Raw genomic sequence first — 112870 nt, forward strand, 5'->3', positions numbered from 1 at the left:
TGTGGGAGAGTAGGACGCCGCCGAACAAATTGTGGGGAAAGCCCCGCACCAGGTCCGTGTCAACGGATCACGGTGCGGGGCTTTTTCGCGTTGTGGCAGTATCGGTTCATGGAACATGTCATACGGCCCATCCGTGCCGACGAATGGCGCAAGTCCAAGGAACTTCGGCTGGCTGCGCTTGCTGATCCCGCTGCCCCCGTGGCCTTCCTGGACACGCTGGAGAACGCGTCCACGCAGCCCGATTCGCACTGGCAGGAGCGGGCGAAGGGGGCCTCGCAGGGTAATTCCGCCCGGCATTTCATCGCCGAGGGGCCCGATGGTGCATGGGCCGGCGGCGTTGTGGTGCTGATCGAGGCCGAGGGCAGCGACGACATCTTCGGGGATCGGATTGCTTCGGCGCAGGCGCATCTCGTGGGCGTATTCGTGCGGCCCGAGCACCGGGGGATCGGGCTGACCGAGCGGCTTTTCGCTGCCGCGATGGAATGGGCCTGGACGCTGGACGAGCCGCGCGTGAACCGGATCCGGCTCTTCGTGCACGAGAACAACCCGCGTGCCCGGGGCTTCTACCGGAAGATCGGCTTCGTACCGACCGGGGTCACCTCGCTGCTGTCCGGCGACGGCTGCCTCGACCTTGAGATGGCGGTCGAGCGGCCGTAGCCGTACGCCCTACGTCAGCGCCTCGGTCCAGCGGGCTCGCGCCTGTTCGGGGGAGCGGAGCAGGACCAGGGGCGGCATGCCCTGGTCCTGACCGGTCGACAGCAGCTCCGGAAGCCGGGGAAGCGGAGCCACGGCCGCGACGTCGTCCAGGACGATCGTCATTGGTGGGTCGAGGCGACCGTCAGATGACCGTTCGGCCATGCGGCGGCCGCGCTCGACCACGTCTGAGGCGAGTGCTGTGAGCAGGGGCATCGCGGCGGGACGGGACCGGGGGTCCTCGATCGCTTCACCCACCACATAAAGGGTGCCCCCCTCGTTCACAAATGATTCCAGGGCGAGCGAATCTGCCCGGTTTGGTGTGCAGGCGTCGCGGATGTGGATCGAAGAGAGACAGGCGAGGGCTCGGGCCGTCAACTGCTGCGCGATTTCCCGGCGTTCGGGGTAGGCGGTGAGGGCCGACTCCAGGAGTCCCGCGCCGCCGCTCTGCGCCTTGGGGTGGGTGCGGAGGATGCGTACGGCGTCCTGGATCGCTGTGCCCTGGGCCCAGCGATGCAGCTGCTTCATGGCCTTCCCGTCGCGGCTCTCCAGGGCGGCGGCGTGCAGCCAGCAGCGCAGGAGGGTTTCCGCGGTGTCTGCCATGGCGGCGTCCATGCGGGCCTGGGGGCGTACGGGGGCGAGCAGTGCGGTTGCCCTCGCGGCTGCTGTGTCCGGGTCTTCGCAGCCGGCCGTGGGGGACCAGTGGAGTCTGGCGGGGGTGTCGCAGCGGTGCGTTGGGTCGTAGATGTGTACGGGGCCGAGCTTTGCCCGGGCGTCCTTTGTTTCTGCCCACAGGGTGGGGTCTGAGGTGACGATCAGGGCTGCGCCCTCTGCGTCTTGGATTGCCTGCAGGGCTCTGGGTCTTCTTGCTTCGGGGGCGCCGTAGAGCAGGCGGGGGTTCGCTTCCACCCGGGGGGTGGGGATCTGTTCCAGCGGGGTGGGGTGAGCGGGGTGTTCGTACCCGGGTCGGCCGGCCGCACCCAACCCCGCGCCACCGACCGGCCCCGGGTGGGGGGCGATGAGCGGGGTTCCGGCGGGCTGGGTCCGTTGTGCCCACCCTTCCCCAAGGTCTCGGCTTCGCTCGACCGGGGGAGACTCCAAGCGCCCTGCGGAACGATTGTCCACAACGGGAGCGGGCGGGGTGGCGGAAGCGCTGTCCACAGCTTGGGGAGAAGGGGGCTCCGGGGCCGTGCTCACGGCCGTGCCCCGCCCAGCCGCCTCCCTCGCTCTCGCTCGTACTCCCCGCCACCGCGTGAACGTCCCCAGCGCGAAGATCGTCAGGACGAGCAGGATCATCAGCTCGCCGATCAGCAGGCCCCAGAACAGGCCATAGCCCGAGAGGGAGTTCGGCGGGGTGTCAGGCCAGGCGGCCGGCAGGTCGTGGGGGGACGTGGCCAGGGAGCGCAGGGCCATGGGGCTCTGGGTGAACGATACGGCGGGGGGCCACGCCCCGTGGGTGAAGAGGCCCCCCAGGCCCGTGGCCGTCCATACCAGGACCGTCAGGCCCAGGAGGAAGGCCAGCAGGCCCACCAGGAGTCCGTCCGGGATGCCGCGCTGGTCGCCGCGCTCGCCGCCTCTCGGGGTGCCCGTTCCGCTCACCTCACGCCACCGTGCCCTCGGCGGACAGGTGTTGTTCCATCAGTGCTGCCCGGCGTTCTGTTTCCGATTCGAGCTGGGAGTCCAGTTCCGAGGCCAGGATGTCGTCCGTTGCCGCGGATTCCGTCATCGCGCGGTCCGTGAAGACCAAGGGGCGTTCGCGTTCGGTGATCAGGTGTTTCACCACCTGGACGTTGCCGTTTACGTCCCATACCGCGATGCCTGGGGTGAGGGTCGGGATGATCTCCACCGCCCAGCGGGGCAGGCCCAGGACCCTGCCCGTTGCCCTTGCCTCGTCTGCCTTTTGCGCGTAGATGGTGCGGGTCGAGGCCATTTTGAGGATCGCTGCCGCTTCCCTCGCCGCCGCTCCGTCCACCACGTCGCTCAGGTGGTGGACCACCGCCACGAACGACAGGCCCAGGCGGCGGCCGAACTTCAGCAGGCGCTGGAAGAGCTGGGCCACGAACGGGCTGTTGATGATGTGCCACGCCTCCTCGACCAGGAAGATGCGCTTCTTCCGGTCGGGGCGGATCCAGGTGTGCTCCAGCCAGACGCCCACGATGGCCATCAGGATCGGCATCGCGATCGAATTTCGATCGATGTGGGAGAGGTCGAACACGATCAGGGGGGCGTCCAGGTCGATGCCCACCGTCGTCGGGCCGTCGAACATGCCGCGCAGGTCGCCGTCCACCAGGCGGTCGAGGACCAGCGCGACGTCCAGGCCCCAGGCCCGTACGTCATCTATGTCGACGTTCATCGCCTCGGCCGACTCGGGCTCGGGGTGGCGGAGTTGCTCGACGATGTCGGTCAGGACGGGCTGGCGGTCCGTGATCGTGGTGTTGACGTACGCGTGCGCCACCTTGAGAGCGAAACCCGATCGTTCGTCCAGGCCGTGTCCCATCGCAACTTCGATGATCGTTCGAAGGAGCGCGAGCTGGCCTGTCGTCGTGATCGCCGGGTCCAGCGGGTTGAGCCGGATGCCGCCGTCCATCGCGGTCATCGGGTCCAGCCGGATGGGAGTTATCCCCAGCTCGCGTGCGATGAGGTTCCACTCGCCCACGCCGTCCTCGCCCTGCGCGTCGAGGACCACCACCTGGCGGTCGCGGAACCTCAACTGCCGTAGCACGTACGTCTTTTCAAGGGCCGACTTGCCGTTGCCCGACTCGCCGAGCACCAGCCAGTGCGGGGCCGGGAGCTGCTGTCCGTACAGCTGGAAGGGGTCGTAGATGTAGCCCTTGCCGCTGTACACCTCGCGCCCGATGATCACGCCGGAATCGCCGAGGCCGGGGGCCGCGGTCGGCAGGTAGACGGCCTGGGCCTGGCCCGTGGAGGTGCGGACGGGCAGCCGGGTGGTCTCCACCTTGCCGAAGAGCAGGGCGGTGAAGGCGTCGGTGATGAGAGACAGCGGATCTCGCATGGCGGGTACTGCCTCTCAACTAGCGGCGGATTCCGGTCGCGAACGGCAAGGTGTTGACGAAGGCGCGGTGGTGCTCGCGGTCGCACCACTCCAGCTTCAGGTACGACTTGCCGGCGGAGGCTCTGATGGTCCGCTTGTCGCGGGCCAGCGCCTCCGGGGAACGCGAGGACACCGTGATGTAACCGACCAGGTTGACGCCCGCGGCGCCGCTCGCGAGGTCCTCGCCGCGCTGGTCGAGGCGGCCGTGGGCGGCGATGTCGCGGGGGTCGACGGTGCGGTTCATCTTGGCCGCGCGGGACGCCTCGGCCTCGTCGTTGGTCTTTTCCGTGAGCATTCGCTCAATCGCAACTTCGGTCGGTTCGAGGTCCATGCAGACGGCGACCGTACGGATCACATCCGGGGTGTGGACGAGCAGAGGGGCCAGGAAGTTGACGCCGACCGGGGTCATCGGCCATTCCTTCACCCAGGCGGTGGCGTGGCACCAGGGCGCCCGCGTCGAGGACTCGCGGGTCTTGGCCTGGAGGTACGTCGGCTCGACGGCGTCCAGCTCGGCCGGCCAGGCGTTGCGCTTGGTCATGGCCTGGATGTGGTCGATGGGGTGGTCGGGGTCGTACATGGAGTGCACGAGCGAGGCGAGCCGGCTCTGGCCGAGCGGCTGGCGTACGCGGATGTCCGCCTCGGCCAACCGGGCGCAGATGTCGGTCAGTTCGCGGGCCATGACGACGGCGAGGCCCGCGTCCCGGTCGAGCTTGCGGCCGTGCGGGTTCGCGGCTCGGGCCATCGCGTGGGCCTCGGCGGCGAGCTCGCGGCTGTACTGCATGCACGCGACGAGGTAGGCGCGGTGCTGCTCGCTGGAGGTGGACACCATCGACTGGAGCTGCTCGTAGGACTCCTGGAGCCAGTCGGGGGACTTGGTGTCGCCGCGCTGGGCGACGTCCTTGGCGTGCGCGTCGGGGTCGGCGGGCAGGGTGCGGGCCAGCATCTGAAGCCTCGTCACGAAGCCGTCGCCGTTGGCGACATGCTTGAGCAGCGTGCCGAAGCGGTCGACCAGGGCCTCCTGGTCCTCGCTGTCACGCAGGCCGACGCCGGGGCCCTCGATCTCGATCGCGGCGGTCACCGTGCGCCGGTCCGCGTGCAGCAGGACGGCGATCTCGTCCGGCCCGAAGGGAGCCGCGAGCCAGCTGATGTGACCGATGCCGGGCGGCGGCCCGACCTCGACCTCGCGCCCGTCGAGGCCCACGCCCGCCTCGGCCGCGCCCGAGCGGTAGGTGGTGCCGCGCCGGAGCGAGCGCTTGTAACTGCGGTTGATTTCGAACCACTTGTAGAACGTGCGGTGCTTGTACGGGAGGTACACCGCGGCGAGCGCCAGGAACGGGAAGCCCATCAGGAGCACGATCCGCAGGGACAGGACGGGGACGAGCAGCCCGCACATCATGCCGAGGAACGCGCCGCCGATGATCAGTACGATCTCGCCGGTCTCGCGGTTCTTGCCGACGACGGCCGACGGCCGGGCGCGGCCGATCAGATACGTACGGCGGGGCGCGACCGGCTGGGACTGGGTCGTCAACGCCCTCCACCTCCAGTGTTCTTGTTACGGGTGTGCGGCGTGCCGGACGTCGGCGCGGAGCCGCGGCGTGGTGGAGGTGCGGCGGAGGGGACAGTTCCGCCGCCGGCTCCACCGCCGGAGCCCCGGCTGCTGTGGGCGGCCACGCCACCGGACATGGGGTTGGCGGGGCGGGCCTGGGCGGCGCCGCCCCCCTGGTTGCCCCGGCCGCTGTGGGTCTTGATGCCCTGCGAGACGAGGGCGGCGGGCGAGGAGATGAGCGCGGCGGCCTGCGATCCGTCGGTGGCCTGCTTGCGGTTCGTACGGGCCGAGGCGATCTCGTCGCCGAAACCGGGCACGAAGCGGTAGATCATCGCGGAGGCGAAGATCGCAAGCAGGATGATCGCCAGGCCCGAGACGACGGCCGAGAACGAGTCGGGGCCCTTTCCGGAGGAGAGCGCTCCGGCCAGGCCGAGCACGATCACGATGACCGGTTTCACCATGATCACGGCGATCATGATGCCCGCCCAGCGGCGCACGTGGCCCCACATGTTCTTGTCGACGAGCCCCGCGTACACCACGGTGCCGAGCAGCGCGCCGACGTACAACAGGGCCGCGCGGATGACCAGTTCGAGGAACAGCACGCCCGCGGCGAGGATCGAGACCAGGGCGACGACGATCAGCATGATCGGGCCGCCCCCGATGTCCGTGCCCTTCTTGAGCGCGGCCGAGAACGAGCCGAAGAACACGTCCGACTGGTTGCCGGTCGCGTTCGCGATCGCTTCTGTCACGGCGTCCGTCGCCGATACGACGGTGTAGAGGATCAGCGGGGTGAACGCGGAGGCGAGCACGGTCAGCCACAGGAAGCCGACGGCTTCCGAGATCGCGGTGGACAGCGGCACCCCGCGGATCGCTCGCTTGGCCACGGCGAGCAGCCACAGGACGAGGGTGAGGAAGGTGGCGGCGGCGAAGACGACGGCGTACTGGGTGCGGAAGTTGCCGTTGGTGAAGTCCACGGTGGCCGTGTTCTTCACGGCGTCGGAGAGCTTGCCGACGATCCAGGCGGCGGCGTCGGCACAGCCCTTGGCCAGGGAGGTCAGGGGGTCGGCGGCCCCCGCCGTGTCCGGGGTGGTGGTCTTGGACCCGCCCTTGGCGCTGCCGTTCTCGCAGTACTCCTTGGCGAGGCCGACGATGAGGTCACAGGGGTTGTTGCTACTGCTCGGGCTGGGGCTCGGGCTGCCGCTCGGGGGCGGGGTCGGGCTGGGTGCCGCCCATGCGCCCGAGGCGAACAGCACCACCGAGGGCGGCAGGACCGCGAGCAGGGAGTATGACAGCGCACGCCGGCTACCGGGCATAGGTGAAGCCTCCGTATCCCTGAACAGCCTTGGCGATCTCGTCGGCAGTGGAGGCGCGGTTGTCACCGCTGACGGGGGTCGGGCCCTCCGTCTGCGACGAGGACTCGATCTTCCAGTCCCCGCCGACCCACTTGAGCGTCTCGGTGATGGTGAACCAGGTCTGGGTCACGGGCTTGGTGGACCCGGCGCCGGCCAGGCCGACGAGGCCGGTGCACCAGACTTCGACGTTTGTGGAGGCACCGCCCTGCTGGGTCACCTTCGTGCCGACCGGCACCGTGCGCGAGACGAAGGTGAGCCCGGAGGGCGCGGAGCCGTCGTTGTTCAGGCCGACGTTCTTGAAGAAGCTCGGGGTGTATGCCTGGTCCAGCTTGCCGAGCAGTCCGTCCACCACGGCGGGGTCATGGGTGGCCCGCACGATGTCGCCGCGGGGGCCGGACTTGAACATGCCCTCCGAACCCAGCGCCACCGCATAATTCGCCGCAGCCGACTGCGCCCCCTGCTCCGTCTGCGGGAAGCCGGATGCGATGCCAGACTGCTTGCCGTCCACCGGCTTCGTGCCCGTCGCCGCCGTCGACTGCGCGTCCGGCTTCTTCGCGTTCCCCGCGCCCGACGTCGAGCCGGAATCGCCGCCCCGGTTCGCGAAGGCGATCGCGGCGACCAGCAGGACCACGACGCCCACGACCATCACCAGGGAGCGGTTGTTGCGCGGGGGGCGGCGGGCGCCGCCGTAGCTGTCGCCGGTGCCTTCGGGCAGGCGGGTGCGGGTCTGGCGGGTGCCGCCGAGCGTGCTGAAGCGGTCGTCGGCGGGGCCGGGATCGCCCCCGCCGTGGCCCGGCTCGTCGTCGAAACTCATGCCTGCGCCCCCTCGACCGTGTGCGGTTCCGCGTAGTACGACGGTAGCCGTGCTGGTTCCCGCGCGGGCGCGGTGTGGTGACTCGACATCAGGGAGACGCAACCTCTGCCGTTGGGCACGACGGACGGGTGGTGTGAGGGGGAAGGGAAAGGGAGTTGGTCGACCGACTCGGGGTCAGACGGCCATTCCGTACACGATGGTGAAGAGCGTGCCCAGCGAGCCGATGATGAATACTCCGGTCAGGCCGGCCACGATCAGGCCCTTGCCCTGTTCGGCGCTGAAGGTGTCGCGCAGCGCCGTCGCTCCGATCCTCTGTTTGGCCGCGCCCCATACCGCGATGCCGAGGCAGAGGAGGATGGCGACCGCCATCACCACCTCCACCATGATGCGGGCCTCGTTGCCGAGTGTCCCGAACGGCCCCCAGTTGGGGGCGATTCCGCCGATGATGGTGGTGATGTCGCCTTTTCCGGCTGCCAGGTACATGTAACTCACCGCCCCTGTCGGGTAGTTCGAAGCCCCTGCCCCACGGCATGGGTCAGCCTCTATCTTCGCTGATGAAACCGCCGTAGTAGGACGCCTTGGCGCCTCTCTTTGCGCGACCCCGCACGGCAGTGCCGGTCGCACCGCCCTGACCTGCGATGAACCGATGTCCTCCACAACACGTATGGTCACTCTGTGTATCACGCACCGTGACTCCCGGCAATGGCTGTCGTTGTTGCACCTATGGGCCGCTTGTCGTGCCGGGCAGGCTTCGGCGCAGGTGCGCGGGCGACGGGGGCGGCTCGGGGCCGGTTCAAAGAAACTTCTCAGAAAAGGTTCATGGTCGTTCGCAGTCGAACCCGCCAGAGTCACAGTGTTCGCCGTCCGCAAGCAGGCCCGCCGACCACCAGGAGACGCACGTATGAAGCGCACTGGCATCTCCGGGATGAAGTTCGCTACCACCATGCGCGGAAAGTTCGGCGCGCTGACGGCCGTGGCGGTGCTCATGGTCATGCCGACGTACGGGGACCACGACGCGGCGGCGAAGAACCTGACCGAGGCGGCGCCGGCCACGGCGGCCAACGCGCGGGTGGGCGCGATATTCAAGGGGGACCTCGACGGCGGGCACTTCTGCACCGCCTCCGTCGTGCACAGCTCCGGCCGCGACCTCATCGTCACCGCCGCGCACTGCCTGCCCGCGGACGAATCGGAGGGCGGCAAGGCGGTGTTCGTGCCGGCCTACCGGGACGGGGCGGCGCCGTACGGGAGTTGGCCGGTCGAGTCGGTGTACGCGGACGACAGCTGGAACGAGGACGGCGACCAGGACAGCGACGTAGCCTTCGCGGTGCTCGGGCCCGGCACGGACGGCGGCAAGAAGGTCGAGGACGCGGTGGGTGCCGCCCAGCTGTTCGCCGGCCGGGCGACCGGGCAGGCCGTGACCATCACCGGCTACCCGGGCGACGCCGAGGAACCGCAGGTCTGCACGAACACGTCCGTCGCGTACGGCGACACCCAGCAGCGCATCGACTGCCCCGACTTCCCGGGCGGCACCAGCGGCAGCCCGTGGGTAGTCGAGGGCGGTGCGGTCGCGGGGGTGATCGGCGGGTACGAGTTCGGCGGCGACGACCCCGACGTCTCGTACAGCATCGTCTTCGGCCAGCACACCAAGTCGCTGTACAAGCTCGCGGAGGCGGCGGGCGACCCCAAGCCCGCGGCGGCGACCTCGACTGCCGTCAGCCCGCAACCTGCCGCGGCCGGCGAGTCGGTGACGCCGGATCAGCTACTTACCCAGTCCCAGTCCCAGTCCCAGTCCCAGACACCGACTCAGGCGACGAATCGGCCCATCACGTGCGCCTGCGTACTTCCTTGATCACGACCTGGTCACCCGGGATTTGACCGCGCACCGTCACATGACAGGGTTGGGCGGTGGATGCGCTCAGGCCTCGGCAGGATCCGGAACGGATCGGTACGTACGCGTTGCTCGCACGCCTCGGGGCGGGCGGGATGGGGATGGTCTACCTCGGGCGCTCGCCCGGCGGGCGACTCGTCGCGATCAAGGTGATCAAGGACGAGATCACCGACCACCCGGAGGCTCTGACCCGCTTCCGGCGCGAGGCGGAGACCGTGCGGGCGGTGCGCAGCGCGTACACCGCGAACCTGATCGACGCGTCGCTGTCCGCGCCGCCGTACTGGCTGGCGACCGAGTACGTCGCCGGGCCGACGCTCTCCCACGCGGTGCGCGAGCGGGGCGCGTTCCCCGCGGACACGTGCCGCCGACTGTTCGCGGCGCTGGCGGAGGGCCTGGCGAGCGTCCACGGGTACGGGGTCACCCACCGCGACCTCAAGCCCCAGAACGTCATCCTGTCGCCCCAGGGGCCGCAGTTGATCGACTTCGGGATTGCGAAGGGGGCGGGGGATACGGCTTTGACGCAGACCGGGTACGCCTCGGGCACCCCGGGTTTCACGGCTCCCGAAGTGCTGATGAGCAATCAGGTCGGTTCGGCGGCCGACGTGTTCGCTCTGGGGGCGACGATCGCGTTCGCGGCCACCGGGCGGGCGCCATTCGGTGCGGGCGCGATGGACGCCGTGTCGTACCGGGCCGCACATGGGGAGATCGACGTGGAAGGCGTCGAGCCCGGCCTCGCGGCGCTGATCCGAGCGTGCGTGGCCAAGGACCCGGCGGCCAGGCCCGGGGCGGCCGAGGTGATCGAGGCGTGCGGGGTGAACTCGGCTCTGGTGGAGGACCCGTTCTACCGGCCGCTGGTGAGTCTCGGGGACGCGGTACCGGCGTATGCGATGCAGGCTGCCCCCGCGCTGCTGCACGACCTCCCCACGGCGGCGGCAGGAGGGCCCGCGAACCCTGCGACGTATGTGCCGACGACGCTCGCCACCCCCGACAAGCGCCGCACCACCCCGTGGCTCGCGGCGGCCGCGGCCGGTCTGGTGCTAGGCCTGGTCGGGGCGGGCCTCGTGTGGTGGCTGCCGGGCGACAACGGGGGTGACGGCGGGGCGAAGGCCGGAGGGACGTCCTCGGCCAAGCCGGCGACGTCCGCGTCCGCCTCCCCGGGGCCCATGCCCAGCGCCGATCCGTCCGGCGGTGACGCGAAGCCGGTCGGCACGCCCGGGTACATCGAGCAGACCAACCCCTCGCGGGACTACTGGAGCGCGCAGTCGAAGACCTGCGGGTTGCCCGCCGAGGAGCGGCTGGGCCCGAACCTCTCGACGTACGAGGTGAGCGAACTCGGGAGTGCCGAGCACAAGGAGGTGCTCCACGGGAAGCTCAAGGTCGGCTTCATGCTGAAGCCGTACGCGCAGGGCGAGGTGAAGGCGCCCTACTACGTGTCCATCGTCGTGAAGCCTCCGCACGCCATCGATCCGGACACCGGCGCTCCCAGCGCGGGCGTGCTTCAGCAAAACCTCGACCTCGGCTATGCGAGCAAGCCCGTCGACATGTTCGCCAAGGGGCTCGGTCAGTGGGTGGAGTTCACGTATCCGGACGACTTCACCGAGACGGTGATGGGCAAGCCGTATCCGGCCATCGACGTGAGCAAGGACCCCGGGGACTGGACGCTGCTTGTCGAGCACGTGCAGGCTCCGAAGCAGTACGCGTCCATCGTGTGCGCGGGTTTCAGGGTGGGCTGATCCGAGCCACTCGGGCAAAACGACGGTGAATGCGCCTTGGATGGGGGAGGGTTGAGGCGTGCGCAAGGTCTTGTTGGTCGGCGGGATCGGGCTCGGGGTGTGCCTGAGCTTCGTCGCGCTGCTCGTCGTCGGCACGTATTCGGCCGCCGCCGGTCTTGCTTCGGCGGGGGGCGGAGCGGTCGGACTGGCCAAGGGGGCGGTACCGGCGCTCTACCAGCCGATCGTCCAGAAGTGGGGCAACCTCTGCCCGGCCATCAACCCGGCTCTGCTCGCGGCCCAGCTGTACCAGGAGAGCGGCTGGGACCCGAAGGTGGTCAGCCCCGCCGACGCCCGGGGAATCGCGCAGTTCATCCCCGACACGTGGGCGACCCACGGCATCGACGGCAATGGGGACGGCAAGCGGGACATCTGGGATCCGGCGGATGCCATTCCGTCAGCAGCCTCGTACGACTGCGAATTGGCCAAATACGTCAAGGACGTGCCCGGGGACACCACCGACAACATGCTCGCCGCGTACAACGCCGGGGCCTACCGGGTCATCCAGTCGAGCGGTGTCCCGAACATCAAGGAGACCCAGGGCTACGTAAAAACCATCCGCTCCCTCGAAAAGAGCTTCGCCGCCCCCGTTGGCCGGGTGCAGCCCTCGCAGCAGGCTGCTGGGGCCATCTACTACGCGCAGCAGAAGCTCGGGACTCCCTACCTCTGGGGTGGGGAGGGGACGCCCGAGCAAGGGGGGCGGTTCGACTGCTCGGGGCTTACCCAGGCCGCGTACCAGACCGTCGGGATCACACTGCCCCGCGTCGCCAACGACCAGTACAACGCCGGTCCGCACCCCGCCCGGAACGAGCTGCTCCCCGGGGACCTGGTGTTCTTCTCGACCGACCTCAGCAACTCGCGGGCCATCCATCACGTGGGGTTGTACGTCGGCGGGGGGTACATGATCAACGCGCCCTACACCGGTGCCGTCATCCGCTTCGACAAGATCGACGCGCCCGACTACTTCGGTGCGACCCGGGTCACCAAGGACGGCGCCGCGGCCCTGCCCAGCTTCAAACCGGCGGCTTGAACAAGCTCCCCCCGTGGCTGGAACTCTCCGTGAAGCCAAGGCCCTGAGCTGCGACGATGAGTCACTCTTCGATAACGTCGACGTGATCATTCAGTGGAGAGTGGAACGCGGCGGGCGAACAGGGCGTTCCCTGGACAGTGACTGATGTACGTACTGACCACGGGGGTTGGTAGCAGGACGGAACAAGGCAAGGGGCCGCAGCATGGCTGGACTCGCATTCGACGGAGCGAATCCCGATGTCAGCCTGCTCTACGACATCAACGGACTCGCCAAGGACGCCCCGTCCTGGCTCGATCGCGCGATGGCGTTCGTCGGGGAGTACGGGATTCTGCTCGGCCTCGTGCTCGTCGTGCTGTGGTGCTGGTGGAGCGTGCGGCGCGGGGAGGACCGGCAGTCGGCGGTCGTGTCCGTGGCCGGGATCGTGTGGGCGCCGTTGGCCGCCGGGATCGCCGTGCTCGTCAACATCCCCATCCGCGGCTTCGTGGAACGGCCGAGGCCCTTCCTCGACCACAAGGGCCTGGACGTGCTGGTCGACGGCAAGAGCGACTTCTCGTTCGTGAGCGACCACGCCACCCTTGCGATGGCCATCGGCGCCGGACTCTTCGTCGCCAACCGGAAGTTCGGCCTCATCGCGCTCGGCCTCGCCCTGCTCGAAGGGTTCTGCCGGGTCTACATGGGCGTGCACTACCCGACCGACGTCGTGGGCGGCTTCGCGCTCGGCACCGCCGTCGCGCTGCTGCTCGCCCCGCTCGCCCAGATGCTGCTCACCCCCGTCGTCGCGGCCGTCGCCCGCTCGCCGCGGCTCGGCCGCCTGGTCCACTCGCGCAAAGCGCTGACCGTGGTTCCGGCCGCGGCCGGCGGTGCGGTCGAGTACCCGGAGTCCGAGGAGCGCGACCTCGCCGCCTGAGCCGGCGCCCCGTCAGAGTGCTTGGGGGAAGTCGAACATCCTGGTCGGGTCGTACTGCTTCTTCAGCCGGGCCAGGCGCGGTGCGGCCGAGCCGTAGTAGGCCGTACGCCAGTCGGTGAGCTGCGGGTCCGGATAGTTCTGGTACGCCGCGCCCGATGCGTACGGGCGCATCGCGCCGTGCGTGCGGATCAGCCAGGACTGCTGGGTCGCGCCCGGAGTGCCCGCCTGCCATGAGGCGATGTACTGGGCGAGCACCCGCGAGGTGCGGTGCACGAAGGCGGTGGCGTCCGGGGCGACCCGGTTGACGGCGCCGCCGAGCGCGGTGAGCACGATGGTGCCCGCGCCCCCGTTGTCGGCGGCCGCGATTCGGGTGAACTCCTCGGAACCGCTGAGGAGTTGACGCACTCCCGCCTGCGGGAGCGCCTTCGTGTAGAAGTCGGACTTCGCGGCGTAGGTCTCGCGCTGGAGCACTCCCTGGGGATTGCGGCCCGGGGTCCCGCCGGGCAGATGGCACTGGGCCTGGCTGAAGGTGGAGCAGCCCGCGTACAGCAGCATCGCGTCCTGGAAGCCGGTGCGGCGCAGGGTCACCGAGGCCGCGGGGGCGCCGGCGCGGTCGGCGAGGCGGTCCAGGGCGTTCTGGAGATCGCCGTACGAACCGATCGAGAACGCGGCGATGTTGATGGTCGGGTTGCCGCCGCCGGCCGCGCTCGCCAGGTGCGCGGCGGACCAGATCTCGTCCGCCTGGTCCGGGCCCCACTCCTGCCACGCCTCGACCACCGCCCGCGCCTGCCGCCAGGGCCAGGTCAGATAGGCGGTCACGGCCTGCGGGGCCTGGTGCGTACGGAAGGTGAAGCCGGTGACCACGCCGAAGTTGCCGTTGCCCGCGCCGCGCAGGGCCCAGAACAGATCAGGGTTCTCCTTCGCGCTCGCCGTCAGTTTTCGGCCATCCGCGGTGACGAGGCGGACGGAGGTCAGGCTGTCGCAGGTCAGCCCGTACGCGCGGGCCGTCACGCCGTGGCCGCCGCCCAGCGTCAGGCCCGAGACGGCGACGGTGGGGCACGAGCCGCCGGGGATCGCGCGGCCGGTCCTGGCGAGGTCGGTGTAGACGTCGATCAGCCGAGCGCCCGCGCCGATCGTGCCGTCGGCGGCCACGCCGTTCAGCCGCGATACGTCGATGACCAGGCGGCCCGTGCCCGATGACCACCCGGCGTAGTCGTGGCCCCCGCTGCGGACGGAGACCGGGGTGCGGTGGGCCCGGGCGTAGGCGAGGCATTCCTGTACGTCCGCCTCGTGGGCGACGTACGCCACGGCGTCGGGCCTCTGGGGGTCGTAGCGGGTGTTGTAGAGCTGGCGGGCCGCGGCGTAGTCGGCGTCCTCGGGGCGGACGAGTTTGCCCTGCAGGGAGTGGGCGAGGGAGGTCAGGTCCGCCGGGGCGGGGGGCGTTGACGTGCTGGGTGAGGTGGTGCGGGGCGGGGTGGGCCTGGGGCGGGCGGTGCCTTCGCAGGCGGAGGCGGCGAACGCGGTGGCGGCGGTGGTGAGGAGGGTGCGGCGGCGCATTCGGGGCTCCCGGGGGCGTGTGGGGCACTCCGCTTGCTCCTTCCCCGCCCCGCCCCTTCCCTAGACCCTCCGGGAGGAATCGTTCTGCTGCGGCCCGGTGGTCGTTCCCTGGGGCTGCGCCCCAGACCCCACCGGTCCGCAGTGAAGTGATCGGGCATCCGCGGGGAGGGGCCCGGTCAGTCGGCGGATGGGGTGCAGGTCTGCGGGGTGTGGGATTCGGCGTCCGTCCTGGCTCTGTCGCGGCTTCGGCGGGCCGGGCCCGTCCAGCCGCAGGAGCAGCGGGCGATCGCGAAGCTGCCGCGTTCCGTGATGGTGGTCTGGTGGGGCACCTCACCACCGTACTGCGGGCGTGACGGGGGCCGTATCGGAGTCGTTAGGAGTACGGGCTAGGCCAGTGGGCGTTGGGGGTTTGGCGGCGATGGTGGTGCAACGGCACGGAGCCGGACGAGCGGGTGCGATCGTGGTCGCCGCGCTGGTGGGCGGGGCGATCGCGAGTACGGCCGGATGCGGCGGCGGGAACAGCGCGGAGGTCGCGAGCGGGAGCACCGCCGATCCGGCGGCCCTGGTGCGCACCGCGGCCGACCGTCTTGTGGCGGCGGGCAGTTCGAAGGCCACCACCTCCATGGAGATGGCCACCGGAGGCACCCGGGTCGCGATCCGCGGCCAAGGGACGTACGACTTCCGGCACAGAACCGGGCAGTTGACGGTCGTGCTGCCCGGAGACGTAGCGGGGGAGGACGGCCACCGGCCGATCACCGAGCTCCTCGCGCCCGGCGCGCTCTACATGAAGAACCGGGGAGCCGGGGTGCCCGCCGACAAGTGGGTGCGGGTCGAGACCGCCACGCTCGCCGACGGCAACCTCGTCACGGGTGGCGTCACCGACCCGTACGCGGCGGCCGAGCTGCTGCGCGGCGCGCAGGGAGTGACGTACGTCGGCGAAGAGGAACTCGCCGGGGTGAAGGTGCGGCACTACCGGGGAAGTGCCGAATTGCCCGCGAAGGTGGCGAAAGGGTTCTCCAGGGGGGCGGTTCCGTTCGACGCGTACCTCGACGAAGCGGGGCGGCTGTGCAAGGTGCGCCAGCAGTTCAGCTACGTCAACCAGGGCCGGCCCGTGGCGGTGGCGTCGACGACGCTGCTGTACGCGTTCGGGTCGGCCGTGAGCGTACGGCTGCCGGACGCTCGGGACATCTTCGACGGGAAGATCCAGCCGTAAGTCAGCCAGAAATGGCCCCCTCAGGTGGGCCTGTGGTGGCGGAAATGGTCCGTCCGTGCCATGCGCGGTCCGTGTCCCTCTCCCTACGCTGGGAAGCCGACGATGGCGAGAAGAGCGGGAAGAGGTCGAGGAAGAGGTGATGTGCGTGGCTGCGCTTCGCGGTGCGACTGTCCAGGACCACGTGGCCCTCGTCGAGATCGAGCTGTGCGGTGAACTGATGATCGCGGCGTCCGCCGCGGAGGGGGACCGGCTCAGCCCGGACCTCATCGACGAGGTGCTGAACGTGGGGCAGCCCGGGCCGCCCCCGGAACGTAACTAGTTCTGTTTCTCGTCGGGGTGGCAGAGGGCGCGGCCGGTCCGGTGCCGCCGCGCCTTCCTCAGCCGCCTGCGTCCCTGCGTCACGCCTGCGTCACGTGCGCATCATGCGGGCGATGGCCTTGGTGGCTTCCTCGACCTTGGCGTCGATCTCGTCGCCGCCCTTCACCGCCGCGTCCGCCACGCAGTGCCGCAGGTGCTCCTCCAGGAGCTGGAGCGCGAAGGACTGCAGGGCCTTCGTGGACGCGGAGACCTGGGTGAGTATGTCGATGCAGTAGACGTCCTCGTCGACCATCCGCTGCAGACCGCGGATCTGGCCCTCGATCCGGCGCAGCCGCTTGAGGTGCTCGTCCTTCTGCTTGTGGTAGCCGTGCACGCCGTGGTCGTGATCGGTCACAGGGGTCTCGACCGGGGGGCCGGCTGCCTCGGTGGTCGTCATCGCGTCCTCCCGTTGTCTGCCATGTGCCTGGTGGCCTGCCGTATGCGGCAAGGGGTTTCATACCCCTCATGGGTATATGGTAACGAATTTCCGGATCCCCGAAGGGGGCCCGTGCTGATCACTGTGCCTGATGGGCGACACTGAAGAACGCCGGTTAGCCGTGGCCGGATGATGCGCCTAGCATCAGCCTGACCGAATCCCAAGCACTCCGAGGACCCCACGTGCGCTTTCGTCTGACCCCCAGGGAGACGAGCTTCTACGACATGTTCTCCGCATCCGCGGACAACATCGTCACGGGCTCGAAGCTCCTCATGGAACTGCTCGGAGCGGATTCCGCGTCCCGGGCCGAGATCGCGGAGCGCATGCGGGCAGCGGAGCACGCGGGGGACGATGCCACCCACGCGATCTTCCACCAGCTGAACTCCTCCTTCATCACGCCGTTCGACCGCGAGGACATCTACAACCTCGCCTCGTGCCTCGACGACATCATGGACTTCATGGAGGAGGCCGTCGACCTGGTCGTCCTCTACAACGTCGAGGAACTGCCCAAGGGCGTCGAGCAGCAGATCGAGGTCCTCAACCGGGCGGCCGTGCTGACCGCCGAGGCCATGCCGAACCTGCGGACGATGTCCAATCTGACCGAGTACTGGATCGAGGTCAACCGTCTGGAGAACCAGGCCGACCAGATCCACCGCAAGCTGCTCGCCCACCTCTTCAACGGCAAGTACGACGCCATCGAAGTGCTGAAGCTGAAGCAGATCGTGGACGTGCTCGAAGAGGCGGCGGACGCGTTCGAGCACGTGGCGAACACGGTGGAGACCATCGCCGTCAAGGAGTCCTGACCCGGTCATGGACACCTTTGCATTGATCGTGACCATTGGGGTCGCGCTCGGATTCACGTATACGAACGGCTTTCACGACTCGGCGAACGCCATCGCCACGTCGGTGTCCACGCGGGCACTGACGCCGCGGGCGGCGCTCGCGATGGCCGCCGTCATGAACCTCGCCGGTGCCTTCCTCGGCAGCGGCGTCGCCAAGACCGTGAGCAAGGGGCTCATCTCCACGCCCGAGGGCAACAAGGGGATGGGGATCCTGTTCGCGGCGCTGGTCGGCGCGATCATCTGGAACCTGGTCACCTGGTACTTCGGGCTTCCCTCGTCCTCCTCGCACGCCCTGTTCGGCGGCATGGTCGGGGCGGCGCTCGCGGGCGGCATCACGGTGTACTGGTCCGGGGTGCTCGACAAGATCGTCATTCCGATGTTCGTCTCGCCGGTGGTCGGCCTGGTCGTCGGCTACCTCGTGATGTGCGCGATCCTGTGGATGTTCCGCAAGGCCAACCCGCACAAGGCCAAGCGCGGATTCCGCATCGCGCAGACCGTGTCGGCGGCCGGTATGGCGCTCGGCCACGGCCTCCAGGACGCGCAGAAGACCATGGGCATCGTGGTGATGGCGCTGACCATCGCCAACGTTCAGTCCGCGGGTGACGAGATCCCGATCTGGGTCAAGATCGCGTGTGCGGCGATGCTGTCGCTCGGTACGTACGCGGGTGGCTGGCGGATCATGCGGACGCTGGGGCGGAAGATCATCGAGCTGGATCCGCCGCAGGGGTTTGCCGCGGAGGCGACGGGTGCCTCGATCATGTTCGGGTCCTCGTTCCTGTTCCAGGCGCCCATCTCCACCACGCATGTGATCACCTCGGCGATCATGGGCGTGGGGGCGACCAAGCGGGTCAACGCGGTGCGGTGGGGGGTCGCGAAGAACATCATCCTGGGGTGGTTCATTACGATGCCGGCCGCGGCGGGGGTCGCTGCGCTGAGCTATCTGGTGGTGCGGCTCCTCTTCGGGTAGCCCCGGTGGGGCGGGGCGAGCTCCTTGGGGCTGCGCCCCCAGACCCCGGGGCGTTTGCCGCGCCCCAGACCCCCTGCGGGGACTTCGTCCCCTGCACCCCTCTCGGGGGCTCCGCCCCAACCCCAATGTCGGCTGCGGACCGTGCGTGGCTGGTCGCTCCCCCGAGTTCTCGGCTTCGCTCGAACAGGGGGGACCCCCATCGCGGCGGAGCCGCAAAGTGTTACAGCCCCGCGCCCCTGGCAGCGTCGTGCCGGCCCGCATCGGAGCATTTCGGCCCGTCCGGCGATTGAGGACGAGCGCCCTTCAGGCGCGAGCGGGGGCTGGGGCAGAGCCCCAGGAAACCCGGCTTCAGCTCTTCCCACCCCCGGCGGGTTTCGGGGAGGGGTGGGGTGGGGCGGCTCCGGGGTCTGGGGCGGAGCCCCAGGTGGTCGTACGTAAATGGGCCCGCCCCGGGTTTCCCGGGGCGGGCCCATCGTCTTGCGGTGGCACCGCCATGCAGCACCGCAGACGCTCTGGGGCGGGCCTAGCCGAAGCGGCCCGAGATGTAGTCCTCCGTGGCCTGCACGGACGGGTTGGAGAAGATCCGCTCCGTCTCGTCGATCTCGATCAGCTTGCCCGGCTGACCGACCGCCGCGAGGTTGAAGAACGCCGTACGGTCCGAGACCCGCGCCGCCTGCTGCATGTTGTGCGTCACGATCACGATCGTGAAGCGCCCCTTGAGCTCCCCGATCAGGTCCTCGATCGCGAGGGTGGAGATGGGGTCGAGGGCCGAGCACGGCTCGTCCATGAGCAGAACGTCCGGTTCGACCGCGATCGCGCGGGCTATGCACAGGCGCTGCTGCTGGCCGCCGGAGAGGCCCGAACCCGGCTTGTTCAGGCGGTCCTTGACCTCGTTCCAGAGGTTCGCGCCCTTGAGGGACTTCTCCACCACGTCGGCCAGTTCGCTCTTCTTGAACTTGCCGTTCAGGCGCAGGCCCGCCGCCACGTTGTCGAAGATCGACATCGTCGGGAACGGGTTCGGGCGCTGGAACACCATGCCGACCGTACGGCGGACCGCCACCGGGTCGACCGCGGAGCCGTACAGGTTCTCGTCGTCCAGGAGCACCTTGCCCTCGACGCGGCCGCCCGGGGTGACCTCGTGCATGCGGTTCAAGGTGCGCAGGAACGTGGACTTGCCGCAGCCGGACGGGCCGATGAAGGCCGTCACCGAGCGCGGCTCGACCGTCATCGAGATGTCGTCGATCGCCTTGTGGGCGCCGTAGTAGGCGGAGAGGCCCGATACGTCGATTCGCTTGGCCATAACAATCACTGCTTCTTTCGAGCGTGCGAGAGGGGTCGCTGAGGTTGGCCCCGCGCGGCGGAGCCGCACATGTCGCCTTAGCGACCGGTCTTCGGGGCCTTCCAGCGGGCGATGCCGCGAGCCACCAGATTCAGGATCATGACGAAGGCGATCAGGACCAGGGCGGCCGCCCACGCGCGGTCGTACGACGCGTCGCTGCCGACCCGGTACTGCTCCCAGATGTAGAAGGGGAGCGAGGACTGAGCACCGTCGAACGGGTTCGTGTTGATCAGCTGGTTGCCGAAGACGAGCAGCATGATCGGGGCGGTCTCGCCGGCGATGCGGGCGATCGCGAGCATGAAGCCGGTGGTGATGCCGCCGATCGCGGTCGGGATGACCACCTTCAGGATGGTGCGCCACTTCGGTACGCCGAGGGCGAGGGAGGCCTCGCGCAGCTCGTTCGGGACGAGCTTGAGCATCTCCTCCGTGGAGCGGACCACGACCGGCATCATCAGGATCGACAGGGCGAGCGAGCCCATGAAGCCCGAGGGCTGAAGGTCGAACATCAGCATCAGGGTCAGGATGAACAGGCCCGCGACGATCGACGGGATGCCCGTCATGACGTCGACGAAGAAGGTCACGGCCTTGGCGAGCGCGCCCTTGCCGTACTCCACCAGGTAGACCGCGGTCAGCAGGCCGAGCGGCGCGGAGATCAGGGTGGCGATGCCGATCTGCTCCAGGGTGCCGATCAGCGCGTGGTAGATGCCGCCGCCCTGCTCGAAGGCGGGCACGCCGGCCATCGAGTGGGTCAGGAAGTATCCGTTGAGGACCTTGGTGCCGCGGCTGATCGTCGTCCACAGGAGCGAGAGCAGCGGGATCACGGCGAGGATGAAGCAGACCCAGACCAGGGAGGTCGCCACCCGGTCCTTGGCCTGCCGCTTGTTCTCGACGGCCGTGGTGACCGCGTACGAGATGAGGACGAACAGCAGGGCCGCGATCAGGCCCCACTGGACCTTGCTCTGCAGGTCGAAGGCGAGGCCGATGCCGACGGCGAGGGCGATCGCGGCGACCGCGAAGCCGGCTCCGGCCCAGCGGGGCAGGGAGCGGTGGCTGAGGCTGCCCCTGCCGGGGGCCGGGGTGGCCGGCCGGGCGTCCTGAACGGCTACGTTGCTCATGCCGGGCTCCCTTCGGGGGCTCGTCCTGCGGGGTGGAGGTCGGGGGAGAGCACCGGGCTCATGCGTTGGCCCCCGAGTACTCCTTGCGGCGGGCGATGATCATGCGGGCGGCGCCGTTGACCAGCAGGGTGAGGACGAAGAGGACCAGGCCGGAGGCGATCAGGGCGTCGCGGCCGAGCTGGTTGGCCTCGTCGAACTTCGCGGCGATGTTCTGCGCGAAGGTGCCGCCGCCCGGGTTGAGCAGGTGCAGCGACAGGACGTAGCTCGGGGAGAGGACCGTGGCGACGGCCATCGTCTCGCCGAGCGCGCGGCCCAGGCCCAGCATCGAGGCGGAGATCACGCCCGAGCGGCCGAAGGGCAGCACCGAGAGGCGGATGACTTCCCAGCGGGTCGCGCCGAGGGCCAGGGCGGCCTCCTCGTTCATGCGCGGGACCTGGAGGAAGACCTCGCGGCTGACGCTGGTCACGATCGGCAGGATCATGATCGCGAGCAGGATGCCGACGGTGAAGATGGAGCGGGCGACGCCGACCTCGGTCTTCTCGAAGAGGACGGTCCAGCCCAGGTACGAGTCGAGCCACTCGTTGAGGCCGCCGAGGTAGGGCACCAGGAACAGGGCGCCCCAGATGCCGTAGACGATCGACGGCACGGCGGCGAGCAGATCGACGACGTACGCCAGCGGTGCGGCCAGCTTGCGCGGCGCGTAGTGCGAGATGAACAGGGCGATGCCGACGGCGATCGGAACCGCGATGGCCATCGCGATGACCGAGCTGACGACGGTGCCGAAGAGCAGGACCGCGATGCCGAACGCGGGCGGGCTGCCGGCCGGGTTCCAGTCGAAGGTGGTCAGGAAGTTGCCCTGATCCTCGGAGATCGCGATGCCGGCCCGGATGCTCAGGAAGATGGCGATGGCCGCCATGACGACGAGCAGGAAGATGCCCGAGCCCCGGGAGAGCCCGAGGAAGATCTTGTCGCCCGCGCGGCCGGTGGACTGGTTGCGGCGCGCTGCCGGGGCGGGAGCGGGTGGCGGAGGTGTGTCCGTTGCTATGGAAGAAGCCATGATCTTTCCGGTCTGTGGGCGGGGACCGGACGGGTCCCCTGGCGGCGGTGCACCGGATGGTGTGCGGCGGGGACCGGATAGGGGTCCCGCCCCACGCGAGCCGCCGGGTCTTCGGCCCGGCGGCTCAACTGTCGTTCTACTGGAGCGAGTTGATGGTCTCGACGACCTTGGCGTTGATCTCGGACGGGATCGGCGCGTAGCTGGCGTCGGTGAGCAGCTTCTGCCCGTCGGCGCTCGCGGCGTAGGAGAGGAAGGACTTGACCGCGGGGAGGGTGGCGGCCTTGTTGCCCTTGTCGCAGGCGACCTCGTAGGTCACGAGGACGATCGGGTAGGCGTTGTCGGCCTTGGTCGCGTAGTCCAGCTTCAGCGACAGGTCCTTGCCGGTGCCGGCGATCTTCGCGGCGGCGATGGCGGTGGAGGCGTTCGCGGAGCTGGCCTTGACCGGGGCGGAGGCGCCGGTGTTGATGTCCACGGTCTTGATCGACTGGGACGAGGCGTAGGAGAGCTCGAAGTAGCCGATGGCGCCGTTGGTCTGCTTGACCTGGGCGGCGACGCCGGCGGAGCCGGAGGCGGCCTGGCCGCCGGGGGCGGCCCACTTCTTGGCGGGCGCGTACGTCCAGTCGGCCTTCGCCGTGGCGCTGAGGTACTTGGTGAGGTTCTCGGTGGTGCCGGAGTCCTCGGAGCGGTGGAAGGCCTGGATCGCCAGGTCCGGGAGCTTGGCGCCCGGGTTCAGCTTGGCGATGGCCTCGTCGTTCCACTTGGTGATCTTGCCGCTGAAGATCTTGGCGAGGGACGGGGCGTCCAGGACGAGGCTGTCGACGCCCTCGACGTGGAAGCCGATCGCGATCGGGCCGCCGACCATCGGCAGGTTGATGCCCTGGCCGCCGGTGCAGACCTTCTTGGAGTCCGCGACCTGCTCGGGCTTGAGCGGCGAGTCGGAGCCCGCGAAGGCGACCGTGCCCTGGGTGAAGGCGACGATGCCCTCGCCCGAGGAGGAGGACTTGTAGTTGATCTGCGCGTCCTTGCAGGCCGCCATGTAGTTCTTGACCCAGAGGTCCATGGCGTTCTTCTGCGCCGAGGAGCCGGAGGCCAGGACCTGGCCCTTGGCACCGTCGCACTTCACGTTGGAGGGGGCCCCGGAGGTCGTGCCGCCGGTCCCGCCCGTGGTCCCGCCGCTGTTGTTGTCGCTGCCGCACGCCGTGAGGGCCAGGGCGCTGGACACGGCGATGACGCCGAGGGCGGTGGCGCGGAGCCGGTTCTTGCGCTGAAGCTTCACTTTCGGGTGTTCCTTCCGGGAGCCGCCGGTTTCCGTCCGTTGTACGGCGGCGTGCGTGGTTGGGCGGTGAGGGCGGGGTGCCGTGCACCGTGTAACGCCGAAATTAGGCAGAACAGGTGAAGTGGTCGGCGGGGGAGAGTTAACGGAAGGTGAACCGTGGCAGGCAGTGCGGTGCCGACCGTTACCGGTTCGTGTTCAGCAGGCATACGGAACCGGTTCTGCGCCCCGGGCGCGCCTCCCTTCAGGCGCGCTTCGGGCGGAATCCCGGGTTCGGGCCGCAGCATCAGGCGGAGTGCAGCGCGTCGAGCAGCGCCAGGAGCAGCTGGCGGTCGCGGGGCTGGGTGAGGCGGTGGTGGGCGGCCGCAGGGGGCAGCCAGAGCAGCCGGTCGACCTCGGAGTTCGCGGTGAACCGGCCCTCGCCCGCCTCGGCGGCCCAGTACTCGACCCGCTTGGGCCGGCCCAGGTGGTCCGTGTACTGCACGGTGGGCAGCGCGGCACCGGGCGTGCACCGGTACCCGGTCTCCTCCAGTACCTCGCGCAGCGCACCCGCGAGAGCCGCTTCGCCCCGCTTCAGCTTGCCCTTGGGGTGCGACCAGTCGTCGTACTTCGGGCGGTGGACGAGGCAGACCTCTGTCCCGTCGTCCCCCCACGGGGAGCGGCGCCACAGCACGCACCCCGCGGCGAGGACGGTCCCGTCGGGGGCGGTGCTCATGGCGCGGCCGTGGCCGCCGGCGGTGCCGCTGTCACCGCCACCGGCTGCCAGACCCGCTGGAAGGCGAAGCGGGCCGCCTCCACGTCGTGCCGCTGGTCGGCATGGAGCACGCCGAGCGCGTACGCCGTGGCCGGCGCGATCCGGGGCGTGCGGGCCGCGGCCGACGCGGCCGACGCGGCCTCGGCCGCGTCCCGGTGCCGGTCGAGGGCCCGCCCCGCGGCAATCAGGCGCTCGGGGGAATCCTGCTCGCCGAGCCCGTGGTGCAGCACTTCCTGGGCGTACCGGTGCAGCCGGAGCAGCAGGCGCACCTGGTGCCACGGGCTGTCCTGGGACTCGCTCTCCTGGACCAGGGCCTCCGCGTTGTACGGATGGGCGGCCCGGGCGAGCGGCAGCGCGGCCACCGCCCGGTCGAGCCGTCCCTCGGCCTCCAGGGCCGCGGGCGTGAGCACCTCGCAGGCGTGGGCGGCGGCCGCCGACGCCAGCGGCACCTCACTGGCCAGCAGCGCGACCGCGTCCGCCACCGCGTGGAAGCGGGACGAGCCGAGCGCCTGGAGCGCCGCCGAGTGGGCCCGCGTGCGGGCCAGGGTCAGCTGCCGCTCCAGGAGCGCGCCGGCCCGGGCGGCGCCCACCGTGAGGGTGCCCGCGTCGCCGCGCGGCGCCGGAACCCCGGGACCGGACAGCCGGTGCAGCGCGTCCAGGAGCCGGGTGAGCCGGGCCGAGCAGGAGTGCTCGCCCGCCAACGTGCCCGACAGCCAGGCCAGTTCGGCCCGCAGCCGGTCGGCCCACTCCGGGTCGAGCAGCGGGCGGAAGGTGTGCAGGGTGCCGCTGATGCGGCGGGCCGCCGCGCGCAGGGCGCGGGCCGCCTCCTCGCTGGAGTGGTTGTCGGGCCCCGCCTCGCGGTGGAGGCGGAGGCTGCGCAGGAATTCCCCCGCCTGCGCGTGGAGATAGGGGGCAAGGACCTCGCCCGCCAGCTCCTGTCCGGCGATGTTCTCAGGGCGTTGCACGCCGGCGCCTCCGGGCGTCTATCAGCATCTCCTGTACGTTCCGCAGCGGCTGTCCCTCGGCATCGGTCGCGTGCCGGTTCCAGTTCCCGTCGGCGCCCAGGTGCCAGGACGACGTGGTGTCCGACATCCCGGTCTCCAGGAGCCGGCTCAGGGCCGCGCGGTGGGCCGGGTCGGCGACCCGGACCAGTGCCTCGATACGTCGGTCGAGGTTGCGGTGCATCATGTCGGCGCTGCCGAACCAGACTTCGGGCTCGCCGCCGTTCCCGAAGGCGAAGACCCGCGAGTGCTCAAGGAAGCGGCCGAGGATCGAGCGGACCCGGATGTTCTCCGAGAGCCCGGCCACGCCCGGCCGTATCGCGCAGATGCCGCGCACCCAGATGTCGACGGGCACGCCGGCCTGGGAGGCCCGGTAGCAGGCGTCGATCACGGCCTCGTCGACCATCGAGTTGACCTTGATGCGGACGTAGGCGGGGCGCCCGGCGTGCTGGTGGGCGATCTCCTTGTTGATCCGCGAAATCAGGCCGTCCCGAAGGGACTTGGGGGCGACGAGCAGACGCCGGTAGGTCTCGCGGCGCGAATATCCGGACAGCCGGTTGAAGAGGTCCGAGAGGTCCGCGCCGACCTGCGGGTCGGCGGTGAGCAGCCCCAGGTCCTCGTACAGGCGGGCCGTCTTCGGGTGGTAGTTGCCGGTCCCGACGTGGCTGTAGCGGCGCAGCGTCTCGCCCTCCTGGCGCACCACGAGGGAGAGCTTGCAGTGCGTCTTGAGGCCGACGAGCCCGTACACCACGTGGCAGCCGGACTCCTCCAGCTTGCGCGCCCACTTGATGTTGGCCTGCTCGTCGAAGCGCGCCTTGATCTCGACCAGGACGAGGACCTGCTTGCCCGACTCGGCCGCGTCTATCAAAGCGTCCACGATCGGCGAGTCGCCCGAAGTCCGGTACAGCGTCTGCTTGATGGCCAGCACGTCCGGGTCGGAGGCGGCCTGTTCCAGGAAGGCCTGCACCGAGGTGGAGAACGAGTCGTACGGGTGGTGCAGGAGTACGTCGCGTTCGCGCAGCGCCGCGAAGATGTCGGGCGCGGAGGCGGATTCGACCTCGGCGAGGTCGCGGTGGGTGCCCGCGACGAACTTGGGGAACTTCAGCTCCGGCCGGTCGAGCGCGGAGATCCCGAACAGGCCGGTCAGGTCGAGCGGGCCCGGCAGCGGGTAGACCTCGGCGTCCGAGATCTTCAACTCCCGTACCAGCAGGTCGAGTACGTACGGATCGATGGACTCCTCGACCTCCAGGCGCACCGGCGGGCCGAAGCGGCGCCGCATGAGCTCCTTCTCCAAGGCCTGGAGCAGGTTCTCGGCGTCGTCCTCCTCGACTTCGAGGTCCTCGTTGCGCGTCACCCGGAACATGTGGTGCGCGAGCACCTCCATGCCGGGGAACAGCTCCTCCAGGTGCGCCGCGATGACGTCCTCAAGGGGCACGTAGCGCTGCGGCGAGGCCTCCAGGAAGCGCGAGAGCAGCGGCGGCACCTTCACGCGCGCGAAGTGGCGGTGGCCCGAGACCGGGTTGCGCACCACCACGGCGAGGTTGAGCGAGAGCCCCGAGATGTACGGGAAGGGGTGCGCGGGGTCGACGGCCAGCGGGGTGAGGACCGGGAAGATCTGCTGGCGGAACAGGGTGAAGAGGCGGGCCTGCTCCTTCTCCGTGAGCTCCGGCCATCGGATCAGGTGGATGCCCTCGTCGGCCAGGGCCGGGGCGACGTCCTGCTGGTAGCAGGCGGCGTGCCGGGCCATGAGCTCGCGCGAGCGGGTCCAGATCAGGTCGAGGACCTCGCGCGGCTGGAGGCCGGAGGCGGAGCGGGTGGCGACGCCGGTGGCGATGCGGCGCTTGAGTCCGGCGACCCGGACCATGAAGAACTCGTCCAGGTTCGAGGCGAAGATCGCCAGGAAGTTCGCCCGTTCGAGGAGCGGGGTCGCCGGGTCCTCGGCGAGCTCCAGGACGCGCTCGTTGAACGCGAGCCAGCTGCGTTCGCGGTCCAGGAAGCGGCCCGAGGGGAGCTCGTCGCCCTCGCTGTCGTCCTCGTAGCCGTCCAGGTCGGCATCGATGTCCGGCTCAAGATCGGAGACGGCGGCCGCGAGCGTGTGCGGCCGGTGCGCGGCTATGGAGCCGACGGACGGCTGGGCGGGCTGGAGCGGGACCTCGGCGCTGGGCTGCTGGCTCATGTCCCCATTGTTCCGCGCGTCGGGGGTGTCCAGCGCGTCGGAGAGGGCGGGAGTGAGTGCCCGGGGGGATCTCGTGGGGGGAACTGTTCCGTTCCGGGTGGCGGGCGCCGGCGGCTTCATTACGCGAGCGTCGCAAGCGTGTCTGAATGGCTGGTTACGAGGACATGACGTGCGGGCCACCGAACCCCGGCCCCCGGGCGTCGCCCAGGGGGCCGGTCCGCGGGGCGCGGCCACCAGAATGCGGCGGCCGGCCCGTCCGGGCAAGGGGGGCGGGAGGTCAGGACTCCGCGCGGTACATCAGGTCCACCTCGTGGGTGGTGAAGCCGAGGCGCTCGTAGACCGTGACCGCCGCGGTGTTGTCGGCGTCGACGTACAGCATCGCGGTGGGCAGGCCCTCGGCCGCCAGGTGGCGCAGACCCGTCGCGGTGAGCGCCTTGCCGAGGCCGCCGCCCTGGGCGTCCGGCCGGATCCCGACGACGTACACCTCGCCGAGCCGCTCCTCGGCGTGCACCTTCGTCCAGTGGAACCCGACGATCTCGCCGGCGCGCTCCGCGAGGAAGAAGCCCTTGGGGTCGAACCAGGGCTCGGCCTTGCGGTCGTCGAGGTCGCGCTGGGTGAGCGAGCCCTGCTCGGGGTGGTGCGCGAAGGCCGCCGCGTTCACCGCGAGCCAGGCCGCGTCGTCCTCGCCGGGCGTGAAGGTGCGCACGGTGACGCCCTCGGGCCAGACCGGCTCGGCGATGTCGAGCGGGCTCAACGGGCGCCGCAGCTGGCGCAGTTCGCGGAACAGGGTCAGGCCGAGGACCTGGGCGAGGTGGCGGGCCGCCGAGTGGCCGCCGTGCGCCCACACCCGCAGCCGCTTGCCGGTCGCGCCGAGCAGCGCGCTGCCCAGCGCCCGGCCGTGCCCGTGGCCGCGGTGCGCGGGGTGCACGACGAGCTCGGCGGCGGGCGCCTCGACCGGGTCGGTGTCCTCCAGCTGGGCGTACCCGGTGAGCACATCGCCCACGGTCAGCAGAAAATGCCGCACGCCCTCGCGCCGGCCCCCGCGCAGCTGGAGCCGCCCCTGCTCGGAGACGGCCTGCTGCCCGTCGCTGCGGGCGGCGTCGGCGATGAGGTCGAGGACGGCCTGCGCCTGCGAGTGACCGAGCTCGTCGAGCGTCTGGATCTCGCGGGAGGACGGGGTGGGGACGGCTGCGTCTGTCATGTCTACGAGGGTACGGCGGAGGGCCTCGCGGACGGGGCCGGGTGAGGGAGGCGGGTCGTCCACGCGCCGTATGCGAATCCGCCCGCACGGGATCGGTCTCCGGCGCGCAGTCAATCGGTCTTCGGCCCGTACGTGATCAACGGCAACCAGCTCGTAACCCGCCACCCCCTGTTGCGCTACGCGCGTTGACCTTAGGCTGCGCCGGGACTTCACCGGAAACTCACAGGGGACCAACAGAACACATGCCAGCGAAACCCCACATGAAGCGTGCCGCCACACGAATGTGGGCGGGGGCCGCCGGACTTGCCACCGTCGGGGCGCTCGTCGCCGCGATGCCCGCCGACGCGCACGACCACGGGCGCCACCCGAAGCCGGACCGCACCGTCGACGTACAGCTGCTCTCCTTCAACGACCTGCACGGCAACCTGGAGCCCCCGGCCGGCTCCGCGGGCGCGGTGACGGAGCGTCAGTCGGACGGGACCACCAAGTCCGTGCCGGCTGGCGGCATGGAGTACCTCGCCACCTCGCTGCGCACCGCGCGCCAGGGCCACCCGTACTCGATCACCGCGGCCGGCGGCGACATGATCGGCGCGAGCCCGCTGCTCTCCGGGCTCTTCCACGACGAGCCGACCATCGAGGCGCTCAACAAGCTCAAGCTGGACGTCACGGCCGTCGGCAACCACGAGTTCGACGAGGGTGCCACCGAGCTCGCCCGCATGCAGAACGGCGGCTGCCACCCCACCGAGGGCTGCTACGAGAAGGGCAAGAAGTTCCGCGGCGCGGACTTCCCCTACCTCGCGGCCAATGTGACCAGCGAGAAGACCGGCAAGCCGATCCTCAAGCCGTACACGGTCTGGCAGAAGAACGGCGTCAAGATCGGCTTCATCGGCGTGACGCTCGAAGGCACCCCGAACGTCGTCACCGCGGCCGGAGTCAAGGGCCTCAAGTTCGCCGACGAGATCGAGACGATCAACAAGTACGCCAAGGAACTGGACCGGCAGGGCGTCAAGTCCATCGTCGCGCTGATCCACGAGGGCGGCATGCCGTCCAGCAACGCGTACAACGACAGCTGCGACAGCCAGGGCCCCGGCAGCGGGATCTCGGGCCCCATCGTCGACATAGCCAAGGGCATCACGCCCAAGGTCGACGCGCTGATCACCGGCCACACCCACCAGGCGTACGTCTGCACCATCCCGGACCCGGCGGGCAACCCGCGCATGGTCACCTCGGCGGCGTCGTTCGGCAAGCTGTACACGGACACGACGCTGACGTACGACCGGCGTACGAATGACATCATCCGTACGGCGGTGAAGCCGCAGCAGTCGCCGAAGTCGGCGAACCACATCGTCAGCCGCAACCAGCCGAAGGCCGCGGACATGTCCCAACTGATCGCCCGCTGGGGCAAGTTGGCGGCCCCGATCGCGAGCCGTCCGCAGGGGTACATCTCGGCGGACATCAACGGCCGCGGCTCGGAGGATCCGGAGAAGCCCCTGGGCGACCTGATCGCGGACGCGCAATTGGCAGGTCTCTCCGCCCCCGACAAGGGCGGCGCGCAGATAGCCCTGATGAACCCGGGCGGCATCCGCTCGGACCTGGTGTACAAGGCGTCCGGCAGTGAGGGCGACGGCGTGGTGACCTACGGCGAGGCGTTCACGGTCCAGCCGTTCACCAACATGATGAACGTGGTCGACCTGACCGGGGCGCAGCTGATCACCGCGCTCCAGCAGCAGGTCAGCGGGCCGAACGCGGCCGACCCGAAGATCCTCCAGGTGTCGAAGGGCCTGACGTACACGCTGGACATGACGAAGTCGGGGGCGGCGCGGGTGCTCGTGGACACGGTGAAGCTGAACGGGGCCGCGATCGACCCCGCGAAGACGTACCGGGTCGCGATGAACGAGTTCCTGGCGGGCGGGGGTGACGGGTTCCCGGCGCTGGTGGGCAAGAACAAGCTGGTCGGGGCGTCCGACCTCGACGTCTTCGACGCGTACCTGGCGGCGAACTCCTCGGCGTCCGCGCCGATGGCTCCGCCGGTGCGGGGTCGGATCACGGTCGTCAAGTAGCGCTTGCCCGCGGGCGGTTGAGGGGCGGCGGGGCTTTGCGGGCCCACCGCCCCTCGTGTCTTTCCGGCGCTCCGTGCCGGGGGCTTCGTCCGCGGGCCCGGTGGGGGCTTGTCGCGCAGTTCCCCGCGCCCCTTCGCAGGATGCGGCGAGGGCCCCCGGGGCTGCGCCCCGAACCCACGACAGCCGTCAGCCTGCGGGCCGTGCGTGGCTGGTCGCGCAGTTCCCCGCGCCCCTAGCGGGGTTGTCCCTAGCAGCGTCGATCCTGACCGGCATCGGCATCTTCAGCCCGTCCGGCGTTTGAGGACGAGCGCCCTTAAGGCGCGAACGGGGTCTGGGGCGGAGCCCCAGGAAAACCGGCTTCACTTCTCCCCAACCCCCGGAGGGTTTCGGGAAGGGGTGGGGTGGGGCCTTCCGGGGTCTGGGGCGGAGCCTCAGGGTGCTATGGGGTCTCCGGGGGTGGGGTCGGGGCGCCCGGCAGGGTGATGGTTGCCAGGGTGCCGCCCGACGGAGGGGCGGTCAGGGTCACCTCGCCGCCGGCGTGTTGCACCGTACGGGCCACGATGGACAGGCCGAGACCCGAGCCGGGCAGCGCCCGCGCGGAAGGGGAGCGCCAGAAGCGTTCGAAGACGTGCGGGAGGTCCTCGGCGGGAATGCCGGGGCCCTGGTCGCGGACCGTCAGGACGCCCCGGTCGAGGGCCACCGTGACCGTCCCCCGCGGCGGACTGAACTTCACCGCGTTGTCCAGTACGTTCACCACCGCCCGCTGCAACGCCGCCGGCTCGGCCCGCACGTACCAGGGCGCCAGCTGCGCCGTGATCGTCAGCTCCGGCCCGCGCAGCCGCGCCCGGTCGAGGGCGACCCGCGTGATGTCGTGCAGGCCGACCACCTCCAGCGGGCCCTCCCGGACCGCGTCCGGACGCGACAGCTCCTGCAGGTCCCCGATGAGGGAGGCAAGTTCGGACATCTGCGCCGTCACCGACGCCATCAGAGCCTTGCGGTCGGCGGGCGGAATGGCCCGCCCGGTCTCATCGCTCCGGGCGAGCAGCTCGATGTTCGTACGCAGCGAGGTGAGTGGCGTACGCAGCTCGTGCCCGGCGTCCGCGATGAGCTGCGCCTGCCGGTCCCGGGAGGAGGCGAGAGCGGCGGTCATCGCGTTGAAGGAGAGGGAGAGGCGGGCGATCTCGTCCTCGCCCTCGACCGGGATGCGTACGGTCAGGTCCTCGGTGCGGGCGACGTGTTCGACCGCGCCGGTCAGCTTGTCCACGGGCTTCAGGCCGGTCCGCGCGACCCAGAGGCCGGCGGCTCCCGCGCCCACTACGCCGATCCCGGCGAGGCCGAGAAGGATGAGGGCCAGCTGGTTGAGCGGTTTGGTCACCTCTGCCATCGGCACGGCGATGGAGATGGCGACGCGTTCCCGCGCGAGACCGGCCCGGATGTCGGCGGACTGGGTGAACACCCGGCGCTCCACGCCGGAGCTGTCGGTCGTGGTGTGCATGGCCTTGCTTCGGAGGCCATCGGCCACCTGAACGTCCGAGTGCTGTACGGGCAGTTGGGCGGACTTGGGATTGGCGCACACCGAACCGTCGGAGTACACGACCTGGGTGAGAGGGGTGTTGCCGGGGAGCGGGATGGGCCGGGGGTTCGGAGCGCTGCAGTTCTGGATCAGGCTGATGGCGTAGTCGTTGCTGGCACTGCTCAGGCTTTCGGCGCTCAGCCGGTTGTCCAGCTGGCTGGTCAGCACTCCTCGCGTGAGGAACCAGCACGCCACCGCCAGCGCCGCCACCGCCACCGCCACCGCCGTGGCCACCAGCATCGCCAGGCGGGACCGCAGCGGCATCGCGCGGTAGCGGCCGAGCAGACGGTTCACTCCGCGCCGCCAGGCCGGAGCGCGTACCCCACGCCCCGCACCGTGTGCACGAGGCGCGGCTCGCCGCCCGCCTCCGTCTTGCGGCGCAGGTACATGACGTACACGTCGAGGGAGTTGGACGACGGCTCGAAGTCGAAGCCCCAGACCGCCTTGAGGATCTGCTCGCGGGTCAGCACCTGCCGGGGGTGGGCCAGGAACATCTCCAGGAGGGTGAACTCGGTGCGGGTCAGCTCCACGACCCGGGTGCCTCGGGTGACCTCGCGGGTGGAAAGGTCCATCCTCAGGTCCGCGAAGGTGAGGACGTTCCCGGCGTCCTGGTCGGCCGCGCCCGCGTCGGCCGCGTACGAGCTGCGGCGCAGCAACGCCCGGATGCGGGCGAAGAGTTCGTCGAGCTCGAAGGGCTTGACCAGGTAGTCGTCGGCGCCCGCGTCGAGCCCGGTGACGCGGTCGCCGACCGTGTCGCGCGCGGTCAGCATCAGGATGGGCGTGGTGGAGCCGGCCGCGCGAAGGCGGCGGGCCGCGGTGAGCCCGTCCATCCTCGGCATCTGGATGTCCAGGACGATCAGCTCGGGCCGGTACGCCTCCGCCTTCGCGAGGGCGTCGAGGCCGTCGACGGCGACCTCTGTGCCGTATCCCTCGAAGGCGAGACTGCGCTGCAGCGCTTCGCGGACGGCGGGCTCGTCGTCGACGATCAGGATGCGCTGCGGGTCGTCCTCGGCGGGGCTCATGAGCGGGTTCCTTCTTCTGCGTCGTGCGGCTCGGTGAACATCAGCCTCGCATGCGGACGGTGCTGCGCGGGGCGGCTAGGGTCTGTCCGGCGGATGGGCGTGCCGGGGCCGCGCGTCCCGGACGAGATCCGCCGGACAGGCCCTGACTGCCCCGGCGCGGATCAGTAGCTGCCGCCGAAGCCGCCGGAGTTGCTGCCGCCCTGGCTGTTGCCGCCGCCGGTGTCGGCGCCGCCGCTGCCACCGCCGCGCAGGCTCGCGAGGTCGGACTTGACGGTGTTGATCGGGATGGCGAAGCCGAGCCCGACACTGCCGGCCGACGAACCGCTCGCGGCGCTCGAACTCGGTGAGTACATCGCGGAGTTGATGCCGATGATGTTGCCGTTCATGTCGATGAGCGCGCCGCCGGAGTTGCCCGGGTTGAGCGAGGCGTCGGTCTGGAGCGCCTTGTACGTGGTCTTCGAGGAGCCGGTGTCGCCGTTGAACTGCTGCCCGCCGAACTCGAACGGCCAGCCGCCGTTCCCGCGCCCCTGACCCTGCCCTTGGCCCTGGTTGCCCTGCTCCTTGGCGACGGTGACGTCGCGGTCGAGGGCGGAGACGATGCCGGAGGTGACGGTGCCGGTGAGGCCCTCGGGGGAGCCGATGGCGACGACCTGGTCGCCGACCGCGATCTTGCTGGAGTCGCCGAGGACGGCGGGCTTGAGGCCGCTCGCCTCATTCAGCTTGATCAGCGCGAGGTCCTTGTCGGGGTCGGTGCCGACGACCTTCGCGGTGTACGTCTTGCCGTTGCTGAGCTTCACCTTGATCGAGGTCGAGCCCGCGATGACGTGGTTGTTGGTGATGATCTGGCCGTCGGCCGTGATGATCACGCCCGCGCCGGTCGACTCGCCCGAGCCGGACGTCGCGTTGATCTCGACGATGCTCGGCATGACGGCCTTGGCGACGCCCGAGACCGTGCCGTTGGTGTTGTTGGAGGCGTTGGTGCCGCTGACCCCGGAGCTGACGGTGGAGCTGTCGTTGCCGACGTAGTGCTCGACGAGGCTCGCGGTGCCGCCGCCTATGGCCGCCGCGATGATGGCCACGGCCGCGAGGAGCCCGACCGGACGCTTGGCCCGCCGGGGCCGGGGGGCGCCCGCCTCGCCGCCGGCGAGGTGCGCGCCGCCGTCGTCGCCCCCGCCGCCGTGGAACCCGGCCTCGGGGTGGGCGGCCGCGCTGCCCGGCCACACCGTGGTGCCGGGGCCGGTGGTCACCGGGGTGGCCGGCTGGTACGGGGGCGGCGGGGGGTAGGCGGCCGCGTAGGCCTCGGCCTCTCGCCGCGCGTCGTCCTTGGCTCGCTGCCAGGACTCATCAGAGTGATTCGGCTGCTGCTCGGGGTACTCGCCGCTGTGGCGGGGGCTCTCGGTCATGTCTATGACCATCGCGAGCATTCATGAGAGCAGTCTGAGGACCGCGTAAGAAGCCCGGCAGAACCGTGTTTGCCCGAAATAAAGGCGCCTCGGCGCCCGGCAGTTGCGCGGCTATCCGCAGCCGCAGGAGCGGCGTACGACGAGCCGCGAGGGGAACTGCTTCAGGCGCTCCCGGCGCGAGCCCGCCACCCGCAGCCCGTCGTCCAGGACCAGATCGACGGCGGCCCGCGCCATCGCGGGCCGGTCGGAGGCGATCGTGGTCAGCGGCGGATCGGTGAGGGCCGCCTCCTTGACGTCGTCGAAGCCCGCCACGGCGAGCTCGCCCGGCACGTCGATGCGCAGCTCGCGGGCGGCCCGCAGCACGCCGATCGCCTGGTCGTCGGTCGCGCAGAAGATGGCCGGCGGCCGCTGGGGCCCGGCGAGGATCTCCAGGGCCACCTTGTAGGCGTCGTACCGGTTGTACGGGGCCTGGAAGAGGCGGCCTTCGAGGGAGCGGCCGGACTCCAGCATGGCCCGGCGCCAGCCCTCGACGTGGTCGGCCACCGGGTCGCCGACGGCCGGGGTCGACTCGATCCCGCCGAGGCAGGCGACGTACTCATGACCGTGTTCGAGCAGGTGGCGGGTGGCGAGCTGGGCGCCGCCGATGTCGTCGGTGACGACCGCGACGTCGTCGATCGCCTCGGGCCGCTCGTGAAGGAGCACCACGCGGGCGTCCCAGGCGTCGATCTCGGCCGCGGCCCGCTCGCTCGGGCCCTGGCTGACCAGGATGAGCCCGGCGACCCGCATGCCGAGGAAGGCCCGCAGGTAGTGCACCTCGCGGTCGTCGATGTAGTCGGAGTTGCCGACCAGGACCATTTTTCCGCGCTCGGAGGCGGCCTGTTCGACGGCGTGCGCCATCTCCGCGAAGAACGGCTGGCGCGCGTCCGGGACGATCATTCCTATGAGGTCGGTGCGCCGCGACGCCATTGCCTGGGCGACCCGGTCCGGCCGGTACCCCAGCTCCTTGATCGCGGCGAGGACACGCTCGCGCGTGGCCGGGGCGACCGGCCGGGGTCCGTTGTTGATGACGTAACTGACGACGGCGGTCGAAGTACCCGCAAGTCGTGCCACGTCGTCCCGCGTCACCTTGGCCACGCGCGGCAGTCTACGCGGGGTGACCCGCCTCTGGGCAGGGCATATCGCAGGTCGTACCCCATGCGTGATCTGCCGTTCGGGTTACCCCGCCGGGGAACGCGATCTACCGCCTCTGGGAGCGGGCCGCCGCTTCCTTCGTCTCGGCGGTGGCCGCGTCGACGACCGCCTTCGCCTTGGCGTCCTCGGCGGAGCGCTCGGGCTTCTCGGGCGTCACGAAGCGGTAGCCGACGTTGCGGACGGTTCCGATCAGCGACTCGTGCTCGGGGCCGAGCTTGGCCCGCAGCCGCCGTACGTGGACGTCGACCGTGCGGGTGCCTCCGAAGTAGTCGTAGCCCCAGACCTCCTGGAGCAGCTGGGCGCGGGTGAACACCCGGCCCGGGTGCTGGGCGAGGTACTTGAGCAGTTCGAACTCCTTGAAGGTGAGGTCGAGGACCCGCCCCTTCAGCTTCGCGCTGTACGTCGCCTCGTCCACCGTGAGGTCGCCGTTGCGGATCTCCGTGGGGGAGTCGTCCGAGGTGGCCTGCGCCCGGCCGGTGGCGAGCCGCAGCCGGGCCTCGACCTCGGCGGGACCCGCGGTGTCGAGCAGGACGTCGTCGATGCCCCAGTCGGCGGTGACGGCGGCCAGACCGCCCTCGGTCACGACCAGGATCAGCGGGCAGCCGGGGCCCGTGGAGCGCAGGAGCTGGCACAGCGACCGCACGTGCGGCAGGTCGCGGCGGCCGTCGATCAGGATGACGTCGGCACCAGGGGTGTCGACGAGGGCCGGGCCCTCGGCGGGGGCCACCCGCACACTGTGCAGAAGCAGGCCGAGAGCGGGGAGCACCTCCGTCGACGGCTGAAGTGCATTGGTCAGGAGCAGCAAGGAGCTCATCGCACCTCACCTGCCCCGGTGGTCGGCTTCGTATCGTGCACGGTTCGCTCGCCCATAACGTCGGTTCCTCCTCGGTCCCTGCGGAGGGGATCCCCCCTGCTCGTCAAGAGCTCGGGGGCGTTGCGGCACTGCTTCGTACTGTGGTGCTGCTCAAGGGCCTACCCGCAGACCCTTTGTGTGAGCGTTTGTTCACCCGTCCGTAACAACGACCGGGAAACACAAAAGGACCCGGGGGCTTCGGTGCCCGGATCCTCTGCCAAGGAGAATAGCCCACATGAATGCCGGGGCAGAGGGCCGATTTCACACTTCAGCTGTTTCCTCGATCACTCCTGGACCTCGGCGCGCAACCCTGTGTACGTCCGACGGTGTCCGTATCGAGGCGGTTTACGAACCGTGGGTGAAGGGCGCCTGCGACACCGCGATCGTGGTCGCGCACGGGTTCACCGGATCGGCCGACCGGCCCGCCGTACGAAGGGCAGCGGGCGTGTTCGCGCAGTACGCGGCCGTGATCACTTTTTCGTTCCGCGGCCACGGGAAGTCCGGCGGCCGCTCGACCGTCGGCGACCGCGAGGTGCTCGATCTCGCGGCGGCCGTCGAGTGGGCGAGATCACTCGGGTACGAACGGGTGGTGACGGTCGGCTTCTCTATGGGCGGCTCCGTGGTGCTGCGGCACGCGGCGACGTACCGGGGGAGCGCGCGGGGGCGCACGGAAGCAGTGGCGGCGGTCAGCGCACCCGCCCGCTGGTACTACCGGGGCACGGCTCCGATGCGCCGGGTGCACTGGCTCATCACCCGGCCCGCCGGGCGCCTGGTGGGCCGCTTCGGCTTCGCGACGCGCATCCACTCCGAGGACTGGGACCCGGTGCCGCTCTCGCCCGTCGAGGCGGTCCCGCTGATCGCGCCGACCCCGCTGCTCGTGGTGCACGGCGACCGCGACCCGTACTTCCCGGTGGACCACCCGCGCATGCTGGCGGCCGCCGGACCTGCGCAGTTGTGGCTGGAGCCCGGCATGGGGCACGCCGAGAACGCGGCCGGCGAGGAACTGCTCGGGCGGATCGCGGGCTGGCTGACCGCCGCGCGGCCCGCCGCGTAGCCCATCATGGAGGGCGACGAAAGGAGCCTCACCATGGCAGCGGGAACCATCCGCTTCTGGGCCGCGGCCAAGTCCGCCGCCGGTGTCGGCGAGGAGCCGTACGCCGCCGGGACGCTGGCCGAAGCCCTCGACGCGGTGCGCGAACGGCACCCCGGAGAGCTCACGCGCGTACTTCAGCGGTGTTCCTTCCTGGTCGACGGTGACCCCGTCGGGAAGCGGAACCATGAGACCGTACGCCTTGCCGAGGGCGGCACGGTCGAGGTGCTCCCGCCGTTCGCAGGAGGGTGACCCACACGTCATGAGCGAGCAGTACCCGTATCAGCAGCAGCCCCAGTACGACCAGTACGGGCAGCCCGTGCAGCCGCAGCCGCCGTTCCCGTACGAGCCGTACCAGGACCAGCAGAAGTACACGCAGACCTGGGAGGGGCAGACCTGGGACACCCAGTACCAGCCCACGATCCCGCCCGGGACCGCGCAGCCCCCGGCGGAGCCCGCGCCGCACCGGGGGCGCCACGCGCAGGTCGCGCCCGGGCAGCCCTGGCAGGAGAGCGCGCCGGGGACGCCTTACGCGGCGGACACGGCGTACCTGCCGCCGCAGAACGCGGCGCACAACGGTGCGGGGACGACGTCCGTGCCGCTGCCGCCGGAAGTGCCGATGACGTCCGGGCCGGCCGCGGCGCCGGTGTACGAACCGGCCGCGGCCCCCACCCACGTTTCCGTCCCTGTACCGGGTCCCGCTCACGCTTCGGCGTCGGCTTCCGCTTCCGGTGGGGGCCCGGCGTACAACTCGCCGACGACCGTCGGCAACGCGCGGATCACCGATGCCCAGCGGGCCCGCGCGGAGGGGCGTTCGCCGATCATCGCGCCCGGGATGCAGCCCGCAGCGCTCACCGCCGTACTGGGCCTGCTCCTCGCGGTGGCGGCGCCCGTGGGCCCGTACGCGCTGGCCGTACCGCTCGTCGCGCTCCAGGCGGTGACGGCGGCGGGCTGGTTCCGGCTGAACGGGATGTGGCCGGCCCGGCAGGGCATCGCGCTCGCCTTCGCGGGCGGCCTCGCGGCCGACGTCGCCCTGCTCGCGCTCGGCCGTGAGCACGCGCCCGCCGCGATCCTGGGCACGCTCGGGGTGTGGGTGCTGCTCACGCTCGTACTCCAGCTGCGCTCGCACGCCGACCCCGACGAGCGGATGTACGGCCTGATGGCGACGGTCGCCTCGGCGGCGCTCGCGATCCTGGCCGGCGGGTACCTCGCGGCGCCGCCGCACGCGGTGTCCGTGGGTGCGGCCGCCGTGGCCGTCGCGGCCCTCGCGCGGGCGCTGCCGCTGCCGTCGGCCGCCTCCGGGGTGGTCGCGCTGCTCGCGGCGGCGGGCGTGGGGATCGCGGTGGGCGGTCTGACCGGCATCGGCGGGGGCGGCGCGCTGCTCGGCCTCGCGGCCGGGGGCTGCGCGCTGATCGGCCTGCGGGTCGCCTCGTACGACTACCCGTCCCGGTTCGTCCACATGACGGCGGGCGTGGCCCTGCCGCTCACCGCGGCCGTTCCTGTGCTGTATCTCATCGGGCGGGCCGTGGCGTAGGGAACCGCGGCTAGGCTCGCGATCGTCGTTCCGGAGGATTGATCACGAACAGGAGGATCGATCAACCGGAGTTTCTGATCAAAGGGTCGATGGCCGGCTGGTGGCCGACCGGTGGGGACGTAGGCAATGCGCGCACTGCGAATACTTTTGATCATCGCGATCGTTCTGGGCGGCATCTTCGTCGCGGTGGACCGCATCGCGGTGAACATCGCCGAGTCCAAGACGGCCGACAAGATCAAGAGCAGTCAGCGGCTCAGCTCGACCCCTGACGTCGACATCAAGGGTTTCCCCTTCCTGACCCAGGTGCTCGGCAAGGAGCTCGACGAGGTCGACGTCTCGCTGTCCGGGGTCACCGCAACGGCGGGGGGCCACTCGGTCAACGTCACCGAGGTCACGGCCGAGCTGTACGCGGTGAAGACCGACAGCTCGTTCTCGTCGGCGGTGGCGGGGAGGGCCGACGGGGCGGCGCAGATCTCGTACGCCGATCTGTCGAAGGCCGCGCCCAAGGGGGCGACGGTCGGGTACGCGGGGGCCGAGCGGGCGGCGAAGGGCCAGGTCAAGGTGACCGGCCCGCTCACGGACCTCCTGGAGGGGCAGGGTGTTGTACTGCCCGCCTCCATCAAGGCGCTGCTCCAGGGGCGGACGGTGTCGGCGTACAGCACGGTGAGCCTGAACGGGGCGGGGTCGGTGCAGCTTCGGGCGGAGTCGCTGCCGAAGCTGCCGGTGCCGGGGTTCGACCAGCGGCTGCGCAAGGCGGTCGACTACGACCTGAAGATTGACGGAATGCCGTCGAGCATCAAGCTGAACAAGGTGACGGCGACGGAGTCGGGCCTCCGCTTCTCGGGCGAGGGCACGAACGTCCGCCTGGCGGGCTGACCCCGGCCCACCCGTGCAAGGGGTTGGTGAGGTCGAGCCCTGGGGCTCCGCCCCAGACCCCGGAAGGCCCCACCCCACCCCTTCCCGAAACCCTCCGGGGGTTGGGGAGAAGTGAAGCCGGTTTTCCCGGGGCTCCGCCCCAGACCCCGTTCGCGCCTGAAGGGCGCTCGTCCTCAAACGCCGGACGGGCTGAAATGCTCCGATGCGGGCCAGCACCGACCCCGCTAGGGGTGCGGGGAACTGCGCGAGCAACCGCGCACCGTCCGCGGCACGGGGACGGAGTCCCCGCAGGGGGGGGCTGGGGCGTAGCCCCAGGGCTCAGGCCATCCGACACGCTGCGCGGGTGGGTGGGCAAACTCCCAGGGGGCCGGGGCGCAGCCCCGCGCAACCCTCAGCCCGCCCGCCCGCTCGCATCGTGAGACACCCCCGTCCGCAGGGCAGAAACCGCCCCGGGGGCCACCACCCCGAAGGGGAGCGGGGCCACCCCGCACCCCATTCCGTATCAGTATGCGGATGATCGTGTCTCAGTATGCGACACACCGGTGACACGCCCCGGTTTGCCTCCCTACGATCGGACGCATGAAGCGACAGGCGGACCTCACGAAGCGGCGGGCAGTAGACCTGTGCCGCGTCGCCGCCATGCTCTGTCGCCCCTTCTGAGCGGGACGCTCAACTCCCGCATTCCCCGGGCCCTTTGGCCGAGAGCGACCGCAATCGAGTCGCCCGGATCAGGGCCACCCCGTGCCGCCCGTCGCGCGCCCCGGACGCGTACCCGCACACCTGCACCGCCCCCCGCAGACTGCCCCGGAGGAGAAACAACATGAGCCGCAGCGACGTCCTGGTAGACGCCGACTGGGTCGAGGCCCACATCGAGGACCCGAAGGTCGCCATCGTCGAGGTCGACGAGGACACCTCGGCGTACGAGAAGAACCACATCAAGAACGCGATCCGGATCGACTGGACCAAGGACCTCCAGGACCCGGTCCGCCGCGACTTCATCGACCAGGAAGGGTTCGAGGCCCTCCTCTCCGCCAAGGGGATCGCCAACGACACCACCGTCGTCCTCTACGGCGGCAACAACAACTGGTTCGCCTCGTACGCCTTCTGGTACTTCAAGCTCTACGGCCACCAGGACGTCAAGCTCCTCGACGGCGGCCGCAAGAAGTGGGAGCTCGACTCCCGCGACCTCGTGGACGGCGACCAGATCCCCAGCCGCCCGGCCACGCAGTACAAGGCCAAGCCGCAGGACGCCTCGATCCGCGCCTTCCGTGACGACGTCGTGAACGCGATCGGCACCAAGAACCTCGTCGACGTGCGCTCGCCCGACGAGTTCTCCGGCAAGCTGCTCGCCCCGGCCCACCTCCCGCAGGAGCAGTCGCAGCGCCCGGGCCACGTCCCGTCCGCCCGCAACATCCCGTGGTCGAAGAACGCCAACGACGACGGCACCTTCAAGTCGGACGACGAGCTCAAGGCCCTCTACGAGGCCGAGCAGGTCGACCTCGCCAAGGACACCATCGCCTACTGCCGCATCGGCGAGCGCTCCGCCCTGACCTGGTTCGTGCTGCACGAGCTGCTCGGCCAGACCAACGTCAAGAACTACGACGGCTCGTGGACCGAGTACGGCTCCCTCGTCGGTGTGCCGATCGAGCTCGGCGCCAACAAGTAACCCCCCGGAACCTCCCTTCCGTAAACCCCTCAGGAGACCCACATGTGTGGAGCGAAGGCCGGCGGGCCCGATGCCTCGACGATCAAGCCCGGTGAGACCACCATCCAGGGCCAGGTGACCCGCGACGGCGAGCCCGTCACCGGTTACGTGCGCCTGCTCGACTCGACCGGCGAGTTCACGGCCGAGGTCCCGACCTCGGCCACCGGACAGTTCCGCTTCTACGCGGCCGAGGGCACGTGGACCGTGCGCGCCCTGGTGCCGGGCGGCAGCGCGGACCGTACGGTCGTCGCCCAGACCGGTGGCCTCGCCGAGGTCGCCATCGCCGTCTGACCGACGGCACACCGCAGTACCGGCCGGAGGGCCGCACCCTGGGGGTTGGACGCCTTGGAATGGGGTGCGGCCCTCCGTGCCGTTCGCCTGTACGTCCAGGGGCGCGGTCGGCCCGTGGCGTTTCGGGTCCGGCTCCGCGGTCGTACGCTGGATTCATGTTGGCCCGGCGCCGGCGCGGCTATTTCTGGATGATGGGCGGCTGCATCCTGCTCTTCGTGTCCGCCTGGGGTTTCGTGCGCCTGTGGTCGGTCCCGGTGGCGGTGGGCATGTGCGTCGTCGCCATGGTCATCCCGCCGATCGCCGCGATGGTCGCCAACCGGCGCGGCCCCGACGACCGCTGGTGGGACGACCCCTCCGGCGACCCGAAGTCGGATGAGTGGTGGGACGAGCTGGACGGCAAGAAGCCCCGCCAGTGACCCTTCGGACGCCCTTCGGACGCCCTCGATGCGGGAGCTAGTACACGAGCGCCTGCACGCCGTCCCCCATGATCTCCTGCACGAAGACCTGCGCACCCGCAATCCGCACGCCTTCCAGGACGTCCTTCTCCGTGATGTCCCGGCGCGTCGCGCACTGCGTGCACAGCGTGATCCGCCCGCCCGCGCCCTGGATCGACTCGATCAGGTCGGGCAGCGGCGCGGCATGGGGGAGTGAGAACTCCGCGGCCCGGCCCGGCAGGGCGAACCAGGACGATTCGCCCGTCAGCCAGAGCGAGACCTCCACCCCGCTGGCCGCCGCCACCGCCGCGACGGTGAAGGCCTGCGAACACCGCTCGGGCGCCTCGGCGCCGGCGGTCACCTTGATCACGAGCTTGTTGTTCGGCATATGCCGAACTGTAATCCGCGGCGCCACAACCTCCCCCCGCGGTGGTGGGTCTGCTGTGTGCCGCAGAGAAGGGAATCTGCGCTTCGAGGGCTGCCGCATCGGCGGCGAAATGCCCGCCAAGGCCCGTCGAGCCTGTTATGGACCGTCAAGTCCTGTGCAAGTCCTGTGGGGGGACACATGAGTTCAACCGAAGAGCCACCCGGTGCGAGTACCACCGAAGAGCCACTTGGTGCGGCCGGACCCGTACGGCCTCGCCGCCCCCGGGGCCGTACCGCGCTGATCGTCGCGGGCGCGGCCGCGCTCGGGGTCCTCGCGGGGACCGTCACCGGGTACGCCGTCCAGTACCAGCGCCCGCCCACCCCGCTGGGCCCGCTCGCGCAACAGGACCTCGCGGAGTCGAAGACCGCGCCCGCGGACAAGAACACGACGGCCCGCACCGTCTCGGCCAACCGCTGGGACGAGAAGTCCGACGGCGACCTGCGCCGCCTCCTCGTCGCGAAGCCGGACGCCGCGAAGTCCGAGGAGCAGCCCGCCTGGCAGGACCTGCTGCTCGCCTCGGCGGACTACGAGCCCCCCGACGAGGCGTTCCGGCAGTTCCTGCGCGACGGATTCAGGCGCAGCGCGACGACGTCCTGGTCCCTGGACGGCAAGGTGTACGTCACCGTCATGCTGACCCAGTTCCGCGACGACACCGCGGTCGTGTCCAGGGACTACGCCCGGCACCAGCAGGAGTACATGCCGGAGGAGGGCTACGCCGGCAACTACGGCAAGCCGATCCCGGGCAGCGACAACGGACACACCTACGTCTTCGACAAGCCGCACACCAAGGCCGGCTACGAGCCGCTCTACGAGGGCCGCGCCATGGCCTGGCGCAACGGCGTCTTCATGGTTATCCAGTACGAGAACAACTCGGGCCCCGTCTCGGAGCCGGCCCTCCAGACCCTGGCCAAGCAGCAGTTGGAGCGACTGTGACGACGAACGACGTCCACGATGAGCAGCCTGAGCCCGTTGCGTCCAACGCGGCCGAGGCTCCCGCTTCCACCCGCCCCCGCCCTCTCCTCCCCCTCGTGTCCGGCGCCGTCGCGCTCCTCGTGGTGGCCGGGGGCGGCGTCTGGGCCGTGGGGACGCTGGAGGACGCGCCCCGTACCGCCCCGACCGTCGTCCGGGCGGAGCCGAGCGGCGCCGCGACGGCCGCGCCCAAGGCCGGGGCCGCGCCCCGCGCCGGGCTCGGCGGCAGGCTGCTTCCGCTGCCGTCCGGCTATCAACTCGGCCCGGACATAGGCGAGTTCGGCAACGACTCGGTCCTCGGGGCCGCGCAGGCCGTCGCCATGCTGAAGGAGGGCGGCCGCGGTCTGCCGGCCGGTGAGCGGGAGAAGAACGACAAGGCCGTCGACACGCTGAAGGTCCAGGGCGTCGCCCTGCGGAGCTACACCGACAGCCACTTCGTCACCGAGATGCGGCTCTCGCAGATGCAGAACACCGCGGCGATCAAGGACCTGAACGCCTTCCAGGGCGAGTTCGCGCATGCCCTCAAGGCCCTCCGCGCGGGCCCGAAGATCGACGGCCACGCCAACGCGGTGTGCTTCCTGCTGCCCAAGGACGACAAGCTCAAGCTCGACGCGATGTTCTGCAACGGGTACGAGGGCGACGTCATGGTCAGCACGTACACCTACGCGGCCGCCCCGCTGGACACCGGCGCCGCGGCCGGGCTGCTGCGCAAGCAGCTCGACCTCATCAAGTCCCCCGGGGAGTCCGTGTGAGCGACCTGACCGACCAGAACACGGCCGAGGCCCCGCAGCAGCCCCCGGAGCCTGCGACCGCCGTGGCTCCGCCGCAGCCCGCCGAGCCCCCGGCTCCGCTGTCCGAGACCCCGCCCGCCGCGCCCAAGGACCGCCGCGTCCTGCGTGCCGCCCTCCGCTGGACCGCCGCCGTCGCCGTCTTCGGCGTGCTCGGCACCGGCATCGCGTACGGGATCACCGTGCCGGAGCGCACCGACGTGCCCGGGCTCTCCACCAAGAGCGACGGGCGCTGGGCCTACCCCAAGCTCGTGAAGCCCGCCCTGCCCGCCGGGGGCGCGCTGCCGTACGCCGCCGAGAATCCCGGGATGATCCACTACGCCGACCTGGAGCAGCTCCTGCTGCCCGCCCCGGCGGGATCGACGCCCGACCCGACGCTCAAGGGCGACAAGAGCCGGATCACCACCGACCGGTTCCTCCAGGAATTCGCCGGTGACAACCGCGTACCGAACATGCGCCAGGACCTGGCCCAGGGCGGGCTGCGTCAGATCGCGGCCCGCGGCTGGACCATGCCGGACGGCACCGCCACCCGTATCTACCTGGTGCGCTTCCACACCTCGGGGTACCAGAACGCGTTCACCACGCTGTACTTCTCCAACGCGGGCAGCGCCCCCAGAGTCCTGAAGGACATCGAGGGCGAGTCCGCGCTCGACGACGGCTACATCTCCGGCAACGGCATCCCGCACGTGCGGCACGACGTGTACGTGGAGTCCGCGCCGACCGGGCCCGTCCAGGTCCGGCACGCCTACATCGCGGCCGGTGACATCGTCGCCCTGGTCGTCCAGTCGAAAAAGGGCACGGCCGCCGCGGTCCCCTTCCACCAGACGGCCGTCCTCCAGGAGCAGCTCCTGGGCTGATCCCCCCGATCGCACGGGCGCGCCACCGGCGGCGTACCTCACAGAGAGGGCCGGCCCCCCCACCCATTAGGCTGGGGGCCGGCCCTGACCGCCCCTACACCCGCTCATGCGAGGAGCCCCCCGTGCTTGAGGCTGTTTTCTCCACCCTCCTTGTCCTGGTCTGCGTCGGCGTCCTCGCCTTCGCCGGGCTGACCGTGAAGAAGCTGTACCAGGGTCAGCGCTAACCCCGACCGCAACGAAGAGATCGCAGCCTCATGATCGAGATTCCGTCCGACCTCCACCCCGACCTGGTCCCCCTGGTCTTCCTCCTCGGTACGTGGGAGGGCGCCGGCGTCACCGACTTCCCCGGTGCCGAGAAGGCGAACTTCGGGCAGTCCGTGACCTTCTCCCACGACGGCCGTGACTTCCTGGAGTACGTCTCGCACTCCTGGATCCTGGACGGCGAGGGCAACAAGGTGAAGCCGCTGGAGTCCGAGTCGGGCTACTGGCGCATCGACAAGGACCGCAAGGTCGAGGTCGTCATGGTCCGCGACCAGGGCATCGTCGAGATCTGGTACGGCGAGCTCGCCCACCAGAAGCCGCAGATCGACCTGGTCACCGACGCCGTCGCCCGCACCGCGGCCTCCGGCCCGTACACCGGTGGCAAGCGGCTCTACGGCTACGTCAAGAGCGACCTGATGTGGGTCGGCGAGAAGGCGACCCCCGAGGTCGAGCTCCGCCCCTACATGTCGGCGCACCTGAAGAAGGTCGTCACGCCGGAGCAGGTCGCGGAGATGGCCCGTGGCCTCGGCGACCTCCCGGACGACGGAATCGCCTTCTTCAAGTAGGCCGTACTCGTCCCGTGGGTGCCGCCGGGTTCACTCCTACACTGGGAGCGTGGTGACCACCGACTGGCAGAGCGACCTCCGCAGGCGCGGGTACCGGCTGACCCCCCAGCGACAGCTCGTCCTGGAGGCCGTCGACGTACTCGAACACGCGACGCCCGACGACATCCTCACCCAGGTGCGGAAGACGGCGGGCGGCGTGAACATCTCCACCGTGTACCGGACCCTGGAGCTCCTGGAGGAGCTGGGTCTGGTCTCGCACGCCCACCTCGGCCACGGCGCCCCGACCTACCACCTGGCCGACCGCCACCACCACATCCACCTGGTGTGCCGCGACTGCACCAAGGTGATCGAGGCCGATGTGGACGTGGCAGGTGACTTCACCGCGAAGCTCAGGGACACCTTCGGCTTCGAGACGGACATGAAGCACTTCGCCATCTTCGGGCGCTGTACCGACTGTGCCGAGAAACCCGTCGGCGGAGCCGACTCAACTAACACCGCAAGTACTGCGTCGTAGGCTTGCCTACATGAAGAGCCCCCTGCTGTCCCAGCCCGGCGCCGTCCCCGCCGAAGGGCGCGACGAAGGAGTCGCGGCGCACTACGGTGACCTGTTCCGCGAGCAGCGCGCGCTCGCCGCCGGCACCGGTCTCGTCGACCTCTCGCACCGCGGTGTCGTCACCGTCACCGGCGACGACCGGCTGAGCTGGCTGCACCTGCTGCTCACCCAGCACGTCAGCGAGCTGCCCGTCGGGCAGGCCACCGAGGCGCTCGTCCTCTCCGCGAACGGGCACGTCGAGCACGCCCTGTACCTCGTCGACGACGGCACGACGGTGTGGATCCACGTCGAGCCCGGCACCGAGGGCGAGCTGATCGCCTACCTGGAGTCGATGAAGTTCTTCTACCGGGTCGAAGTCGCCGACCGCACCGAGGAGTTCGCGGTCGTCCACCTGCCGGCCGGCTCCATCGCCGAGGTGCCGGACGGCGTGGTCGTGCGCGAGACGGCGTACGGCCGTGATCTGTTCCTGCCGCGCGGCGACCTGGAGAAGTACGCCGCCGAGGCGGGCCCGCTCGTCGGCATCCTGGCGTACGAGGCGCTCCGCGTGGAGGCGCACCGGCCGCGGCTCGGCTTCGAGACCGACCACCGGACGATCCCGCACGAGGTGGGCTGGATCGGCTCGGCCGTCCATCTCCAGAAGGGCTGTTACCGGGGCCAGGAGACGGTCGCCCGTGTCCACAACCTGGGGAAGCCGCCGCGCCGCCTGGTCTTCCTGCACCTGGACGGCAGCGAGGTGCTGCTTCCCGGGTCCGGTACGCCGGTCAGGCTCGCGGCCGACGGTGCCGACGGCCGCCAGCTCGGCTTCATCACCACCTCTGCCCGCCACCACGAGCTGGGCCCGATCGCGCTGGCCCTGGTCAAGCGCAACGTCCCGGTGGACGCGGAGCTGCTCGCGGGCAACACGGCGGCGGCCCAGGAAGTCGTGGTCGAGCCGTAGGCCGGTGGACCGGAGGTCTCAGACCTCCACCAGGACCGTGAACGGGCCGTGATTGGTGAGGGACACCCGCATGTCCGCGCCGAAGCGGCCCGTCTCCACATGTGCGCCGAGGGCTCGCAGCTGGGCCACCACCTCGTCGACCAAGGGCTCGGCCACATCGCCGGGGGCGGCCGCGTTCCATGTGGGGCGGCGGCCCTTGCGGGCGTCCCCGTAGAGAGTGAACTGCGAAATCACCAGCAAGGGCGCATTCACATCCGAGCAGGACTTCTCCCCCTCAAGGATGCGAACCGACCACAGCTTGCGGGCGAGCTGCGCCGCCTTGCCCGGATTGTCCTCGTGGGTGACTCCGACCAGGACACACAGGCCCTCACCCGCGATCTCGCCGACCGTCTCGCCGGCCACGACGACCTTCGCGCCGTCGACTCTCTGCACCACCGCTCGCATGCGCCCCAACCTATGCCACGGGTCGCTCCGATTTCCGAGCGGCTGAACGGGTGCAGTGCACCTGCACGTGCCGTACCGGGAGTGGCACGATGCGTACAGGCGGTGCTTCCCCTTGGTCCTTCGGGCCCGGGGAGACCCCATGCACCGGTCGAGGGGACGGAAAGACGCATGAGCACACCAGGCGCCGGGCAGTCGCCCGGTCCCGTATCGCTGACCCGGACCAACCCGCGTACCGCCGTGCGACCGCCCGTACAGCGGGCGGGCGGCACGCTGCCGCCCCAGCGCGACCACGACCTGGCCGCGCTCCGGCTCGCCGAGCTGCGCACCCTGCGCCGGCAGTCGCAGCGCGACGAGGCCGACCTCAGCTACGTACGGCGGCTGCTGCACGGCCGGATCGACATTCTGCGGGCCGAGCTGGCCCGGCGCACCGGGCCGCAGGCGCCGGTGGTGGAGCGGCTCGCGGAGATCCTCACGGACGCGCCGTCCTCGCACCGCGCCTCCGCCCGCCACGTCACGCTGTCCGCGCCGCGCAGCGAGGAGTACCGCATCCTCGCCGCCGAGATGGACGCCGAAGTCCAGCTGTCCGACCTCGCCGCCCGTACGGACGAGGAGCTGCACACCGCGACCGGGCGCCTGATCCGCTACGAGCAGCAGGTCTCGCGGCGCCGGCAGCAGCTCCAGCGGACCGCCGACGATTGCAGTGCCGAGATCGCCCGCAGGTACCGTGATGGTGAAGCACAAGTAGACGATCTGCTCACCTGACCCGCCCGTATCGGAAGCGACCCCTCCGGGGCAGGTCACCTGCCCGGAAGGCCGCACCGCCATGACCGCCCTGACGTCCCCGATACCCCCGGTCCTCGCCGAAGTCGTACGCTCCGGATTCGTCGAGGGCCATCATCGGGGCTCGCTGGTGGTCCTTGCGGAAGACGGCAGTGTCGAGTTCTCGCTCGGCGACCCGGCGGCGCCCGTCTTCCCGCGCTCGTCCAACAAGCCGATGCAGGCCGCCGCCGTGCTGCGGGCCGGCCTCGATCTGTCGGGCGAGCGCCTGGCCATCGCGGCCGCCAGCCACTCGGGCGAGGGCTTCCACCTCGATCTCGTACGCAAGATGCTGGCGGAGCACGGGCTGACCCCGGACGACCTCCAGACGCCGCCCGACCTGCCGCTGGATGCGACCGAGGCCGAGACGTACCTGGCGGCGGGCCGTGTCCGCGAGCGGCTCACCATGAACTGCTCGGGCAAGCACGCGGCGATGCTCGCGGCCTGCAAGCAGAACGGCTGGGACCTCGGGAGCTACCTCGACCCAGCGCACCCGCTGCAGCGCCTTGTCCACGACTCCGTCGAGGCGGCCGCGGGGGAGCAGGTCGCCTCGGTCGGCACCGACGGCTGCGGGGCGCCGCTCATGGCGATCAGCCTGACCGGCCTCGCGCGCGCCTTCCGCACCTTCGCGACGGCCCAGGCGGGCACGCCCGAGGGCCGGGTCGCCGAGGCGATGCGCGCGCACCCCGAGTACGTGGCCGGCACGCGGCGGCCCGACACCTGGCTGATGCGCGAGGTGCCCGGCACCCTGTCGAAGATGGGCGCCGAGGCCGTGCAGGCGGTGGCCCTGGCCGACGGCCGCGCCCTCGCCTTCAAGGTCGACGACGGCGCGATCCGCGCGCTCGGCCCGATCCTGGCCCGCGCGCTCCAACTCCTGGGCGTGGACGGCCCGGTGGTGGACCGGATCGGCCGCGCGCCGCTGTTCGGCGGGGCCGCCGAGGTCGGCGAAATTCGGGCGACATTCTGACCGGGAGCCGCCTAGCGTGGCCGGTATGAGCACCCCGGCCACGCCCGACATCGAGGTCCGTACCGTCGCCGAAGCCGAGTACACCGACTGGCTGAAGGCGGTCAACAGGGGCTTCCTGCGCCCGCCGGTCGTGAGCGACGAGGAGGCGCGGGGCCGTCTCGCCCACACCGATGTCGGCCGGGTGCAGGGGGCCTTCGAGGCGGGCCGCTGCGTGGCGACGTTCCGGTCCTTCGCGCAGGAGCTGACCGCGGTCGGCGGCGCCGCGCTGCCCGTGACGGCGGTCAGCGGCGTCACCGTCTCGCCCACGCACCGCAGGCGCGGACTGCTCACCCGGATGATGGCGGCCGAGCTGTCGGCGGCCAGGGAGCGCGGCGAGGTCGCCTCCACGCTGATCGCCGCCGAGTACCCGATCTACGGCCGGTACGGGTTCGGCCCGGCCACCTCGCTCACCGAGTGGGAGATCGACACGGCGCGCACCGGCCTCGACCCGAACTGGTCGGGCCCCGCCGACGGCGGCCGGGTCGACCTGGTGGACCCGGCCGAGGCGGCCAAGGTGGGCCCCGAGATCTTCGAACGGTTCCGGGCGGCGCAGCCCGGCGCGGTCAGCCGCACCCGGCGCTGGTGGGACCTGGCCACCGGCGCGGCCCGCCTCGACGGCCCCTGGACCGAGCCGTTCTTCGCGGTGTACCGCACGGCCGGAGGCGAGGCGGCCGGGATCGCCGCGTACACGGCCGACGAGCGGTGGAGCGACGCCAAGCTGCCCGAGAACACGGCGACGGTGAAGAGCCTGATCGGCCTGACCGCCGACGCGGACCGCGCCCTGTGGCACTACCTGTGCTCGATCGACTGGATCCGCACGGTGCGCACCGGCTACCGCGCCCCCGACGACCTGCTGCCCCTGTTCTTCCCGAACCCGCGCGCGGCCAGGATCGTGACCAACGCCGACTTCCTGTGGCTGCGCCTGCTCGATGTCGTACGGCTGCTGGAGTCGCGCACGTACGCCGGTGAGGGAGCCCTCGTCCTGGAGGTCGAGGACGGCGCGGGCCTGGCGGCGGGCCGCTTCCTCCTGGAGGCGAGCCAGACGGGCGCACGCTGCAAGCCGACGACGCTCTCAGCCCAACTGACTCTGAACGTAAGGGAGTTGGCGTCCCTGTATCTCGGTGACGAGTCGGCGACGCGGCTGCTCGCGCTCGGCCGGGTCGCTCAGGAGCGGGCGGGGGCGGCGGCGCGCGCGGACGAGCTGTTCCGCACGGCGCGCCGCCCCTGGTGCCCCGACATGTTCTGACCCCGGGACGCCCCGGCGCCGGATGCCGCCGACCCCCACCCCCGTGGGAGGTCGGCGGCATGTCGTGACGGGCGGCGTCACGGCTTGAGCAGCACCTTCCCGACCAGGCCCCGCCCCTCGATGGCCGCATGCGCCTCGGCGGCGCGCTCCAGTGGGAACACCTCGCCGATCACGGACCTCAGCCGCCCGGCCGCCGCCTCTTCGAGCACCCGGTCGAGGAGCGCGGTGCGGCGCTCGGGCGTCAGCTGAACGTCGCCGATGCCGAGGAGGGTGATGCCGCGCCGCCGGGCCTCGTCCGGGTCGACGGCGGCGAAGCCGGTGCCCGAGGGGGCGCCGTGCGCGGAGAAGCGCCCGCCGTCGGCGGTCAACGGGAAGGCAGAGAGGCCGAGTTGGCCTCCGACGCCGTCCAGAACGAGATCGGCGCCGTGCTCGCCGAGTGCGCCGCGGGCTCCTTCCGGCCAGCCGGAGTCGGCCGCGTCGACGACCTGGTCGGCCCCCAACTCCCGTACCAGCGCGGTCTTTTCGGGCCCGCGGGCCACGCCCACCACCCGGGCGCCGAGCGCGCGGGCGAGCTGGACGAGCAGGGTGCCCATGCCGCCGGAGGCGCCGGTGATCAGTACGGTCTCGCCCGGCTTGAGCGCGGTGTTGTCGAGGAGGGCGAGGGCGGTCACCCCGTCGTGGACGAGGGAGGCCGCCTCCCGCAGGCCGACGCCGTCCGGGACGGGGGAGAGGTGGTCGGCGGGGACCGCCATGAGCTCGGCGTAGCTGTCGGCCTGACCGGCCACGGCCACCCGGCGGCCCGCCCAGGCCGGGTCCACGCCGGGGCCGGTGGCGGTGACGGTGCCCGAGGCGCCGCCGGCGGGCACGTAAGGGGGCTTGACGTCGAAGAACTCGCCGAAGGCTCCCGCGCGGATCTGGGTCTGCACGAAGAGGGTGTCGATGTGGTCGACGGCCACGAGAACCTCGCCCGCCCCGGCGACCGGATCCGGCGCCTCCGCGGGGGCCAGCACCTCGGGCCCGCCGAACTTCCCGACCTGTGCAACACGCATGACGATCACTGCTCCCACCCGTTGTCCGCGCCGGTGCGCGGTGCGTACGGCGAGTCTTCAACCTCAACTGGGCTTGAGGTCAAGGAGGTTCTGGCGGACGGTGTTAACGGTGCTGGGATTCCTTTAGGGTGGTCTGAGTCTTCGCCGGACCAGGATTCGCCGGACCAGGAAAGGAAGTCGCGATGGAGGAGGGCATGGAGCCGGGGACGGTGCGGCCGGGCGGGCGGACGGCGCGCGTGCGGGCGGCCGTACTCCAGGCGGCCGGGGACGCGCTGGCCGAGCACGGCTTCGACGGCCTCGACCTGGCCGATGTGGCGCGCCGGGCGGAGGTCGGCAAGACCACGGTCTACCGGCGCTGGGCCACGACGACGGGCCTGGTCGCCGACCTCCTGGACGACATGGCCGAGCAGTCCTCGCCCCGTACGGACACCGGCTCGCTGGACGGCGACCTGTTGGCGAACGCGCGCCTGGTCGTCAAGACGCTGACCGATCCGAGGCAGGGCGCCCTGTTCAAGGCGGTGATCGCCGCGGCCACCTGCGACCCCCGCGCGGCCCGCGCCCTGCACCGCTTCTACGCCACCCGCATCGAGGAGTGGGCCCCCTGTGTCACACAGGCCGCGGAACGAGGCGAGGTCCCGCCCGGCACGGATGCGGCGGAGGTGATCCGAGCGGTCTCGGCACCGCTGTACTACCGCTTCCTGGTGAGCGGGGACGGGCTGGACGAGGGCGCTGCGGACCGCGCGGCGGGGGCGGCGGGGGCGGCGGCGCGGGCGGGGGCGTACGGGAGTTGAGGGCCTGCTGGGGTCGGATGCGGCCGGGGTTCCGGTCCGGCCCGTGAGGCCGGCCCGGGTGCGGGCCCGGTGTCAGTGCCGGGGTCTAGGCTCGACGCCCATGACCATGCCGACGCCCATGACCATGCCGACCCCCATGACCCCGCAAGAGGCGGCCGCCGGAGGCGAGTTGCAAGCTGCCCCCCACCTGCACACGACACGCACGTTCTACGACACCATCGCGACGGACTACGCGGAGCGCTTCCGCACCGTCCTTGAGGACAGGCCGCTGGACCGGGCGATCCTGGGAGCGTTCGCGGAACTCGTCCTCGCGGCGGGTGGCGGACCGGTCGTGGACCTGGGCAGCGGCCCCGGCCGGGTGACGGCCCATCTGCACGGCCTCGGCCTGGCGGTGCACGGGATCGACCTGTCGCCCCGGATGGTGGAGATGGCCCGCGCGGACCATCCCGGGGTGCGTTTCGAGGTGGGCTCGCTGACGGACGTCGACGCGGCGGACGGGACGCTGGCGGGCGTGCTGGCCTGGTACTCGATCATCCATACCCCGAGGGAGCGGCTGCCGCAGGTGATGGCGGAGTTCCACCGCGTACTGGCCCCCGGAGGCCACCTGCTGCTCGCCTTCCAGGTGGGCGAGGAACCACTGCGCGTGGCGAACCCGTTCGGCACGGACGTCTCCCTGGACTTCAACCGCCTGTCCCCGGACCACATCGCGACCCTCCTGAAGGAGGCGGGCTTCACGGTGACGACGCGGGCGCGTCGGGAGGCGGAGGGCACGGAGGCGGTGCCGCAGGCCTACCTCTTCGCGCGCAAGGAGCGCGAAGAGGCGTAACGGGCCGCTCATCCCCGTTGGTCCGCGGGCGCCGCCCGGCCTCCCCGCCCCCGACGCCACTTCCCGCCCGGCAGCCGCCTGTGCGCAAAGGGCTTCCCGGACGGGGAGAGCGTGGGGCTGCGGTGTGTGGCGATCACGACCTGACGGGTCAGTGGGGCTCGCCGAACCAGTGGGCGAGCACCGGTTCCGGGTCGCCCGAGCCCGCCCAGCACACGTAGCCGTCCGGGCGGATGAGCATCGGTTCGGTGCCGGCGCCCCGGCCCGCTCGGTCCACCCGGTCCGACCAGGGGGCGGCGATGCGGGCGAACGTGTCGGACGGGTCCAGCAGGACGCCGTGGCCGGACCGCAGCAGTTCGTGGACCCGGGCCGGGCCGAGGTCCAGGTCCGGGGCGGGCAGGCCGACGAGCGGGTGGGTTGCGTTGCCCGGCATCGGGTAGCGGACGGCCATCCCGGACATCAGGTCGGCGAGATGGCGCTGGACGTCCGGGAGCTGGGCCATCGCCGTGAAGATCTCCCGGGCGGCCAGCACCTCCGGATCGCGGGTGCCTGCCCAGTCCATCAGCAGGCTCTGCGCCCGGACGTTGCGCAGCACGGCGGCCCCGGCCGGGTGCCGTTCCGCGTGATACGTGTCGAGCAGGTCCTTCGGTGCCCAGCCGTGCACGGCGGCGGCGAGCTTCCAGCCGAGGTTGAACGCGTCCTGCATCCCGGTGTTCATGCCCTGCGCGCCCAGCGGAAGGTGGACGTGGGCGGCATCGCCCGCCAGGAACACCCGACCGTGCCGGTACTGCGCGACCTGCCGCGACGCGTTGGTGATGCGGCGGGCGTAGCGCAGTTCGACCAGGTGCACCCGCGTTCCGAACACGGTGCTCAGGCCGTCCCGGATCTCGTCCTCGGTGACCGGGGTCTCCCTCGGCAGTGACCGGCCCGGCCCGCCGAGGACCAGCCGACGCAGCGGTCTGCCCTGCGGATCGGTGCCGAGCGGGAACAGTGCCGCCCAGTGCCCGTCCTCGCCCCAGGTGTGCGACGTGGCCGGATCGGCGCCGCCCAGCCGCACGTCTGCGGCGACGATCGTCAACGTGCCGGGCGGGCCGGGGAAACCGGCCCGCAGCAGCGACCGTACGGTGCTGTGCGCCCCGTCGGCCGCGACGAGGTACCGGGAGCGGACGGCGGCGCCGTTGGCGAAGGTCGCGGTGACGCCGTCGGGATCCTGGGCGAGGCCGACCAGTTCGTGGTCCCTGCGGACATGGAGGCCGTGCGCGGCGAGGTGCTGCTCGAAGAACCCCTCGATGACCACCTGCGGCACGGACCGCCAGGGCAGGTGGTGCCGGTTGGAGTCGAACGGGAGGGGGATGCCGGCGAAGTGGCCCGTGGCGACGGGGTGGTCTCCGGTGGCCAACAGGGGTGCGAGCAGACCTCGTTGGTCGAGCACCTCCAGGGTGCGGGACTGCACGCCGCCCGCCCTGGACAGCTCGCTGCGCCGCGACAGCTTGTCGACGAGGACGGTCGACACCCCCGCCGTGAGCAGCTCGTTGGCCAGCGTCATTCCGGTCGGGCCGGCGCCGGTGATGAGTACATCGGTGTCCACGGACTCTCCTCTGGCTGTGTCGATCGGGACAGGAGCAACGCTCCGTCGGCCGAGCGGTCCTCGCCAGTAACAGCCCGAATTCCGTTGATAGTTGACACCCCCTACCCTCAACACGGTGAAATCCGACTCTGCCTACGCCTATGACTCCGACTCCGCCTACGACGACCTGGACCGTCGGCTCGTGCACGCCCTGCAGATCGACGGCCGTGCTCCGTTCAACGCCATCGCCGAGGTTCTCGGCGTGTCGGACCGCACCGTCGCCCGCCGGTACGCCCGGTTGCGATCGGCCGGGGCGGTACGGGTGCTGGGCGGGGTCGACTCCACCGTGCTGGGCGCCGTCATGTGGTTCCTGCGGGTGCGATGTGCGCCCGCCGCGTCGCTGCCGGTCGCCGAGGCGCTGGCCCGACGCCCCGACACGTCCTGGGTGAGCCTCCACTCGGGCGGCACCGAGATCACCTGCGTGGTCCGTACGGAGAGCGAGGCGGACAGCGAGGCGCTGCTGCTGGCCAAGCTCCCGCGCACCCCGCGGGTGGAGGGCGTGACCGCGCACTCCGTGCTGCACGCCTTCTACGGCGGCCCGGACAACCCGGCCGGGAAATTCGGGGCGCTGGACGCGGAGGAGGTCGAGAGGCTGCGCCCGCCTCCGGTACCGCACCGACCCGGACCGGTGCGGCTCGACGACGGAGACCGCAAGCTCCTCGCCCTGCTCGCCACCGACGGCCGTGCCGGGTTCGAGCAGCTGGCCGCGGCGACCGGCTGGTCGGCGACGACGGTCCGGCGCCGGATGGCGGAGCTGCGCGCACACGGTCTGCTCTACCTGGACGTCGACGTCGACCTGCGCATGTTCGGCGTGCACGCCCGGACCCTGCTCTGGCTCTCGGTCGCCCCCGCCCACCTGGAGGAGACCGGCCGGGCGCTGGCCGGCCATCCGGAGATCGCGTTCGCCGCCGCCACGACCGGCCCGACCAACCTGTACGCGAGCGTGGTGTGCGCGAACCAGCGGGAGCTGTACCGCTACCTGACCACCCGGATCGCCGCACTCCCGGCCATCACCCACCTGGAGACGGCCCCAGTGATCAAGACCGTGAAGCAGGCGGGGAACCGTGCGTAGCGACGGCCGACGGGCATCGCTGATGTTCCGGCACCCCCTGATGTCCGATCGCGCGCCGTCCCCGACGTGGCGCAGCGCACTTTTGCAAGCGTCTGCTTGCAATAGTTAGCAGGGCTGGTGCACCATCGGGGTATGGCATCGCTCAACGTCGGCAATCTCGGGGAGTACCTGCGCGAGCAGCGGCGCAATGCGCAGCTCTCGTTGCGGCAGCTCGCCGATGCCGCCGGGGTGTCCAATCCGTATCTGAGTCAGATCGAGCGCGGGCTGCGCAAGCCGAGCGCGGACATTCTGCAGCAGCTCGCGAAAGCGCTGCGGATCTCCGCCGAGACGCTGTACGTGCAGGCCGGGATTCTCGACGAGCGGTCTCCCGAGGCCGCTGGGACGCGCAGCGTCATTCTCGCCGACCCCTCGCTCAACGAGCGTCAGAAGCAGGTTCTGCTCCAGATCTACGAGTCCTTCCGCAAGGAGAACGGGCTCGACGCCGACCCGGACACCGACAGCGCCGCCGACCATCCTCACACCCCTCAAGACCCTCAAGCGAGCAACTGAGCACTGATCCGGGAGGACAGTCATGGCCATCACCGATGACCTGCGCAAGACCCTCACCGACCCCACACCCCTCTACTTCCTCGCCGGTACGGCGGACATCGCAGGGCAGCAGGCCAAGAAGGTCCCGGCCCTGATCGAGAAGATCCAGGCCGAGGCGCCCGAGCGCATCGAGGCCGTGCGCCGCACCGACCCGAAGGCCGTGCAGGAGAAGGCCGCCACCCGGGTCAAGGAGGTCCAGGCCGCCGTCACCACCCGCGCGGGCGAGATCCTCGGCGCCCTCGACGGCGACCTCAAGAAGCTGGGCGAGAACGCCCAGGACCTCGCCCTGCGCGGCGTCGGCGTCCTCGCCGAGTACGCCGTCAAGGCGCGCGAGGGCTATGACTCGGTCGCCGAGCACGGCCAGGAGGTCGTCAAGCAGTGGCGCGGCGAGGCCGCCGACGAGATCGTCGAGATCGCCACCGCTGTCGAGCCCAAGGGCGACGAGGCCAAGGACGAGCCCAAGGGCGAGGTTCCGGCTCAGGGCGAGGCCGCCGAGGCCGACTCCGACGCCGCCGACAAGCCCGTCGCCAAGAAGGCCGCCCCGCGCAGGGCCGCGGCCAAGAAGACCGCCGCCAAGTCCGCCGAGTAGTCGGCTCACGCGGTTCGCGGGGCGGGCACCTTCGGGGGGCCCGCCCCGTTGTCCTAGTACCTTGGCCGCGAGGCGCTCTCCATCCTCATCGGGGCGCCATACGTATCAGGACGCAGTACTCATCGGGACTCACTAGGCGGTGCACGACATGTTGCTCACGGGATTCAGCCTTCTCACATCGCTGCTCTATCTCGCGATGCTCGTCATCGCCGTGGTGGCGCTGGGTTTCGCCGTCGTGGCCCGCGAGGACGCGTACCGCGCGGCGGACAAGCAGACGAAGCCGTTCTGGCTGATCATCCTGGGCATCACGGTCGTGGTGAACCTGGTCGTGCCGGTGCTGTTCCTGCAGCTCGCCGGGCTCGTCGCCTCGATCGTGTTCATGGTGGACGTACGGCCCGCGATCCGGCAGGTCTCCGGCGGTGGCCGGGGCGGCCGGCGCGGCGGCGGCTCCAGCAGTGACGGTCCGTACGGGCCCTACAACGGCGGCCGGTAGCCCCGAAGGAGCCCCGGCGTCAGTCCTCCGTGCGCTTGCGTTCCAGGAGGACCACCGCCACGTCGTCCGTCAGCTCGCCGCCGTTGAGCTCGCGGGCCCGGGTCACCGCCGCTTCGAGCAGTGACTCGCCGCGCAGCCCGGACGCCAGCTGGCTGTTGATCATTTCCAGCATGCCGTCCTGGCCGAGCCGCTGGCTGCCCTCGCCCGTGCGGCCTTCGATCAAGCCGTCGGTGTACATCAACAGGCCCCATTCCCGGCCGAGTTCGACCTGCCGGCGCGGCCAGCGGGCGCGCGGCAGCAGGCCGAGGGCCGGGCCGCCGTTCTCGTACGGGAGCAGCTGCGCCCGGCCGCCGAGCGCGATCAGCGGTGAGGGGTGGCCGGCCAGGCAGAGGCCCGCGCTGCGGCCGTCCGGCGCGATGTCGACGGTGCACAGCGTCGCGAAGATCTCCTCGCTGTCGCGCTCGTGTTCCAGGACCTCCTGAAGGGTCGAGAGCAGCTGGTCCCCGCACAGGCCGGCCAGCGTCAACGCCCGCCAGGCGATGCGGAGTTCGACCCCGAGGGCCGCCTCGTCGGGGCCGTGGCCGCAGACGTCGCCGATCATCGCGTGCACGGTTCCGTCCGGCGTACGCACCGTGTCGTAGAAGTCGCCGCCGAGCAGCGCCCGGGAGCGGCCGGGGCGGTAGCGGGCCGCGAAGCGCAGGTCGGAACCGTCGAGCAGCGGGGTCGGGAGCAGCCCGCGCTCCAGGCGGGCGTTCTCCTGGGCGTGCAGCCGCGACTTGGCCAGCTTGTGCTGGGCGGTGTCCGCGCGCTTGCGCTCCACCGCGTACCGGATGGCGCGGCTGAGCAGCCTGCCGTCCAGCTCGTCGCGGAACAGGTAGTCCTGTGCGCCGACCCGGACCGCCTCCGCCGCCCGCTCGGCGTGGGTGGACGGGGTGAGGGCCAGCACGGCATGGCGCGGGGCCAGCCGGAGCAGATGGCGCAGAGCCGCGAGCTCGTCGTCCGGGTCGCGGCCGGGCAGCGCCAGGTCCAGGAGTATGCAGTGGACGTCGTCGGTGAGCAGCCGCTCGGCCTCGGTGAGATTGCGGGCGGTGCGGATCCGGACCCGGGTGCCCGCCGCGTCGAGGAGTTCGTGCACAGTGAAGGTGCCCGCCGGGTCGTCCTCGATGACCAGCAGGTTGAGCGGGCCGTCGACGGCGCTGCCCGTCTGGGGCTCCGGGGCGGCTCGCTGGTGCGGTACGGGTACGTGCTGGGATGCGGGCATCGTCGGTTCCGGAATCCTTCCCTCCCCCCGAGGGCACGGGGGTGCGCCGGTCGGCGCCCCACCAGCCGGGACCCTAGCGTCATCCACGGGCGTGGCGGAATGGCGTTCGGCGGTTGATCGCCCGGGGCCGGTTGGCATATGCCGCATGCCCTATTTGTCCGGGCCTCAGGAAGTTGCGGACTGCCCGTACCGCCAGTAAGCGATTGCCCGCCGGGTCTCCCCGGAGCTGCCCGGCCGGACGGCCCGGGGGTGTCCGGGCCGTCCGGCCGGAAGAGAAGGGCGAGCCGTACGGTGCCGCTACATGTCAGGGCGTACGGCGCCCTTGCTCGTCGGTGCGTACGGTGCCGCTACTTGTCGGGACGCACGACGCCCAGGATCGGCATGGAGCCGGCCCCCGTGATCGTCACGGTCCGGCCGGGCCGGGGGGCGTGCACGATCGCGCCGTCGCCGATGTACATCCCGACATGGGTGGCGTCGGCGAAGTAGATGATGAGGTCGCCGGGGCGCATGTCCTTGATCGCGACGTGCGGCAGCCGGGCCCACTGCTCCTGCGAGGTCCGCGGTATCCCGCGCCCGGCCGCGATCCAGGCCTGGGAGGTGAGCCCCGAGCAGTCGAAGGTGTCGGGCCCGGCGGCACCCCAGACGTACCGCTTGCCGATCTGGTCGGTCGCGAACTTCACGGCCTTCTTGCCCTGCTCGCTCGCGCTGCTGTTGATCTCTTTCAGTATGCCGGTGCTCAGCCAGGCCGTCTGGGAGTCGAACTCCCTCTTCCGCTCCAGCTCGGCCAGGCGCTGCTTCTCCTGCTCCTTGAGCTGGTCCTGGAGCTTCTCGGCCGCCGTGATCTTCTCGGTGATGTCCTTCTTCGCGGCTTCCTTCTTGACCCGGTTGGCCTCCAGGTTCTTCCACTGGGCGGTGGCGTCCTTGCTGTACGCCGCCAAGTCGGCCTGCGTACGGTTCAGTTCGCCGAGCACGCCCTGGGCGGCCTGCTGGCCCTGGCGCAGCGCGTCGGCGCCGGTCAGGAACGTCTCCGGGTCACCGCTGAGCATCAGCTGTGCGCCGGGCGGCAGGCCGCCGTTGCGGTACTGCATCCGCGCGGTGGCGCCCGCCTGGTCCTTCAGGCGCTTGATCTTCTCCTGGCCCTTCACGATCTCCTGGGCCAGCTGCACGATCTGCGCGGACTGCTGCTTGGTCTGCTCCTCGGCGAGGTTGTACGCGTCGGTGGCCGCGGCCGCCTGCCGGTACAGGTCGTCGATCTGCTTGCCCACTTCTTCGAGCGTCCTGGGCTGGGCCGGCGCGGTGGCCGACGGCGTAGGCGCCGGGTCGGCGAACGCCGTGCCCGGCACCGTCAACGCGGTCAAGGCGCACACCAAGGCGATCGCGGCCGCCAAACGGTGCTGCTTCGGCACTATGAACTCCCCCTCCAGCCGGCCCCGGCCCCACACCGGAACACCGGATACTCCATATGTGATTTACCGTCAGTAACATCACACTGCCGCGATGCTGCCACGGCCTCCGCCAAAACGACAGAGGCGCAAGGGCACCGAACGAGGCACATCCCCCTGCGCGTTCTTCCGCGCGTTCCGCTGTGTAGTGCTCTGTGTGGTGCTCTGCGCGGTCCTCTCCGCATTCCCTTTCGTCTGACGAACACCGGGCTCCACGCGTTCCGCCAGCCCCAGGGTTCACCCGTACGACGACGCGAACAACGCCCGAATTGGCCCGGACGTCACCTCGGCCGGATCGCGGGGCGCCCGCACCGGATCAGGAGGCCGGGCTCAACTGGGCGCAAGGGCGGCCCAGTTGACCGTCACCTCGCCCTGCCGCCAGCGCCGTACGCCGTCCACGACCGGCCAGTCGGCCGACAGATCCCGTACGGACTTGATCCACCGCTGCCGCGCGCCGAGGGAGGCGTACGGGGCGGCCGCCGCCCACGCCCGGTCGAAGTCGCGCAGGAAGGCGTGCACCGGCTCGCCCGGCACATTGCGGTGGATCAGCGCCTTCGGCAGCCGTTCGGCCAGGTCGGAGGGGCGCTCCAGGGAGCCGAGCCGGGTCGCGAAGGTCACCGTGCGGGGGCCGGAACGGTCGAGCGCGACCCAGACGTGGCGGCGGCCGATCTCGTCGCAGGTGCCCTCGACGAGCAGCCCGTCCGGCGCGAGCCGCGCGCACAGCCGGGCCCAGACGGCGGCCACCTCGCCCTCGTCGTACTGGCGCAGCACGTTCGCCGCGCGGATCAGCATCGGCGGCTCGGCCAGCGGCACCTCGAAGCCGCCGTGGCGGAAGGTGAGGCCCTCGCGCTCGTACGGCTTGGCGGCGGCGACCCGGGCCGGCTCGATCTCGATGCCGACCACCGAGACGGCGGGGGCGGCGGTGCGCAGGCGCTGGAGCAGCTCCACGGCGGTCCAGGGGGCGGCCCCGTACCCGAGGTCGACGGCGACCGGAGCGGGCGCGCGGCGCAGCGCGGCCCCGTGCGCGTCGGCGATCCAGCGGTCCATGCGGCGCAGCCGGTTCGGGTTGGTGGTGCCGCGCGTGACGGTGCCGACGGGGCGCTTCGCGGACGGAGGTGGAGCCATAGGACGAGGGTAGGCGGCGGTTCGGCCCGGGTGGTCCGACGGTTCGGCGCGGACGCCACGACGGTTCCGTCCGAGCGTTTCCGCAGGCCCGTGCCGATGCCGAAGGCTCCGCCCGACGGGTCCGCCCCGGCGTATCCGGCAACATTTTGGCAAAGTGGAAATGAAAGGGCGGATTCCGGTGTTCGGGGCTTTGGAGGGGCGTGCCCGCATGCCCGCTCCGCGTCCGAAGGCAGTGCCCCGAGCCGAGGAGGGCCTCGACGTGAGCCAGTACGTGTCCCGGTTCGCCGGCACCCTGGCGGGCCCGCCCAGGCTCCGGCTGCCCGGCGGCCACCGCAAGCCGCGCCGGGTCGCCATGCTCAGCGTCCACACCTCCCCGCTGCACCAGCCGGGGACGGGCGACGCGGGCGGCATGAACGTGTACATCGTCGAGCTCGCCAAGCGCCTGGCCGCGATCAACATCGAGGTCGAGATCTTCACCCGGGCCACCGCCGGCGGCCTCGCGCCGACCGTCGAGATGTCGCCCGGGGTGCTGGTGCGGCACATCGACGCGGGGCCGTACGAGGGCCTCGCCAAGGAGGAGTTGCCGGCCCAGCTCTGTGCCTTCACGCACGGGGTCATGCAGGCGTGGGCCCACCACCGGCCCGGCTACTACGACCTGGTCCACTCCCACTACTGGCTCTCCGGGCACGTCGGCTGGCTCGCCGCCGAACGCTGGGGGGTGCCCCTCGTCCACGCCATGCACACCATGGCCAAGGTCAAGAACGCGGCGCTCGCCGAGGGCGACACCCCCGAGCCGGCCGCGCGGGTCATCGGCGAGACCCAGATCGTGAACGCGGCGGACCGGCTGATCGCCAACACCGCCGAGGAGGCCGACGAACTCGTCCGCTTCTACGAGGCCGACCCCGGCAAGGTCGCCGTCGTCCACCCCGGTGTGAACCTCGACCGCTTCCGCCCGGCGGACGGCAGGACCGCGGCGCGGGACCGGCTCGGGCTGCCCCGGGACGCGTTCATCCCGGTCTTCGCGGGCCGCATCCAGCCGCTGAAGGCGCCGGACATCCTCCTGCGGGCGACGGCGGAGCTCCTGGAGCGCGACCCCTCCTTGCGCTCGCGGATGATCGTGCCGATCGTCGGCGGGCCTTCGGGCAGCGGCCTGGCCAAGCCGGAAGGCCTGCAGAAGCTGGCGGCCAAGCTCGGCATCTGTGACGTCGTACGGTTCAGACCACCGGTCGGCCAGGACCGGCTCGCGGACTGGTTCCGGGCGGCGTCCGTGCTGGTCATGCCCTCGTACAGCGAATCGTTCGGACTGGTCGCCATAGAGGCGCAGGCGGTCGGCACGCCGGTGGTCGCGGCGTCGGTCGGCGGGCTTCCGGTGGCGGTACGGGACGGGGTGACGGGGTTCCTGGTCCAGGGCCACGACCCCAAGGACTACGCGACCGCCCTGCGCCGCTTCGTCCAGGACCCCGCGCTGGTGCAGCGCATGGGCGGCGCGGCCGCCCGGCACGCGCAGTCCTTCGGCTGGGGGACGGCGGCGTCGGCCACGGCGGACGTGTACACGGCGGCGATGGCCGAACACCGGCGGCGGGTCCGGTCGCATCACGGGTGAGGCGTCCGCCCCGGGTCGGGTGCGGGGGCTTCGCGTAGGCTCGCGGCATGGCTGACGTGCGGCAGGTCATCGAAACGGCCCTCAAGGACGCGGAGCTCTCGTGGGAGTCCCCTGAGCCCGGTACGTATGTCGTGACCCTGCCGGGTACGCGCAAGCTCTCCACCACCTGCTCGCTGCGGGTCGGCGCGCACGCCCTCTCCGTGAACGCGTTCGTCGTGCGGCACCCCGACGAGAACGAGCCGGCCGTCCATCGCTGGCTCCTCGAACGCAACCTCCGCCTGTACGGGGTGAGTTACGCGGTCGACAGGCTCGGCGACGTCTACCTGGCGGGCAAGCTCCCGCTCTCCTCGGTCACCCCGGAGGAGCTCGACCGGCTGCTCGGGGTCGTCCTGGAGGAAGCGGACGGCGCCTTCAACACGCTGCTGGAGCTGGGCTTCGCGTCGGCCATCCGGCGGGAGTACGCGTGGAGGGTGTCGCGGGGTGAGTCCACGCGGAACCTCGACGCGTTTACGCATCTGACGGGTGGGGCGGGTTGAGCTTGCCGGTGCGGCGGGGCTGAACCCGGGGGCTGCCCGGAGGCAGCCCCCACAACCCCTTACACCCCCGACGCCTCCCGAACCTCAACCCGAGCCTCGTCCCCGGCCGGTGCCCCCGGCACCCCTTCCCCCGCCAGCCCCCGCATCAGCACCCAGTACCCCAGCGCCGCCACACTCCCCAGCACCGCGCACGCCGCCCACAGCCACGTCGCGCCGAAGTGGTCGATCACGTAGCCCGACATCAGCGGGGCCACCAGCGCCGCCACCGACCAGGACATCGTGTAGATGCCCTGGTAGCGGCCCCGGCCGTGGACGGGGGAGAGGCGGACCACCAGGCCCGTCTGCGTCGGCGCGTTCACGATCTCGGCCAGGGTCCAGACGCAGATCGTCAGGGCGTACACCGCCACCGAGCCCGCGAACGCCGTCAGGCCGAAGCCGTAACCCGCAAGGAGCGCCGAGATGACCAGGAGGCGGCGCGGGTCGCGGTGCTGGATGTAGCGGGTGACAGGGATCTGAACCGCCACGATGAGGATGCCGTTCACCGCGATCGCCAGGCCGAAGTCCGCACTGGAGAAGCCGTCCGTGCCCATCGCCACCGGCAGGCCCACGTAACCCTGTTGGAAGATCAGGGAGATGAGGAAGGACAGGCCCACCACTCCCATGAAGCGGCCGTCCTTCAGGACCGTCCCCATGCCTATCTGAGGTTCGGATTCCTTTTCCACCGCCGTCTGCTCGGGGCGGGACTCCGGCAGCTTGAGGAACACCACGACCGCGCACACCAGCGTCAGGCTCGCCTCGCCCAGGAAGCCCGCGAGGTAGCTGTACTGCGCGATGAAGCCCGCCGTCATCGACGAGACGGCGAAACCCAGGTTGATCGCCCAGTAGTTGAGGGAGAACGCGCGCACGCGGTCCTCCGGCTTCACGATGTCCGCCATCATCGCCTGCACCGCCGGCCGCGACGCGTTGCTCGCCATCCCGACGAGGAAGGCGACCCCCGCGATCGCCACCGGCTCCGTCATGAAGCCGAGCAGCGCGACCGACAGGGCCGTGGAAGTCTGAGCGATCACGAGGGTGGGGCGGCGCCCGAGCCGGTCGGTCATGATGCCCGCGCCGATCGACGAGACGACCCCGCCGAGCCCGTGCAGGGAGGCCACGAGTCCCGCGTACGAGGCCGAATAGCCCCGGTCCAGGGTGAGGTAGAGCGCCATGAACGTGGCGACGAAGGCCCCGAGCCGGTTGATCAGGGTGCTGGTCCACAGCCACCAGAACTCCCGGGGAAGCCCCGATACGGATTCTCGTGCGGCGCGTCTGAGACTGGCGACGGACATGCGGCTTCCCCCGGAACTGTGGCACTCGTGTAAGTGGTGCGGATGATGTCCGCAAGTTACAAGTGGCCGGTTCCCGGAGGCCAGTGAATTGACGGCGTCCGTCAATCGAGACGGCCCCGGGACCTTGGTCCCTGGGCGCGCGAGGGCCCCGAAACGTCGATTAGGCTCGGACGCATGGCCGACGCACCGTACAAGCTGATCCTGCTCCGCCACGGCGAGAGCGAGTGGAACGAGAAGAACCTGTTCACCGGGTGGGTGGACGTCAACCTCACGCCGAAGGGCGAGAAGGAGGCGGCGCGCGGCGGTGAGCTGCTCAAGGACGCCGGCCTGCTCCCCGACGTGCTGCACACCTCCCTCCAGAAGCGCGCCATCCGCACCGCCCAGCTCGCGCTGGAGTCCGCGGACCGCCACTGGATCCCGGTGCACCGCAGCTGGCGCCTGAACGAGCGCCACTACGGCGCGCTCCAGGGCAAGGACAAGGCGCAGACGCTCGCCGAGTTCGGCGAGGAGCAGTTCATGCTGTGGCGCCGCTCGTACGACACCCCGCCGCCGCCGCTCGCGGACGGCACCGAGTTCTCCCAGTCGGACGACGCCCGTTACGCGACGATCCCGCCGGAGCTGCGCCCGCAGACCGAGTGCCTCAAGGACGTCGTGACGCGCATGCTGCCGTACTGGTACGACGGCATCGTCCCGGACCTCCTGGACGGCAAGACCGTCCTGATCGCCGCCCACGGCAACTCGCTGCGCGCGCTGGTCAAGCACCTCGACGGCATCTCCGACGCCGACATCGCGGGCCTGAACATCCCGACCGGCATCCCGCTGGTGTACGAGCTCGACGCCGACTTCAAGCCGGTCAAGCCGGGCGGCACCTACCTCGACCCGGACGCGGCCGCCGCCGCGATCGAGGCCGTGAAGAACCAGGGCAAGAAGTAGGACGTAACCCCTGTAGTTGGACCCAAGAGGTAACCCCAGAACCCCCTGCCTGCGGATTTCCGCCGCGCAGGGGGTTCTGCGTTACGCCCCGTACCCGACCGCTCGCGCTCCGGTCGCCGACCCGGCACCCTGTGGATAGCCTCGAAACGCGCATTTCGCCCGGAATGTGAGCCGAGTGTGACACCTCGCGACGCCCCGTTCCATCTCGTCACGCTCGTACGGCGAACCGCGCATCACCCGGGGGAGTCCGCCAAGACAGGAGTCCGATGTGAAAGCCACCCTGCGCAGCCGCTGCGTCCGGACGTTCGCGGCCGGCGCGCTGTCCGCTGCCCTGCTGACCGCCGGATCGGTCGGTACCTTCGCGCATGCCGCCGCAAGTCCCAAGCCCAAGCCCAGCCCGTCCACCTCCGCGTCCAAGTCGACCGCGTCCATCACCGTGAAGGCGTCGTCGGCCTCGGTGAAGGCCGGCGACAAGGTGACGTTCACGGGCCGCACCAAGGGCATGCCCATAGGCAGCAAGCTGGTGCTCCAGCACAAGAAGGGCAGCAAGTGGACGACCCTGCAGGCCAGTACCACGGTCAAGCAGGGCAGCAGCTACTCCCTTGACGCCAAGCTCAACGACAAGGGCAAGCAGGAACTGCGGATCAAGTACGACGAGGTCACCTCGCCGTCGGTCACCGTCACCGTGAAGTGAGTCTGTCTGCGCAGATGGAGCCGCAGTCGTGAATGAAGTCGCGGCAATGAAGCCGCGGCAATCAAGGAGGGCCCCGCCCGACCCGGGCGGGGCCCTCCTCGTGCTGGGAATTCACGCTGGGAACAACACCGTCGGCGGGATCAGCCGCCGCACTGGCAGGGCGCGCCCGACTGGCAGCCGCAGCCGCAGCCCGAGCCGCAGCCGCACGCGCCGATCAAGGGGAGCCGGACCACTTCGACAGGGGTGACAGGTGCTTCCTGGCGTGGTTCGGACGTGGGCGAATCGGCCATGGGTCCCTCCCGGGGTAGGCAGACGCAGTGAGCCTCTACCCATTGCATGCCCAATCCGGCGGGCGCATCAACGGCGCACGCGCGCAAGCCTGCTGGGCTCCCTCCGGTGTCAGGCTCCCTCGACCGGCGCCGCGGCCTGGAGGTCGTCGGCGTGTTCGCCGGTGACCAGGTAGACCACACGCTTGGCGACCGACACGGCGTGGTCCGCGAAGCGCTCGTAGTAGCGGCCGAGCAGGGTCACGTCCACCGCGGTCTCGATGCCGTGCTTCCAGCGGTCGTCCATGAGGTGCTGGAACAGCGTGCGGTGCAGCAGGTCCATCTCGTCGTCGTCCTGCTCCAGCTGGAGGGCCAGGTCGACGTCCTTGGTGATGATGACCTCGGCGGCCTTCGCCATCAGGCGCTGGGCGAGCTGGCCCATCTCCAGGATGGTGGCGTGCAGGTCGTGCGGAACGGCGCGCTCCGGGTAGCGGAGGCGGGTCAGCTTGGCCACGTGCTGGGCGAGGTCGCCCGAGCGCTCCAGGTCGGCGCTCATGCGCAGGGAGGTCACGACGATCCGCAGATCGGTGGCGACCGGCTGCTGGCGGGCCAGCAGTGCTATCGCCCGGGCCTCCAGGTCGTGCTGGAGATCGTCGACCTTCTGGTCGGCCGCGATCACGCTCTCGGCGAGCTTCAGATCGGCGTCGAGCATGGCCGTGGTGGCGCGCCCGATCGCCGACCCGACAAGGCGGGCCATTTCGACCAGACCCTCGCCGATCGAGTCAAGTTCCTCGTGGTACGCGTCCCGCATGGGTGTCCCTCTCTACAACGTCTCCGGGGGGCCGGGGGTGCCTGTGAACCCCACGCTCCCACGTTCCGTCCGTTACGCGTCCGATTCGGCCATAGGAAGTGAACCGTCCCTATCACCTCGGTGAACTCTGGGCGACGAACGTTCGAGCGGCCACCCATTTGGCTGGGTCAGTGTCGGTGGTGCCGCATAACCTGGATGCATGGACGTGAACGCGGCGGTCGCCGCATTGGCAGCGATCGCCGGGGTGTGCACCGGCGTGATCGCCATGCTGGCGTTCCGCTGGAGCGAGCGCGACCAGGCGCGGCCCACCCGGACGTCCCTGCACACCGACGCCGTACTTCCCCCGGGCGTGGACACGGTCCTTTCCGTACTGCGCTCCTCCGCCGTCGTCCTCGACGAGAGCGACTCGGTGGTCAAGGCCAGCTCCGCGGCGTACGCGCTCGGCCTGGTCAGGGGCGGCAAGCTGGCCGTCGAGCCGATGCTGCACATGGCCCGCGACACCCGCCGTGACGGCGAGATACGCCAGGTCGAGCTCGACCTGCCCCGGCGCGGTACGGGCCGCGGCGAGGCCCTCGCGGTCTCGGCCCGGGTCGCCCCGCTCGGCTCCCGGCTCGTGCTGCTCCTGGTGGAGGACCTCACCGAGGCCCGCCGCATCGAGGCCGTACGGCGCGACTTCGTGGCCAACGTCAGCCATGAGCTCAAGACCCCGACCGGGGCGCTCTCCCTGCTGTCCGAGGCCGTCATGGACGCCTCGGACGACCCGGAGGCGGTCACCCGCTTCGCCGGCCGGATGCAGATCGAGGCGACCCGGCTCACCAACCTGGTGCAGGAGCTCATCGACCTCTCCCGCGTCCAGAACGACGACCCGCTGGAGGACGCCGAGCCGGTCCGCGTCGACGAACTCGTCGCCGAGGCCATAGACCGCTCCCGGCACCCCGCGTCCACCAAGCAGATCACCATGGCCGCGGGCGGCACCGCCGACCTGTACGTCTGGGGCAACCGCGGCCAGCTCGCCGCCGCCCTGGGCAACCTGGTCGAGAACGCCGTGAACTACTCGCCGGCCAGGACCCGGGTCGGCATCGCCGGGCGCCGCATCGCCGCGCCCGGCGGCGACCTGATCGAGATCGCCGTGACCGACCAGGGCATCGGCATCTCCGAGAAGGACCGCGAGCGCGTCTTCGAGCGCTTCTACCGGGTGGACCCGGCCCGCTCCCGCGCCACTGGCGGCACGGGCCTGGGCCTGGCCATCGTCAAGCACGTGGCCGCCTCGCACGGCGGGGAGGTCACGGTGTGGAGCTCCGAGGGACAGGGCTCCACCTTCACCCTGCGGCTGCCGGAAGCCGGCGCCGTCCGGGACCGCGCCTCCGCCGGGCGCGGGCCTGTCACGGTCGACGAGGACGAGGATGTCCCGTACGAGACCTTCAGTTCCGCTGTGCCTGAATCACAAGCCATAGTTCCTGCCCCGGAGGTCCTTCCGTGACCCGAGTGCTCGTCGTCGAGGATGAGGAATCCTTCAGCGACGCCCTGTCCTACATGCTCCGCAAGGAGGGCTTCGAGGTCGCGGTGGCGGCCACCGGGCCCGACGGCCTGGACGAGTTCGAGCGCAACGGCGCCGACCTCGTCCTGCTCGACCTGATGCTGCCCGGCCTGCCGGGCACCGAGGTCTGCCGTCAGCTCCGCGGCCGCTCCAACGTCCCGGTCATCATGGTGACCGCCAAGGACAGCGAGATCGACAAGGTCGTGGGCCTGGAAATAGGAGCCGACGACTACGTCACCAAGCCGTTCTCGTCGCGCGAGCTGGTGGCCCGCATCCGGGCCGTCCTGCGCCGCCGCGGCGAGCCGGAGGAGGTCACCCCGGCCGCCCTGGAGGCGGGCCCGGTCCGCATGGACGTCGACCGCCACGTGGTCACCGTCTCCGGCGGCAAGGTCGACCTCCCGCTGAAGGAGTTCGACCTCCTGGAGATGCTCCTGCGCAACGCGGGCCGCGTCCTGACCCGGATGCAGCTCATCGACCGGGTCTGGGGCGCGGACTACGTCGGCGACACCAAGACCCTGGACGTCCACGTCAAGCGCCTGCGCGCCAAGATCGAGCCGGACCCGGGCGCGCCGCGCTACCTGGTGACGGTCCGCGGCCTGGGCTACAAGTTCGAGCCGTAAGCCGATACCCCCGGACATACGAGGAGGGCGGGCCCGGATCAGATCCGGGCCCGCCCTCCTCGTATGTCCTGCACGGGTTGCGTCAGTGACCCGCCGCGCTGTGCGACGCCGAGCCGGCGCCCGCGGGCTTGCCGCTGCCGCCCGGCGTGTTCGGCGTGGCCGAGCCGGACGGGCCGCCCGAGGCGGGGGCCGACGGCTCGCCCGAGGCCCCGGGGGTCTCCTTCGGCTTCGGGAGCTCGCTGGGGCCGACGCCCTCGAAGTAACTGGTGGCCGGGACCACGAAGGCGTCCAGGCTCACGTTGCCGGTCCTGCTGAACTGGAAGGTGACCTTCTGCGCGTCGCCGTTCTTGGCGGCCTCGCGGCCGTTGGCGACGACCGCGGAGGCGTTGCCCTTGCCGCCGAGCACGATGGAGCCGTGCGCCGGGACGGTGATCGGGCCGGCGCCCTGGGCCGGGGAGAGCTTGACGGCGGCGCTGCCGACCTGGATCGAGTCCAGCGTCTGCGGGTCGGTGCCGTTGTTGAACAGCGTCGCGGCGACGACGGCCGGGCCCTCGGCGTCGGCCTTCGGCTGGGTGACGACCGTCGCGTTCTGGACCTTGATGTCGCCGACGGTGACGTAGGCGTTGTCCGCCTTGACCCCGAGCGTCTGGGCCCCGTTGCCCGCGGCGCAGGCGGAGAGGGAGGCGAGCGAGAACGCGATGGCAGAAGCGGCGAGGGCGCCGCGTCGAAGGCTGCGGCTCACGGCGGCGGCAACTCCTTGGACGTACGAGACGGACTGCTTCGGACGGGCTACGGGTCAGCCGGCCGCGTACCTAAGGGCCAGCTAAGGGTGTGTCAGCGGGCCTAGATTACCGAGCCGTCCGACGCGCCCCGCACCCGACCCGCCCCTTGGGCCGACGGGCCCGCCGAACTCGGGTGGATCACGCGTCGATCTTGGTCTTTCGTACGCCGTTCACATATGCCGGGTGATCAATTTCCCGGGCCGCCACACATTCCTTACCGAAAATCCCCGGGAGTGGTCCGACCGGGCCGTTCGTTGATCAATTCCGGAAAGAATCCCGCACGGCCGAACGGGTGAACGAGCGCCGAACGGAGTAGATGAAGTTCACCGTCCGGAATCCGGCAAACCGGGACGTTCGGCCTCCACGGGTGCCGATCGGGGGCGCGTAACGTACGCGTTTCGCAGCCCCTTCGCAGCTGCTCCGACCTGCGAATACCGCCTTCCGGAAGCCCTCCGCAGCACGTTCCTGTTGCTGTTGTCAAGCCCCGAGATATGCCCTGACCTGCGAAAACGCCATTCAGAAGAAGCCGTATCCGTGTTACCCTGGATAGCCACGGAAGGGGTACCTGTCACATGACGTTCAAGGTTGGCGACACCGTGGTCTATCCCCATCACGGGGCCGCGCTGATCGAGGCCATCGAAACTCGCCAGATCAAAGGCGTGGACAAGACCTACTTGGTGCTCAAGGTCGCCCAGGGCGACCTGACTGTGCGCGTGCCCGCGGACAATGCGGAGTTCGTCGGCGTTCGCGATGTAGTTGGTCAGGACGGGCTGGACCGGGTCTTCGAGGTGCTACGCGCGCCGTACGCGGAGGAGCCCACGAACTGGTCCCGTCGCTACAAGGCAAATCTCGAGAAGCTCGCCTCCGGCGATGTCATCAAGGTCGCCGAAGTGGTACGTGACCTGTGGCGTCGTGAGCGCGAGCGCGGACTGTCCGCAGGTGAGAAGCGCATGCTCGCCAAGGCGCGCCAGATCCTGGTGAGCGAGCTGGCCCTCGCGGAGAACACCAACGAAGACAAGGCCGAGGCTCTTCTCGACGAGGTCCTCGCGTCCTGACGCCGTCAATTCCGGGGCTCGCCCCCGGAATGCCCGGCATTGCCGCGGTGCCCGCTGACCAGCAGTGAAAATTGCTGTGTCGCCGGGCGCTGCGGCATGTTCGTATCCCCTCGCCGCCAGCGCCCGCACTCTGTGTGCCGGGCCCGGGCGGCCTGCCTGACCGGTCGTCACGGAAGGGCCGGTCAGGGCGTCGCGCCCGGCACTCCCCATGCTCCAGGAGCAGGGGGTACCCCCAGGCCATACCCATGTCGTTTGAGGACACAAACCTTGTCAGACGAATCGCGCCCTTTCCGCACCGCCGCGGTGATTCCAGCGGCCGGACGCGGCGTGCGGCTCGGCCCGGGCGCCCCCAAGGCGCTCCGCGCGCTGAACGGCACCCCCATGCTCATCCACGCCGTCCGGGCGATGGCCGCCTCCCGCGCCGTCTCGCTCGTCGTCGTGGTGGCCCCGCCCGACGGCGCCACCGAGGTGAAGCACCTCCTGGCCGAGCACGCTCTGCCCGACCGCACCGACTTCCTCGTGGTGCCCGGCGGCGAGAGCCGCCAGGAGTCGGTGAAGCTCGGCCTCGACGCGCTGCCGCCCGGCTTCGACGTCGTACTCGTCCATGACGCGGCCCGCCCGCTCGTTCCCGTCGACACCGTCGACGCGGTCATCGAGGCGGTACGCGAGGGAGCGCCCGCCGTCGTGCCCGCGCTCCCGCTCGCCGACACCGTCAAGCAGGTCGAGCCGCGCGCCGACGGCTCGCCCGAGCCCGTCGTCGCCACCCCCGAGCGCGCCCGGCTCCGCGCGGTGCAGACACCGCAGGGCTTCGACCACGACACGCTCGTACGCGCCCACGAGAGCGTCACCGAGAACGTCACGGACGACGCCGGCATGATCGAGCAGCTCGGCCTGCCCGTCGTCGTGGTGCCCGGCCACGAAGAGGCGTTCAAGGTGACCCGGCCGCTCGACCTCGTACTCGCCGAGGCCGTACTCGCACGACGGAGGGCCAACGATGGCTTCTGAGGCACCTGTCATTCCCCTGGTCGGGATCGGCACCGACGTCCACGCCTTCGAGCGCGGGCGCGAGCTGTGGTGCGCCGGGCTGCTGTGGGACGGCCCCGAAGACGCCGAGTACGGCCTCGCCGGGCACTCCGACGGCGATGTCGCCGCCCACGCCGCGTGCGACGCGCTCTTCTCGGCGGCCGGCGTCGGTGACCTCGGCGCGCACTTCGGCACCGACCGCCCCGAGTGGTCCGGCGCCGCGGGCGTGACCCTGCTCGCCGAGGCCGCCCGGATCGTGCGCGCCGAGGGGTACGAGATCGGCAACATCGCGGTGCAGGTCATCGGCGTACGCCCGAAGATCGGCAAGCGGCGCGAAGAGGCCCAGAAGGCGCTCGCGGCCGCCGCGGGGGCGCCCGTCTCGGTGTCCGGCACCACCACGGACGGGCTCGGTCTGACCGGCCGGGCCGAGGGGCTCGCGGCGATCGCCACGGCGCTGGTGTACCGGGCGCGGTAAGAAGTCGATCACCCCGCGGGAGACCGGTCGATCACCCCGCAGAAGATCGTCGGGCGGGGCCGAGACCCAACAGTCGCCAAATTGTGTGCCCCGAGGCCCACAAGGGTCGCGGGGCACTGGTATTGGGCCACTACCCTTGTGGGGTGACCATTCGCCTGTACGACACCAGCGCCCGGCAGATTCGTGATTTCGTCCCGCTCTCGCAGGGCTGTGTCTCGATCTACCTGTGTGGTGCCACGGTTCAGGCGGCCCCGCACATCGGACACATCCGGTCGGGGCTGAACTTCGACATCATGCGCCGCTGGTTCGAGTACCGCGGCTACGACGTCACGTTCATCCGCAACGTCACCGACATCGACGACAAGATCATCAGGAAGTCGGGCGAGCAGGGCCGCCCGTGGTGGTCGATCGGGTACGAGAACGAGCGCGCGTTCAACGACGGCTACACCGCGCTCGGCTGCCTGCCGCCCACCTACGAGCCGCGCGCCACCGGCCACGTCACCGAGATGGTCGAGATGATGCGCGGCCTGATCGAGCGCGGCCACGCGTACGAGGCCGACGGCAGCGTCTACTTCGACGTGCGCTCCTTCCCGGAGTACCTCCAGCTGTCCAACCAGGACATCGACGACCTGCGCCAGCCCGACGAGGGTGTGTCGGGCAAGCGGGATGCGCGGGACTTCGCGATGTGGAAGGCGACCAAGCCGGGCGAGCCCGACTGGGAGACGCCGTGGGGACGCGGCCGTCCCGGCTGGCACCTGGAGTGCTCGGCGATGGCCCACAAGTACCTGGGCAGCGCCTTCGACATCCACGGCGGCGGCCTCGACCTGATCTTCCCGCACCACGAGAACGAGATCGCGCAGGCCAAGGCCTTCGGTGACGACTTCGCCGCCTACTGGGTGCACAACGCCTGGGTGACGATGTCCGGCGAGAAGATGTCGAAGTCGCTCGGCAACTCGGTCCTGGTCTCAGAGATGGTCAAGCAGTGGCGCCCGATCGTGCTGCGCTACTACCTGGGCACCCCGCACTACCGGTCGATGATCGAGTACAGCGAGGAGGCGCTGCGCGAGGCCGAGTCGGCGTTCGCGCGGATCGAGGGCTTCATCCAGCGCGTGGTGGAGAAGGCCGGGGGCGTCGTCGAGCCCGCCGCCCAGGTGCCGCCGGCGTTCGCCGAGGCCATGGACGACGACCTGGGCGTGCCGCAGGCCCTCGCGATCGTCCACACCACGGTGAGGCAGGGCAACAGCGCACTTGCCGCAGACGACAAGGAAGCCGCCACCGCCCGCCTGGCCGAGGTCCGCGCCATGCTCGGCGTGCTCGGCCTGGACCCGCTGGACGAGCACTGGGCCGGCGAGGGCGACCGCGGCGAGGACCTCCACGGCGCCGTCGACACCCTGGTGCGCCTGGTCCTGGAACAGCGCGAGGCCGCCCGCTCCCGCAAGGACTGGGCGACCGCGGACGCGATCCGCGACCAGCTCACCCAGTCCGGACTCGTCATCGAGGACGGCCCCAGCGGCCCCCGCTGGACGCTCGGCGCACGCTGAGCCCATGCGCGATGTGCCGCCCGGGCGATCGGGCGGCACACTTCATATACGTACGTACACGATCTGCATCCGCATGTGGATCGCCGATTCACTGAGGAAACAGGTAGGTCATGGCCGGGAACAGCCAGCGCAGGAACCGCCGCACGTCCAACAAGAAGGGCGCTACGGTCGGCAGCGGTGGCCAGCGGCGCAGGGGACTGGAGGGCAAGGGCCCCACGCCCAAGGCCGAGGACCGCAAGAAGCACAAGAAGAACCGCATCGCGACCGCCAAGGCCAAGCAGGCGGCGACCCGCCGCCCGGCTCCCCGGCGCGGCGGCGCCAAGGGCACGTCCGAGATGGTCGTGGGCCGCAACCCCGTCTTCGAGGCGCTGCGCGACGGCGTTCCGGCGACCACGCTCTATGTCCAGCAGTACATCGACAACGACGAGCGCGTCCGCGAGGCCCTCCAGCTCGCCGGCGAGCGCGGCAACATCAACCTGATGGAGGCCCCGCGCGCCGAGCTCGACCGGATGACGAACGGCCTCAACCACCAGGGCCTCGTCCTCCAGGTCCCGCCCTACGAGTACGCGGATCCGCAGGACCTCACCGCGCTCGCGTACGACAACGGCGAGGACCCGCTGATCGTCGCCCTCGACGGCGTGACCGACCCGCGCAACCTCGGCGCCATCGTCCGCTCCACCTCCGCCTTCGGCGGCCACGGCGTGGTCGTGCCCGAGCGGCGCGCGGCCGGCATGACGGCGGGCGCCTGGAAGTCGTCGGCGGGCACCGCGGCGCGCACCCCGGTCTCCCGCGTCACCAACCTGACGCGCGCCCTTGAGGCGTACAAGAAGGAAGGCCTCACGATCGTCGGCCTGGCCGCCGACGGCGAGCACACGGTCGAGGACCTGGAGCAGATCGGCGGCCCCGTCGTCATCGTGATCGGCAGCGAGGGCAAGGGACTTGGCCGGCTCGTCGGCGAGACCTGCGACTACCGCGTGCGGATCTCGATGCCGGGCGGCGCCGAGTCCCTCAACGCCGGTGTGGCGGCGGGCATCGTGCTCTACGAGGCGGCCCGCCGACGCGCCTGACCTGGGTGATCTTGACGGGTCTCGGACAGATTCGGGCCCGTCAAGCAGTGTCCTAAACCCCCATCACTCGGTTAGATGAGTGTGGACACCAGAACGCCCCGGCCCGGGCTCGACGACCAGCCTGCCCTGAGCATGGTCAAGGTGGACTGCGACCCCGCGCAGGTCATCGTCAACCACGCGAGCTTCCGGGTGCAGCTTGCACCCAAGTCGCTGCCGAAGCCCCTCCTTTCGAGCACCGCGGTGCGCCGCAGGGCGCCCGTGGTGTGGAGCGGGAAGTCGGCGCCGGGGGCGAGCGGACTGCTGCAGGCGGTCCGCGCCACCTCCGTCGCCGTCGCCGGCGGCGCGGGCGAGCGCTACGACTCCGGCTCGACGCAGGTCATCCCGCGCATCACCGTCGACGACGCGATGCCGAAGCCGCTGATCCCCAGACCCGGCGCCGGCCCCGAGACCGCACTGCTTCCGCAGATGCGCACTCCCTACAGTCAGCAACAGCCGTACGCTCACGGTGAGTTCGAGGATTTCGACGAGCTCGACCGCGACGGGGACGACAGCTCGGCCGGCAAGCGGCGCGGTGCCGAACCGGTCCGGCACGCCTATTACCCGGGCCGCCGGATGAACCTCGGCGTCGTGCTGCTCCCGCTGCGCGTCTTCCTCGGTTTCATCTCCGTGTACGCAGGCATGGGCAAGCTGTGCGACCCCGTGTACTTCGACGGCGGCGAACGCGGCTCGATGGTCAAGTGGCTGAATTCGCTGCACCCTTGGGCGCTCGCCGAGCCCCTGCGCGACTTCGCACTCCAGCACCCCGTGGGGGCGGGCCTGACCGTCGCCTTCCTCCAGGTCGTCGTCGGCGTACTGACGATGCTCGGCCTGTGGCAGCGGGTGGCGGCCGTGTTCGGCGCGATGCTGTCGGCGGCCCTCCTGGTGACGGTGAGCTGGCAGACCGTACGCGCCTACGACGCGCCCGACATCATCTACCTCGCCGCCTGGTCCCCGCTGATCATCGCGGGCGCCCCCGTGTACTCCCTCGATGCCCGGCTCGCGGGCGAGGCCTGGCGCAAGCTCGGGCCGCGCTCCGAACTGTGGGAGCTGCGGCGGCGGGTGCTGCGGCGCGGCCTGGTCATGACGACCGTCGTGGTCGGCCTCACGCTGATGACCGGCGCGCTGCTCGGCGGCGCGGTCCGCTCCACCACCGTGGTGACCGTGCCGGGCCCCGACGACGACCCGACCAACTACCTGCCCGGCACCCCGCTGCCGAGCGAGACCGGTCCCGCGCTCGCGCCCCGTACGCCCTCCAGGAGCGCCAAGCCGTCGGCCAAGGCCACTACTTCGGCGAGCCCGTCGGCGAAGCCGTCCAAGAAGCCGAAGGCCCACCAGACCGTCACGGCGGGCACCACCGGCTCGCCGAGCCACTCCGCCGGCACCGGAGGCCAGCCCTCGTCCCGTCACCGCACCACCCCGCAGGCGCCCCCGTCCACGAGTGCGGGCCCGACGTCGTCGGGCAGCACGGGCACCACGGGCTCAAGGGGCGGCAACCACAACCCCATTGGGGGGTTGCTGGGCTAGGGCCGAATCGGCAGACGAAGGGGGGCCGGAAAGATCCGGCCCCCCTTCGGCGTGCAGTGCGCCGAGCCTCAACTCCGTCGAGTCGCAAGCTCCTTGGCCGCCTCCGTGAGGTCCTTCGCCGTGTCGATGGCCCGCCAGTACGCCCCGTGGGGCAGCGGGAACCCGGCCAGGCGGCGCTCCCGGGCGAGCCGGGGAAACGTGGTGCGCTCGTGGTCGCCGATGTCCGGCAGCATCGCGGTGAAGGCCGCGGAGAAGACGTACACGCCCGCGTTGATGAGGTACGGCGAGGGCGGCGACTCGATGAAGTCGGTGATGTGGCCGAAGGCGTCGGTCTCGACGGCGCCCCACGGGATGCGGGGGCGGGCCAGGGCCAGCGTGGCGGTCGCATCGCGCTCGCCGTGGAAGGAGGCCATCTCGCGGAGCGAGAAGCGCGTCCAGATGTCGCCGTTGGTGGCGTACCAGGGCTGGTCGGGGTGTGGCAGCGAGGCCGCCGCGTACTTGAGGCCGCCGCCCCGGCCCAGCGGCTCGTCCTCGACGACCGTGGTGACACGCAGCGGAAGATCGGCCTTCGCCAGCCAGTCCTTCAGGACGTCGGCGAGGTGGCCGCAGGATACGACGGCGTCAGTGACGCCCTCGGCGGCCAGCCAGGCGAGCTGATGGCCGATGATCGGGATCCCGGTGCCCGGGATCTCGACCATCGGCTTGGGGCGGTCGTCGGTGTACGGACGAAGTCGTGAGCCCTGGCCGCCCGCCAGGACCACGGCCTGCGTCGGAAACGTCGCAGTTGTGCTCGCAGTCATGCGGTGAACGATAGGCGTCCCCGCAGCGGGGCGTCACCGCTCCTGGGCCACGCCGGAGGCGAAGGAGGTGTCGCAGACGGGGCGGGAGTACGACTGGGCCTTCACGGGGCCGTAGTGCTCGACGGCGGCCCTGCCGAGCGCGCGGGCGATCGACATGCAGTGCTGGGCGAGCGAGGGGCGGTGCTCCACCTCGCGCTGGAGGTGGGTCAGCGCGGTGCCGGGGTCCTTCTCCTGGAGCTCGGTCAGGAGTGCGTCGCGCAGGACGTCCTGCGGCGCACGGGACTTGGCGCGTACGGAGACGTTCTCGGAAGAGGCGGTCAGGATCTGCGATTCGTTGCCGGCCCAGTTCACCCGGGTGACCGCGAGTGTCCCGGAGAGCACGAGGACGACGGGCAGGACAAGGGCGAGAGTTCGGCCGATTCGGCGGGCTGTGTGCGTCACGGAGGCGAGCGTAGCGGGGGGTGATGATTTGGCGACATTTAGTCACCCTGTCGGGGGATGGTTCGACGCCGCTTTTCGAATTATGCGTTGACGAACGGGATTCGAAATGGCCGGTGTGCCGGGGTATTTGTCGACAACGGGCCGCGGCCCCGCACTCGCATGCGGGGCCGCCGAAATCGTAGACCCCCTGGTGGGGCCTTCGTAGCGTACTCAGTCGGTGAGGCGCTCGCCCGTAGAAGTGGAGAAGACGTGGGTCTCACCCGGACGCGGGACGACGTGCAGCTGCGTGCCCTTGTCCGGGACGGCGCGGCCGTTCACGCGGACCACGAGGTCCTTCACTTCGCCGCCGACCTCGGCGGAACCGTACACATAACCGTCGGCGCCGAGCTCCTCGACGACGTTGACGGTGACGGCGAGACCGGCCGGGGCGTCCGCGGACTCCTTGGTGAGGGTCTTCGCGGCGCCGCCGTTCTGCTCGACGATGTCGAAGTGCTCGGGGCGGACGCCGACGGTGACCGTGCGGTCGCCCTTGTCGGCGGCGGCGGACAGCGCCTCGCGGCTGACCGGAACCACACTGTTGCCGAACTTCACACCGCCGTCCGTGATCGGTACCTCGACCAGGTTCATGGCGGGCGAGCCGATGAAGCCGGCGACGAAGAGGTTGGCCGGGCGGTCGTACATGTTGCGCGGCGAGTCGATCTGCTGGAGCAGACCGTCCTTGAGGACGGCGACGCGGTCTCCCATCGTCATGGCCTCGACCTGGTCGTGCGTGACGTACACGGTGGTGATGCCGAGCCGGCGCTGGAGCGAGGCGATCTGCGTACGGGTGGAGACGCGGAGCTTGGCGTCGAGGTTCGACAGCGGCTCGTCCATGAGGAAGACCTGCGGCTCGCGGACGATGGCGCGGCCCATGGCGACGCGCTGGCGCTGACCGCCGGAGAGCGCCTTCGGCTTGCGGTCCAGGTACTCCGTGAGGTCGAGGATCTTGGCAGCCTCCTCCACCTTCTTCCGGATCTCCGCCTTGTTGACGCCGGCGATCTTGAGGGCGAAGCCCATGTTGTCGGCGACGGTCATGTGCGGGTACAGCGCGTAGTTCTGGAACACCATCGCGATGTCCCGGTCCTTGGGCGGCAGGTGCGTGACGTCACGCTCGCCGATGCGGATCGCTCCGCCGTTGACGTCCTCCAGGCCCGCGAGCATGCGCAGCGAGGTGGACTTTCCGCAGCCGGAGGGGCCGACGAGTACGAGGAACTCGCCGTCCTCGATCTCGATCTCTAGCCCGTCGACCGCGGGCTTGGTGGAGCCCGGGTAGATCCGGGTCGCCTTGTCGAACGTGACAGTGGCCATGACTGATGTGTCCCTTCACCGGCAGGAACGTGCCGGACGATCCGAGTAGAGGGAGAAGTGGTTTAGTCCACCCGAGTGGACTGGGTCAGGACGCTACCCGGCGATCCGCCCCCTGTCAGCAGCTGAGCCCCCGCAAAATTTCCGGCCGCACCGGGGCGAGCGTTGGTTACACTTCACGGGTTGCCTCCTTAGCTCAGCTGGCCAGAGCACCGCTCTTGTAAAGCGGGGGTCGTCGGTTCGAACCCGACAGGGGGCTCGTAGCGCGAAGGGCCCCGGCCGATCATGGCCGGGGCCCTTCGGGGGTCCGTCAAAGACTCCGCCGGACTAAGCCCACCGCTTGATGACGGTCGCTGGAGATTCCGGGGCCGCCCACACCTGGATACGGATCTTCTCGGTGGTCTCGGGGCTCTTGGAGGAGTCGATGTCGGCCTCGGCTGCCCGAGCCAGGTTGTGCCGGGACGCCCGGACGCGGTTCCAGCCCGGCGAGACCTCGAACGTAGCCGCATCGGGGCCGTAGTCCGTGCAGCCGAGAACCGTCATGCGGCCCAACGACACATCGAGGCTGGCCTCGACGACGTGATCGAATTCCGAGCTGTCATCGCTCGGCTCCTCGGGCAGGAGGACAACAGTGACGGATACATTGACATTGACCACCGTGCCGATGCCCAGCGCATCCTGTGCGACCGCAAGGTGATCGGCAACGGCCCGGTCCGTCCATGCGTCGCTCAGATCGCCGTCCGAATCCGCGTCGGATACGTGTATCTGAAAGTAGTCGGCGAAGAGAGTGAGCTCTGTCGTTGTCGTCATGGCGGCACAGTGCCATGCGGCACTGACAGCCGGAGATGCGATGGCCGTCCACGGTGCGGATCGGTCAGCGCCCGTGTTGCGCGACTTCGGTCCATGGGCAGTAGATGCCCGCGCCGAAGAAGTCTTTAGCGCCAGCTGTGCGCCAACGGCCGATGGAGTAGCCCCGATCGCCAGGTGAGTCGTCACCGGCGGCCACCGCAGATGGGGTGCGGCGTGCGGGGGTTCGGGCAGGTCCGGGACACTTGGGGGGTCGGGGTGTGGGGAGAGAGGCAGTCAGCGGATGAGCCGGCGTTCCAGTGGGCTGGTCGGGGTCTGGGCGGAGGCGCAGCGGCAGCAGCAGCGCCAGCGGGAGGCGCAGCAGCGGGCGGTGGTCCAGCAGCAGCGGCAGCAGCGGGCGTACGAGCGTGATCTCGCGCGGATGCAGCGGGAGCAGCAGGCGGCGTACCGGCAGGGGCGGGACGCGGACGCCCGGCAGCGTACGCAGGAGTTGGAGGAGCAAGTCGCCGCCCTGAGCCGGCTGTTGGCGGACGGGTGCCGCGCGGCTCCCTTTCGGGTCGCGTCGCTGACTCGGGCGGAGGAGGTCGCGCCGTTCGAGCCGGGGCAGCTCGCTCGGCCCGTGGCCATGCCCGATCCGGCGCGGTACCAGGCGCAGGGCGGCTGGACGGCCGGGCGGCGGGCGCAGGCGCAGCAGGAGGCGCAGGCCAGGTATCAGCACGACTGGCAGGCCGCGCAGGCCGCCGAGGCTCACCGCGTGCAGCAGCTCACCGCGTACCGGGCGCAGTACGACGCGTGGGCCGCCGAGCAGCTCGCCGAGGTGCGCACGCACAATGCGGGGCTGGCCCGGCTCGTGGACGCGCTGCGGGCCGGGGAGCCGGGCGCGGCGGTCGACTACTTCTCCGCCGCGCTGTACGCGTCGGGTGCCTGGCCGGAGGGGTTCCCCCGGCAGGTGTCGGCCGCCTTCGACCGGGGTGCCCGGCAGCTCGTCCTCGACTGGGAGCTGCCCGGGGTCGAGGTGGTGCCCGAGGTCAAGTCCGTTCGCTATGTGGCCAGTTCGGACCAGGAGAAGGAGTCGGCGCGGCCCGTCACCCAGCGGCGGGCGCTGTACCGGGACGCGCTCGCGCAGTGCATGCTGCTCGTGCTGCGCGAGGTGTTCGCGGCCGATGAGTACGGTTGCCTCGAGTCGGTTGTCCTGAACGGATTCGTCGATGACGTGGACCCCGCCACCGGGCGCCGGGCCGAGATTTTTCTGGCGACCGTGAGCGTGCCGCGTGCCGCGTTCGGGCAGCTGAACCTCGGGCAGGTCAGCGCGGTCGACTGTCTGGTGGAGGCGCTGCGCGGGCAGTTGTCCGCGCGCCCGGACCAGCGCACCGCCGTACGGCCCGGGCGGCGGCCCGCCGATGTCGGTACGGGGGTGGTGTCGCACGGGGGCGGCGAGGAGCCCGACCTGTTCACGATGGACCCCATCGAATTCGAGGGCCTGGTCGCCGAGCTGTTCCGGGCGCGGGGCATGCAGGCGCTCACCACCCAGCGTTCCAACGACGGCGGCGTCGACGTCGAGGCGCTCGATCCGGACCCGATCAGCGGTGGCCGGATCATCGTCCAGGTCAAGCGCTACCGCAACACCGTCCCGCCGACGGCGGTGCGCGATCTGTACGGGACGGTGCAGGGGGCCGGCGCCAACAAGGGTGTACTGGTGACGACTTCGGGCTTCGGGCCCGGGTCGTACGGCTTCGCGGAGGGGAAGCCGTTGACGCTGGTGTCGGGGGCGGAGCTGGTGGATCTGCTGCATCAGCACGGGTTGCGGGGGAGGCTCGGTTCCGGCTCGGCCGAGCCGCCTGCTTCCGGGGAGGCGGCCGTCCCCGCCGGGCGTCCGGCGGCGGAGCCGTCTTCCGAGGATTTCAACATCCTCGGCATGACGTGGACCGGGGCGGTCTCGCTCGACGTGTGCGCGCTGGTGTGCCGGGGGTCTCGGGTGCTCGCCGAGGACCACTTCGTGTTCTTCAACAACCCGGAGAATCCCGGGAGTTCGGTACGGATGGTGCCGGGTGTGGGGGGTGACCGGGCGGCGGTGCGGGTGGTCTTCGACGCGCTGCCGCCGGGGGCGGACCGGCTGGTGCTGGTCGCTGCCGTGGACCCGGAGGTCAATCCCGCCGGGGATCTGGGCGGGTTCACCTCGGCGGCGGTCTGCTTGCGGGACGCGGCGGGGCGGGAGCTGGACCGGCTGCCCGTCTCGGACGGCCGGCCGGGCGAGACGGCCCTGGTGCTCGGGTCGTTCCGGCGCCGGGCGGGGGGTGACTGGGACTTCGTCCCGGGTGGGAAGGGTTATCGGGGCGGGTTGGGGGAGTTGGTGGGGGAGTACGGGGTGGAGGTGGCTTGAGGGGTTGCCCCCCACCCCGCCCCTTCCCGCTGTGACACTCTGCGGCTCCGCCGCGTGGCCTCCGGGGGTGTGGAGGGCTGTGCTGGACTCCTGGGGCTCCGCCCCAGACCCCGTTCGCGCCTGAAGGGCGCTCGTCCTCAAACTCCCCCAAGGCCTCAAGGGCCAGGGGGGGACCCCATGACGGGCTGAAATACCTCAGTGCGGGCCAGCGTCGGCTCTGCCCGGGCGCGGAGGTGTGACATCGTGCGGCGCCGCCGCGGTGGGTGCGGCCGACAGTGCTGGGTGCCCTACAGGGGCGCGGGGGAACTGCGCGACCAGCCGTCCACGGTCCGCAGGCCGAAGGCGGGTTCAGGGGCGCGCGGGGAACTACGCAAACAGACCCTGGCCGGGCCCCACCAGCCCCGCAGAGCCACAACATCCAGGGGTGGGGTCAGTGGCGGCCCGCTATTCGGTCGGCCAGGGTCGCGATCCGGTCCGTCGCAGCACCGTGGCGCGACAGCTCCCTCCGGTCCGCCCCCCGGTACGCCGCGTACATCCCCCGCACCCCCACCCACCGCAACGGCTCCGGCTCCCAGCGTCGTACCTCGTGGTTCACCCACGGCAGAGCCGTCAGCGCGGTACCCCCCGCCTGCCCCGAGTCCTGGCGCACCAGATCCCGCAGCGTCCGCGCCGCCAGGTTCGCCGTGGCCACGCCCGAGCCGACGTAACCGCCCGCCCAGCCGAGGCCCGTCGTCCGGTCCAGGGTGACCGAGGCGCACCAGTCGCGCGGCACGCCGAGGACCCCCGACCAGGCGTGGCTCACGCGCACCCCGGCGAGTTGGGGGAAGAAGCGCACGAGCAGTTCCCGCAGCGCCTCCACCGTCGAGGCCTGGGTGCGGCCGTCGTTGTCCGTCCGCGAGCCGAACCGGTACGGCACGCCCCGGCCGCCCAGCGCGATGCGGTCGTCCGCCGTGCGCTGCGCGTACATGTACGCATGCGCCATGTCCCCCAGCGTCTCGCGCCCCGCCCAGCCGATCGCCTCCCACACCTCAGGACCGAGCGGCTCCGTCGCGATCATGGAGGAGTTCATGGGCAGCCAGGACCGCCGCTGCCCCTTGAGCGAGGCCGTGAACCCCTCGGTGCAGCGCAGGATGTAGGGCGCGCGGACCGTTCCGTACGGGGTGACGGCGTGCCGGGGCCGGATCTCGGTGACCGGCGTCGACTCGTACACCGTGACCCCCAGCGCCTCGACCGCCGTCGCGAGCCCCTTGAGCAGCTTCACCGGGTGGATGCGCGCCCCGTGCGGAGTCCAGGTGGACCCGACCGCCCCGCTGACCCGGACGCGGTCCGCGGTTTCGCGCGCCCCGAGCAGTACGCGGTCCTTCTCGCCGAAGGCGATCTCGGCGGCGTGGAAAGCCTTCAGACGCCCCAACTGGGCCGGTGTGTAGGCGACTTCGAGTACGCCGCCCTGGTGGATGTCCGCGTCGATCGCCTCCTCGGCCGCGACCCGCACCACCTCGTCCACCGTGTCGTTCATCGCCTGTTGCAGCCGCACCGCGCTCTCCTTGCCGTGCAGCTTCGCGTACCGGTCACGGCCCGCGATGCCGTTGTACAGCCAGCCGCCGTTGCGGCCGGAGGCGCCGTAGCCGCAGAAGCGGGACTCCAGGACGGTGATGTTGAGGAAGGGTGCCGCCTTCTTCAGGTAGTACGCCGTCCACAGGCCGGTGTATCCGCCGCCGACGATCACCACGTCGGCGGTCGCGTCGCCGGGCAGCGGCTCGCGGGGCGTGGGGATGCCGTCAGTCGCGTACCAGAAGGAGATTCCGCCGTTGATCGTGCTCATGGGCATGTTCGTACACCTGGGTCACCGGGCTGTCCACCCTCGGACGGCTCTCGGACAGCCCCGGGACAGCTACGAAATCCGCAGGTGACAGGGCCGTTGCGGAATCCGTGGGACCAATGGCGGCGTGGGGCGGGACCTTTGGCGGCCGGGGCGGTGCGGTCGGGTGTTTAGTGTCGAAGGTTAGGATTTTTGCTCTGTTTTGTGCCGAAAGGTTGAATCTTCATGGGTGTTCGCAGTTTCCGTCGTGCCGCCGTCGCGGCGGTGGCGGCCACGGCGCTTGGCCTGTCGGCGGCGGCCTGTTCCTCGGGCTCCGGCTCAGGCGCGTCCTCGCAGGCCGAGCTGACCGCGAAGACGTCCCCGGACGCCGCCACGCTCGCGAAGCTGCCCGCGAAGGTCGAGGGTGCGGAAATCGTCGTCGGTGACCCGGACGCGCCCCACACCGTGACGGTGTACGAAGACCCGCGCTGCCCGTTCTGCATGCACTACGAGGGCGGGGGAGCGGCGGCGGTCGCCAAGCTCGCCGCCGAGAAGAAGGTCAAGATCCGCTACACGATCGCCTCGTTCCTCGACGCCAACTTCGGCGGGGACAGCTCGAAGCGGGCCGTGAACGCGATGCGGGCCTCGGTCGAGCAGGGCAAGTTCCCCGAGTTCCACGCGGCCGTCTTCGCGAGCCAGCCGGCGAAGGAGACGGACGACGCCTTCACCGCCGACAACCTCCTGAAGATCGCCGACAAGGTGCCGGGCCTGCGGAGCCCCGCCTTCGACAAGGCCGTACGAGAGAACACGTACAAGGACTTCGTGAAGGCGGCGGAGGGGGCGTTCGAGAGCTCGGGCGTCAACAGCAGCCCCGTGATCCTGATCGACGGGAAGAAGCCGGCGGGCGACGGACGGGCGATCTTCAACGAGGAGGCGTTCAAGAAGGTGCTCGCGGACGCGGGCATCTCCTAGCGCGGCCACCCCAGGCGCGGGCATCTCCAAGGGCGGGCATCTCCTAGGGCGTGCGGTCCTTGGCGCGCGCCCCCGAGAACCCCATCTTCAGGCCGGCCGTACGCAGCGTGTCGGCCGGATTCCAGGGGGCGCCGCCCAGCCCGCGCGTGAGCGGATAGCAGGCGAGGCCGATCAGCACGGACGCGAAGTGCCCGAGATCGGTGAAGGTGCGCCCGCTGAGGAGAGGCGCGCCGTAGATGACGAGGATCGCGGCGAGGTACAGGTGGCGGTAGGGCCGCGCGATCCGGTACGTGAGCACGGCGACGACTCCCGCGAGGGCGTAACTCACGCCCACATCAAGGGTGTTGACGGCGGAGTGGGGTGCGTAGTCGTGCCGGATCGCCCACAGCAGGGCGCCCTCGCTGATGAAGGTGGCGGCCACGTGCGTGCCGAAGGCGACGATCAGCCAGCGCAGGGTGCCGAGCCGGCGTTCGGCCTGGGCGTGGAAGACGGAGTAGAGCACGGCGTAAGCGAGCCAGCCCCCGCCGTCGATCCAGAAGGCGCTCGCGATCAGGACCCGGCGGGGGTTGGTCGACAGCTCGTGGATGTTGGTGGACCGCTGCCGCAGGAACTCCGTCTCGAACTCGGGTGACATGTGGTGCATGGCGATGGTGGTGACGAAGAGCGCCGCCAGCCAGAGGTAGGTGCCGGGGGCGCTGCGGATGTAGCCCCGGATGGCGCGTACGCCGGTCGGAAATCGCCTCATGCCCCGATTCACGCACGGGGGAGGGGCGGGCGGGAGGACCGACATTCGGATCGTGCGGGCTCCGGCTCGATGCGTGGCGGTCCGGTGCGGACGACAGTCTTGTACGCGAACGAGTCAACTGGCGGAAATATCCCTAGAGTTGAGGGTGTTGGGCTGTATCGGGGGGTGGGCCATGGTCGTGGGGACGGGGATGGCGGTCGCACTGGGACTTCTGGCCACACGTACCGCCGTGGCCCAGCTGATCCAGGGCCAGAGCATGGACAACGCGGCCTGGGCCGGGGTGGCGACCCAGGTGGTGGACATCCTGGTCAGCACGTCGACCCGGCAGGAGTCGGGATTCCGGCAACTTGACCAGAAATTCGATGCGTTGGGGCGGAGGATCGACCTCGTCGGCCAGCAGGTGCGCGACATCCCGGGGCGCGAGTTCGAGGAGTACATGGCCGCCGGGCGCAGATACGTACGGGACCTGCCCGACGTGTGGCGCAGCGACGGGGACCGCCGCGAACTGATCCGGGACGCCCGCCGCGAGTTCGTGCATGCCTTCGGGATCGCCGAGCACATGAGGTCCCCGGAGCGCCAGGCGGTGGCCGACGTGGCCATCGCCGGCTGCTGGCTGTGGGTGCCCTCGCTGCCCGACGTGAAGAAGACGATCGGGGCGGCCCGGCAGATCCTGGAGAAGGAGATGCTGTACGGGACGACGCTGCCGACCAAGTCGTACGCCGATGTGCTGTACCTCTGCCAGAGGTACGGCGAGCAGCCCGTCACGGCGGGGAAGCCGATTCTGCCGGCGACGCCGGGCGGGGCGCCTACCGACGGGGCACGCCTCGCCGTCCATGTGACGTACGGCCATCCGGTCGTGTGCGCGGGGGTGGAGGTACGGGTGGAGGAACTCCCGCCCGCCGCCGACGATCCCCCGAGGGCGGCGCGCCCCGGCACGCCGAATCCCGGCCCTCCGCCGCTGGGGAGGTTCTCGAGGAACCCGCAGGCGTCGCCGTTGTTCCCGCGCAACCCCCAGGCGTCGCCGTTGTTCCCGCGCAACCCTCAGCCACGTGCGGGGTTCCCGGGCAACCGGCAGCGATTCACGGGCTTCCCGCTGAACCCTCAGGCGCCCGCATGGAACCCGTACCCCCCTCGGGCCCCGGTGCCGCCGCCACCGCGGAAAAGGGTCAGGGTCCACGTGCGGAACAACCGGGCCGAGTGGATCGCGGTCTCCATGACCGCCGACGCCGTCATCGTCCGGCTCCCCGGCGCGGGGAACACCCTGCCGACCGAGAACCGGGTGAAGCCCCGGAGGGCGAAGACCTTCGACCTGACGCGTCCGCGAGCCGCGCTCAACCCCCCGGCCCCGGCATTTTCCCGCATCCGGTCCGCCGTCCCAGGGCTCCCGGCGATCGGTTTCGTCCTGCCGTAGGCCTGGGCCATGGGGCTGTTCCATGGGGTCGGGGTCCGCAGAGCGAAATGACCGAGCGGGCGGCGGGGAGGCGACCTACCCTGCGCCCATGACAACACCCATGATCCGCAAGGCCGTGCCTTCCGACATTCCGGTGATCCACGAGATGGTGCGGGAGCTGGCCGAGTACGAGAAGTGCCTGGACGAGGCGCGCGCCACGCAGGAGCAGCTCCGCGAGGCCCTGTTCGGCGAGCACCCGGCCGCGTTCGCGCACATCGCGCAGGACGAGTCGGGCGAGCCGGTTGGCTTCTCGCTCTGGTTCCTGAACTTCTCGACGTGGCGCGGGGTGCACGGCATCTACCTGGAGGACCTGTACGTACGCCCAGAGGCCCGGGGCGGCGGCCACGGCAAGGCCCTCCTTGCCGAACTGGCCCGCATCTGCGTGGCGCGGGGGTACGAGCGCCTGGAGTGGTCGGTCCTGAACTGGAACACCCCGTCGATCGCGTTCTACGAGTCGCTGGGGGCGCGGCCGCAGGACGAGTGGACGGTGCACCGGCTCACGGACGAGGCGCTGGGGCGGCTGGGGGCGTAGCCGAGGGGCCGGTTCGGAGTGCCGGGGACGCCCGTGGTGCTTCTCCGGCTCATGAGGTGTGGGCGAGTACGACGATGCCGCGGACGCGGGCTGGGAGCCCAGCTTGAGGGGGCTCGTCCCGAGGGTGGCGGCGAACGGTCCGGCCCATGCCGACCTCCGCCATCTTCGACGCTCGCCGGGGGCATGCGGACACGCTGGACGCCGCCGCCACACCTACCCGGCCCAGCCAGGTCGAGCTGTACGAGCGGGCGTTCGCGAGGCTTTCGGCGGAGGCTGTACGGGGTGCCGCCGCGCGCACCCTTGTGACGGATGCACTGGCCACCCTCGACCGGTCCGTATCACTGACCAACTGGCCCTATTGCCAGGCATGTTGGCTGTCCGGCCGGGTCAGCCTGAGATCCTTCAGTGCCAGCGCCGCCGCCTCCAGCCCGCTGTTGAAGGCCACCTCCGAGAGGATTCCCGGGGCCGCCACCTGGTCGCCTGCCAGGTACACGCCCTGGCCCCGGGCGATCGCGGGGCGGTCCCGCCAGGTTGTGCCGGGTGGGTCGACCGCGCCCGTGCGGCCTGTCGCGACGGACTCGCGGCGCCAGGTCGTGCGGGCGCGCCAGCCCGGGAAGCCCGCGTCCAGCAGGCGTTCCGCGTGCTCTATTCCGGTTGCCTTCGAGGCGTCCGGGGCGATGGGGAAGTGGCCCTGGTACAGGTGCTCGCCGGGCGGAGCGAGGCCCGGGTCGTTGCCGGTGAAGCGTTCCAGCCAGCCGGGGGTGTCCAGGTCGGAGACCACGAACGGGTCGGCCCGGCGGGTGGCGAGCGCCAGGTCGAGCAGGACGGAGCGGCCGCTGGGCCAGGTGAGGCCGGAGCCGCCGAGGAGGCGGCGGGCCGCGTCCAGGGAGGTCGCCACCACGACGGGGCCCTCGGTGGTGCCGGGGAGTTCGGCGACCCGGGCGTCCGTTTCGATGCGTACGCCCAGGTCCCAGGCGCGCGACGCCATCCGCTCGATGAGCGCGCCCCAGCCGCCGACCGGGTAGTGCGCCTCGGGCGGCAGGGCTGCCGCGCGGTGCAGGCGCTCCTGTACGAAGCGGGCGGACAGCGAACCGGGGTCGTGGTGGAAGAGGGCGACGGCTATGTAGTGCGCGGTCGCGCGGGCGCCCTGAGTGCCTATGTGCTCGGTGGCCCAGGCCGTGAAGTCGGCGTCCACCGGGGCCAGTTCGGGGCGCTTGCGGGCCAGGCGGAGCAGGGAGAGCGGCGGGGTGCGATGCAGGGTTCCGCGCCGGTGGAAGCGGAACCGTACCGCCTCCGCAAGGCGTACGGACGCGACCGGCCCGAGCAGTCCGCGCTGCTTGAGCCAGGCCCAGTGCGGGCCGCCGCTGTAGAGGGCGTGCGGGCCCTCGTTCGTCCGGTACGGGGCCGCGGCCGTACGGGCCCGGCCGCCCAGGGCTCCGTGTGCCTCGTACAGCGTGACCGCCGCGCCGGACTCCGCGGCGGTGATCGCGGCGGTCAGTCCGGCGAAGCCGCCGCCAACGACGGTGATCCGCCCGGTGGGGCCGCGGTTCGCCCCTGCTGCCCTTGCCGACAGTGCTGACATTGCTGTCTCCCTTCGCCGATGCGCACGGCCTACGGAGACTGGACGGAGCGCGGGGCCGGAATGTGACATGTCCGGGCTGCGAATTTACGGAGCTGGGGGTTCCTCCCTGTGCGAGCAGGGGTGATTGTCAGTGCCATGGTCCAGCATGGGGACATGGCAGCGGCACGGAGTGCGAAGAAGACGGCGGCTACGGCGGGTGCCCGCAGGGCGGAGGTGCGACTGCCACCACTGGCGCCGTTCGGCGCGGGTGAGCTGGAGCCGGAGGGTGATTATGACGGGCTGGAGTTCAGGGACCTCGACCTGGCACGGCAGCAGGCGCACAGCGCGCGCTTCCTCGACTGCGGGATCTACGGATGCGGTCTGGACGATACGCGCCTGACCGGGGCCCGCTTCATCGACTCGGTGCTTTCGGGAATCCGCGGTGTCGGTACGGATCTGGCGCGGGCCAGCCTGCGTGACGTGGAGGTGCACGACGTCCGGATGGGCGGGGTGCAACTGCACGGCTCGGTGCTCGAACGCGTGCTGATCAAGGGTGGAAAGATCGACTACCTGAACCTGCGCGAGGCCGAGCTGCGCGACGTCGTCTTCGACGGCTGCGTCCTGTCCGAGCCGGACTTCGGCGGAGCCACGCTGGTGCGCGTCGAGTTCCGCGGGTGCGAACTGCGCCGGGCCGACTTCACGGGCGCCCGCATGAAGGACGTCGACCTGCGCGGCGCGACCCTGCTCGACATCGCACGCGGGGTGGAACGACTCGCGGGCGCGGTCATCAGCCCGACCCAACTCCTCGACCTGGCACCGGCGTTCGCGGCGCAGGTGGGGGTACGGGTGGAGGCGTGAGGGTGCGCTGAGGGCGGGGCTCGGGCGGCGGGCGGGGCTCGGGCGGCGGGCGGGGGACTACGCCGCTCGGCCCGGTTCGCTGCCGGCTCTGCTGGGCCCCTCAGGTCATTCCTCCCGTCAGGCCATTCTGGGGAAGCGGGCCTGGAGGTCCCAGACGATCGGGTTGTCGCCGAGGCCCTCGTGCATGTCGGTCAGGTCGGCGATCAGGTCGTGCAGGAAGTCCCTTGTCTCGCGGCGGAGTTCGGCGTGCGAGAAGGTGAGGGGCTCCTCGTCGGCGGGCATCCAGTCGGCCTCCACGTCCACCCAGCCGAAGCGGCGCTCGAAGAGCATCCGGTCCGTCGACTCGGTGAAGTCGATCTCGGCGTACTGGGGCTTCGCGGCGCGCGAGCCGAGCGGGTCGCGGTCCAGGCGCTCCACGGTGTCGCACAGCGCCCACGCGAAGTCCAGCACCGGCACCCATCCCCAGGCTGTGGACACCTCGCGGTCCGCCTTGGTGTCGGCGAGGTAGACGTCTCCGCAGAACAGGTCGTGGCGCAGGGTGTGGACATCCGCGCGGCTGTAGTCGATGTGGGTGGGGTCGGGGAAGCGGCGGGATAGGGAGTAGCCGATGTCGAGCACGGCTCGATGGTGTCATGCCTGGGGTGGGCACCCCTTCCGCAGCCCCCTCACGGGGCTCCGCCCCGAACCCCGGGGGTATTCGTGCTGGGCTGCGCCTTGAACCCGGGGGTATCTGCCCGGGGCTCCGCCCTGCCCCCCCCCGGGGGTGTCCGTGCTTGGCTGCGCCTCGGCTCCGGGGGGCCTGCCTTGGGCTGTGCCCTTGAACCCCCGGGGCTCTGCGCTGGGGCGTGCCCCTTGAACCCGGGGAGTGTCTGCCCCGAGCTGCGCCCTGACCGCCGGGGCTTCGTCGCCGCCCCTTCTCGGGGGCTCCGCCCCCGGGCCCCTGCTCCTCAAACGCCGGAGGGGCTTGATTGCGTGATCCGTCGGCCTCGGGCGGTGCGTGGCTGGTCGCGCAGTTCCCCGCGCCCCTGGCAGGGTGCGGTGCGGGCACCTCGCGCCTTCGGGCCCGACCGCGGACCCCTTTCGGCCTCGGGCTGTGTGTGGTTGCTCGCGCAGTTCCCCGCGCCCCTGTAGGGCACCCGGCTCGCACAACGTCACAGGCCCCCGCCTCCAGCGGGGTCGGTACTGGCCCGCACCGGGCATTTCAGCCCGTCCGGCGTTTGAGGACGAGCGCCCTTCAGGCGCGAACGGGGTCTGGGGCGGAGCCCCAGGAAAACCGGCGGGAACGGGCCGGGTGGGGTGGGGCCTCCCGGGGTCTGGGGCGGAGCCCCAGGGCATCCTGCCGGGCCGCACCGCTGCCCCCGGCGCCGCGCGGCGGAGCCGTACGTTCCGCTCGGGGAGCCACCCCGGGCGCCGGCGGGGCCACCCGCACTCCGCCCCGCCTTACGGCAGGAGTCGCCGCTCCTTGGCCACGGACACCGCCCCCGCCCGCGTATCAACGCCCAGCTTGTCGTAGATCCGCCCCAGATGCGTCTTCACCGTCGCCTCGCTGATGAACAGCGCACGGGCGATCTCCCGGTTGCCCAGACCGTTCGCCAACTGCGCCAGGATGTCGAGTTCGCGAGGAGTGAGGGTGGGGCCGGAGGCGCCGCGGAGCTGGTTCATGACGCGGCTGGCCACCGGCGGGGACAGCGTGGTGCGCCCCTCGGAGGCCGCCCGGATCGCGGCGAAGAGTTCCTCCGGGCGTTCGGCCTTGAGGAGGTAGCCCGTCGCCCCCGCCGCGATCGCCCGCGTGATGTCCGCGTCCGTGTCGTACGTGGTGAGAACCAGGACGCGCACCCCGGTCGCCGCGATGCGCCGGGTCGCCTCCACGCCGTCGATGCCGGGGCCGAGCTGGAGGTCCATCAGCACCACGTCCGGCTTCAGCTTGGCCGCCGCGGCCACCGCCTCCTCGCCGCTGCCGGCCTCCCCGGCCACCTCGATGTCCGGCTCGCTGCCGATGAGCGCGAGCAGCCCCGCGCGTACCACCGCGTGGTCGTCGCAGAGCAGAATCCGTACGGGGTCGGTCATGGCCGGGGCTCCAGGGGGATCGAGGCGGACAGGACGGTGCCTTCGCCGGGGGCCGACTCCACGGTCAGGCTCCCGCCGAGCTGCCGCACCCGCGCGTACATGGCGGGCAGGCCGTGGCCCCGTACGCCGGGGGGCCGCGAAGACGGAGGGCTGTCGTCCGCCGAGGCACCTGGGGCGGGCCCCTGGGCGGACCCGCCCCCCGAGTCCCCCCGCGCATCAAGAGCCCCCGGGATGAAACCCCGCCCGTCGTCCGCGATGTCAAGGACCACCTGGTCGCCCAGATAGGTGAGAGTCAGCGCCGCCGTGGTCGCCCCCGCGTGCTCGCGGACGTTCGCCAGGGCGCCCTGGGCGATGCGCAGCAGGGCGGAGCCGACCCGGTCGGGCAGCGGGGCGTTCGGCGCGCCGTCGATGTGGCAGCGCACCTCGACCGGCCCCGATCCCGGCCCCGCTCCCGATCCCGACTCCGCCGACTCCCGCGCCGCCAGCGTGCGCAGCGCCTCGTCCAGGCCGCCGCCCTCCGCCAGGTCCGCCGGAGCCAGGTCGTGGACGAAGCGGCGTGCCTCCGCGAGGTTGCGCTCCGCGATGGACTCCGCCGTACGGACATGGCGGCGCGCCGCGTCGGGGTCGGCGGCCCACACCCGGTCCGCCGCCTGGAGCAGCATCTGCTGGCTGGACAGGCCCTGCGCGAGGGTGTCGTGGATCTCCATGGAGAGCCGCTGGCGCTCGGCGAGCGTGCCCTCGCGGCGTTCGGTGGCGGCGAGTTCGCGCCGGGTGCGCAGGAGGTCGTCGATCAACTTCCGCTGTTGGTAGGCCAGTTGGTCCTGCCGGTCGGCCTGGCGCTGCATCTGGACGAACACGGCCGTCGCGATCGCCGCGACGGCGGGCGGCGCGAGGACGAGGTTCGGGTCGAAGCCCTCGGAGGACAGCTCGACCTGGGCCGTGACGACGAACGCCGTCAGCACCCCGACGAGCACCAGCGCCGCGCGCGGCCGCAGCGTGCGCAGGCCCGTGTAGAACAGCGGCACCGCGCACCACGCGAAGCTCGGCGCGAGCACGACCAGGACCATCCAGGTGGCCACCACACCGCCCAGCCACGCGAGCCGCCGCGGGGTCGGCCGCGAACCCAGCGCCGGTCCGAGCACGTACAGCACGGCCAGCGCGGCCGACAGCGCGATGATCCAGGGCGTACGAGGCTCCCCGGGGTGCCGAATCAGAAATCGCGCGAGCGAGGCCCCGAGCAGCAGAAAGAACGCGGCATGCATGACCACGGGCAGCCACCGCTCGGTGTCGGCGGGGTCGACGCCCTCCAGGGTCCTGAGGGAGTCGCTGCCCACCCGCGCATGAGCGCCTGCCGCCCGGCCGCCGGTGCCGGCCGTCCCGACAAGCTCCCGCGCCTCGTCGTCGCTGCTGTGGGCCCGGGCGTCAATGTGCCCCGCCCCGCCCCCGGTGTCAGCCGGATCGACGCTCATCCGCCCTCCTCACCTGCGCATACGTACTCATCCGCACTCATCGTGACCCGATCCGGCCACCCCCGCATCAACCGATCGGCCGACGGGAAGGTCAGCCGTTCCGGGCCCCGCGGGCAGCCGGAACGTCGACCGAGTACGGGCCCCGCCGCCCCCAGGATCGAAGCATGAACCTCAACAGCACGCAGAACGCCAAGACCGAGAACCTCAACAGCACGCAGCACACCAAGACCAAGCGGCTCGCCCTCGGTGCCACCGCCCTCGCCATCGCCGCCGCCGGAACCTTCGGCGCCGTCTCCGCCAGTGCCGCAGGCCCGGCTGCACAAAGCACCACCACCGCCACCAGCAGCGCCGGCGCCCACAACCTCACCACCTCCACCCACCTCACCGTCGCCGCCGCCACCAAGGCCGCTCAGGCCGCGCTCGATGCCGCCGGCAAGGAGAACCAGAAGGTGTCCGTCGCCGTCGTCGACCGCAACGGCAACACCCTCGTCACCCTGCGCGGCGACGGCGCCGGGCCGCAGTCGCCCGAGTCGGCCGAGCGCAAGGCGTACACCGCCGTCTCCTGGAACGCGCCCACCTCCGAGCTGGCCAAGCGCCTCACCCAGGCCCCGAACCTCAAGGACATCCCCGGCACCCTGTTCCTGGCGGGCGGCGCCCCCGTCCAGGCGAAGGGCGCCCCCGTCGCGGGTGTCGGCGTGGCCGGTGCCCCGAGCGGTGACCTCGACGAGAAGTTCGCCAGGGCGGGCGTCGCCGCCCTCGACAAGTGAGCCGCGGCCGCCGCCCTTAGGATCACAGGCGTGGACAAACGACCGGAGAGGCGGACGGCATCGCACCCGTGCGGGGCGCGCCGCACCCGCCTTGCCGTCGTCCCGCTGCTCACCGTCCTCGTCATCACCTCCTGCACCGGCGGCGTGAACGGCACCCCCGGCTCCTCCGGCACGCGCGACCCGCTCTTCCCCAAGCTCGGCAGCGACGGCTACGACGTCCAGCACTACAGCCTGGAGCTCGACTACGACCCGGCGAGCGGGCACCTCAAGGGCGGGGCCACGATCGTCGCGCGGGCCACCAAGAACCTCAGCGCCTTCGCCCTCGACTTCGCCGGGATGGACGTCGAGGGCGCCACCGTCGACGACGAGCCCGCCGCCGTCAACCGGGCCGGCGACGAGCTGACGCTGCGCCCCCACAGAGACCTCGCCCGGGGCGAGACGTTCACCGCGTACGTGCGCTACTCGGGCAGCCCGAAGACCATCACGGACCTCGACGGCTCCGAGGAGGGCTGGCTGAAGTCGCCGAACGGGAGCGTGCTCGCGCTCGGCGAACCGACCGGCTCGATGGCCTGGTTCCCGTCCAACAACCACCCGAGCGACAAGGCCACGTACGACATCAAGGTGACGGTGCCGAACGGTCAACAGGTGGTTTCCAACGGCGAGTTGGTGTCGAAGCTCAGCAAGGGGGGGCGCAGCACCTTCAGCTGGCGGGTCAAGGAGCCCATGGCCACCTACCTCGCCACCGTCGCCATCGGGCCGTACGAGATCGACGACAAGGGGACGACCAAGTCCGGCATCCCGATCTACAACGCCGTCGACCCGGGTGTGAAGAAGCAGACCGCCGGCGTCGTCGCCCGGCTCCCGGAGATCATCGCCTGGGAGGAACTCAACTTCGGGCCCTATCCGTTCTCGTCCACCGGCGTGGTCGTGGCGCCGGAAAAGGCCTCGGGCTACGCGCTCGAGACGCAGAACCGGCCGGTGATACCGCTGGACCACTTCGATCTGAGCACCCTCGTGCACGAGCTCGCCCACCAGTGGTTCGGCGATTCCGTCACCCCGGCGGTGTGGCGCGACATGTGGCTGAACGAGGGCTTCGCGCAGTACTCGGAGTGGCTGTGGGCCGAGGACCACGGCGGGTTGAGCGCTCAGCAGCAGTTCGAGGAGGAGTACGCCAAGGGCGACGGCGACGAGATCTGGGCCTTCCCGCCGGCCGAGCCGCCGACCGCCGCCGAGGTGTCCGCGCGGCCGGTGTACGTGCGCGGCGCCATGGTCGTCCACAAGATCCGGGAGGCCGTCGGCGACGAGAAGTTCTACACGCTCGTCCAGGACTGGGTGCGCACCCACCGGCACGCCAACGCCTCGACCGAGGATTTCACCCGCTTCGTGGACGAGAAGGCGGGGCACAAGCTCTCGGCGGTGTGGGACACCTGGCTCTACGGGGACGGGAAGCCCGACTCCCCGTAGAACCAGGTGGGTTTATCCGCTACTTCACACCGGTTACTTCACACCGACCGGTCACTTCACGTTGACGGCGGTCCAGGCGGCCGCCACCGTCTTGTACTCGGTGCTGGTCGTGCCGTACAGGTCGCCCGCCGCCTTGAGGGTCGCGGCGCGCGCGGCCTTGTAGTTGGTGGTCGACGTCATGTACGTGGAGAGCGCCTTGTACCAGATCTTGTACGCCTTCACCCGGCCGATCCCGGTGACCTTGGAGCCGTCGGAGGTCGGCGAGTTGTAGTTCACACCGTTGATCGTCTTCGCACCGCTGCCCTCGGACAGCAGGTAGAAGAAGTGGTTGGCGACGCCGGACGAGTAGTGCACGTCCTTGTTGCCGACCCCGCTCGACCAGTAGTCGGCCGATCCGCCGTCCTTGCTGGGCTTGTCCATGTAGCGCAGCGGCGTGCCGTTGCCGTTGATGTCGATCTTCTCGCCGATGAGGTAGTCGCCCTTGTCGGAGGCGTTGTTGGCGTAGAACTCGACCGACGTGCCGAATATGTCGCTGGTCGCCTCGTTGAGGCCGCCGGACTCCCCGCTGTAGTTCAGCTTGGCGGTGGCGGCGGTCAGACCGTGGCTCATCTCGTGCCCGGCCACGTCCAGCGCGGTGAGCGGCTTCTTGTTGCCCTCGCCGTCGCCGTACGTCATGCAGAAGCAGCTGTCGTCCCAGAACGCGTTGACGTACGCGTTGCCGTAGTGGACCCGCGAGTAGGCGGCCTTGCCGTTGCCCGCGATGCCGTTGCGGCCGAGCTCGGTCTTGTAGAAGTCCCACGTCTCGGCCGCACCGTAGTGGGCGTCGACGGCGGCGGTCTCGCGGTTGGACGGCGAGCCGTTGCCCCACGTGTCGGTGGACTTCGTGAAGAGCGTGCCGGTGCCGGAGCTGCCGCCCTTCAGGTCGTACGTCTTGTGACCGCCGCGCGAGGCGTCGGTGAGGCTGTAGGTCGAGCCGCTCTTGGTGGTGCCGAGCGTGACCGTGCCGGAGTACTCGCTGGTGCCGATGCCCGTCTCGATCTCCTCGTGGGAGTAGAGCTGGGCGCCGGTGGTGGCGTCCGTGACGATGTCGCGGCGGCTCGGCGTGCCGTCCGGCTGGGTGCCGGTGACGGTGCGCTCGAAGGCGAGGACGGGCTTGCCGTCCGCGGCCCAGACGACCTTGTGCGAGCCGGTGGGGGCGGCCTTGAGCGCGGTGGTGGTGGCAACGGCTATCTTCGCGTCGGTCGCCTTGTCGACGCCCTTGAGGGCGCCGTTCTTCGCGGTGTGCACCACGAGGTCGCCGCCGAGGACGGGCAGGCCGTCCAGGGTGCGCTCGTAGCGGGTGTGGACCGTACCGTCGGCGTCCTTGATCACATCGCGGACGACGAGCTTTTCCTTGGCGCCGAGCCCGATTTGCTGGGCAGTGGCGGGCGCGGCGTCCTGGGCCGTGCGCAGGGCGTCGGCACGCTGAGCGGTGCTGAGGTCCAGGGCGGTGGCACCGGCGGCGCGGTCGGTGGCGCCGGCGGTCGAGCCGGCCTGGACGCCGACGACGACCATGGCGGCGGATGCTGCAAGAGCGGCGGCACGCAGAGTGGTTCGCACTCGGTGGTCTCCTTCACTCGTTCCGTGGGGGCGAGTTGGAGACTGCCAGCTAATGACTACTTCTTGACAGAGACCCGACAAATATTTGGCTTGATCGTGTCCGAAACTGGGTCGTTGGTGTCCGCTGACCGACTAATTCAAGCCGCGCGAGGGGGAGTTGAGACACCGGATGCACATGAGGTGGCTCCGCGGTGAACGAGGAGGTGCCCCCGGCGTGAACGCCGGGGGCACCTCACATGCGTCAGCGGGGTCGTCAGACGTTCACGCCGAAGTCCTGCGCGATGCCGACCAGGCCCGAGGCGTAGCCCTGGCCCACGGCGCGGAACTTCCACTCGGCACCGTTGCGGTACAGCTCGCCGAAGACCATCGCGGTCTCGGTCGCGGCGTCCTCGCTCAGGTCGTAGCGGGCGATCTCGGCGCCGCCGGCCTGGTTGACGATGCGGATGTAGGCGTTGCGCACCTGGCCGAAGTTCTGCGAGCGGGTCTCGGCGTCGTAGATGGAGACCGGGAAGACGATCTTGTCGACGTCGGCGGGCAGGCCCGCCAGGTTGACGTTGATCGACTCGTCGTCGCCCTCGCCCTGGCCGGTGGTGTTGTCACCGGTGTGGACGATGGTCTGGTCCGGCGTCGACTTGTTGTTGAAGAAGACGAAGTGACCGTCCGAGTACACCTTGCCCGTCGCGTTCACCGCGATGGCCGAGGCGTCGAGGTCGAAGTCGGTGCCGGTGGTGGTACGGACGTCCCAGCCGAGGCCGACCGTGACGGCGGTCAGGCCCGGGGCCTCCTTGGTGAGCGAGATGTTGCCGCCCTTGGACAGGCTTACAGCCATGGGATGTCCCCTTCTTCGTGATGTGCGGGCTTCGAGCCGTCCCGAAGCTACCGTCATTCCCCATAACGTCGGCGGGGGACCGTGAGGTTCCAATCCGCTTTGCTTTCTTTGCCAAGGGGCCGACAAGAGATCGGCGCGGGCGAAGGTGAGGGGAAAAGCGGGTGACGCCGTGCCGCGCACCCGTCACCATGGATGTCATGTCCGGGCCCTATCTCATCCGCGGCTCCGTCTCCCTCCCGGAGGCCGAGCTGATCTGGCGTTTCTCCAGGTCGTCAGGGCCCGGCGGCCAGCACGTCAACACCAGCGACTCCCAGGTGGAGCTCCGCTTCGACCTGGCGAGGACCGAGGCACTGCCGGAGGTCTGGAAGTCCCGGGCGCTGGACCGGCTCGCGAGCCGTCTGGTGGGCGGCGTCATCTCCGTACGCGCCTCCGAGCACCGCTCGCAGTGGCGCAACCGCGAGACCGCGGCGGTGCGGCTCGCGTCCCTGCTGGCCGAGGCCACCGCCCCGCCGCCCAAGCCGCGCCGCGCCACGAAGATCCCGCGCGGCATCAACGAACGGCGCCTGCGCGAGAAGAAGCAGCGCGCCCAGACGAAGAAGGGGCGGTCGGGGCGGGACTGGTAGGCCCAGTCCTCCCGTCCGCCCCTTCGTCATCGCTGCCGGGTCAGAACAGCTCGTTGTAGATGTTCCAGCCGCCGCCGAGCGGGGCGCGCGGCTTGAACTTGCCGCCGTAGGCACCCTGTCCGTCGTACCGGTAGGCCTGGCCGGACGCGTCCGTCGCGATCACGTCGGTGGTCCCGTTGCCGGTGGCGTCGGCCACGGCGGCCAGCCCGGTGTAGCCGTTCCACCCTCCGCCGAGGTCCTGGCGCGCGCGGAACGGGGCGGCGCTGTTGCCGGTACCCGGGTACAGGTACAGGTGACCGTCCGTGCCACGCGCCAGGAGGTCGGCGCGGCCGTCCCCGTCGACGTCGCCCGAGCCGAGGATCTTGTTGTACGTGTTCCAGCCGCCGCCGAGCCGAACCGGTGCGGCGAACTTTTGGGCGGAGCCGTCGCCCTGGAACAGCCAGAGCGTGCCCGCCTTGTCGCGGGCGACCAGGTCCCCGAGCCCGTCGCCGCTGAGGTCCCCCGGGCCGACGATGGAGTCGTAGGCGCTCCAGTCACCGTCCGCGACATCGCTCCCGCCCACGTGGTCGCCGTCGACGTGGAGCTTGCCGTCGACCACCTGAAGGCGGGTGCAGGTGCCGTTCCGGGAGAGGGCGTTGGCGACGGCCACCGTGTACCGCGCGTAGGGATCGGGGTTGTTGGTGTTGCCCGGGCCCCAGAGGGAGGCGTCTGTGAACTGTCCGTTGTTCAGCGCCATGCGGCGCCAGTTCGCGTCCTTGGCGTCGCGGGCGAAGAACTGGTCCTTGCCGTACCCACGCGGGGCGCCGGAGTTCCCGAGCAGCGTGGCCGCCTGCCAGCCCGACCGCCACTTCACCGGGTCGGCGAAGCCGCCGTCGCCCTTCGCCCGGTACATGTACAGGTCGCCGTCCTGGGTGCGGGCGAGCAGGTCGGAGAGGCCGTCGCCGTCCAGGTCGTCGGCGCTCAGGAGCTGGTTGTACGCATGCCAGCCCGCACCGAGCCGGACGGGTGACTTGAACGGCTTGTCGGCGTTTCCGGTGCCGCCGATGAAGAGGAGATCGTCGGTCCTGTTGCGGACGTAGAGGTCGCCTATACCGTCGCCGTCCGCGTCGGCCACGCCGACGATCTGGTCGAAGTCGCTCCAGCCTTCGGCGACCTTGACGCCCGCACCGAACGGCGCCTTCAGGTCGCCGGTCCCCGCGAACAGGTACACGTCGCCGTCGTAGGTGCGGGCGATGAGGTCGTTCTTGCCGTCGCCCGTCAGGTCACCGGCGGCGACGATCCGGTCGTACTTGTTCCACCCGGTGCTCTTCCAGTCGTAGCCGTACTGGGCGTTGTCGAAGTTCGCCTTCATGTAGAGCGAGCCTTCGGCGTCGGTCCACATCAGCTCGGGCCGGCCGTTGCCGTCCAGGTCACCAGGGGTGATCACATCCTTGATGTCCTGGCGGCGCTCGTCCATGAAGAACGGGATGTTCCGGGTTGCCGAGCCGTCGATGCTGACCCGCATGGAGCCGGCGATGCTCAGGACGATGTCGCCCTTTCCGTCACCGTTGTAGTCGAACCGGGGCTTCGCCTTGGTGGTGGCCGCCGCCTTCGGCGCCCCCGGGCCCTTGTCCTCGGCCAGCGCCGGAGTGCTGAGCATCGTCCCCGCCGCGACGGCGATCGCCGTGCAGGCCGCGATACGGCGAGCGCGGCTGGACATACGGGTGTTGCGCATGGTCCCCCCCAGGACATGGGCGTACGTGGATGGCGTACGCGGAATGTGTCCGGACAGCGAAGTGTGTGTGCCCGGCGTGTAAACGGAGCTTATGCAGGGTGACTTGGGGGAAAGAAGAGGTTTGTGTGACAGCTGAGTCACAGGGGGGAACGGACCCATGACGTCCGTTTCGCCCCGCAGAGGGAGGGGCCGGTCCGACTGCCGGGACCAGCCCGAAGCGGAGGGGTCACCCCAACTGCCGGTACCGCCCCCGGAAGTACGTGAGCGGCCCGCCCTCCGCGCTCGGCAGGTTCGCCGTCAGGACGCGGCCGATGGCGAGCGTGTGGTCGCCTGCCACCACGCGCTGTTCGGTCCGGCATTCCAGGGTCGCCAGCGCGCCGCCGACCAGGGGGGCGCCGCTCGCCTCGCCCCTGGTGTACGGGATGTCCTCGAACAGCAGACGGTCGCTGATCCGGCCCTTCATCGCGAACCGGCCCGCGATGTGCCGCTGGCTCTCGGAGAGCAGGGACACCGCCCACAGGGGCTGTTCCGCGAGGAGGTCGTCCATCCGCGAGCCGTTGCGCAGCGAGACCAGGACGAGGGGCGGGTCGAGGGAGACCGACATGAAGGCCGTAGCGGTCATGCCGACGTCCTCGCCGCGCGGGCCGTCGTCGCTGTCGTGCGCGGTCACCAGGACCACGCCCGCGGCCAGCCGGGACATCGCGGCGCGGAACTCGTCATTGCTCACCCCCACAGGATGAGGGGTTCCCGGGGCAAGTGTGGAAAGGGCGGCGGTAAGGGGTGTCTGCAACACAACCGGAACGCTAGTCTCCTGCCACCGCGGACCACATCGGGCCCGGGGACCAGCCGGGACCTAGGTCTCGTGGCCGAGGCGCACTCTCTTGTCAACGGGCTCGGCGAAGTTCCCAGCCCGTTCTCAGTTTGCGTTCAGGAAAGGTAGGGGGCAAAGACGGAAAGAACGGCCAACCCCCCATCATCTGCTGTGACTTGAGTCACAGAAGGCACTATTTGTTGACCCTGTGTACCGGCTAGACAGCTCGCTGTGATTCAGTGGCGGGACAGTGCAAAAGGAATGTCGATCTGAAGCCAGGAGTTGCTGTCGAGGTCTCGGGGAGAGCGAGCAATGGAGACCGAGTCGGAGCCCTACGTCCGTCTTGCGACCCTGCGGCAGCTGCACCAGGTGGTCGGGGAGCTCAATACGGCCCGCAGCCTCGCGGACACGCTGCAGACCGTTGCGGACGGCGTCATCGCGGGACTCGGCTACGAGCTGGCCTGCGTCAATCTCGTACGCCCCGACGGTGACCTGGTCGTCGCCGCCTTCGCCGGCAACGCCGCCGCAGAAGCCCTGATCACCGGCCGGGTCGGATCCCGCAGCTCCTGGGAGCGCCGCCTCTCGATGGGCGAGGACTGGGACGGCCTGCGCTTCATCCCGCACACCGAGGGCTGGGTGCTCCTGGAGGACGACGTACCCCAGTGGTACACGGAGGGCCCCGACCCGCGGTTCGAGGACGAGTGGCATCCGCAGGACCGGCTCTACGCCCCGATGTACTCCGCGGGCGGCACACAGGAACTCCTGGGCGTCATCTCCGTCGACAAACCCCGCAACGGCCGCAAGCCCGGAGCCTGGGGGCGGGAAGCGCTCCAGATGTATGCATCGCAGTCCGCGATTGCGATCAGCAACGCCCGGCTCCGCGCAAACATGCAGCGCGCGCTGGTCCGCCTGGAGCGCGAGCAGCAGGCGCTGCGCGCCAGCGAGGAAAGCTTCCGCCAGGCCTTCGAGTACGCGCCCTCCGGCATGGCCATCGCCGAGATGGGCGGCGACCAGCACGGGCGGCTGCTCCGCACGAACGACGCGCTGTGCCGGTTGCTCGGGCGGCCCGCCTCCGTCATGCGGCGCTACTCCTTCGCCGACCTCGTGCACCCCGAGGACATAGGGACACTGCTGCGCACCTCCGCCGAGGGCGGCCGGGCCGAACTGCGGCTCGGCCGGCGCGACGGCACGTATGTGTGGGTGTCGCTGCGCAACTCCGTGGTCGCCGACACCGCCGACGGGCCGCGCTTCCTGCTCACCCACGTCGAGGACATCGAGGACCGCAAGCGGCACGAGCTCCAGCTCGCCCACCGCGCCTCCCACGACGCCCTCACCGGCCTGCCCAACAGCGCCGAGCTGCGCGCGAGGCTGTCGGCGCGGCTCTGTCCCCGGCCGCACTCGGTCGGCCCGGCGAGTGCGGCCGAGACCCTGGACGCGGCCTACGGGCAGCTCCCGGCGGCCACGGGCGAGTCCGAGGCGCACGGGCACGCGTTCCGCGCCGACGGCTTCGACTTCGACGCGCTGCCGGGCGGCGGACCGTACGACCACCACGTCCACACCGTGGCGCCCGACAGTGAGATCGACGACGGCACGAAGGGGCTCGCGGTGCTCTTCTGCGACCTCGACGGCTTCAAGTCGATCAACGACAGATTCGGCCACCACACCGGTGACGCGGTCCTCATCGAGGTCGCCCGCCGGCTCACCACGGGGGTGCGCGACGGCGACACCGTGGCCCGGCTCGGGGGTGACGAATTCGTCGTCCTCGCGGACGGACTCGGCGCCGCGGACGCCGCCGACCTGGCCGTACGGCTCCGCAACGCGATCATCCCGCCCATCCGGGTGGACGGCCGGGCGGTCCGCGTCGGGGCCAGTTTCGGCATCGGCTGGGCCAGCTGCGGAATGTCCGTCGAAGAGGTCCTGCGCTCCGCCGACCAGCGGATGTACATCGAGAAGCGCTCCCGCTCCAAGGTCCACCGCCGCGCCGGGTGACCAAATCCGGACAACGATCACGTGTGGTCGGCGCCAGACCGGGCAGTGGTCCGTTCGGGGTAGGCTCGGCCGGTCGGCGACGGCTGGCGGACAGTGAGGAGTGACCCCGGATGACGACGCCCGGCAACAACGGCGCGAACACCCCCGAGGACGACGATCCGTTCGGCTACCTCTACGAGGACGGGCAGGCCGCAGGCGCCAACCCGCCCCGCACGGGTGGCGGCTACGGCTACCCGGGTCCGACGGTGGGGCAGCAGCAGCCCGGAGTCCCCAGGACGTCGTACAACCAGGTGCGCACGGTCGGTCAGCGCCAGTACGGCCAGATCCCGCAGCAGCAGTACCAGGGGCCTCCGCAGCAGCAGGGCCCCTCGCCGCAGCAGCAGTACGGGCAGCCGACCGCCCAGTACGCGGCGCCCGAGACCTACCCCGGCGGCGCCCCGCTCCGGCAGGGGCCGCCCCCGCAGCAGACCGGCGGCGGCGGTCGCGGACCCAACACCAAGGGCCTTTTGATCGGCGCGGTCGCCGTGGTCGCGGCCGTCGTCATAGGCATCGCCGTGGCGCTGGCCAGCAACAGCGGCGACAAGGACAAGAAGGACGACACCGCCAACCCTGGCAAGTCGTCTTCCAGCCAGCCTTCGCAGCAGCCGAGCACCGACCCGTCGGCCTCGGCCTCCGCCCCGGTGAACCTGCCCAAGGACGACGCGGCGACGCTGACCCTCGGCGGCTCCGCGCAGGTCGGCACCAACGTGCCGGGCGCCAAGGGCACGGGTGGCGCGTTCGTCGGCAACTTCAACAGCGTGGGCGCCTCCGTCACCTGGAAGCCCAACGTCCCGAAGGCCGGCCAGTACAGGCTGTACCTGCAGTACGGCATCCCCGGCGTGGACGCGAACGCGACGATAACGCTCAACGGCAAGGCCGAGTCCCGCCCGATGAACATGAAGAACTTCGCGCACTCCCCGGCGGGCGACTGGGCCAAGGGCTGGCAGAACACGTACGCCCTGGTGCAGCTCGACAAGGGCGTCAACGAGATCAAGCTGTCCTGCGAGCAGGGCAACCAGTGCAACGCCAACCTCGACCAGCTCTGGCTGGCCGCCCCGTAAAACGTATGGCCTCGTAAACGTCCGCGGACGTTGTGCTCGGCTCAGCGCGCGTGCTCGGTCACGCGCACCGAGCCGAGCATTTTCTCGTACGCCCCGGAGTCGAACTCGCCCGCCGCGGGCGCCAGTACGGTCGCCGCGGACAGGGCCACCGCGCGCGTCAGGCGGCCGGGCCAGTCCAGGCCCTCGACCAGGCCCGACAGGAGACCGGCCACCGCCGAGTCGCCCGCGCCCGTCGGATTGCCGCGCACCGCGGCCGGCGGGGCCGCCTGCCACAGGCCGTCGGGGGAGGCGGCGAGCATGCCCTGTGCGCCGAGCGAGGCGACCACCGTGTGGGCCCCGCGGCGGCGCGCGTCCCGGGCCGCCCGCAGCGGCTCGCGCGAGCCGGTGAGCTGGGCCAGCTCGTCGGCGTTGGGCTTGACCAGGTCGGGCCGGGCCGCGATGCCGCGCCGCAGCGGCTCGCCGCTGGTGTCCAGGAGCACGGGCACCTTCGCGGTGCGGGCCTGGCGCACCAGCTGCGCGTACGCCCCGACCGGCAGCCCCGGCGGCAGGCTCCCGCACAGCGCCACCGCTTCGGCGCCGTCCAGCAGTCGCCCGTACGTGGCCACGAACGCGTCCCACTCGGCGGGCGAGACGAGCGGGCCCGGTTCGTTGAGCTGGGTGGTGTCGCCGGACACCGCGTCCACCACGGCGATCGTGCGACGGGTGGCGCCCGCGATGGGGACGAGTTCGTCGACGGGCGCGAGCGCGGCGAGCCGCGCGCGCAGCACCTCGCCGCTCGGGCCGCCCGCGAATCCCGTCACCACCGTTTCGTGCCCGAGCGCGGCGAGCACCCGGGCGACGTTGAGGCCCTTGCCGCCGGGGCGCTCCGCGACCTCGTCGACGCGATGGCTCGCGTGCGGTACGAGGGCGGGGACGCGGTAGGTGATGTCGAGTGCGGTGTTCAGCGTGACGGTCAGAATCACGGGGTGATCATGTCAAAAGGACGGCGGCAGGCCCAGACCCCGGACCGGCCGCCGTACCGGACATCACCGCCGGCGGAACTCAGCCGAGCTGCGGCTCGACCACCCAATCGCCCTTGCGCAGAACGCCCTTGACGGTGAACCCGGCGTCCAGGACCACCAGGTCGGCGTCCTTGCCGGGCTCCAGCGAGCCCACCTTGTCGTCGAGGCCGAGCAGCCGCGCCGGGTTGGCCGAAAGCGCCCGTACGGTGTCTTCGACCGAGATGCCGTCGACCGTCACCGAGCGCTGGAACGCGCGGTCCAGGGTGAGCGTGGAGCCCGCGATCGAACCGCCCTCGACGAGCCGGGCCACGCCCTCCTTGACCTCGACCTCCAGGGGGCCCAGGTGGTAGAGGCCGTCGCCGAACCCGGCCGCGTCCATGGCGTCGGTGATGAACGCGACCCGGTCCGCGCCCTTGTGGCGGAAGGCGAGTTCGAGGGCCGCGGGGTGCAGATGCGTACCGTCGTTGATGAGCTCGACGGTGATCCGCTCGTCCTCCAGGAGGGCCGCGATCGGGCCCGGCTCGCGGTGGCCGAGCGGGGGCATCGCGTTGAAGAGGTGGGTCGCGACGGTGGCGCCCGCGTCGATCGCCTCGACGGTCTGCTCGTACGAGGCGTCGGTGTGGCCGATCGCCGCGATCACGCCGTGCTCGGCGAGCAGCCGCACCGAGTCGAGGCCGCCGGGCAGCTCCGTGGCCAGGGTGAACATCTTCGCGGTGCCGCGCGCCGCGTCCATCAGCTTGCGGACCTCGGCCGGGTCCGGGTGGCGCAGCAGGCCCTCGCTGTGCGCGCCCTTGCGGCACGGGGAGATGAACGGGCCCTCGAAGTGGATGCCGGCCAGGTCGCCCTGCTCGACCAGCTCGGAGAGGAGCCCCGCGCGCTGGGCGAGGACGTCCATCTCTCCGGTCACCGTGGAGGCGACGACGGTGGTGCTGCCGTGCAGCCGGTGGGTGTGGACGCCCTTGAGGACGTCCTCGACCGTGCCGTTGGTGAACGATGCGCCACCGCCGCCGTGGTTGTGCATGTCGACGAAGCCGGGCACGACCCAGTGGCCCGCGAGGTCGAGCGAGGGCGAGCCGGCGGGGGCGGCCCCGGCGATCGTGGTGCCGTCGACGATCACGCGTCCGTTCTCGACGACCCCGGTCGGGAGGACGACGCGGGCGCCGGAGAGAACAAGCGATGCGGCCATCAGGCGGTTACCTCACTGGAGTCGGAGTCGGAGTCGGAGTCGGGGTCTGGGTCGGGGTCGGGAGCGGTGGTGGGGGCGGCGGCCCCGGCGACGAGGTCCCAGGCGAGCAGGCCCGCACCGAGACAGCCGGCGGTGTCCCCGAGGGCCGCGGGGACGATCTCGGGCAGCTTCTGGAACGTCACGCGCTCCTCGACGGCGGCCCTCAGCGGTACGAACAAGGTTTCCCCGGCTTCGGCGAGTCCGCCACCGATGATCAGCACCCGGGGGTCGAGCAGGGTGAGCGCCGTGACCAGGCCGTCCGCGAGCGCGTCGACCGCGTTCTGCCAGACGGCGAGCGCGCGGGGGTCGCCGGACTCGACGGCCTTGGCGCAGTCGGCGGCGTCCGCGTCCGGATCGCCGCTCGCCCCGGCCCAGGCCAGCGTCACCGCGGAAGCCGAGGCGAGGCGCTCCAGGCAGCCGCGCTGGCCGCACGGGCATGCGATGCCGCCGGGTCGTACGACGATGTGGCCGATCTCCCCGGCGAAGCCGTGCGCGCCCGGCTCGACCCGGCCGTCGATGCCGATCGCGCCCGCGATGCCGGTGCCGAGCGGGATGAACAGGAAGCGGTCGGCGCCCTTGCCCGCGCCGATCCGGCCCTCGGCGAGGCCGCCGGTGCGCACGTCGTGGCCGAGCGCGACCGGCACCCCGCGCAGGCGCTCGCTGAGCAGCCGCCGCATGGGTACGTCGCGCCAGCCCAGGTTGGCGGCGTACGCGGCGATCCCGTTCTCGGCATCCACGATGCCCGGCACGGCGACGCCGGCCGCGACCGCGCTCTCGCCGAAGTGCTCCTCGCCGTACGCCCGCAGATCCGCGGCGAACGCGAGGATCGACTCGACGACCGCGTCGGGGCCGCGCTCTCTGCCGGTGGGCCTGCGCGCCTCGTGGAGGAGGGTGCCGTGCGCCCCCACGAGGGCGGCCTTCATCCCGGTGCCGCCCACATCCAGGGCGATGACGTGTCTCACGGGAACAGTCTCGCGCCAACACCCATGAAAGGTCTAGTCCACTCGCCGAATGAAGGGGAAAGCGCTTTCTGCTCGCAAAGTTTCCCAATGTACTCTTGCACCGGGCGTTGCGGAAGCGATATGCGACTGGTGTAGACCTCATTCCCCCGTGTGAGGGAAAATCGCAGCTCACATACAGGACGTCACGGGGACCGACTGGATCCGCCAGGATCACGACGAGGGTGGGATAGCGCGTGCGCAGGCGCTTCTTGGGCTTCACCGCGGCGGTGGCCGCATTCGGCATGACGGCAGTGCTCTCGGGATGCGGCGGGCAGAGCGGTTCCGGCGACGTCACCCTCAAGCTGGTGGCGGCCGACTACGACATATCCGGCGGCGGCAGTACGAAGACGTACTGGCACAACGTTGTCGACGCGTTCGAGAAGAAGAACCCCGGCATCAAGGTCGACGTCCAGATCTTCTCCTGGGACGTCGTCGACGCCAAGGTCGCCGAGATGGTCAAGGCGGGCAACGCCCCCGACATCGCACAGATCGGCGCGTACTCCGACTACGCGGCGAGCGGCAAGCTCTACAGCGTCGACCAGCTCCTCTCCATCCCCACCGAGGCCAACTTCCTGGCGCCGCTGGCGGACGCGGGCAACGTCAAGCGCGTCCAGTACGGCATGCCGTTCGTGGCCTCCACGCGACTGCTCTTCTACAACCAGACGCTGTTCGACCAGGCCCACATCCGGCCGCCGAACACCTGGGCCGAGCTCGCCACCGACGCCAAGGTGCTCAAGTCCAAGGGTGTGAAGACCCCCTTCGCGCTGCCGCTCGGCAGCGAGGAGGCGCAGGCCGAGACCATGATGTGGATGCTCAGCGGCAACGGCGGCTACACCAACACCGTCGACGGCTACGACATCGACTCGCCCGAGAACATCCAGACCTTCGACTGGCTGAAGACCAACCTGGTCGAGCCCGACCTGACCGGCCCGGTCGCACCCGCCAAGCTCAACCGGCAGGACGCGTTCGACGCGTTCGCCAAGGGCGAGGTCGGCATGCTCAACGGCCACCCCTCGCTGATGGAGCAGGCGAAGAAGAAGGGCATCAAGTTCGGCATGGTGCCGCTGCCCGGGCCGGGCGGCAAGGCCAAGGCGGCGATGGGCGTCGCCGACTGGATCATGGGCTTCAAGCAGGGCGGCCACCGGGCGCAGATCGGCAAGTTCCTGGACTTCACGTTCTCCGACCAGAACGTGCTGCAGTTCGCCGACCAGTACGACCTGTTGCCGTCCACCGTGTCGGCGTCCTCGGCGATGGCGGCGGACGCCAAGCACAAGGACCTGAAGCCGTTCCTGGACGCCCTGCCGACGTCCGAGCTGCCCCCGGTCGGCAAGACGTCGTGGCCGAAGGTGAGCGAGACGGTGAAGAAGAAGATCGGTACGGCTGTGGGGCCGGGGGGTTCGCCGAAGGCGGTCCTCCAGGACATCGCGAAGGTGGCGCTGGACGCGGAGAACGCGGAATAACCCCGGGTTCCTCGGGGCTCCGCCCCAGACCCCGGGGGGGGTGCCGCGACACCCTGCCAAGTCCCGCGCTGCCAGGGGCGCGGGCAACCGCGCGACCAGCCGCCCACGGTCCGCGGACGGATGGGGGTCTGGGGCGGAGCCCCGGCGCACCCCGCCGAATCCTGCACCCCGTCCCGGCACCCTGCACTCCTGCCAGGTCTACCGTGGACGACATGGCAGAAGAGCTGGACGACCGCGCAAGCGCCGTGCTCCGGATGGAGGGCCGGGCCTGGCCCACCCCCGGGGCCAAGGAACGGGCCATCCGGGAGGAGCTCGGGGTCTCTCCCACGCGCTACTACCAGCTCCTCAACGCCCTCCTGGACGACACCCGCGCCCTCGCCCACGCCCCCGTCACCGTCAACCGCCTGCGCCGGGCCAGGGACGAACAGCGCGACCGCCGCTGACGCACGCGCCGTTGCGCCATACGTGCACCCACCCCCACCCGCCCGGACCCCGATAGGGTCGGCCGCATGGGAAGCCAACCGCAGCCCCTGCCGACCCCCGCCACCCAGCTCGGCCGCGACGGCCTCGCCGCGATCCTGGCGCGCCCGGAGCGGGCCGTCGTCGCGATCGACTTCGACGGCACGCTCGCCGAGATCGTCGCCGACCCCGAGCAGGCCCGGGCCCACCCCGACGCCGTACCCGCACTGGCCGCGCTGACCCCGCACGTCGCATCCGTCGCCGTCGTCACCGGCCGGCCGGCCGGAGTCGCGGTCCGGTACGGGGGCTTCGCGGGCGTAGCCGGCCTGGAGCACCTCGTGGTCCTGGGCCACTACGGCGCCGAGCGCTGGGACGCGGTCACCGGCACCGTCCATACCCCCGCCCCCCACCCCGGCGTGGCCGCCGCCCGCGCGGAACTCCCCGGGGTCCTCGACGCGCACGGTGCCTGGCGCGGCACCTGGATCGAGGAGAAGGGCCAGGCCGTCGCGGTCCACACCCGCCGGGCCCAGGACCCCCAGGCCGCCTTCGACGCCCTCCGCACCCCCCTCGCCGACCTGGCCGCCCATCACGGGCTGGTCCTCGAACCCGGCCGTCTGGTACTGGAGTTGAGGCCCCCGGGCATGGACAAGGGGGTGGCGCTCGCCGCGTACATACGCGAGGTGGGCGCCGAGTCGGTCCTGTACGTGGGCGACGACCTGGGCGACCTCCCCGCGTTCGCCGCCGTGGAAAAACTCCGCTCGGACGGCGTGCCGGGGCTGCTGGTGGCGGCGGACACGGTGATCGCGGAACTGGCGGAGAGAGCGGACCTGCTGCTGACCGGTCCCGCGTCGGTGACGACGTTCCTGCGAACGCTGGCCGCCCACATGTAGCCCCGGCAGGGGCGGGTTGCGATTCGGCGAGGTGCCCTGGGGCTCCGCCCCAGGGGGCCCGCGCCCCCGACTCCGGGGCGCGGGCAGGTGGGTGGGAAACGCCCCTGGCCCCCTAGCCCCCCAACCCCTCCAACTGCCCCAAAAACCACCGCCGAGGCGGCACCGCAGTCCCCGCCACAGCCAACCGCTTGGTCCGCTCGGCCCGTTCCTCCTCCGCCATGCTCAGCCCCGCGTGCAACGCGGCAGCCGTCCCCGTGATGTCGTACGGGTTCACGACAATCGCGTCATCGCCGAGCTCCGCGACCGCCCCCGCCTCCCGCGACAGCACCAGCGCGCACCCCGAGTCGGACACCACCGGAACCTCCTTGGCGACGAGGTTCATGCCGTCCCGGACGGGGTTGACGAGGGCGACGTCCGCGAGCCGGTAAGCGGCGAGCGACCGGGCGAAGTCGTCCTGGACGTGAAGGACGACAGGAGTCCAACCCGGCACGCCGTAAACGGAGTTGATCTCGGCCGCCACCCGTCCCACCTCCTCCGTGTACTCCCGGTACACGGCCAGATCCTGCCGGGAGGGATACGCGAAAGCCACGTGCACGACCCGCTCCCGCCACTCCGGGTGCGTGTCCAGCAAATGCCGGTAAGCCAGCAGGCCCCGCACGATGTTCTTCGACAGCTCGGTGCGGTCGACCCGCACGATGGTCCGCCGGCCCTCCCCGATCTGCTCGCGCAGGGCGGCCATGCGCTCCTCGACGTCGGCCTCGTGCGCACGCCGCCGCAGG

Annotated in this window: 108 protein-coding genes and 1 tRNA gene (1 of these 109 cut by a window edge); 59 read left to right on the forward strand and 50 right to left on the reverse strand. The window is 70.9% G+C overall.

Annotation, left to right across the window (positions count from 1 at the left end):
- The first annotated feature begins 108 nt into the window (after positions 1-108).
- Positions 109-657, forward strand: a complete 549-nt coding sequence (locus tag IE206_RS22880) for a GNAT family N-acetyltransferase (protein WP_189964969.1) — start codon at positions 109-111, stop codon at positions 655-657.
- 9 nt (positions 658-666) lie between these two features.
- On the opposite strand, the gene IE206_RS22885 is transcribed toward IE206_RS22880, so the two are convergent.
- The 6 genes from IE206_RS22885 to IE206_RS22910 all read right to left on the reverse strand — a co-directional run bounded on the left by IE206_RS22885 (position 667) and on the right by IE206_RS22910 (position 7940).
- A complete protein-coding gene (locus tag IE206_RS22885) occupies positions 667-2292 on the reverse strand; it encodes a type IV secretory system conjugative DNA transfer family protein (RefSeq protein WP_189964971.1) in 1626 nt (541 codons plus the stop codon).
- Position 2293: 1 nt separating this feature from the next.
- Positions 2294-3706 (reverse strand): ATP-binding protein, encoded by a 1413-nt coding sequence (locus IE206_RS22890; protein WP_189964973.1) that lies wholly within the window; start codon positions 3704-3706, stop codon positions 2294-2296.
- A gap of 19 nt (positions 3707-3725) precedes the next feature.
- Positions 3726-5273, reverse strand: a complete 1548-nt coding sequence (locus IE206_RS22895; RefSeq protein ID WP_189964975.1) for an SCO6880 family protein — start codon at positions 5271-5273, stop codon at positions 3726-3728.
- Positions 5270-6604 (reverse strand): hypothetical protein, encoded by a 1335-nt coding sequence (locus tag IE206_RS22900; RefSeq protein WP_189964977.1) that lies wholly within the window; start codon positions 6602-6604, stop codon positions 5270-5272. Before IE206_RS22900 ends, IE206_RS22895 begins: the two co-directional genes overlap by 4 nt.
- Positions 6594-7457 carry a hypothetical protein gene (locus tag IE206_RS22905; RefSeq protein WP_189964979.1) on the reverse strand — a complete coding sequence of 288 codons (864 nt, stop codon included), beginning with the start codon at positions 7455-7457 and terminating at the stop codon, positions 6594-6596. The genes IE206_RS22900 and IE206_RS22905 overlap by 11 nt, the downstream gene beginning before the upstream one ends.
- 174 nt (positions 7458-7631) lie before the next feature.
- Positions 7632-7940 carry a DUF8827 family protein gene (locus tag IE206_RS22910; protein ID WP_053729027.1) on the reverse strand — a complete coding sequence of 103 codons (309 nt, stop codon included), beginning with the start codon at positions 7938-7940 and terminating at the stop codon, positions 7632-7634.
- A 418-nt stretch (positions 7941-8358) separates the two neighbouring features.
- On the opposite strand from IE206_RS22910, the gene IE206_RS22915 reads away from it, so the two are divergent.
- From IE206_RS22915 to IE206_RS22930, 4 genes are all read left to right on the forward strand, one after another.
- Complete coding sequence (locus IE206_RS22915) at positions 8359-9306, forward strand: trypsin-like serine peptidase (RefSeq protein ID WP_226598969.1); 948 nt, start codon at positions 8359-8361, stop codon at positions 9304-9306.
- A gap of 56 nt (positions 9307-9362) precedes the next feature.
- Positions 9363-11078 carry a serine/threonine-protein kinase gene (locus IE206_RS22920; RefSeq protein WP_189964981.1) on the forward strand — a complete coding sequence of 572 codons (1716 nt, stop codon included), beginning with the start codon at positions 9363-9365 and terminating at the stop codon, positions 11076-11078.
- Positions 11079-11151: 73 nt separating this feature from the next.
- The gene (locus IE206_RS22925; protein ID WP_189965324.1) at positions 11152-12144 is read left to right on the forward strand and encodes a C40 family peptidase; all 993 of its coding nucleotides are present in this window, start codon (positions 11152-11154) and stop codon (positions 12142-12144) included.
- 202 nt (positions 12145-12346) lie between these two features.
- Complete coding sequence (locus IE206_RS22930) at positions 12347-13051, forward strand: phosphatase PAP2 family protein (protein WP_189964984.1); 705 nt, start codon at positions 12347-12349, stop codon at positions 13049-13051.
- Between the two features lie 12 nt (positions 13052-13063).
- Here the strand turns inward: IE206_RS22930 and IE206_RS22935 are convergent, their stop codons facing one another.
- Positions 13064-14608 (reverse strand): FAD-binding oxidoreductase, encoded by a 1545-nt coding sequence (locus tag IE206_RS22935; protein ID WP_189964986.1) that lies wholly within the window; start codon positions 14606-14608, stop codon positions 13064-13066.
- 176 nt (positions 14609-14784) lie between these two features.
- Positions 14785-14973 carry a hypothetical protein gene (locus tag IE206_RS22940; protein ID WP_189965326.1) on the reverse strand — a complete coding sequence of 63 codons (189 nt, stop codon included), beginning with the start codon at positions 14971-14973 and terminating at the stop codon, positions 14785-14787.
- A 53-nt stretch (positions 14974-15026) separates the two neighbouring features.
- Between IE206_RS22940 and IE206_RS22945 the strand changes: the two genes are divergently transcribed.
- On the forward strand, positions 15027-15821 hold the full coding sequence (locus IE206_RS22945) for an SCO4651 family lipoprotein (protein WP_189964988.1): 795 nt from the start codon (positions 15027-15029) through the stop codon (positions 15819-15821).
- Positions 15822-15960: 139 nt separating this feature from the next.
- A complete protein-coding gene (locus IE206_RS22950; protein WP_189964990.1) occupies positions 15961-16140 on the forward strand; it encodes a hypothetical protein in 180 nt (59 codons plus the stop codon).
- A gap of 90 nt (positions 16141-16230) precedes the next feature.
- Here IE206_RS22950 and IE206_RS22955 read toward each other — a convergent pair whose 3' ends face one another.
- Positions 16231-16575: a metal-sensitive transcriptional regulator gene (locus tag IE206_RS22955; RefSeq protein ID WP_053729023.1), complete on the reverse strand. Its 345-nt coding sequence runs from the start codon at positions 16573-16575 to the stop codon at positions 16231-16233.
- Between the two features lie 221 nt (positions 16576-16796).
- Here IE206_RS22955 and IE206_RS22960 point away from each other — a divergent pair, with 221 nt between their 5' ends.
- A complete protein-coding gene (locus tag IE206_RS22960; protein ID WP_053729022.1) occupies positions 16797-17417 on the forward strand; it encodes a DUF47 domain-containing protein in 621 nt (206 codons plus the stop codon).
- Between the two features lie 7 nt (positions 17418-17424).
- Entirely contained in the window at positions 17425-18423 is a 999-nt protein-coding gene (locus IE206_RS22965) for an inorganic phosphate transporter (RefSeq protein ID WP_189964992.1), read from the forward strand.
- Between the two features lie 523 nt (positions 18424-18946).
- On the opposite strand, the gene pstB is transcribed toward IE206_RS22965, so the two are convergent.
- The 8 genes from pstB to mshD all read right to left on the reverse strand — a co-directional run bounded on the left by pstB (position 18947) and on the right by mshD (position 28339).
- A complete protein-coding gene (gene pstB / locus IE206_RS22970; protein WP_189964994.1) occupies positions 18947-19723 on the reverse strand; it encodes a phosphate ABC transporter ATP-binding protein PstB in 777 nt (258 codons plus the stop codon).
- Positions 19724-19800: 77 nt separating this feature from the next.
- Complete coding sequence (pstA, locus tag IE206_RS22975; protein ID WP_189964996.1) at positions 19801-20877, reverse strand: phosphate ABC transporter permease PstA; 1077 nt, start codon at positions 20875-20877, stop codon at positions 19801-19803.
- A gap of 58 nt (positions 20878-20935) precedes the next feature.
- On the reverse strand, positions 20936-21934 hold the full coding sequence (pstC, locus tag IE206_RS22980) for a phosphate ABC transporter permease subunit PstC (protein WP_189964998.1): 999 nt from the start codon (positions 21932-21934) through the stop codon (positions 20936-20938).
- Between the two features lie 136 nt (positions 21935-22070).
- On the reverse strand, positions 22071-23210 hold the full coding sequence (gene pstS / locus IE206_RS22985; protein ID WP_189965000.1) for a phosphate ABC transporter substrate-binding protein PstS: 1140 nt from the start codon (positions 23208-23210) through the stop codon (positions 22071-22073).
- Between the two features lie 283 nt (positions 23211-23493).
- Positions 23494-23922, reverse strand: coding sequence for an NUDIX hydrolase (locus tag IE206_RS22990; RefSeq protein WP_189965002.1), 429 nt, complete (start codon positions 23920-23922; stop codon positions 23494-23496).
- On the reverse strand, positions 23919-24926 hold the full coding sequence (locus IE206_RS22995) for a CHAD domain-containing protein (RefSeq protein WP_189965004.1): 1008 nt from the start codon (positions 24924-24926) through the stop codon (positions 23919-23921). The genes IE206_RS22990 and IE206_RS22995 overlap by 4 nt, the downstream gene beginning before the upstream one ends.
- Positions 24913-27138: an RNA degradosome polyphosphate kinase gene (locus IE206_RS23000; RefSeq protein WP_189965006.1), complete on the reverse strand. Its 2226-nt coding sequence runs from the start codon at positions 27136-27138 to the stop codon at positions 24913-24915. Before IE206_RS23000 ends, IE206_RS22995 begins: the two co-directional genes overlap by 14 nt.
- Before the next feature lie 277 nt (positions 27139-27415).
- Positions 27416-28339: a mycothiol synthase gene (gene mshD, locus IE206_RS23005; RefSeq protein WP_189965008.1), complete on the reverse strand. Its 924-nt coding sequence runs from the start codon at positions 28337-28339 to the stop codon at positions 27416-27418.
- A gap of 242 nt (positions 28340-28581) precedes the next feature.
- Here mshD and IE206_RS23010 point away from each other — a divergent pair, with 242 nt between their 5' ends.
- On the forward strand, positions 28582-30399 hold the full coding sequence (locus IE206_RS23010; RefSeq protein WP_189965010.1) for a bifunctional metallophosphatase/5'-nucleotidase: 1818 nt from the start codon (positions 28582-28584) through the stop codon (positions 30397-30399).
- A gap of 439 nt (positions 30400-30838) precedes the next feature.
- On the opposite strand, the gene IE206_RS23015 is transcribed toward IE206_RS23010, so the two are convergent.
- The 5 genes from IE206_RS23015 to IE206_RS23035 form a co-directional block, all read right to left on the reverse strand.
- Positions 30839-32236 carry a sensor histidine kinase gene (locus IE206_RS23015; RefSeq protein ID WP_189965328.1) on the reverse strand — a complete coding sequence of 466 codons (1398 nt, stop codon included), beginning with the start codon at positions 32234-32236 and terminating at the stop codon, positions 30839-30841.
- A gap of 26 nt (positions 32237-32262) precedes the next feature.
- On the reverse strand, positions 32263-32994 hold the full coding sequence (locus IE206_RS23020) for a response regulator transcription factor (RefSeq protein ID WP_189965012.1): 732 nt from the start codon (positions 32992-32994) through the stop codon (positions 32263-32265).
- A gap of 161 nt (positions 32995-33155) precedes the next feature.
- The gene (locus IE206_RS23025) at positions 33156-34397 is read right to left on the reverse strand and encodes a S1C family serine protease (protein WP_189965013.1); all 1242 of its coding nucleotides are present in this window, start codon (positions 34395-34397) and stop codon (positions 33156-33158) included.
- 111 nt (positions 34398-34508) lie between these two features.
- A complete protein-coding gene (locus IE206_RS23030; protein WP_053729012.1) occupies positions 34509-35531 on the reverse strand; it encodes a LacI family DNA-binding transcriptional regulator in 1023 nt (340 codons plus the stop codon).
- Between the two features lie 103 nt (positions 35532-35634).
- Positions 35635-36402, reverse strand: coding sequence for a response regulator transcription factor (locus IE206_RS23035; protein ID WP_189965015.1), 768 nt, complete (start codon positions 36400-36402; stop codon positions 35635-35637).
- Between the two features lie 274 nt (positions 36403-36676).
- Between IE206_RS23035 and IE206_RS23040 the strand changes: the two genes are divergently transcribed.
- From IE206_RS23040 to IE206_RS23070, 8 genes are all read left to right on the forward strand, one after another.
- On the forward strand, positions 36677-37495 hold the full coding sequence (locus tag IE206_RS23040) for an alpha/beta hydrolase (protein WP_189965017.1): 819 nt from the start codon (positions 36677-36679) through the stop codon (positions 37493-37495).
- A 6-nt stretch (positions 37496-37501) separates the two neighbouring features.
- A complete protein-coding gene (locus IE206_RS23045) occupies positions 37502-37783 on the forward strand; it encodes a MoaD/ThiS family protein (protein ID WP_399492097.1) in 282 nt (93 codons plus the stop codon).
- Positions 37784-37793: 10 nt separating this feature from the next.
- On the forward strand, positions 37794-39065 hold the full coding sequence (locus tag IE206_RS23050; protein ID WP_189965019.1) for a hypothetical protein: 1272 nt from the start codon (positions 37794-37796) through the stop codon (positions 39063-39065).
- Between the two features lie 126 nt (positions 39066-39191).
- Entirely contained in the window at positions 39192-39941 is a 750-nt protein-coding gene (locus IE206_RS23055) for an LmeA family phospholipid-binding protein (protein WP_189965022.1), read from the forward strand.
- Between the two features lie 579 nt (positions 39942-40520).
- On the forward strand, positions 40521-40601 hold the full coding sequence (locus IE206_RS43600) for an Ms5788A family Cys-rich leader peptide (protein ID WP_350751515.1): 81 nt from the start codon (positions 40521-40523) through the stop codon (positions 40599-40601).
- Between the two features lie 160 nt (positions 40602-40761).
- Complete coding sequence (locus IE206_RS23060; RefSeq protein WP_189965024.1) at positions 40762-41607, forward strand: sulfurtransferase; 846 nt, start codon at positions 40762-40764, stop codon at positions 41605-41607.
- A gap of 42 nt (positions 41608-41649) precedes the next feature.
- The gene (locus IE206_RS23065) at positions 41650-41937 is read left to right on the forward strand and encodes a DUF1416 domain-containing protein (RefSeq protein WP_030362227.1); all 288 of its coding nucleotides are present in this window, start codon (positions 41650-41652) and stop codon (positions 41935-41937) included.
- 155 nt (positions 41938-42092) lie between these two features.
- Positions 42093-42353 (forward strand): DUF3099 domain-containing protein, encoded by a 261-nt coding sequence (locus tag IE206_RS23070; RefSeq protein ID WP_189965026.1) that lies wholly within the window; start codon positions 42093-42095, stop codon positions 42351-42353.
- 37 nt (positions 42354-42390) lie between these two features.
- Here IE206_RS23070 and IE206_RS23075 read toward each other — a convergent pair whose 3' ends face one another.
- On the reverse strand, positions 42391-42759 hold the full coding sequence (locus tag IE206_RS23075) for a DsrE family protein (RefSeq protein WP_053729005.1): 369 nt from the start codon (positions 42757-42759) through the stop codon (positions 42391-42393).
- 177 nt (positions 42760-42936) lie between these two features.
- Between IE206_RS23075 and IE206_RS23080 the strand changes: the two genes are divergently transcribed.
- From IE206_RS23080 to ygfZ, 6 genes are all read left to right on the forward strand, one after another.
- Entirely contained in the window at positions 42937-43731 is a 795-nt protein-coding gene (locus tag IE206_RS23080; RefSeq protein WP_189965028.1) for a hypothetical protein, read from the forward strand.
- Complete coding sequence (locus tag IE206_RS23085; protein ID WP_189965030.1) at positions 43728-44519, forward strand: hypothetical protein; 792 nt, start codon at positions 43728-43730, stop codon at positions 44517-44519. The genes IE206_RS23080 and IE206_RS23085 overlap by 4 nt, the downstream gene beginning before the upstream one ends.
- Positions 44516-45412 carry a hypothetical protein gene (locus IE206_RS23090; protein ID WP_226598967.1) on the forward strand — a complete coding sequence of 299 codons (897 nt, stop codon included), beginning with the start codon at positions 44516-44518 and terminating at the stop codon, positions 45410-45412. Before IE206_RS23085 ends, IE206_RS23090 begins: the two co-directional genes overlap by 4 nt.
- Before the next feature lie 254 nt (positions 45413-45666).
- Positions 45667-46239, forward strand: coding sequence for a heme-binding beta-barrel domain-containing protein (locus IE206_RS23095; RefSeq protein ID WP_189965032.1), 573 nt, complete (start codon positions 45667-45669; stop codon positions 46237-46239).
- Positions 46240-46288: 49 nt separating this feature from the next.
- Positions 46289-46753, forward strand: coding sequence for a Fur family transcriptional regulator (locus IE206_RS23100; RefSeq protein ID WP_189965034.1), 465 nt, complete (start codon positions 46289-46291; stop codon positions 46751-46753).
- 10 nt (positions 46754-46763) lie between these two features.
- On the forward strand, positions 46764-47729 hold the full coding sequence (ygfZ, locus tag IE206_RS23105; protein ID WP_189965036.1) for a CAF17-like 4Fe-4S cluster assembly/insertion protein YgfZ: 966 nt from the start codon (positions 46764-46766) through the stop codon (positions 47727-47729).
- Positions 47730-47747: 18 nt separating this feature from the next.
- Here ygfZ and dtd read toward each other — a convergent pair whose 3' ends face one another.
- Complete coding sequence (gene dtd, locus IE206_RS23110) at positions 47748-48173, reverse strand: D-aminoacyl-tRNA deacylase (RefSeq protein ID WP_189965037.1); 426 nt, start codon at positions 48171-48173, stop codon at positions 47748-47750.
- 168 nt (positions 48174-48341) lie between these two features.
- Between dtd and IE206_RS23115 the strand changes: the two genes are divergently transcribed.
- From IE206_RS23115 to IE206_RS23125, 3 genes are all read left to right on the forward strand, one after another.
- Positions 48342-48935: an RsiG family protein gene (locus IE206_RS23115; RefSeq protein WP_189965039.1), complete on the forward strand. Its 594-nt coding sequence runs from the start codon at positions 48342-48344 to the stop codon at positions 48933-48935.
- Between the two features lie 61 nt (positions 48936-48996).
- A complete protein-coding gene (locus tag IE206_RS23120) occupies positions 48997-49956 on the forward strand; it encodes an asparaginase (RefSeq protein ID WP_189965041.1) in 960 nt (319 codons plus the stop codon).
- 25 nt (positions 49957-49981) lie between these two features.
- On the forward strand, positions 49982-51241 hold the full coding sequence (locus tag IE206_RS23125) for a GNAT family N-acetyltransferase (protein WP_189965043.1): 1260 nt from the start codon (positions 49982-49984) through the stop codon (positions 51239-51241).
- Positions 51242-51318: 77 nt separating this feature from the next.
- Here the strand turns inward: IE206_RS23125 and IE206_RS23130 are convergent, their stop codons facing one another.
- Entirely contained in the window at positions 51319-52290 is a 972-nt protein-coding gene (locus IE206_RS23130) for a zinc-binding dehydrogenase (protein ID WP_189965045.1), read from the reverse strand.
- 182 nt (positions 52291-52472) lie between these two features.
- Here IE206_RS23130 and IE206_RS23135 point away from each other — a divergent pair, with 182 nt between their 5' ends.
- Positions 52473-53081 (forward strand): TetR/AcrR family transcriptional regulator, encoded by a 609-nt coding sequence (locus tag IE206_RS23135; RefSeq protein WP_226598966.1) that lies wholly within the window; start codon positions 52473-52475, stop codon positions 53079-53081.
- Positions 53082-53181: 100 nt separating this feature from the next.
- Positions 53182-53907, forward strand: coding sequence for a class I SAM-dependent DNA methyltransferase (locus IE206_RS23140; protein WP_373300968.1), 726 nt, complete (start codon positions 53182-53184; stop codon positions 53905-53907).
- Positions 53908-54055: 148 nt separating this feature from the next.
- On the opposite strand, the gene IE206_RS23145 is transcribed toward IE206_RS23140, so the two are convergent.
- On the reverse strand, positions 54056-55492 hold the full coding sequence (locus tag IE206_RS23145) for an FAD-dependent monooxygenase (protein WP_189965047.1): 1437 nt from the start codon (positions 55490-55492) through the stop codon (positions 54056-54058).
- 115 nt (positions 55493-55607) lie between these two features.
- On the opposite strand from IE206_RS23145, the gene IE206_RS23150 reads away from it, so the two are divergent.
- The 4 genes from IE206_RS23150 to IE206_RS23165 all read left to right on the forward strand — a co-directional run bounded on the left by IE206_RS23150 (position 55608) and on the right by IE206_RS23165 (position 58273).
- Entirely contained in the window at positions 55608-56603 is a 996-nt protein-coding gene (locus tag IE206_RS23150; protein WP_226598965.1) for an Lrp/AsnC family transcriptional regulator, read from the forward strand.
- 132 nt (positions 56604-56735) lie between these two features.
- Positions 56736-57152, forward strand: a complete 417-nt coding sequence (locus IE206_RS23155; RefSeq protein ID WP_189965049.1) for a helix-turn-helix domain-containing protein — start codon at positions 56736-56738, stop codon at positions 57150-57152.
- A gap of 22 nt (positions 57153-57174) precedes the next feature.
- On the forward strand, positions 57175-57780 hold the full coding sequence (locus tag IE206_RS23160; RefSeq protein ID WP_189965051.1) for a hypothetical protein: 606 nt from the start codon (positions 57175-57177) through the stop codon (positions 57778-57780).
- Positions 57781-57928: 148 nt separating this feature from the next.
- A complete protein-coding gene (locus IE206_RS23165; protein WP_053729032.1) occupies positions 57929-58273 on the forward strand; it encodes a DUF2516 family protein in 345 nt (114 codons plus the stop codon).
- A gap of 19 nt (positions 58274-58292) precedes the next feature.
- Here the strand turns inward: IE206_RS23165 and IE206_RS23170 are convergent, their stop codons facing one another.
- The 3 genes from IE206_RS23170 to IE206_RS23180 form a co-directional block, all read right to left on the reverse strand.
- Complete coding sequence (locus IE206_RS23170; protein ID WP_189965053.1) at positions 58293-59534, reverse strand: PP2C family protein-serine/threonine phosphatase; 1242 nt, start codon at positions 59532-59534, stop codon at positions 58293-58295.
- A 347-nt stretch (positions 59535-59881) separates the two neighbouring features.
- Positions 59882-60940: a C40 family peptidase gene (locus tag IE206_RS23175; RefSeq protein ID WP_189965054.1), complete on the reverse strand. Its 1059-nt coding sequence runs from the start codon at positions 60938-60940 to the stop codon at positions 59882-59884.
- A 366-nt stretch (positions 60941-61306) separates the two neighbouring features.
- On the reverse strand, positions 61307-62101 hold the full coding sequence (locus tag IE206_RS23180; RefSeq protein ID WP_189965056.1) for a class I SAM-dependent methyltransferase: 795 nt from the start codon (positions 62099-62101) through the stop codon (positions 61307-61309).
- A 259-nt stretch (positions 62102-62360) separates the two neighbouring features.
- Between IE206_RS23180 and mshA the strand changes: the two genes are divergently transcribed.
- Positions 62361-63704, forward strand: a complete 1344-nt coding sequence (gene mshA, locus IE206_RS23185; RefSeq protein WP_189965058.1) for a D-inositol-3-phosphate glycosyltransferase — start codon at positions 62361-62363, stop codon at positions 63702-63704.
- A gap of 47 nt (positions 63705-63751) precedes the next feature.
- Complete coding sequence (locus IE206_RS23190) at positions 63752-64240, forward strand: type III secretion system chaperone family protein (protein ID WP_189965060.1); 489 nt, start codon at positions 63752-63754, stop codon at positions 64238-64240.
- A gap of 59 nt (positions 64241-64299) precedes the next feature.
- Here IE206_RS23190 and IE206_RS23195 read toward each other — a convergent pair whose 3' ends face one another.
- A complete protein-coding gene (locus tag IE206_RS23195) occupies positions 64300-65568 on the reverse strand; it encodes an MDR family MFS transporter (RefSeq protein WP_189965062.1) in 1269 nt (422 codons plus the stop codon).
- A gap of 174 nt (positions 65569-65742) precedes the next feature.
- Between IE206_RS23195 and IE206_RS23200 the strand changes: the two genes are divergently transcribed.
- Together IE206_RS23200 and IE206_RS23205 are read left to right on the forward strand one after the other, a co-directional pair.
- Positions 65743-66501 (forward strand): phosphoglyceromutase, encoded by a 759-nt coding sequence (locus tag IE206_RS23200; RefSeq protein ID WP_189965063.1) that lies wholly within the window; start codon positions 65743-65745, stop codon positions 66499-66501.
- A gap of 268 nt (positions 66502-66769) precedes the next feature.
- Positions 66770-67195 carry a hypothetical protein gene (locus IE206_RS23205; protein ID WP_189965066.1) on the forward strand — a complete coding sequence of 142 codons (426 nt, stop codon included), beginning with the start codon at positions 66770-66772 and terminating at the stop codon, positions 67193-67195.
- Positions 67196-67594: 399 nt separating this feature from the next.
- Here IE206_RS23205 and phoU read toward each other — a convergent pair whose 3' ends face one another.
- On the reverse strand, positions 67595-68272 hold the full coding sequence (gene phoU, locus IE206_RS23210; RefSeq protein ID WP_189965068.1) for a phosphate signaling complex protein PhoU: 678 nt from the start codon (positions 68270-68272) through the stop codon (positions 67595-67597).
- Between the two features lie 199 nt (positions 68273-68471).
- Here phoU and phoR point away from each other — a divergent pair, with 199 nt between their 5' ends.
- Positions 68472-69752 (forward strand): two-component system sensor histidine kinase PhoR, encoded by a 1281-nt coding sequence (gene phoR / locus IE206_RS23215; RefSeq protein ID WP_053728183.1) that lies wholly within the window; start codon positions 68472-68474, stop codon positions 69750-69752.
- 5 nt (positions 69753-69757) lie between these two features.
- A complete protein-coding gene (gene phoP / locus IE206_RS23220; RefSeq protein ID WP_465270246.1) occupies positions 69758-70429 on the forward strand; it encodes a two-component system response regulator PhoP in 672 nt (223 codons plus the stop codon).
- 82 nt (positions 70430-70511) lie between these two features.
- Here phoP and IE206_RS23225 read toward each other — a convergent pair whose 3' ends face one another.
- Positions 70512-71171, reverse strand: coding sequence for a copper chaperone PCu(A)C domain-containing protein (locus IE206_RS23225; RefSeq protein ID WP_189965070.1), 660 nt, complete (start codon positions 71169-71171; stop codon positions 70512-70514).
- A 612-nt stretch (positions 71172-71783) separates the two neighbouring features.
- On the opposite strand from IE206_RS23225, the gene IE206_RS23230 reads away from it, so the two are divergent.
- The 6 genes from IE206_RS23230 (at position 71784) to IE206_RS23255 (ending at position 77935) form a co-directional block, all read left to right on the forward strand.
- Entirely contained in the window at positions 71784-72266 is a 483-nt protein-coding gene (locus tag IE206_RS23230) for a CarD family transcriptional regulator (RefSeq protein ID WP_003953493.1), read from the forward strand.
- A gap of 267 nt (positions 72267-72533) precedes the next feature.
- Positions 72534-73271, forward strand: a complete 738-nt coding sequence (gene ispD / locus IE206_RS23235; protein WP_189965072.1) for a 2-C-methyl-D-erythritol 4-phosphate cytidylyltransferase — start codon at positions 72534-72536, stop codon at positions 73269-73271.
- Complete coding sequence (ispF, locus tag IE206_RS23240; protein ID WP_189965074.1) at positions 73261-73764, forward strand: 2-C-methyl-D-erythritol 2,4-cyclodiphosphate synthase; 504 nt, start codon at positions 73261-73263, stop codon at positions 73762-73764. Before ispD ends, ispF begins: the two co-directional genes overlap by 11 nt.
- Positions 73765-73907: 143 nt before the next feature.
- Positions 73908-75305 (forward strand): cysteine--tRNA ligase, encoded by a 1398-nt coding sequence (gene cysS / locus IE206_RS23245; protein WP_189965076.1) that lies wholly within the window; start codon positions 73908-73910, stop codon positions 75303-75305.
- Positions 75306-75415: 110 nt separating this feature from the next.
- The gene (gene rlmB, locus IE206_RS23250; protein WP_189965078.1) at positions 75416-76372 is read left to right on the forward strand and encodes a 23S rRNA (guanosine(2251)-2'-O)-methyltransferase RlmB; all 957 of its coding nucleotides are present in this window, start codon (positions 75416-75418) and stop codon (positions 76370-76372) included.
- Between the two features lie 75 nt (positions 76373-76447).
- Positions 76448-77935, forward strand: coding sequence for a DoxX family protein (locus IE206_RS23255; protein WP_189965080.1), 1488 nt, complete (start codon positions 76448-76450; stop codon positions 77933-77935).
- Positions 77936-78003: 68 nt separating this feature from the next.
- On the opposite strand, the gene IE206_RS23260 is transcribed toward IE206_RS23255, so the two are convergent.
- The 3 genes from IE206_RS23260 to IE206_RS23270 form a co-directional block, all read right to left on the reverse strand.
- Entirely contained in the window at positions 78004-78735 is a 732-nt protein-coding gene (locus tag IE206_RS23260) for a nucleotidyltransferase family protein (RefSeq protein ID WP_189965082.1), read from the reverse strand.
- Between the two features lie 33 nt (positions 78736-78768).
- Entirely contained in the window at positions 78769-79176 is a 408-nt protein-coding gene (locus IE206_RS23265) for a hypothetical protein (protein WP_053728175.1), read from the reverse strand.
- Between the two features lie 210 nt (positions 79177-79386).
- A complete protein-coding gene (locus IE206_RS23270) occupies positions 79387-80523 on the reverse strand; it encodes an ABC transporter ATP-binding protein (protein ID WP_189965084.1) in 1137 nt (378 codons plus the stop codon).
- A 182-nt stretch (positions 80524-80705) separates the two neighbouring features.
- Here IE206_RS23270 and IE206_RS23275 point away from each other — a divergent pair.
- Positions 80706-80779 (forward strand) — tRNA-Thr (locus IE206_RS23275).
- A gap of 68 nt (positions 80780-80847) precedes the next feature.
- On the opposite strand, the gene IE206_RS23280 is transcribed toward IE206_RS23275, so the two are convergent.
- Positions 80848-81330 carry a hypothetical protein gene (locus tag IE206_RS23280; RefSeq protein WP_189965086.1) on the reverse strand — a complete coding sequence of 161 codons (483 nt, stop codon included), beginning with the start codon at positions 81328-81330 and terminating at the stop codon, positions 80848-80850.
- Positions 81331-81610: 280 nt separating this feature from the next.
- Here IE206_RS23280 and IE206_RS23285 point away from each other — a divergent pair, with 280 nt between their 5' ends.
- Positions 81611-83707 (forward strand): restriction endonuclease, encoded by a 2097-nt coding sequence (locus IE206_RS23285; protein WP_189965088.1) that lies wholly within the window; start codon positions 81611-81613, stop codon positions 83705-83707.
- Between the two features lie 430 nt (positions 83708-84137).
- Here IE206_RS23285 and IE206_RS23290 read toward each other — a convergent pair whose 3' ends face one another.
- The gene (locus IE206_RS23290) at positions 84138-85529 is read right to left on the reverse strand and encodes an NAD(P)/FAD-dependent oxidoreductase (protein ID WP_189965090.1); all 1392 of its coding nucleotides are present in this window, start codon (positions 85527-85529) and stop codon (positions 84138-84140) included.
- 222 nt (positions 85530-85751) lie between these two features.
- On the opposite strand from IE206_RS23290, the gene IE206_RS23295 reads away from it, so the two are divergent.
- On the forward strand, positions 85752-86477 hold the full coding sequence (locus IE206_RS23295; RefSeq protein WP_189965092.1) for a DsbA family protein: 726 nt from the start codon (positions 85752-85754) through the stop codon (positions 86475-86477).
- 43 nt (positions 86478-86520) lie between these two features.
- Here the strand turns inward: IE206_RS23295 and IE206_RS23300 are convergent, their stop codons facing one another.
- Positions 86521-87222, reverse strand: coding sequence for a rhomboid-like protein (locus IE206_RS23300; RefSeq protein ID WP_189965094.1), 702 nt, complete (start codon positions 87220-87222; stop codon positions 86521-86523).
- Positions 87223-87412: 190 nt separating this feature from the next.
- Here IE206_RS23300 and IE206_RS23305 point away from each other — a divergent pair, with 190 nt between their 5' ends.
- Both IE206_RS23305 and IE206_RS23310 read left to right on the forward strand, forming a co-directional pair.
- A complete protein-coding gene (locus IE206_RS23305) occupies positions 87413-88633 on the forward strand; it encodes a hypothetical protein (protein ID WP_189965096.1) in 1221 nt (406 codons plus the stop codon).
- A gap of 100 nt (positions 88634-88733) precedes the next feature.
- On the forward strand, positions 88734-89204 hold the full coding sequence (locus IE206_RS23310; protein ID WP_189965338.1) for a GNAT family N-acetyltransferase: 471 nt from the start codon (positions 88734-88736) through the stop codon (positions 89202-89204).
- Positions 89205-89559: 355 nt separating this feature from the next.
- On the opposite strand, the gene IE206_RS23315 is transcribed toward IE206_RS23310, so the two are convergent.
- Entirely contained in the window at positions 89560-90786 is a 1227-nt protein-coding gene (locus IE206_RS23315; protein WP_189965098.1) for a phytoene desaturase family protein, read from the reverse strand.
- Positions 90787-90939: 153 nt separating this feature from the next.
- Between IE206_RS23315 and IE206_RS23320 the strand changes: the two genes are divergently transcribed.
- On the forward strand, positions 90940-91623 hold the full coding sequence (locus IE206_RS23320) for a pentapeptide repeat-containing protein (protein ID WP_189965100.1): 684 nt from the start codon (positions 90940-90942) through the stop codon (positions 91621-91623).
- A 117-nt stretch (positions 91624-91740) separates the two neighbouring features.
- Here the strand turns inward: IE206_RS23320 and IE206_RS23325 are convergent, their stop codons facing one another.
- The 3 genes from IE206_RS23325 to IE206_RS23335 form a co-directional block, all read right to left on the reverse strand.
- The gene (locus tag IE206_RS23325) at positions 91741-92241 is read right to left on the reverse strand and encodes a hypothetical protein (protein WP_189965102.1); all 501 of its coding nucleotides are present in this window, start codon (positions 92239-92241) and stop codon (positions 91741-91743) included.
- Between the two features lie 822 nt (positions 92242-93063).
- A complete protein-coding gene (locus IE206_RS23330) occupies positions 93064-93690 on the reverse strand; it encodes a response regulator (RefSeq protein ID WP_189965104.1) in 627 nt (208 codons plus the stop codon).
- On the reverse strand, positions 93687-95159 hold the full coding sequence (locus IE206_RS23335; RefSeq protein WP_226598990.1) for a sensor histidine kinase: 1473 nt from the start codon (positions 95157-95159) through the stop codon (positions 93687-93689). The genes IE206_RS23330 and IE206_RS23335 overlap by 4 nt, the downstream gene beginning before the upstream one ends.
- A 164-nt stretch (positions 95160-95323) precedes the next feature.
- Between IE206_RS23335 and IE206_RS23340 the strand changes: the two genes are divergently transcribed.
- Together IE206_RS23340 and IE206_RS23345 are read left to right on the forward strand one after the other, a co-directional pair.
- A complete protein-coding gene (locus tag IE206_RS23340; RefSeq protein ID WP_189965106.1) occupies positions 95324-95926 on the forward strand; it encodes a GlcG/HbpS family heme-binding protein in 603 nt (200 codons plus the stop codon).
- Positions 95927-95956: 30 nt separating this feature from the next.
- Positions 95957-97390, forward strand: coding sequence for a M1 family metallopeptidase (locus IE206_RS23345; protein ID WP_189965108.1), 1434 nt, complete (start codon positions 95957-95959; stop codon positions 97388-97390).
- Between the two features lie 51 nt (positions 97391-97441).
- Here IE206_RS23345 and IE206_RS23350 read toward each other — a convergent pair whose 3' ends face one another.
- Positions 97442-98944: a M4 family metallopeptidase gene (locus IE206_RS23350; protein ID WP_189965342.1), complete on the reverse strand. Its 1503-nt coding sequence runs from the start codon at positions 98942-98944 to the stop codon at positions 97442-97444.
- Between the two features lie 298 nt (positions 98945-99242).
- Entirely contained in the window at positions 99243-99818 is a 576-nt protein-coding gene (locus tag IE206_RS23355) for a TerD family protein (protein WP_189965110.1), read from the reverse strand.
- Between the two features lie 188 nt (positions 99819-100006).
- Between IE206_RS23355 and arfB the strand changes: the two genes are divergently transcribed.
- A complete protein-coding gene (gene arfB, locus IE206_RS23360) occupies positions 100007-100441 on the forward strand; it encodes an alternative ribosome rescue aminoacyl-tRNA hydrolase ArfB (RefSeq protein ID WP_189965344.1) in 435 nt (144 codons plus the stop codon).
- A gap of 40 nt (positions 100442-100481) precedes the next feature.
- Here the strand turns inward: arfB and IE206_RS23365 are convergent, their stop codons facing one another.
- Together IE206_RS23365 and IE206_RS23370 are read right to left on the reverse strand one after the other, a co-directional pair.
- On the reverse strand, positions 100482-102155 hold the full coding sequence (locus IE206_RS23365) for an FG-GAP repeat domain-containing protein (RefSeq protein WP_189965112.1): 1674 nt from the start codon (positions 102153-102155) through the stop codon (positions 100482-100484).
- Between the two features lie 226 nt (positions 102156-102381).
- Positions 102382-102948 (reverse strand): flavin reductase family protein, encoded by a 567-nt coding sequence (locus tag IE206_RS23370; protein WP_373300969.1) that lies wholly within the window; start codon positions 102946-102948, stop codon positions 102382-102384.
- Positions 102949-103278: 330 nt separating this feature from the next.
- On the opposite strand from IE206_RS23370, the gene cdgB reads away from it, so the two are divergent.
- Entirely contained in the window at positions 103279-104955 is a 1677-nt protein-coding gene (gene cdgB / locus IE206_RS23375; protein ID WP_189965114.1) for a diguanylate cyclase CdgB, read from the forward strand.
- 110 nt (positions 104956-105065) lie between these two features.
- A complete protein-coding gene (locus IE206_RS23380) occupies positions 105066-106055 on the forward strand; it encodes a CBM35 domain-containing protein (protein ID WP_189965116.1) in 990 nt (329 codons plus the stop codon).
- Positions 106056-106096: 41 nt separating this feature from the next.
- On the opposite strand, the gene IE206_RS23385 is transcribed toward IE206_RS23380, so the two are convergent.
- The 3 genes from IE206_RS23385 to IE206_RS23395 all read right to left on the reverse strand — a co-directional run bounded on the left by IE206_RS23385 (position 106097) and on the right by IE206_RS23395 (position 109243).
- Positions 106097-107017: a 1-phosphofructokinase family hexose kinase gene (locus tag IE206_RS23385; RefSeq protein ID WP_189965118.1), complete on the reverse strand. Its 921-nt coding sequence runs from the start codon at positions 107015-107017 to the stop codon at positions 106097-106099.
- 79 nt (positions 107018-107096) lie between these two features.
- Positions 107097-108242, reverse strand: coding sequence for an N-acetylglucosamine-6-phosphate deacetylase (gene nagA / locus IE206_RS23390; protein WP_189965120.1), 1146 nt, complete (start codon positions 108240-108242; stop codon positions 107097-107099).
- On the reverse strand, positions 108242-109243 hold the full coding sequence (locus IE206_RS23395) for an ROK family protein (RefSeq protein ID WP_189965122.1): 1002 nt from the start codon (positions 109241-109243) through the stop codon (positions 108242-108244). The genes nagA and IE206_RS23395 overlap by 1 nt, the downstream gene beginning before the upstream one ends.
- A gap of 233 nt (positions 109244-109476) precedes the next feature.
- On the opposite strand from IE206_RS23395, the gene IE206_RS23400 reads away from it, so the two are divergent.
- From IE206_RS23400 to otsB, 3 genes are all read left to right on the forward strand, one after another.
- Positions 109477-110742, forward strand: coding sequence for an extracellular solute-binding protein (locus IE206_RS23400; RefSeq protein ID WP_226598991.1), 1266 nt, complete (start codon positions 109477-109479; stop codon positions 110740-110742).
- Between the two features lie 212 nt (positions 110743-110954).
- Positions 110955-111185: a DUF3263 domain-containing protein gene (locus IE206_RS23405; protein ID WP_189965124.1), complete on the forward strand. Its 231-nt coding sequence runs from the start codon at positions 110955-110957 to the stop codon at positions 111183-111185.
- Between the two features lie 66 nt (positions 111186-111251).
- The gene (otsB, locus tag IE206_RS23410) at positions 111252-112091 is read left to right on the forward strand and encodes a trehalose-phosphatase (RefSeq protein ID WP_189965126.1); all 840 of its coding nucleotides are present in this window, start codon (positions 111252-111254) and stop codon (positions 112089-112091) included.
- Between the two features lie 112 nt (positions 112092-112203).
- On the opposite strand, the gene IE206_RS23415 is transcribed toward otsB, so the two are convergent.
- Positions 112204-112870 carry the 3' end of an alpha,alpha-trehalose-phosphate synthase (UDP-forming) gene (locus tag IE206_RS23415; RefSeq protein WP_189965128.1) on the reverse strand. The gene runs 806 nt beyond the window's last position, so only the last 667 of its 1473 coding nucleotides appear in the window; its start codon lies off the right edge, out of view; its stop codon occupies positions 112204-112206.

Origin of the sequence: Streptomyces violascens, assembly GCF_014649955.1 — a bacterium.
GTDB classification, from domain to species: domain Bacteria; phylum Actinomycetota; class Actinomycetes; order Streptomycetales; family Streptomycetaceae; genus Streptomyces; species Streptomyces violascens.

Bases quoted from the DNA above. Each gene is read 5' to 3' on its own strand.
- IE206_RS22990 (WP_189965002.1), bottom strand. From the start codon at position 23,922: ATGAGCACCGCCCCCGACGGGACCGTCCTCGCCGCGGGGTGCGTGCTG.
- IE206_RS23080 (WP_189965028.1), top strand. From the start codon at position 42,937: ATGAGTTCAACCGAAGAGCCACCCGGTGCGAGTACCACCGAAGAGCCA.
- IE206_RS22890 (WP_189964973.1), bottom strand. From the start codon at position 3,706: ATGCGAGATCCGCTGTCTCTCATCACCGACGCCTTCACCGCCCTGCTC.
- IE206_RS23155 (WP_189965049.1), top strand. From the start codon at position 56,736: ATGGCATCGCTCAACGTCGGCAATCTCGGGGAGTACCTGCGCGAGCAG.
- IE206_RS22905 (WP_189964979.1), bottom strand. From the start codon at position 7,457: ATGAGTTTCGACGACGAGCCGGGCCACGGCGGGGGCGATCCCGGCCCC.
- IE206_RS22900 (WP_189964977.1), bottom strand. From the start codon at position 6,604: ATGCCCGGTAGCCGGCGTGCGCTGTCATACTCCCTGCTCGCGGTCCTG.
- IE206_RS23020 (WP_189965012.1), bottom strand. From the start codon at position 32,994: ATGAGCCCCGCCGAGGACGACCCGCAGCGCATCCTGATCGTCGACGAC.
- IE206_RS23115 (WP_189965039.1), top strand. From the start codon at position 48,342: ATGAGCACACCAGGCGCCGGGCAGTCGCCCGGTCCCGTATCGCTGACC.
- IE206_RS23300 (WP_189965094.1), bottom strand. From the start codon at position 87,222: ATGAGGCGATTTCCGACCGGCGTACGCGCCATCCGGGGCTACATCCGC.
- IE206_RS23355 (WP_189965110.1), bottom strand. From the start codon at position 99,818: ATGGCTGTAAGCCTGTCCAAGGGCGGCAACATCTCGCTCACCAAGGAG.
- IE206_RS22880 (WP_189964969.1), top strand. From the start codon at position 109: ATGGAACATGTCATACGGCCCATCCGTGCCGACGAATGGCGCAAGTCC.
- phoR (WP_053728183.1), top strand. From the start codon at position 68,472: ATGGACGTGAACGCGGCGGTCGCCGCATTGGCAGCGATCGCCGGGGTG.
- IE206_RS23350 (WP_189965342.1), bottom strand. From the start codon at position 98,944: ATGGTCGTCGTCGGCGTCCAGGCCGGCTCGACCGCCGGCGCCACCGAC.
- otsB (WP_189965126.1), top strand. From the start codon at position 111,252: ATGGGAAGCCAACCGCAGCCCCTGCCGACCCCCGCCACCCAGCTCGGC.
- IE206_RS23130 (WP_189965045.1), bottom strand. From the start codon at position 52,290: ATGCGTGTTGCACAGGTCGGGAAGTTCGGCGGGCCCGAGGTGCTGGCC.
- pstA (WP_189964996.1), bottom strand. From the start codon at position 20,877: ATGAGCAACGTAGCCGTTCAGGACGCCCGGCCGGCCACCCCGGCCCCC.
- IE206_RS23180 (WP_189965056.1), bottom strand. From the start codon at position 62,101: ATGGCTCCACCTCCGTCCGCGAAGCGCCCCGTCGGCACCGTCACGCGC.
- IE206_RS22930 (WP_189964984.1), top strand. From the start codon at position 12,347: ATGGCTGGACTCGCATTCGACGGAGCGAATCCCGATGTCAGCCTGCTC.
- IE206_RS23070 (WP_189965026.1), top strand. From the start codon at position 42,093: ATGTTGGCCCGGCGCCGGCGCGGCTATTTCTGGATGATGGGCGGCTGC.
- IE206_RS22950 (WP_189964990.1), top strand. From the start codon at position 15,961: ATGTGCGTGGCTGCGCTTCGCGGTGCGACTGTCCAGGACCACGTGGCC.
- IE206_RS23380 (WP_189965116.1), top strand. From the start codon at position 105,066: ATGACGACGCCCGGCAACAACGGCGCGAACACCCCCGAGGACGACGAT.
- IE206_RS23060 (WP_189965024.1), top strand. From the start codon at position 40,762: ATGAGCCGCAGCGACGTCCTGGTAGACGCCGACTGGGTCGAGGCCCAC.
- IE206_RS22945 (WP_189964988.1), top strand. From the start codon at position 15,027: ATGGTGGTGCAACGGCACGGAGCCGGACGAGCGGGTGCGATCGTGGTC.
- IE206_RS23200 (WP_189965063.1), top strand. From the start codon at position 65,743: ATGGCCGACGCACCGTACAAGCTGATCCTGCTCCGCCACGGCGAGAGC.
- IE206_RS23330 (WP_189965104.1), bottom strand. From the start codon at position 93,690: ATGACCGACCCCGTACGGATTCTGCTCTGCGACGACCACGCGGTGGTA.
- IE206_RS23190 (WP_189965060.1), top strand. From the start codon at position 63,752: ATGGCTGACGTGCGGCAGGTCATCGAAACGGCCCTCAAGGACGCGGAG.
- IE206_RS23010 (WP_189965010.1), top strand. From the start codon at position 28,582: ATGCCAGCGAAACCCCACATGAAGCGTGCCGCCACACGAATGTGGGCG.
- IE206_RS23310 (WP_189965338.1), top strand. From the start codon at position 88,734: ATGATCCGCAAGGCCGTGCCTTCCGACATTCCGGTGATCCACGAGATG.
- IE206_RS23050 (WP_189965019.1), top strand. From the start codon at position 37,794: ATGAGCGAGCAGTACCCGTATCAGCAGCAGCCCCAGTACGACCAGTAC.
- IE206_RS23315 (WP_189965098.1), bottom strand. From the start codon at position 90,786: ATGTCAGCACTGTCGGCAAGGGCAGCAGGGGCGAACCGCGGCCCCACC.
- nagA (WP_189965120.1), bottom strand. From the start codon at position 108,242: ATGGCCGCATCGCTTGTTCTCTCCGGCGCCCGCGTCGTCCTCCCGACC.
- IE206_RS23025 (WP_189965013.1), bottom strand. From the start codon at position 34,397: ATGACCGAGAGCCCCCGCCACAGCGGCGAGTACCCCGAGCAGCAGCCG.
- IE206_RS23260 (WP_189965082.1), bottom strand. From the start codon at position 78,735: ATGACTGCGAGCACAACTGCGACGTTTCCGACGCAGGCCGTGGTCCTG.
- IE206_RS23195 (WP_189965062.1), bottom strand. From the start codon at position 65,568: ATGTCCGTCGCCAGTCTCAGACGCGCCGCACGAGAATCCGTATCGGGG.
- IE206_RS23120 (WP_189965041.1), top strand. From the start codon at position 48,997: ATGACCGCCCTGACGTCCCCGATACCCCCGGTCCTCGCCGAAGTCGTA.
- arfB (WP_189965344.1), top strand. From the start codon at position 100,007: ATGGATGTCATGTCCGGGCCCTATCTCATCCGCGGCTCCGTCTCCCTC.
- IE206_RS23065 (WP_030362227.1), top strand. From the start codon at position 41,650: ATGTGTGGAGCGAAGGCCGGCGGGCCCGATGCCTCGACGATCAAGCCC.
- IE206_RS23270 (WP_189965084.1), bottom strand. From the start codon at position 80,523: ATGGCCACTGTCACGTTCGACAAGGCGACCCGGATCTACCCGGGCTCC.
- dtd (WP_189965037.1), bottom strand. From the start codon at position 48,173: ATGCGAGCGGTGGTGCAGAGAGTCGACGGCGCGAAGGTCGTCGTGGCC.
- IE206_RS23295 (WP_189965092.1), top strand. From the start codon at position 85,752: ATGGGTGTTCGCAGTTTCCGTCGTGCCGCCGTCGCGGCGGTGGCGGCC.
- mshD (WP_189965008.1), bottom strand. From the start codon at position 28,339: ATGACAGACGCAGCCGTCCCCACCCCGTCCTCCCGCGAGATCCAGACG.
- IE206_RS23305 (WP_189965096.1), top strand. From the start codon at position 87,413: ATGGCGGTCGCACTGGGACTTCTGGCCACACGTACCGCCGTGGCCCAG.
- IE206_RS23055 (WP_189965022.1), top strand. From the start codon at position 39,192: ATGCGCGCACTGCGAATACTTTTGATCATCGCGATCGTTCTGGGCGGC.
- IE206_RS22965 (WP_189964992.1), top strand. From the start codon at position 17,425: ATGGACACCTTTGCATTGATCGTGACCATTGGGGTCGCGCTCGGATTC.
- IE206_RS22910 (WP_053729027.1), bottom strand. From the start codon at position 7,940: ATGTACCTGGCAGCCGGAAAAGGCGACATCACCACCATCATCGGCGGA.
- IE206_RS23035 (WP_189965015.1), bottom strand. From the start codon at position 36,402: ATGAGCTCCTTGCTGCTCCTGACCAATGCACTTCAGCCGTCGACGGAG.
- IE206_RS23280 (WP_189965086.1), bottom strand. From the start codon at position 81,330: ATGACGACAACGACAGAGCTCACTCTCTTCGCCGACTACTTTCAGATA.
- IE206_RS23365 (WP_189965112.1), bottom strand. From the start codon at position 102,155: ATGCGCAACACCCGTATGTCCAGCCGCGCTCGCCGTATCGCGGCCTGC.
- pstC (WP_189964998.1), bottom strand. From the start codon at position 21,934: ATGGCTTCTTCCATAGCAACGGACACACCTCCGCCACCCGCTCCCGCC.
- IE206_RS22935 (WP_189964986.1), bottom strand. From the start codon at position 14,608: ATGCGCCGCCGCACCCTCCTCACCACCGCCGCCACCGCGTTCGCCGCC.
- IE206_RS22915 (WP_226598969.1), top strand. From the start codon at position 8,359: ATGAAGCGCACTGGCATCTCCGGGATGAAGTTCGCTACCACCATGCGC.
- phoU (WP_189965068.1), bottom strand. From the start codon at position 68,272: ATGCGGGACGCGTACCACGAGGAACTTGACTCGATCGGCGAGGGTCTG.
- IE206_RS23015 (WP_189965328.1), bottom strand. From the start codon at position 32,236: ATGCCGCTGCGGTCCCGCCTGGCGATGCTGGTGGCCACGGCGGTGGCG.
- IE206_RS23125 (WP_189965043.1), top strand. From the start codon at position 49,982: ATGAGCACCCCGGCCACGCCCGACATCGAGGTCCGTACCGTCGCCGAA.
- IE206_RS23095 (WP_189965032.1), top strand. From the start codon at position 45,667: ATGATCGAGATTCCGTCCGACCTCCACCCCGACCTGGTCCCCCTGGTC.
- cdgB (WP_189965114.1), top strand. From the start codon at position 103,279: ATGGAGACCGAGTCGGAGCCCTACGTCCGTCTTGCGACCCTGCGGCAG.
- IE206_RS23340 (WP_189965106.1), top strand. From the start codon at position 95,324: ATGAACCTCAACAGCACGCAGAACGCCAAGACCGAGAACCTCAACAGC.
- IE206_RS23335 (WP_226598990.1), bottom strand. From the start codon at position 95,159: ATGAGCGTCGATCCGGCTGACACCGGGGGCGGGGCGGGGCACATTGAC.
- IE206_RS23045 (WP_399492097.1), top strand. From the start codon at position 37,502: ATGGAGGGCGACGAAAGGAGCCTCACCATGGCAGCGGGAACCATCCGC.
- IE206_RS23000 (WP_189965006.1), bottom strand. From the start codon at position 27,138: ATGAGCCAGCAGCCCAGCGCCGAGGTCCCGCTCCAGCCCGCCCAGCCG.
- IE206_RS23290 (WP_189965090.1), bottom strand. From the start codon at position 85,529: ATGAGCACGATCAACGGCGGAATCTCCTTCTGGTACGCGACTGACGGC.
- IE206_RS43600 (WP_350751515.1), top strand. From the start codon at position 40,521: ATGAAGCGACAGGCGGACCTCACGAAGCGGCGGGCAGTAGACCTGTGC.
- IE206_RS23160 (WP_189965051.1), top strand. From the start codon at position 57,175: ATGGCCATCACCGATGACCTGCGCAAGACCCTCACCGACCCCACACCC.
- IE206_RS23140 (WP_373300968.1), top strand. From the start codon at position 53,182: ATGACCATGCCGACGCCCATGACCATGCCGACCCCCATGACCCCGCAA.
- IE206_RS22955 (WP_053729023.1), bottom strand. From the start codon at position 16,575: ATGACGACCACCGAGGCAGCCGGCCCCCCGGTCGAGACCCCTGTGACC.
- pstB (WP_189964994.1), bottom strand. From the start codon at position 19,723: ATGGCCAAGCGAATCGACGTATCGGGCCTCTCCGCCTACTACGGCGCC.
- ygfZ (WP_189965036.1), top strand. From the start codon at position 46,764: ATGAAGAGCCCCCTGCTGTCCCAGCCCGGCGCCGTCCCCGCCGAAGGG.
- ispF (WP_189965074.1), top strand. From the start codon at position 73,261: ATGGCTTCTGAGGCACCTGTCATTCCCCTGGTCGGGATCGGCACCGAC.
- IE206_RS23040 (WP_189965017.1), top strand. From the start codon at position 36,677: ATGAATGCCGGGGCAGAGGGCCGATTTCACACTTCAGCTGTTTCCTCG.
- IE206_RS23255 (WP_189965080.1), top strand. From the start codon at position 76,448: ATGAGTGTGGACACCAGAACGCCCCGGCCCGGGCTCGACGACCAGCCT.
- IE206_RS23075 (WP_053729005.1), bottom strand. From the start codon at position 42,759: ATGCCGAACAACAAGCTCGTGATCAAGGTGACCGCCGGCGCCGAGGCG.
- IE206_RS23230 (WP_003953493.1), top strand. From the start codon at position 71,784: ATGACGTTCAAGGTTGGCGACACCGTGGTCTATCCCCATCACGGGGCC.
- rlmB (WP_189965078.1), top strand. From the start codon at position 75,416: ATGGCCGGGAACAGCCAGCGCAGGAACCGCCGCACGTCCAACAAGAAG.
- IE206_RS23320 (WP_189965100.1), top strand. From the start codon at position 90,940: ATGGCAGCGGCACGGAGTGCGAAGAAGACGGCGGCTACGGCGGGTGCC.
- IE206_RS23405 (WP_189965124.1), top strand. From the start codon at position 110,955: ATGGCAGAAGAGCTGGACGACCGCGCAAGCGCCGTGCTCCGGATGGAG.
- IE206_RS23165 (WP_053729032.1), top strand. From the start codon at position 57,929: ATGTTGCTCACGGGATTCAGCCTTCTCACATCGCTGCTCTATCTCGCG.
- IE206_RS23170 (WP_189965053.1), bottom strand. From the start codon at position 59,534: ATGCCCGCATCCCAGCACGTACCCGTACCGCACCAGCGAGCCGCCCCG.
- IE206_RS23285 (WP_189965088.1), top strand. From the start codon at position 81,611: ATGAGCCGGCGTTCCAGTGGGCTGGTCGGGGTCTGGGCGGAGGCGCAG.
- IE206_RS23135 (WP_226598966.1), top strand. From the start codon at position 52,473: ATGGAGGAGGGCATGGAGCCGGGGACGGTGCGGCCGGGCGGGCGGACG.